Origin of the sequence: Methanoplanus limicola DSM 2279, assembly GCF_000243255.1 — an archaeon.
GTDB lineage: Archaea > Halobacteriota > Methanomicrobia > Methanomicrobiales > Methanomicrobiaceae > Methanoplanus > Methanoplanus limicola.
In genome coordinates this window covers 2,584,306-2,699,648 of record NZ_CM001436.1, presented here as the reverse complement: position 1 = coordinate 2,699,648, position 115,343 = coordinate 2,584,306, and the positions used below count along the sequence as shown (strand labels likewise).

The 115,343-nt window shown below is 42.5% G+C and carries 111 protein-coding genes and 4 tRNA genes (1 of these 115 running past the window's edge); 46 read left to right on the top strand and 69 right to left on the bottom strand.

The annotated features are described in order from the left end of the window. The 3 genes in view from METLIM_RS12750 to METLIM_RS12740 are tightly spaced (each overlapping or abutting the next) and all read right to left on the bottom strand, a layout consistent with a single transcriptional unit that may run on beyond the window. Positions 1–708, bottom strand: partial view of a radical SAM protein gene (locus METLIM_RS12750; RefSeq protein ID WP_004079046.1) — the beginning only. The gene continues 963 nt to the left of window position 1, outside the view; 708 of the gene's 1,671 nt are visible here — the first part of the coding sequence; it begins with the start codon at positions 706–708; its stop codon lies beyond the left edge, outside the window. Then, positions 698–1,318 (bottom strand): 6-hydroxymethylpterin diphosphokinase MptE-like protein, encoded by a 621-nt coding sequence (locus METLIM_RS12745; RefSeq protein ID WP_004079043.1) that lies wholly within the window; start codon positions 1,316–1,318, stop codon positions 698–700. Before METLIM_RS12745 ends, METLIM_RS12750 begins: the two co-directional genes overlap by 11 nt. Continuing rightward, a complete protein-coding gene (locus METLIM_RS12740) occupies positions 1,308–2,777 on the bottom strand; it encodes a DHH family phosphoesterase (RefSeq protein WP_004079041.1) in 1,470 nt (489 codons plus the stop codon). The genes METLIM_RS12745 and METLIM_RS12740 overlap by 11 nt, the downstream gene beginning before the upstream one ends. Before the next feature lie 96 nt (positions 2,778–2,873). Between METLIM_RS12740 and METLIM_RS12735 the strand changes: the two genes are divergently transcribed. Together METLIM_RS12735 and METLIM_RS12730 are read left to right on the top strand one after the other, a co-directional pair. Beyond that, positions 2,874–2,947 (top strand) — tRNA-Lys (locus METLIM_RS12735). 321 nt (positions 2,948–3,268) lie between these two features. Beyond that, positions 3,269–3,342: transfer RNA gene (locus METLIM_RS12730), tRNA-Lys, on the top strand. A 90-nt stretch (positions 3,343–3,432) separates the two neighbouring features. Here the strand turns inward: METLIM_RS12730 and METLIM_RS12725 are convergent. Beyond that, on the bottom strand, positions 3,433–4,326 hold the full coding sequence (locus tag METLIM_RS12725) for an ABC transporter ATP-binding protein (RefSeq protein ID WP_004079039.1): 894 nt from the start codon (positions 4,324–4,326) through the stop codon (positions 3,433–3,435). A gap of 259 nt (positions 4,327–4,585) precedes the next feature. On the opposite strand from METLIM_RS12725, the gene METLIM_RS12720 reads away from it, so the two are divergent. The 5 genes from METLIM_RS12720 to METLIM_RS12700 all read left to right on the top strand — a co-directional run bounded on the left by METLIM_RS12720 (position 4,586) and on the right by METLIM_RS12700 (position 11,029). Then, the gene (locus METLIM_RS12720) at positions 4,586–6,403 is read left to right on the top strand and encodes an ABC transporter permease family protein (RefSeq protein ID WP_004079038.1); all 1,818 of its coding nucleotides are present in this window, start codon (positions 4,586–4,588) and stop codon (positions 6,401–6,403) included. A 2-nt stretch (positions 6,404–6,405) separates the two neighbouring features. Further along, positions 6,406–7,482, top strand: a complete 1,077-nt coding sequence (locus METLIM_RS12715) for an ABC transporter permease (protein WP_004079037.1) — start codon at positions 6,406–6,408, stop codon at positions 7,480–7,482. 103 nt (positions 7,483–7,585) lie between these two features. Next, the gene (locus METLIM_RS12710; protein WP_157202322.1) at positions 7,586–8,158 is read left to right on the top strand and encodes a hypothetical protein; all 573 of its coding nucleotides are present in this window, start codon (positions 7,586–7,588) and stop codon (positions 8,156–8,158) included. 141 nt (positions 8,159–8,299) lie between these two features. Then, complete coding sequence (locus METLIM_RS12705; protein WP_004079035.1) at positions 8,300–9,649, top strand: PEGA domain-containing protein; 1,350 nt, start codon at positions 8,300–8,302, stop codon at positions 9,647–9,649. Between the two features lie 69 nt (positions 9,650–9,718). After that, on the top strand, positions 9,719–11,029 hold the full coding sequence (locus tag METLIM_RS12700) for a methyl-coenzyme M reductase glutamine C-methyltransferase (RefSeq protein ID WP_004079034.1): 1,311 nt from the start codon (positions 9,719–9,721) through the stop codon (positions 11,027–11,029). A gap of 26 nt (positions 11,030–11,055) precedes the next feature. Here METLIM_RS12700 and METLIM_RS12695 read toward each other — a convergent pair whose 3' ends face one another. The 3 genes from METLIM_RS12695 to METLIM_RS12685 form a co-directional block, all read right to left on the bottom strand. Then, positions 11,056–12,663, bottom strand: coding sequence for a PEP/pyruvate-binding domain-containing protein (locus METLIM_RS12695; RefSeq protein ID WP_004079032.1), 1,608 nt, complete (start codon positions 12,661–12,663; stop codon positions 11,056–11,058). A 9-nt stretch (positions 12,664–12,672) separates the two neighbouring features. Beyond that, positions 12,673–14,610, bottom strand: a complete 1,938-nt coding sequence (locus METLIM_RS12690) for a hypothetical protein (protein ID WP_004079031.1) — start codon at positions 14,608–14,610, stop codon at positions 12,673–12,675. A 158-nt stretch (positions 14,611–14,768) separates the two neighbouring features. Continuing rightward, positions 14,769–15,785 carry a DUF3089 domain-containing protein gene (locus METLIM_RS12685; protein ID WP_004079030.1) on the bottom strand — a complete coding sequence of 339 codons (1,017 nt, stop codon included), beginning with the start codon at positions 15,783–15,785 and terminating at the stop codon, positions 14,769–14,771. Positions 15,786–15,962: 177 nt separating this feature from the next. On the opposite strand from METLIM_RS12685, the gene METLIM_RS12680 reads away from it, so the two are divergent. Both METLIM_RS12680 and METLIM_RS12675 read left to right on the top strand, forming a co-directional pair. Then, complete coding sequence (locus METLIM_RS12680) at positions 15,963–18,023, top strand: Nramp family divalent metal transporter (protein WP_004079027.1); 2,061 nt, start codon at positions 15,963–15,965, stop codon at positions 18,021–18,023. Next, positions 18,020–19,213, top strand: a complete 1,194-nt coding sequence (locus METLIM_RS12675; protein ID WP_004079025.1) for a branched-chain amino acid ABC transporter substrate-binding protein — start codon at positions 18,020–18,022, stop codon at positions 19,211–19,213. The genes METLIM_RS12680 and METLIM_RS12675 overlap by 4 nt, the downstream gene beginning before the upstream one ends. A 69-nt stretch (positions 19,214–19,282) precedes the next feature. Here the strand turns inward: METLIM_RS12675 and METLIM_RS12670 are convergent, their stop codons facing one another. From METLIM_RS12670 to METLIM_RS12660, 3 genes are read right to left on the bottom strand one after another with little or no spacing between them, the layout of a single operon-like run. Beyond that, a complete protein-coding gene (locus METLIM_RS12670) occupies positions 19,283–20,104 on the bottom strand; it encodes a metal ABC transporter permease (protein WP_004079023.1) in 822 nt (273 codons plus the stop codon). Between the two features lie 5 nt (positions 20,105–20,109). Further along, positions 20,110–20,940 carry a metal ABC transporter ATP-binding protein gene (locus METLIM_RS12665; RefSeq protein ID WP_004079020.1) on the bottom strand — a complete coding sequence of 277 codons (831 nt, stop codon included), beginning with the start codon at positions 20,938–20,940 and terminating at the stop codon, positions 20,110–20,112. A 5-nt stretch (positions 20,941–20,945) separates the two neighbouring features. Continuing rightward, on the bottom strand, positions 20,946–21,872 hold the full coding sequence (locus tag METLIM_RS12660; RefSeq protein WP_169312398.1) for a metal ABC transporter solute-binding protein, Zn/Mn family: 927 nt from the start codon (positions 21,870–21,872) through the stop codon (positions 20,946–20,948). 228 nt (positions 21,873–22,100) lie between these two features. On the opposite strand from METLIM_RS12660, the gene METLIM_RS12655 reads away from it, so the two are divergent. From METLIM_RS12655 to METLIM_RS12640, 3 genes are all read left to right on the top strand, one after another. Continuing rightward, positions 22,101–22,928: a DUF2202 domain-containing protein gene (locus tag METLIM_RS12655; RefSeq protein ID WP_004079017.1), complete on the top strand. Its 828-nt coding sequence runs from the start codon at positions 22,101–22,103 to the stop codon at positions 22,926–22,928. Between the two features lie 574 nt (positions 22,929–23,502). Then, positions 23,503–24,909, top strand: a complete 1,407-nt coding sequence (locus METLIM_RS12645; RefSeq protein ID WP_245543545.1) for a C45 family autoproteolytic acyltransferase/hydolase — start codon at positions 23,503–23,505, stop codon at positions 24,907–24,909. A gap of 288 nt (positions 24,910–25,197) precedes the next feature. Beyond that, the gene (locus METLIM_RS12640) at positions 25,198–26,547 is read left to right on the top strand and encodes an ATP-binding protein (RefSeq protein WP_004079013.1); all 1,350 of its coding nucleotides are present in this window, start codon (positions 25,198–25,200) and stop codon (positions 26,545–26,547) included. 12 nt (positions 26,548–26,559) lie between these two features. On the opposite strand, the gene METLIM_RS12635 is transcribed toward METLIM_RS12640, so the two are convergent. From METLIM_RS12635 to METLIM_RS17080, 12 genes are all read right to left on the bottom strand, one after another. Further along, positions 26,560–27,861, bottom strand: coding sequence for an ATP-binding protein (locus METLIM_RS12635; RefSeq protein WP_004079011.1), 1,302 nt, complete (start codon positions 27,859–27,861; stop codon positions 26,560–26,562). A gap of 313 nt (positions 27,862–28,174) precedes the next feature. Continuing rightward, positions 28,175–29,422: a GTPase HflX gene (gene hflX, locus METLIM_RS12630; RefSeq protein WP_004079009.1), complete on the bottom strand. Its 1,248-nt coding sequence runs from the start codon at positions 29,420–29,422 to the stop codon at positions 28,175–28,177. A gap of 256 nt (positions 29,423–29,678) precedes the next feature. Further along, the gene (locus tag METLIM_RS17740; protein ID WP_083824995.1) at positions 29,679–29,840 is read right to left on the bottom strand and encodes a type II toxin-antitoxin system HicA family toxin; all 162 of its coding nucleotides are present in this window, start codon (positions 29,838–29,840) and stop codon (positions 29,679–29,681) included. 115 nt (positions 29,841–29,955) lie between these two features. Continuing rightward, positions 29,956–30,186, bottom strand: coding sequence for a type II toxin-antitoxin system HicB family antitoxin (locus METLIM_RS12625; RefSeq protein ID WP_004079007.1), 231 nt, complete (start codon positions 30,184–30,186; stop codon positions 29,956–29,958). A gap of 323 nt (positions 30,187–30,509) precedes the next feature. Continuing rightward, a complete protein-coding gene (locus METLIM_RS12620) occupies positions 30,510–31,400 on the bottom strand; it encodes a Fic family protein (RefSeq protein WP_004079005.1) in 891 nt (296 codons plus the stop codon). A 69-nt stretch (positions 31,401–31,469) separates the two neighbouring features. After that, positions 31,470–32,078, bottom strand: coding sequence for a hypothetical protein (locus METLIM_RS12615; protein ID WP_004079003.1), 609 nt, complete (start codon positions 32,076–32,078; stop codon positions 31,470–31,472). Positions 32,079–32,089: 11 nt separating this feature from the next. Next, positions 32,090–32,311, bottom strand: coding sequence for a hypothetical protein (locus tag METLIM_RS12610; protein ID WP_004079002.1), 222 nt, complete (start codon positions 32,309–32,311; stop codon positions 32,090–32,092). Between the two features lie 152 nt (positions 32,312–32,463). After that, positions 32,464–34,206 carry a restriction endonuclease subunit S gene (locus METLIM_RS12605; protein ID WP_169312397.1) on the bottom strand — a complete coding sequence of 581 codons (1,743 nt, stop codon included), beginning with the start codon at positions 34,204–34,206 and terminating at the stop codon, positions 32,464–32,466. Positions 34,207–34,369: 163 nt separating this feature from the next. Then, on the bottom strand, positions 34,370–34,699 hold the full coding sequence (locus tag METLIM_RS12600) for a hypothetical protein (protein WP_052300925.1): 330 nt from the start codon (positions 34,697–34,699) through the stop codon (positions 34,370–34,372). A 346-nt stretch (positions 34,700–35,045) separates the two neighbouring features. Beyond that, positions 35,046–35,525 carry a hypothetical protein gene (locus METLIM_RS12595; protein WP_245543544.1) on the bottom strand — a complete coding sequence of 160 codons (480 nt, stop codon included), beginning with the start codon at positions 35,523–35,525 and terminating at the stop codon, positions 35,046–35,048. Between the two features lie 166 nt (positions 35,526–35,691). Further along, entirely contained in the window at positions 35,692–35,775 is an 84-nt protein-coding gene (locus tag METLIM_RS17735; RefSeq protein ID WP_394295897.1) for a transposase, read from the bottom strand. Between the two features lie 26 nt (positions 35,776–35,801). After that, on the bottom strand, positions 35,802–36,344 hold the full coding sequence (locus tag METLIM_RS17080) for a restriction endonuclease subunit S domain-containing protein (protein WP_174266684.1): 543 nt from the start codon (positions 36,342–36,344) through the stop codon (positions 35,802–35,804). Between the two features lie 284 nt (positions 36,345–36,628). On the opposite strand from METLIM_RS17080, the gene METLIM_RS12585 reads away from it, so the two are divergent. Together METLIM_RS12585 and METLIM_RS12580 are read left to right on the top strand one after the other, a co-directional pair. After that, positions 36,629–36,862: a hypothetical protein gene (locus tag METLIM_RS12585; RefSeq protein WP_004078992.1), complete on the top strand. Its 234-nt coding sequence runs from the start codon at positions 36,629–36,631 to the stop codon at positions 36,860–36,862. Then, positions 36,855–37,145, top strand: a complete 291-nt coding sequence (locus METLIM_RS12580; protein WP_004078991.1) for a hypothetical protein — start codon at positions 36,855–36,857, stop codon at positions 37,143–37,145. The genes METLIM_RS12585 and METLIM_RS12580 overlap by 8 nt, the downstream gene beginning before the upstream one ends. 705 nt (positions 37,146–37,850) lie before the next feature. Here the strand turns inward: METLIM_RS12580 and METLIM_RS12575 are convergent. Beyond that, on the bottom strand, positions 37,851–38,540 hold the full coding sequence (locus METLIM_RS12575; RefSeq protein WP_052300924.1) for an ATP-binding protein: 690 nt from the start codon (positions 38,538–38,540) through the stop codon (positions 37,851–37,853). Positions 38,541–38,663: 123 nt separating this feature from the next. On the opposite strand from METLIM_RS12575, the gene METLIM_RS12570 reads away from it, so the two are divergent. Both METLIM_RS12570 and METLIM_RS12565 read left to right on the top strand, forming a co-directional pair. Continuing rightward, the gene (locus METLIM_RS12570) at positions 38,664–38,870 is read left to right on the top strand and encodes an antitoxin VapB family protein (RefSeq protein ID WP_004078988.1); all 207 of its coding nucleotides are present in this window, start codon (positions 38,664–38,666) and stop codon (positions 38,868–38,870) included. Continuing rightward, complete coding sequence (locus METLIM_RS12565; RefSeq protein ID WP_004078987.1) at positions 38,871–39,299, top strand: type II toxin-antitoxin system VapC family toxin; 429 nt, start codon at positions 38,871–38,873, stop codon at positions 39,297–39,299. A gap of 719 nt (positions 39,300–40,018) precedes the next feature. Here METLIM_RS12565 and METLIM_RS12560 read toward each other — a convergent pair. Further along, positions 40,019–40,091 (bottom strand) — tRNA-His (locus METLIM_RS12560). A gap of 523 nt (positions 40,092–40,614) precedes the next feature. Between METLIM_RS12560 and infB the strand changes: the two genes are divergently transcribed. Together infB and METLIM_RS12550 are read left to right on the top strand one after the other, a co-directional pair. Then, a complete protein-coding gene (infB, locus tag METLIM_RS12555; RefSeq protein WP_004078986.1) occupies positions 40,615–42,417 on the top strand; it encodes a translation initiation factor IF-2 in 1,803 nt (600 codons plus the stop codon). A 57-nt stretch (positions 42,418–42,474) separates the two neighbouring features. After that, positions 42,475–42,879: a 30S ribosomal protein S6e gene (locus METLIM_RS12550; RefSeq protein ID WP_004078985.1), complete on the top strand. Its 405-nt coding sequence runs from the start codon at positions 42,475–42,477 to the stop codon at positions 42,877–42,879. A gap of 33 nt (positions 42,880–42,912) precedes the next feature. Here the strand turns inward: METLIM_RS12550 and METLIM_RS12545 are convergent, their stop codons facing one another. The 4 genes from METLIM_RS12545 to hypB form a co-directional block, all read right to left on the bottom strand. After that, the gene (locus METLIM_RS12545; RefSeq protein WP_004078982.1) at positions 42,913–43,371 is read right to left on the bottom strand and encodes a DUF2240 family protein; all 459 of its coding nucleotides are present in this window, start codon (positions 43,369–43,371) and stop codon (positions 42,913–42,915) included. Between the two features lie 10 nt (positions 43,372–43,381). After that, positions 43,382–43,771, bottom strand: coding sequence for a hypothetical protein (locus METLIM_RS12540; RefSeq protein WP_245543543.1), 390 nt, complete (start codon positions 43,769–43,771; stop codon positions 43,382–43,384). 601 nt (positions 43,772–44,372) lie between these two features. Continuing rightward, positions 44,373–44,750 carry a 30S ribosomal protein S8e gene (locus METLIM_RS12535; protein ID WP_004078980.1) on the bottom strand — a complete coding sequence of 126 codons (378 nt, stop codon included), beginning with the start codon at positions 44,748–44,750 and terminating at the stop codon, positions 44,373–44,375. A 119-nt stretch (positions 44,751–44,869) separates the two neighbouring features. Then, entirely contained in the window at positions 44,870–45,517 is a 648-nt protein-coding gene (gene hypB, locus METLIM_RS12530; protein ID WP_004078979.1) for a hydrogenase nickel incorporation protein HypB, read from the bottom strand. 53 nt (positions 45,518–45,570) lie between these two features. Here hypB and METLIM_RS12525 point away from each other — a divergent pair, with 53 nt between their 5' ends. The 5 genes from METLIM_RS12525 to METLIM_RS12505 all read left to right on the top strand — a co-directional run bounded on the left by METLIM_RS12525 (position 45,571) and on the right by METLIM_RS12505 (position 48,245). Continuing rightward, positions 45,571–45,840: a signal recognition particle subunit SRP19/SEC65 family protein gene (locus METLIM_RS12525; RefSeq protein WP_004078977.1), complete on the top strand. Its 270-nt coding sequence runs from the start codon at positions 45,571–45,573 to the stop codon at positions 45,838–45,840. Between the two features lie 2 nt (positions 45,841–45,842). Beyond that, positions 45,843–46,484, top strand: coding sequence for a histidinol phosphate phosphatase domain-containing protein (locus tag METLIM_RS12520; RefSeq protein ID WP_004078974.1), 642 nt, complete (start codon positions 45,843–45,845; stop codon positions 46,482–46,484). A gap of 97 nt (positions 46,485–46,581) precedes the next feature. Beyond that, positions 46,582–46,815, top strand: coding sequence for an H/ACA ribonucleoprotein complex subunit GAR1 (locus tag METLIM_RS12515; RefSeq protein WP_004078972.1), 234 nt, complete (start codon positions 46,582–46,584; stop codon positions 46,813–46,815). Between the two features lie 18 nt (positions 46,816–46,833). Further along, positions 46,834–47,841 carry a transcription initiation factor IIB gene (locus tag METLIM_RS12510; RefSeq protein WP_004078963.1) on the top strand — a complete coding sequence of 336 codons (1,008 nt, stop codon included), beginning with the start codon at positions 46,834–46,836 and terminating at the stop codon, positions 47,839–47,841. Between the two features lie 332 nt (positions 47,842–48,173). After that, positions 48,174–48,245: transfer RNA gene (locus METLIM_RS12505), tRNA-Ala, on the top strand. 15 nt (positions 48,246–48,260) lie between these two features. Here the strand turns inward: METLIM_RS12505 and METLIM_RS12500 are convergent. The 3 genes from METLIM_RS12500 to METLIM_RS17210 all read right to left on the bottom strand — a co-directional run bounded on the left by METLIM_RS12500 (position 48,261) and on the right by METLIM_RS17210 (position 49,150). After that, entirely contained in the window at positions 48,261–48,605 is a 345-nt protein-coding gene (locus tag METLIM_RS12500) for a hypothetical protein (protein ID WP_004078962.1), read from the bottom strand. Next, positions 48,602–48,940: a hypothetical protein gene (locus METLIM_RS12495; protein ID WP_245543542.1), complete on the bottom strand. Its 339-nt coding sequence runs from the start codon at positions 48,938–48,940 to the stop codon at positions 48,602–48,604. Before METLIM_RS12495 ends, METLIM_RS12500 begins: the two co-directional genes overlap by 4 nt. 72 nt (positions 48,941–49,012) lie before the next feature. Beyond that, a complete protein-coding gene (locus METLIM_RS17210) occupies positions 49,013–49,150 on the bottom strand; it encodes a hypothetical protein (RefSeq protein ID WP_157202320.1) in 138 nt (45 codons plus the stop codon). Between the two features lie 356 nt (positions 49,151–49,506). On the opposite strand from METLIM_RS17210, the gene METLIM_RS16755 reads away from it, so the two are divergent. Next, on the top strand, positions 49,507–49,677 hold the full coding sequence (locus METLIM_RS16755) for a hypothetical protein (protein ID WP_004078959.1): 171 nt from the start codon (positions 49,507–49,509) through the stop codon (positions 49,675–49,677). Positions 49,678–49,771: 94 nt separating this feature from the next. On the opposite strand, the gene METLIM_RS12490 is transcribed toward METLIM_RS16755, so the two are convergent. Continuing rightward, positions 49,772–49,918, bottom strand: a complete 147-nt coding sequence (locus METLIM_RS12490; RefSeq protein ID WP_217177979.1) for a hypothetical protein — start codon at positions 49,916–49,918, stop codon at positions 49,772–49,774. A gap of 155 nt (positions 49,919–50,073) precedes the next feature. Then, positions 50,074–51,459: an ATP-binding protein gene (locus METLIM_RS12485; RefSeq protein WP_004078957.1), complete on the bottom strand. Its 1,386-nt coding sequence runs from the start codon at positions 51,457–51,459 to the stop codon at positions 50,074–50,076. A gap of 160 nt (positions 51,460–51,619) precedes the next feature. Here METLIM_RS12485 and METLIM_RS12480 point away from each other — a divergent pair, with 160 nt between their 5' ends. The 4 genes from METLIM_RS12480 (at position 51,620) to METLIM_RS12465 (ending at position 55,595) form a co-directional block, all read left to right on the top strand. Further along, positions 51,620–53,410, top strand: a complete 1,791-nt coding sequence (locus METLIM_RS12480) for a CotH kinase family protein (protein ID WP_052300923.1) — start codon at positions 51,620–51,622, stop codon at positions 53,408–53,410. A 28-nt stretch (positions 53,411–53,438) separates the two neighbouring features. After that, entirely contained in the window at positions 53,439–54,269 is an 831-nt protein-coding gene (locus METLIM_RS12475; protein ID WP_004078953.1) for a polyphosphate polymerase domain-containing protein, read from the top strand. Further along, a complete protein-coding gene (locus METLIM_RS12470) occupies positions 54,260–55,000 on the top strand; it encodes a DUF4956 domain-containing protein (protein WP_004078952.1) in 741 nt (246 codons plus the stop codon). Before METLIM_RS12475 ends, METLIM_RS12470 begins: the two co-directional genes overlap by 10 nt. Before the next feature lie 103 nt (positions 55,001–55,103). Beyond that, the gene (locus METLIM_RS12465) at positions 55,104–55,595 is read left to right on the top strand and encodes a hypothetical protein (protein ID WP_004078950.1); all 492 of its coding nucleotides are present in this window, start codon (positions 55,104–55,106) and stop codon (positions 55,593–55,595) included. A gap of 67 nt (positions 55,596–55,662) precedes the next feature. On the opposite strand, the gene METLIM_RS12460 is transcribed toward METLIM_RS12465, so the two are convergent. From METLIM_RS12460 to METLIM_RS15800, 26 genes are all read right to left on the bottom strand, one after another. Further along, entirely contained in the window at positions 55,663–56,409 is a 747-nt protein-coding gene (locus tag METLIM_RS12460; RefSeq protein WP_004078946.1) for a hypothetical protein, read from the bottom strand. Positions 56,410–56,589: 180 nt separating this feature from the next. Continuing rightward, entirely contained in the window at positions 56,590–57,399 is an 810-nt protein-coding gene (locus METLIM_RS12455; protein WP_004078945.1) for an ABC transporter ATP-binding protein, read from the bottom strand. Continuing rightward, positions 57,396–58,517 carry a FecCD family ABC transporter permease gene (locus METLIM_RS12450; RefSeq protein WP_004078944.1) on the bottom strand — a complete coding sequence of 374 codons (1,122 nt, stop codon included), beginning with the start codon at positions 58,515–58,517 and terminating at the stop codon, positions 57,396–57,398. Before METLIM_RS12450 ends, METLIM_RS12455 begins: the two co-directional genes overlap by 4 nt. Then, a complete protein-coding gene (locus tag METLIM_RS12445) occupies positions 58,501–59,328 on the bottom strand; it encodes a class I SAM-dependent methyltransferase (RefSeq protein WP_004078943.1) in 828 nt (275 codons plus the stop codon). The genes METLIM_RS12450 and METLIM_RS12445 overlap by 17 nt, the downstream gene beginning before the upstream one ends. After that, positions 59,328–60,584 carry an ABC transporter substrate-binding protein gene (locus METLIM_RS12440; RefSeq protein WP_004078936.1) on the bottom strand — a complete coding sequence of 419 codons (1,257 nt, stop codon included), beginning with the start codon at positions 60,582–60,584 and terminating at the stop codon, positions 59,328–59,330. Before METLIM_RS12440 ends, METLIM_RS12445 begins: the two co-directional genes overlap by 1 nt. A gap of 3 nt (positions 60,585–60,587) precedes the next feature. Continuing rightward, on the bottom strand, positions 60,588–61,139 hold the full coding sequence (locus METLIM_RS12435; RefSeq protein WP_004078935.1) for a hypothetical protein: 552 nt from the start codon (positions 61,137–61,139) through the stop codon (positions 60,588–60,590). A gap of 921 nt (positions 61,140–62,060) precedes the next feature. Further along, on the bottom strand, positions 62,061–62,783 hold the full coding sequence (locus METLIM_RS12430; protein ID WP_157202318.1) for a hypothetical protein: 723 nt from the start codon (positions 62,781–62,783) through the stop codon (positions 62,061–62,063). Positions 62,784–62,909: 126 nt separating this feature from the next. Then, positions 62,910–63,464, bottom strand: a complete 555-nt coding sequence (locus METLIM_RS12425) for a DUF7504 family protein (RefSeq protein WP_004078933.1) — start codon at positions 63,462–63,464, stop codon at positions 62,910–62,912. A gap of 88 nt (positions 63,465–63,552) precedes the next feature. After that, the gene (locus tag METLIM_RS12420) at positions 63,553–63,996 is read right to left on the bottom strand and encodes a hypothetical protein (RefSeq protein ID WP_048145997.1); all 444 of its coding nucleotides are present in this window, start codon (positions 63,994–63,996) and stop codon (positions 63,553–63,555) included. After that, positions 63,997–65,001 carry an ATP-binding protein gene (locus METLIM_RS12415; RefSeq protein ID WP_004078932.1) on the bottom strand — a complete coding sequence of 335 codons (1,005 nt, stop codon included), beginning with the start codon at positions 64,999–65,001 and terminating at the stop codon, positions 63,997–63,999. It abuts the gene before it with no gap. Further along, positions 64,998–65,393 (bottom strand): ATP-binding protein, encoded by a 396-nt coding sequence (locus METLIM_RS12410; RefSeq protein WP_004078931.1) that lies wholly within the window; start codon positions 65,391–65,393, stop codon positions 64,998–65,000. The genes METLIM_RS12415 and METLIM_RS12410 overlap by 4 nt, the downstream gene beginning before the upstream one ends. A 25-nt stretch (positions 65,394–65,418) precedes the next feature. Then, positions 65,419–65,781 carry an STAS domain-containing protein gene (locus tag METLIM_RS12405; protein ID WP_004078930.1) on the bottom strand — a complete coding sequence of 121 codons (363 nt, stop codon included), beginning with the start codon at positions 65,779–65,781 and terminating at the stop codon, positions 65,419–65,421. Positions 65,782–65,784: 3 nt separating this feature from the next. Then, positions 65,785–66,621, bottom strand: a complete 837-nt coding sequence (locus METLIM_RS15810) for an STAS domain-containing protein (RefSeq protein ID WP_004078929.1) — start codon at positions 66,619–66,621, stop codon at positions 65,785–65,787. 122 nt (positions 66,622–66,743) lie between these two features. Then, positions 66,744–67,205: a chemotaxis protein CheW gene (locus METLIM_RS12395; RefSeq protein ID WP_004078923.1), complete on the bottom strand. Its 462-nt coding sequence runs from the start codon at positions 67,203–67,205 to the stop codon at positions 66,744–66,746. 12 nt (positions 67,206–67,217) lie between these two features. After that, positions 67,218–69,446, bottom strand: a complete 2,229-nt coding sequence (locus METLIM_RS12390) for a methyl-accepting chemotaxis protein (protein WP_004078922.1) — start codon at positions 69,444–69,446, stop codon at positions 67,218–67,220. 262 nt (positions 69,447–69,708) lie between these two features. Then, on the bottom strand, positions 69,709–71,790 hold the full coding sequence (locus tag METLIM_RS15805) for a GAF domain-containing protein (protein WP_004078919.1): 2,082 nt from the start codon (positions 71,788–71,790) through the stop codon (positions 69,709–69,711). Between the two features lie 336 nt (positions 71,791–72,126). Further along, a complete protein-coding gene (locus tag METLIM_RS12380) occupies positions 72,127–72,588 on the bottom strand; it encodes a chemotaxis protein CheW (protein WP_004078917.1) in 462 nt (153 codons plus the stop codon). 13 nt (positions 72,589–72,601) lie between these two features. Next, positions 72,602–75,622, bottom strand: coding sequence for a methyl-accepting chemotaxis protein (locus METLIM_RS12375; RefSeq protein WP_004078915.1), 3,021 nt, complete (start codon positions 75,620–75,622; stop codon positions 72,602–72,604). A gap of 747 nt (positions 75,623–76,369) precedes the next feature. Then, positions 76,370–76,837: a chemotaxis protein CheW gene (locus METLIM_RS12370; RefSeq protein ID WP_004078913.1), complete on the bottom strand. Its 468-nt coding sequence runs from the start codon at positions 76,835–76,837 to the stop codon at positions 76,370–76,372. 13 nt (positions 76,838–76,850) lie between these two features. Next, on the bottom strand, positions 76,851–79,457 hold the full coding sequence (locus METLIM_RS12365; RefSeq protein WP_004078911.1) for a methyl-accepting chemotaxis protein: 2,607 nt from the start codon (positions 79,455–79,457) through the stop codon (positions 76,851–76,853). Positions 79,458–79,780: 323 nt separating this feature from the next. Continuing rightward, positions 79,781–80,395: a CheR family methyltransferase gene (locus tag METLIM_RS12360; RefSeq protein ID WP_004078909.1), complete on the bottom strand. Its 615-nt coding sequence runs from the start codon at positions 80,393–80,395 to the stop codon at positions 79,781–79,783. Between the two features lie 12 nt (positions 80,396–80,407). Beyond that, entirely contained in the window at positions 80,408–81,028 is a 621-nt protein-coding gene (locus METLIM_RS12355) for a CheR family methyltransferase (protein ID WP_004078908.1), read from the bottom strand. Positions 81,029–81,052: 24 nt separating this feature from the next. Then, entirely contained in the window at positions 81,053–81,511 is a 459-nt protein-coding gene (locus METLIM_RS12350) for a chemotaxis protein CheW (RefSeq protein ID WP_004078907.1), read from the bottom strand. Positions 81,512–81,520: 9 nt separating this feature from the next. After that, entirely contained in the window at positions 81,521–83,989 is a 2,469-nt protein-coding gene (locus METLIM_RS12345) for a methyl-accepting chemotaxis protein (protein ID WP_157202402.1), read from the bottom strand. A gap of 695 nt (positions 83,990–84,684) precedes the next feature. Next, positions 84,685–85,143: a chemotaxis protein CheW gene (locus METLIM_RS12340; RefSeq protein ID WP_004078905.1), complete on the bottom strand. Its 459-nt coding sequence runs from the start codon at positions 85,141–85,143 to the stop codon at positions 84,685–84,687. 9 nt (positions 85,144–85,152) lie between these two features. Then, positions 85,153–88,158: a methyl-accepting chemotaxis protein gene (locus METLIM_RS15800; protein WP_004078904.1), complete on the bottom strand. Its 3,006-nt coding sequence runs from the start codon at positions 88,156–88,158 to the stop codon at positions 85,153–85,155. Positions 88,159–88,669: 511 nt separating this feature from the next. Between METLIM_RS15800 and METLIM_RS12330 the strand changes: the two genes are divergently transcribed. Both METLIM_RS12330 and METLIM_RS12325 read left to right on the top strand, forming a co-directional pair. After that, the gene (locus METLIM_RS12330; RefSeq protein ID WP_157202316.1) at positions 88,670–89,080 is read left to right on the top strand and encodes a hypothetical protein; all 411 of its coding nucleotides are present in this window, start codon (positions 88,670–88,672) and stop codon (positions 89,078–89,080) included. Positions 89,081–89,387: 307 nt separating this feature from the next. Next, complete coding sequence (locus METLIM_RS12325; RefSeq protein ID WP_004078902.1) at positions 89,388–90,818, top strand: MATE family efflux transporter; 1,431 nt, start codon at positions 89,388–89,390, stop codon at positions 90,816–90,818. Positions 90,819–90,939: 121 nt separating this feature from the next. Here METLIM_RS12325 and METLIM_RS12320 read toward each other — a convergent pair whose 3' ends face one another. Next, positions 90,940–92,466, bottom strand: a complete 1,527-nt coding sequence (locus METLIM_RS12320; protein WP_004078901.1) for a phosphoadenosine phosphosulfate reductase domain-containing protein — start codon at positions 92,464–92,466, stop codon at positions 90,940–90,942. Positions 92,467–92,712: 246 nt separating this feature from the next. On the opposite strand from METLIM_RS12320, the gene METLIM_RS12315 reads away from it, so the two are divergent. Further along, positions 92,713–93,402 carry a hypothetical protein gene (locus METLIM_RS12315; RefSeq protein ID WP_004078900.1) on the top strand — a complete coding sequence of 230 codons (690 nt, stop codon included), beginning with the start codon at positions 92,713–92,715 and terminating at the stop codon, positions 93,400–93,402. A gap of 168 nt (positions 93,403–93,570) precedes the next feature. Here METLIM_RS12315 and METLIM_RS12310 read toward each other — a convergent pair whose 3' ends face one another. Continuing rightward, positions 93,571–94,470, bottom strand: a complete 900-nt coding sequence (locus METLIM_RS12310; RefSeq protein WP_004078898.1) for a hypothetical protein — start codon at positions 94,468–94,470, stop codon at positions 93,571–93,573. 283 nt (positions 94,471–94,753) lie between these two features. Then, entirely contained in the window at positions 94,754–96,475 is a 1,722-nt protein-coding gene (locus tag METLIM_RS12305) for a histidine kinase N-terminal 7TM domain-containing protein (RefSeq protein ID WP_004078897.1), read from the bottom strand. Between the two features lie 247 nt (positions 96,476–96,722). Here METLIM_RS12305 and METLIM_RS12295 point away from each other — a divergent pair, with 247 nt between their 5' ends. The 6 genes from METLIM_RS12295 to METLIM_RS12270 all read left to right on the top strand — a co-directional run bounded on the left by METLIM_RS12295 (position 96,723) and on the right by METLIM_RS12270 (position 100,513). Next, a complete protein-coding gene (locus METLIM_RS12295) occupies positions 96,723–97,544 on the top strand; it encodes a hypothetical protein (protein WP_004078896.1) in 822 nt (273 codons plus the stop codon). 91 nt (positions 97,545–97,635) lie between these two features. After that, positions 97,636–98,433, top strand: a complete 798-nt coding sequence (locus METLIM_RS12290; protein WP_004078894.1) for a hypothetical protein — start codon at positions 97,636–97,638, stop codon at positions 98,431–98,433. A 92-nt stretch (positions 98,434–98,525) separates the two neighbouring features. Beyond that, the gene (locus tag METLIM_RS12285) at positions 98,526–99,101 is read left to right on the top strand and encodes a flavin reductase family protein (RefSeq protein WP_004078887.1); all 576 of its coding nucleotides are present in this window, start codon (positions 98,526–98,528) and stop codon (positions 99,099–99,101) included. 50 nt (positions 99,102–99,151) lie between these two features. Beyond that, positions 99,152–99,505 (top strand): hypothetical protein, encoded by a 354-nt coding sequence (locus tag METLIM_RS12280; protein ID WP_004078886.1) that lies wholly within the window; start codon positions 99,152–99,154, stop codon positions 99,503–99,505. Further along, positions 99,483–99,968, top strand: a complete 486-nt coding sequence (locus tag METLIM_RS12275) for a hypothetical protein (protein WP_004078884.1) — start codon at positions 99,483–99,485, stop codon at positions 99,966–99,968. Before METLIM_RS12280 ends, METLIM_RS12275 begins: the two co-directional genes overlap by 23 nt. 140 nt (positions 99,969–100,108) lie before the next feature. Further along, entirely contained in the window at positions 100,109–100,513 is a 405-nt protein-coding gene (locus METLIM_RS12270) for a pyridoxamine 5'-phosphate oxidase family protein (RefSeq protein WP_004078877.1), read from the top strand. Between the two features lie 109 nt (positions 100,514–100,622). Here the strand turns inward: METLIM_RS12270 and METLIM_RS12265 are convergent, their stop codons facing one another. From METLIM_RS12265 to METLIM_RS15795, 4 genes are all read right to left on the bottom strand, one after another. Next, positions 100,623–101,885, bottom strand: a complete 1,263-nt coding sequence (locus METLIM_RS12265) for a C1 family peptidase (RefSeq protein ID WP_004078873.1) — start codon at positions 101,883–101,885, stop codon at positions 100,623–100,625. 173 nt (positions 101,886–102,058) lie between these two features. Further along, a complete protein-coding gene (locus METLIM_RS12260; protein ID WP_004078871.1) occupies positions 102,059–102,811 on the bottom strand; it encodes a class I SAM-dependent methyltransferase in 753 nt (250 codons plus the stop codon). 194 nt (positions 102,812–103,005) lie between these two features. Further along, positions 103,006–103,200 (bottom strand): helix-turn-helix transcriptional regulator, encoded by a 195-nt coding sequence (locus METLIM_RS12255; protein ID WP_004078869.1) that lies wholly within the window; start codon positions 103,198–103,200, stop codon positions 103,006–103,008. 93 nt (positions 103,201–103,293) lie between these two features. Beyond that, on the bottom strand, positions 103,294–103,866 hold the full coding sequence (locus METLIM_RS15795; protein WP_004078865.1) for a hypothetical protein: 573 nt from the start codon (positions 103,864–103,866) through the stop codon (positions 103,294–103,296). A 200-nt stretch (positions 103,867–104,066) separates the two neighbouring features. Here METLIM_RS15795 and METLIM_RS12245 point away from each other — a divergent pair, with 200 nt between their 5' ends. Further along, entirely contained in the window at positions 104,067–104,957 is an 891-nt protein-coding gene (locus METLIM_RS12245) for a DUF6159 family protein (RefSeq protein ID WP_004078863.1), read from the top strand. A 117-nt stretch (positions 104,958–105,074) separates the two neighbouring features. After that, positions 105,075–105,635: a flavodoxin family protein gene (locus METLIM_RS12240; RefSeq protein ID WP_004078862.1), complete on the top strand. Its 561-nt coding sequence runs from the start codon at positions 105,075–105,077 to the stop codon at positions 105,633–105,635. A 95-nt stretch (positions 105,636–105,730) separates the two neighbouring features. Here the strand turns inward: METLIM_RS12240 and METLIM_RS16750 are convergent, their stop codons facing one another. After that, positions 105,731–105,904, bottom strand: a complete 174-nt coding sequence (locus tag METLIM_RS16750) for a hypothetical protein (protein ID WP_004078861.1) — start codon at positions 105,902–105,904, stop codon at positions 105,731–105,733. Positions 105,905–105,914: 10 nt separating this feature from the next. Between METLIM_RS16750 and METLIM_RS12235 the strand changes: the two genes are divergently transcribed. Then, a complete protein-coding gene (locus tag METLIM_RS12235; RefSeq protein WP_157202314.1) occupies positions 105,915–106,184 on the top strand; it encodes a hypothetical protein in 270 nt (89 codons plus the stop codon). A gap of 102 nt (positions 106,185–106,286) precedes the next feature. On the opposite strand, the gene tnpB is transcribed toward METLIM_RS12235, so the two are convergent. Continuing rightward, positions 106,287–107,348, bottom strand: a complete 1,062-nt coding sequence (gene tnpB / locus METLIM_RS12230; protein WP_245543541.1) for an IS200/IS605 family element RNA-guided endonuclease TnpB — start codon at positions 107,346–107,348, stop codon at positions 106,287–106,289. Between the two features lie 193 nt (positions 107,349–107,541). Beyond that, positions 107,542–108,534, bottom strand: coding sequence for a hypothetical protein (locus METLIM_RS12225; protein WP_004078859.1), 993 nt, complete (start codon positions 108,532–108,534; stop codon positions 107,542–107,544). A gap of 277 nt (positions 108,535–108,811) precedes the next feature. On the opposite strand from METLIM_RS12225, the gene METLIM_RS12220 reads away from it, so the two are divergent. The 6 genes from METLIM_RS12220 (at position 108,812) to yaaA (ending at position 115,303) form a co-directional block, all read left to right on the top strand. Continuing rightward, positions 108,812–109,465: a hypothetical protein gene (locus METLIM_RS12220; protein ID WP_157202313.1), complete on the top strand. Its 654-nt coding sequence runs from the start codon at positions 108,812–108,814 to the stop codon at positions 109,463–109,465. A gap of 154 nt (positions 109,466–109,619) precedes the next feature. Beyond that, positions 109,620–110,366, top strand: a complete 747-nt coding sequence (locus METLIM_RS12215; protein WP_048145990.1) for a hypothetical protein — start codon at positions 109,620–109,622, stop codon at positions 110,364–110,366. 2 nt (positions 110,367–110,368) lie between these two features. Then, on the top strand, positions 110,369–112,039 hold the full coding sequence (locus METLIM_RS12210; protein WP_004078857.1) for a hypothetical protein: 1,671 nt from the start codon (positions 110,369–110,371) through the stop codon (positions 112,037–112,039). A 1-nt stretch (position 112,040) separates the two neighbouring features. Then, complete coding sequence (locus METLIM_RS12205; RefSeq protein WP_004078856.1) at positions 112,041–112,778, top strand: hypothetical protein; 738 nt, start codon at positions 112,041–112,043, stop codon at positions 112,776–112,778. A gap of 164 nt (positions 112,779–112,942) precedes the next feature. Next, entirely contained in the window at positions 112,943–113,098 is a 156-nt protein-coding gene (locus METLIM_RS16745; RefSeq protein WP_004078855.1) for a zinc ribbon-containing protein, read from the top strand. A gap of 66 nt (positions 113,099–113,164) precedes the next feature. Further along, entirely contained in the window at positions 113,165–115,303 is a 2,139-nt protein-coding gene (gene yaaA / locus METLIM_RS12200; protein ID WP_004078854.1) for a peroxide stress protein YaaA, read from the top strand. Positions 115,304–115,343: the final 40 nt, after the last annotated feature.

Sequence of the window (115,343 nt, the reverse complement as noted above, 5' to 3'; positions counted from 1 at the left end):
ATGCTGCGCACCATTCTCATGAAGTGCCCCGGCTTCCGCAAATATGCCCTCCATGCTTCTGAAAACAGGTTCACCATAGACTGACTCTGTGCAGAACGAGCATCCGCCCGTTACAGATCTTGAGCACCCGCGTGCTGTCTCCATCTCACAGATTACATAGGGAAAACGGGGGTGTTTTTTTATGATGAAACTTCCGGCGGTGCTGAACCTGTCTATTTTTTCGTAGTTCAGCTTTCCTTCCGGTTTTCTTCCGGAGAGTGCATTGTCAAGGGCTGATCCTATCTCACCTTCGAGTATATGGTCATAGGACGAGAAGCACTGCTTCTCTGCATAATGGCCTCCGCCTCCCGAATATCCAAGATTTAAAGGGCCGCCGAAGAATGTCTCAGGCTCTGTCAGAGACTCTCCTATCTGCATTATCTCAGTTGCCGTTGCCGGAGTTCCGGCAAAATACTTCCCCGGCACTGTAACTCCGGATATAACTATTACACAGTCGCTTCTCTTTAGTTCTGAAAATATGGCGGGGTTCTTTCTGAGCTGGTCAATGGTGTAATATCCGGTATTAAACCCCCTCTCTGCACACACGCCTGCTGCGTAGCGGACATATGGTGAGATGTAGGGTGATACTCCGAGGCAGGCAGGTTCATCGACATATCCATCGATGATTACGGCCTGGGCTTCTTTACTTTCGGAATTATCAGATCTCATATCCAATTTCACTTAAGAGGTCCCTGGCAATCATCAGTTTTCCTCGTTTCATAGGGTTTACTGATCTGTCATCGAGGTCAAACCCGGCAAAGATTATCTCTTCCGCACCAAATTCGTCTGCCGTAAATGCCGCCCTGTCTCCGTCCGTGAATCCGCCATAATTGTGGACGTTTGAGAATGGCTCCGACTGGGTTGTGATTACGAGCGGGCCTTTAAAGCGCGGTATCCAGTTTTTAAGGAGAAATATATTGTCTCCGTGAGCATGGACAACAATTATAGTCCCCTTGTCATTCATCTCAATGAAACTTTCGTCACAGCCGTCAAGATCAGTGAATATCGCATCCGGAAGTATGCCTGCCTTATATAGTCTCTCGGATGCGGCATCTGCGGCGAGAACTTTTCCTTTTATTTTCTTTATGTCCGGGTCGAGGCAGGGTGCGTTTCCGCATACTGTCACTGTACTGCCCTCACAGAGTTTTTTTAAGAGATTTATATCATCTCTGTCAGTAAGTTCAGATGACAGGACGGCGGCTTTCTCATCCCCTTCCCTCTCAAATCCAAAATAGTCGAGTATTTTTGTGTAATGGGGTTCCCAGTCTTTAAATTTCATTTGGCTCTTTTTTGTTTATTTCTACGAGGTCAGCAAAACGTTCGAGAATCGGTTCAATTACAAGTGCGAGAAGTTCTTCCTTGTTCTTCACAAGGGAAAAAGAGTTGAGCGGTATCCGCGCTGCCGCCATTGTGGAGTGGCCTCCGGCCTCACCGATGTCGGAGAATGCCTCTTTTAAGACATTGCCTACATGTAGCCTTATGTCCTTGTTTCTCGCCGATATGGTAATAAATTCTTCCCCTATGCCGTATGCGATCGCTGTGTTTATGCCTTCAAGCTGGATCATCAGGTCTGCGGCCTGCGGAATTATGTCGCGGTTTCTGACATATCCGACATTTGTGAAGAGATAACCGCTCTGGACTTTCCTGTTCCTGATAGCATTGCCAAAACCTTCCAGGGTCTCCGGCGACATTGAGGGTGATGTAATCTTGCTGAGGAGATCTCCGTCTGTCAGGGGCAGGAGGTATGCGGCATAATTGAGATCCTGTGGTGTTGTGTTTCTGGAAAAATCCCTTGTGTCTGCCCTGATCCCGTAAATAAGTGCGGTTGCAACCTTCTGGTCAATTGATATGCCGAGTTCCTGTATGTACTGTGTTATTATCGATGCTGTTGCACCTGCATTTGGTCTGATGTCAACAAATTCGGCCGGAACCGCCTGTTCGTTATCCGGAGGCATGTGGTGGTCAACTATTATATTGACATGGATGTTGTCGGGTACTGAATTGTTTATACCTGGTCCTGGTGAGTCAACAAGTGCAAAATAATCACATTCATTTATGACTTCTTCGGAGTATTTCACCATCTCTATGTCAAGAAGGGTGACAAATGCCCTGTTCTCCTGATGACCTATTTTGCCATCATATACGATTCTGCATTCAAGTTTCCCGCCGCTCGCGCTTTTTGCAATTGCACAGAGGCCCATTGCGCTTGATATCGCATCCGGGTCCGGGTTGGCATGTAGAAATATACCCATTATTCCTTCACTTTCTGAGAGGAAACGGTAGAGTTTTCTTGCGAGTCTTGAAGAGTGAAGTTTTCTGATATGGTGTACTGCGGATTTTGCAAAGACTTCCTGCGGATAAAGTGTTATGTCTGCACCGGCCTGTTCGAGGAAGGAGAGACTTAACCTGTCAACAGCTCTTGCGATTACGTAAGCCGATGGATAGATATCCTTTACCGTCTTTACTGCTTCGAGGTTGGCATTTTTATCGCTTGAAAGGACAAATACGACTTCCGGAGCCGGTAGTGACTCCAGAAAATCGTTTTTCTGTATGTCGCGGACTATTGCTTCGTAGTTTTGATCTCTTAAATCCTCGACTCTCTTTTCATCGGAGTCGATGATTATGATCTCATCAGAATCATGCGCGAGTTCTTCAACGACATTATAACCGATGCTTCCACAGCCAAGGATGAGGTACTTCACCTTATCCGAGGAGCCATTAGGCAGGCTATCTGGCATGTAACATCATATATCTACTTCTGGATTTATTAAGGGATTTCCGAAATCTATATATCGTCACGGATGCAAGATATGTGAGCGCAAAGGCGCAGTTGTGGGCCTGTAGCTTAGTCAGGCAGAGCGACGGACTCTTAATCCGTAGGCCAGGGGTTCAACTCCCTTCAGGCCCGTTACAACTTCTTTTCAGGGTTTTTTCCGGTAATTACAATTATGCTGCTTTTTTTTATTTCCAAAAAAATCTGTTGTCTGTACTGTAGCGGCAGCTGCACTTTCACATCCTGGTGATGCCTGCATCTCTTCTGATCCTGCCGGAAGCACGTTTTAAAACGCTCTCCGTTTCCTTCCGGAAATTTCTGCGCTTAGATTCTGCACTATAATTAGCAGACCATAACCGGCGTTATTCTCCCTTCACCGGTTAAGCGGTGGAGATCAAAACCGAAAGTTCTAAAATGCCGTATGTGTTAGTTATATAGGCGCAGATGCGCAGTTGTGGGCCTGTAGCTTAGTCAGGCAGAGCGACGGACTCTTAATCCGTAGGCCAGGGGTTCAACTCCCTTCAGGCCCGTTACAACTTCTTTTGTGAAATTTCTGAAATAATTTAAGTGGTTTTTATTCTGTAAAAATAGATTTCGGTCTTATTCTGCTGCCCAAAGGCTTATTCTCCAATCATAACCAGCATATCCTCAAGGCTTGGATAGTGTGACTCTATCTTTTTAACTCTGCCGCCGCCCTTTGCGACAACATTCGTCAGATTGCTTAAGTCGTCCACATCCTCAACCGTTGCCGAGATAATTCCGGCAGACTCCGAATAGTCGCCAATAACGCCTTCGAGGAGATCCCGGTCATCAAGAACAAATTCTATCTCATATGATACAGAACCGAATTTACTTCTAAGTTCATCCATATCTCCAAGGGCGAGGGTTTTGCCTCTTCTGAGTATGAGCACCCGGTCACAGATCTCCTCCACCTGGTAGAGATTGTGCGCCGAGAGAATGATCGTCTTCTCCCCTTCATCTTTAATCTCACGCAGGAATTCGCTTATGTAACGCGATGTCATCGGGTCAAGGCCGGATGTCGGTTCATCATATACAAGAAATGAAGGGTCATGCATAAGTGACCTCGCAATGGCCGCCTTTCTCTTCATACCCTTTGAAAATTCGCCCATCTTTTTGTCGCCCGGATCAAGCTTCAGCTTGGAGAGGAGCTCCCGGCTCTTCTTTCTGATCTCTTCATCTGAAAGGCCGTATATCTCGCCGAAAAACGCAAGGTAACTCCAGACATTCATATTTTCATAAAGCCTGGATTCTTCCGGAAGGTAGCCCAGAGTTCTCTTGTGCAGGTCCGGATGCCTGACTACGTCCACCCCGTTGATCTCAAGTTCACCGGAAGTCGGCTTAATAAGCCCGGACATGATCTTTAGCAGTGTTGTCTTCCCTGCACCATTATGGCCTATTATTCCAAATATTCCGGGTTTATCGAATTCAAAGTCAACTCCGTCAAGAGCTGTGAATCCGTCAAAGTCCTTTACGAGAGATTGGGCGCGAATCATCACTATCAGGGATTACTTTACACCATTTTTTAATAAAGATTCCTGTTGCGGCGGGCACAGTCTGATTTATCATCTCTGCACTTTTTTGGTTGCCGCACTCTAAATCTTCTTATATAATCAGCCTAATAGAAGAAACAGAGATAAGGGTGGACTTACGCAATTACCATCCCTGCAATAATAATTCGCCGCATAACTGGTATGTGTTATACCATTCCGCAAACTTTGAAAATATTATATCAGCTGAGGGGAGAAGGGAAGAATGGGAACTGCTCTGAGAAATATAGGTACACTTTCTAAATGGGAGATAAAGCGTTTTGCCGGCACGATGAGCCGGGATGTCCTTCCCATATCCATTGTCCTCTTCATTCTGCTGATTGCGGCAACCGGACTTACACAGCAGAGCGGCATGCACCTCCAGGACGACATATATACCGCCGGGATTGACAGCGCGGATGCTGCATCCGTCCTTGCAGGTGATGAGAGATTTCAGATATATCTGATTGATCCTGCATCCGCCTCAGCCGGAGCATATGGTTATTTTGATATTACAATTATTGACGGTATTGTGTCACGCCTGGATACGGAGAAGGCGTCTGCTGCCTTAAACGCCCTTGACAAGGACTATACACGGTACAAAACTGCCGTGTACAATCGTGAAAATGATATATTTGCCGTATATCCGCTGCTCATTGACGAGCAGTATGTAATAAGTGAACTTGACTTTCTTGCAACCCAGAGCGGGCAGCTTGCAGTATCTCCGCCAAACCCTTTCAGGGCGCCCGTACCCTCACTGCCGGCAGAGTATGTGACTCCGCCTGCCGATGCCAGAAATATCAACCCTGAGGAGTTCCGGTTCGGACTTATTGAGGGTGAGGGGGAAGACAGCCGGATATCAAGATATACCGATATGCTCACCTCTTCGGGAGAAAATGCACTTGAGTACAAGACACCTTCGCAGCTTGCACCGCCGCTCCCGTTCGACTCGATAATACTGGTATTCGTATTTGTATTCCCGCTCTACTTCACGTCACAGTTCTTCATGATGAGTATTATGAATGAGAGGATAGGCAGAAGCGGTGAGGCGCTGCTTGCCTCACCGGTTCCCGGATGGCAGATAATCCTTGGGAAAGGAATTCCTTATTTCCTGATGATGCTTGCGATATCAACCATTTTAACTGCCCTTACAAGCGGGGAGTTCATAATTCTCCTGCCGCTCATTCCGGTGATATTCTTCTTCCTTGCCAATGCCCTATTTATCGGGATGACGGCGAGGAGCTTTAAGGAGTTATCCTTCATATCTATCTTCTTCTCCACCGTTGCAACATCGTATATCTTCTTCCCGAGCATCTTTGCAAATATCCATGTGGTAAGTCTCGTATCACCCCTTACCCTGATAATCCTTCAGCTGCAGGGCGATGGCTTCACATTTTATGATTTTCTCTACTCAACATCATTGTTTTTCATCACCGGAGCAGTGATCTTTTACCTCTCAGCAAAGAACTTCACCGAGGAGAGACTCTTTAACTACCACAGGCTTATTCCAAGGTTAAGGGAGTTTATCCGGACAGTTATATCCGATAAATGGACAAACTCTTCCCTCTTTGCAATAAGTGCAATTTCTGTTCCATTTGTATTTATGGCGCAGATGATGGTTCTCGTGCTCTTCTTCAATCTGCCGATGCCGTATTCACTGATTGCCATACTTATATCTGCGGCGTTCATTGAGGAACTTGCAAAGTCGGTAGGGGTCTATACTCTCTATTATACATCTCCGGAATATTTCAGTCTGAGAAATATCATTGCCGCCTCTTTTGTGATAGCGCTTGGCTTTCTTGCGGCAGAAAAGCTCCTCTTATTTGCGACCCTCGCTGAGATTACGGAGTCGGTATTCGGCGAGATTATGTTTGCAAGCCTTCAGGTGCTCTGGCTTCCGCTCTCACTGCATATGGTTGGCGTTCTGACGACCATATCATGCCTTAAAATCGGTGGGAGGCGTGCATATGCCTTTGGGCTGATTGCGGCGACTATAGTTCATGTCCTGTATAATCTCTATTTCATTTTAGGATGGGGTGTGTAGAAATGAAGAGAAGAAACTGCGTTATCATCGCCAAAAAAGAGGTTCAGGGTCTTTTTTCTGAGAAGACAATAGTCCTTGCCATACTGCTTCAGCTCTTTATCGCCATGTTCTCATCATTTCTCCTTGTGGGACTGGCGTCAATGTATAACCCTGACTCGATAAGCCGGTATTCGACCATTAAATATCCTGTCGCGGTTACTGGAAATATCACATCGCCCCTCACAGGCGAACTTGCCTCCAATGACAATTTTGTCATCTATGATATGGAGCTTGGCACCGCACTCGCTGCTTTAAAGGAGAGAAAACTCTCAGCGGTCATCTGGATTCCCGGAATTGAGGAGTATTCGGCAGATCCGATCACAATCACTTTGTATGTAATACAGAATGACATCCAGTCAAGCATTGTGAATGTGAAACTGAAGGATGCCCTTTTAGATTATGAGGACAGGCTCAGAGAGATCCGGCAGGCAAGGCTTGAGTTTAAGCCTGTTGAACTTGTACTCCCTGAGACAAACCCGTCAAGCGACTTTTATGAGTTTGTGTACGGCCTTCTGATTCCACTGCTCGTCTTTATGCCGGCGATAATCTCCGGTGCGCTCATAATTGACCTCATCACTGAGGAGTACCAGCAGGATACCCTTGAAACCCTGATGTCAACCCCGGTAACCTTCCCTGAGATGATCTGGGGCAAGACTGCCGCATGCCTGCTGCTCGTGCCCGTGCAGTCTGCGGGGTGGCTTCTGCTCCTGATGGCCAACGGGATTGCAATAAGCGGTTTTATACCGATAATTCTTCATGTCACCGCCGGTTCTATGGTTATAATTCTTATCGGGGCGCTTATAGCCCTTAAATATCGTGAGAGGACGAATGCCCAGTTTATATTCTCAACAGCCCTCGTGGTCGTCATTCTCGCATCACTGGCAGTGCCTCTCAATCCGGCAAATCTGATTGTCAGGCTTTCGGTTGACTCTATAGGGCCGGTTCACTGGCTTGTTCTTGCAATGGTCGTAGGTGTATGTATAATTCTCTCGTATTTTATGACCGGATATGCAAAACGGGTTGAAGGTAAGGTTATCTAAACCCGCTCTCCTGCTTTTCCGCAACTTTAAGGGCATTATCTGTCTATTTTCTTCTCCGGTTTTTTTCAGAAGTGATATATTTTATCTGCTGTTAATGTTCTGCATGGATAAATTCAGGTTATCTTCAGCTTTTGCAGGTTCTACTTTTCCGAAAGCCTGTGTCCTTATACTTCTGGCCCTGCTTCTGGCAGTCTCTCCTGTCTCTGCACAGGCGGCAGATTCCATGACTATTGAGTCGTCACAGGAGAGTGCACAGATTGGTGATATTGTCAAGTTAAAGGGTAAGTCCGGTGGTGATATGAATTCAGCATCTGTCTATCTCTTCATTACAGGGCCGGACCTTCCTGAGGGCGGAACCACACTTGAAGGGGATCTCCGTCACGCACGGATCCCCCATCATCAGATATATTCAGGCGGTGCTGAATGGGATTATTCATGGGATACAGGTCTTGTCGTGGGCGGACTTGATGAGGGCATTTACAAAATTCATGTGACAACACTTTCCGACAATGAAAAAGCGCTCTCATCCGGAAATTACGCCGTCACTGAGATTGAGATTATAGATCCAAACGGGAAGAAGAACCAGTCCCCCGCAGGAATTTTTATAATTCTCATCGCACCTCTCATTGCAGGTCTGTTTTTCTTAACCCGGAAGGATTCCGGTTCAGAAAAATAATATTTCTTTATTTCCTGTAGTGGTCCCTCTTATCCGGATGACTGCGGGCAGATTTGTAATTTTTATCTTTATTGTTGTTTTTTATCATATTTTTGCTCTTTATTTGTCTGCGTTCAGAATTCCGGCAAGTATTTATATATTATGGCTGAATTACTTCTGATTATTATGGTTTCAGGAAAAATGAAGTGTTTTGCTGTTGCCCTGCTATGTCTTGCGGCATTATCAGGTTCTGCTTCAGCAGAAATTGTAGGAAATCAGGTAGGCTGGTACACCTTCCATACAAATGTGGACGGGGCAACCATCTACGTTGACGGCCTTGCAGTCGGAACGACAGTGAACCAGCAGTACACCTATACGGTATATCTGGACGGCAGTCCGTCAAGCATGCCTAAGACAGCATACGCAGCCAAGTCCGGCTACCAGAACAGCCAGGTTACAAACCTGAATACTCCGTCTGCCGGAGAGACTGTTGATTATTATTTCACATTAAATCCGCAGGGACCGACAACAGGTTCTGTTTATGTATCATCGTCCCCAACCGGTTCTGCACTCTATGTTGACGGATCGTACTACGGGCTTACTCCACATTCTGTTGACGGACTCTCCGCAGGTACGCACTCTGTAAAGGTTACAAGGTCCGGCTACCAGGACTGGGGTTCAACAGTTTCAGTCTCGGCAGGGCAGCAGTCTTCAGTTACGGCAACCCTTGTTCCGGTTAACGACCACGGAACTATTGCAGTCACCTCAACACCAACCCGTGCTTCCGTTTATCTTGACGGCAGCTATCAGGGGCTATCTCCGGTTACGATCTCCGGTGTTGTGAAGGGCGCACATGTAGTTGAGCTTAACAAAGCCGGTTACTATGAATGGTCAGGGCAGGTCAATGTCTATGCCGGACAGGTGACCACAGTATCAAGGACATTATCCCAAATTCCAAACCCTTCAACAGGCACACTGTATATCTCTTCAACACCGAGCGGGGCATATATCTACCTTGACGGGTCATATATCGGCGTCACGCCGTACTCAGGCAGCTATGTTGTTGACAATGTCGCGAGCGGAACACATACCGTAACTCTTAAACTTTCAGGCTATTCAGACAAATCCGTCTCAACATCAGTTATGGGCGGCGGAACGGCAACTGTTTCTGTGAATATGGATTCAACCACACCCACTCCGGCGGCAACAGGGACACTTGATATCACATCCAACCCAACAGGTGCAAATGTCTTTATCAATAATGAATACAAGGGCATTGCACCTTTCCAGCAGTCAATGGCAGCAGGTCAGTACAGTGTTACCTTCAGGCTCACAGGCTACTCTGATTCAACAGTTACCGCAACTGTCAATGCAGGCGGTACATCCTCTGTTCAGGGCAATCTTGTGCCTGCCGCACAGCCTACAAAGAGCGGGCTTCCTCCGTTTGCAGTAATCGGAGCAGTTCTTGCAGCAGGGTTTGTATTCTGCATTGGAAAAGTAAAGAGAGAGTAAAATTACCGGGATAATATTCCGGTTCATAACAGACATTTTTTTTCCGGTTCGGACAAAGACTAATTAGAAATGAAAGTCTCTGTCATCTCACCTGAAATATACACATACGGAGCCATGCTCATAGGCGGCATTCTCCGTGACAGTGGTCATGAGGTAAAGATAGCCAATAACTTTGCCGGCGATACTGAGGATATAGTTCTAATCAGCCTTTATTCCACCCAGCATCTTCTTTCACCGGAGATTAGGGAGTTTATCCGTAATAAGAGGTCACAGGGCGGAACGGTTGTAATCGGCGGGCCTGTCTCGGCATATCCTGAGATGGTTATAGGTGAACTTGAGCCTGACTTTGTCGTCATTGGTGAAGGTGAGGAGACAGTCCCTGAGTTATTTAGCACCGGATTTTCAAAGGATATAGCCGGAATTGCCTTTATGGATGATTCGGGGATTGTAGTCCGTCCTAAGAGGGGGCAGGCATCTGTGGACCGTGGCCTGCCTCTTATTCCGGATGACATCAGTGCCCAGAGCATCCGCGGTGCATCTGCATATATTGAGACGCACAGGGGGTGCACAGGCGCCTGCACATTCTGCCAGGTTCCAAGATTTTTTGGCCGGAATATCAGGAGCAGAAATCTTGACGATATCCTGGCTGAGGTTAGGGAATTTAAGAGGATGGGTGCTACGAGGCTCTCGGTCTCCGGTGGGACGGGATCACTGTACATGGCTGATGACGGGAAGTTCAATGAGGATGCCTTTGTCGGGCTTTTAAAAGAGATGGCCGCTATTATGGGGCCAAATAATATATCATCGCCGGATATCAGAGTGGACTGCATAAGCGAGAGGGTGCTTGATGCCATCCGGGATTATTCGATCGGCTGGGTATTTTTTGGTATTGAGTCCGGGTCTGACAGAATATTAAGGGATATGGGCAAGGGTGCGACTGTTCAGGCTGCATCTGATGCAGTTTTTGCGTGCCGGGATCACGGGCTGAAGGTCGCCGGGAGTTTCATTGTCGGCCATCCAAAGGAGACTGAGGAGGACTTTGAGCTTACCAGAGATTTCATAACCGGGCATTCCCTTGATGATGCCTTTGTCTCGGTTGCAGAACCTATCCCTATGACACCGCTTGCCGATCTTGTGCTGAAGACGCCCCGCTCTGAAAATCCTGTTTATACTCCTCATAACGGCGAATATAAATCACTGAAGCTTACTGAAGCCGAAGCGAGGTCGTTTGATCTTCAGATGCATGCAGATATGTTCAAGCCGGGACTTCATGTGGTGACAGATGAGGTATTCAATGCCTATCTTGCAGGCGTAAGAAAAGACGGGGAGGAGGTCAGGGCTGCAACTGAGCTTTTATTCCGGTATTATGGTCATGAATAGCGGCTGAATCTCCTCTTTTCCTCTATTTATGGTCCTTTTTTTCTTCCGGAATTTTTCTTCCGGCTATTAATTATCTCTGTCAGTTCTTCCGGTTTTTCTCTGACTATTTCCTGAATTCCTGCATATATGCCGCCTGTAGCACCGTCAAGTGTCAGATGATCTCCTTCCTTAAATTCCGATCTGCCTATAGTGCATATTTTTCTCTGCGGGATTATCTCAAGTTGCCTGCAGTTTACTATGCACACCTTTCCCATTTCCCTTGCAACAACGGCGGCATGGGATGTTACTGCGCCTCTCTTTGCAAGCAGTCCGCTGCATAGCGATATTGCGTTTATGTCATCCGGAGAGAGGAACTCCTTAACGAGTATAACAGTATCATTTTTTCCAAGAATTTCTGCCTTTTTTTCACTAAATGCTATCCTTCCGGATACTGCGCCAAGTGATGCTGAACTGCCGTATCCTGCCGGAATTTCATCTGAGTTTATCTTTTCGGTGTATATTCTGTCAGTCCGGATATTCTCTGTCAGTTTTATGCCCTCATCCTCACTTATAGTGCCTTCTGAGACAAGACTGGAGGCGATCTTCAGCCCGGCGATATCTGCCCTTTTGCCGTCTCTTGTCTGAAGTATGTAGAGTTTTTCGTTTTCAACGGTAAATTCAAAATCCTGCATATCCCTGTATCTCTTCTCAAGGACTCTGCCGGCACTGATTATTCTCTCTGAAAGACCGGGTATTTTACGGTCAATCTCCTCTTTTTTTATTCCGTTGAAATACCCTGATACGATCTCCCCGCCCTGGCACCCATACTGAAAATCGATAACAGAGATGTCCTCGCCTGTCCAGGGATTTTTTGTAAAGGCAACTCCTGAACCTGATCTTCTGTTAATATTGCCAAATACCATTGTCTGAATTGTAACGGCAGTTCCGCTGTATTTTATCTGCGGGTTTAATCTCTTGAAGTCTTCTGCCTTTTTGTCAGTCCATGAGTCAAGGACTGCTTTTACTGAGTATTCTATAGTCTTTTTTGGATCTGAGATGACCTCATTCAGAATATTTTCCGGATATAATTTCTCAAACTCCTCTGAAATACTTCTTAATGTGTCATAACAGAGATATTTCTCCTCTGTAATTTTCTCTTCAGAGAGATATTCGCTGATGATTTTCTTATATACGCTTCCGGAATGGCCAAGCACAGTGCATCCAAACGATTCCAGAAACCTTCTGTATAAATCCCATGCAAACCGTGGATTTCCGGACGAAAAAATAACCCCTTCAATTGTCTCCCTGTTGATACCTGCATTGAGTACGGTCTCCATTATTCCCGGCATGGATGCCGCCGCACCTGATCTGACCGATAATATTAGCGGATTTTTCCTGCTGCCCGTTTCTTTTCCGGTCATATCCTCAAGATATGATATGCCCTGGCTTACATGGCTGTAATACCAGTCTGGGAGGTGCCTGTCATTTTCGTAATATTCCCTGCAAAGTGAAATTCCGAATGTGAAACCCGGAGGTACTGCAAGTCCCGTGCCTGAAAGTCCGGTTAGTTTTGCTGTCTTATTGCCGAAAAATTCTGCCGGAACTTCAGTGTCGTCTTCTTTTCCGAAATATACCACTCTGTCATTTTGTTTCATAACCTGCACCTATCTGTTCAGGTTTTCAAGGACATTTTCCCGAATCAGAAATGCCGATTTCATCAGTGAGTTCACTGCTTCTTCCATACCCTTTGTGATTTCGGATGAGACCATTGCCTCCCTGAAATTTTTGGAATTAAGCATAATACTCTTCTGCACATCTCTGAAAGCCCTGTCACATATCTCCTCAGTCTCAACCACCATATCAACGGAGAGGAGAAAGGCATTCATCTCATCGTCCGGGTTTTTGCCACTTATAATGCTGAAAATATGTATGGTCTTTTGATATTGCATACAGCTTTCGTTTACAGTATCGGCCATTCTGATCATATCTGACAGAATGTCACTGTCTGATATAAGCGGCGGGTCAAATCCACAGACGGATATGGAGTCTTCAATATAGTCAAGGGCATCATCAGAGAGACTTATCAGTTCTGAGTAAAATGCGCCGTCCTTCATTCTCTTTGTAACCGCCCGAACGCGGTTTACAATATCGTCTGCTCTTCTCTCCCGGAATTTTGCCCGGTTTATATTCTTCAGACAGAGTTTTTCCCCTCCTGACTGTATTGATTCAAGTGATTGCAGGAGCAGTTCTGATTCTGCTGTGATTAGTGATGCATGTTCGGCGATAATGTCAAGTAGGCTTTGCCGTGCCGATTTTATCTGCCGGAGCAGCAATGCTTTGATCTCGTCTTTTATGAATAATTCAGGTTTTTTTTCGATAAGGCCTGTTGAGGCGGTCATAAGCAGGCATCTGAAGAATTCAGACGCCCTCTCCCGTCCGAGATAGATGTGCAGGGGTTCACCATATCTTATCGGCACATCTGCGGCAATTTCAAGTGCTTCGTAAATGAGGGTGGACCCGCCAAGTACGAGAAAACCCCGGTGCCCGTAATTGTTGTCTGCGGCCCATATGAGGACTTTTATGCAGTCGCTGCTCCTTAAAAATTTTCTGAGGTTTTTCCTTGCTTTGTTCCAGTCTATCAGGAATACAATTCTTGATCCGAGGAATTTCAGGAATTCATCAGTCCCGGTTTTATTATCTGCATAGAAGGTTCCTTTCGCCAGGAAAAATATATCCTTTTCAAAATCTGTTACATTTTTTGATCTGGTATCGTTCCATAATATGGCATGGTTTCTGAAGAGCGATCTGAAAAAATCAAGTCTTTGGCGGTGGATGTCGGTATAATTGAATGTAATTCTGCCATCTTTTACTTTTATGACAATTACATGTGCATCTGTTACGCCTATGTCGTTTTGAATTATCAGTCCTTCACTGGTGGAGGTTGCGGTGGTGTCAAGTCCCGGATGTCCGAACTTTAATATTCTGGTGGAATTTAAGCCTTCCATAAATGCTTTCAGATGCACAATATCTGATTCATTTATCTTACAGACCTTTGCTCTGTCAATCTCCTCATGGCTTAAACCTGCCTGCAGATCATTCAGGGCTTTGTGAATGTCCATTACGAGGATGTGCATGGAGTCACCTTTTTTACGTATCCCTGATATCAGTTGTGAGATGGTATTTCCCGTTATTATACTGTCGGATATTTCCGGAATTCTGCCTGAGATTGTCTCATATCTTTCTTTAAACTCCTCTGCGGGCGGATATCCGGAGATTGAGAGCGGTTTAATCATTTCATCGATGCACTTACCAATATCCGAGACTATTTCTGATGAACCGGGGATGAAATATATATCCTCCTCTTTCAGTGATGATTCAAAAATGACATTTTCCGGTTTATCATTTTTATCAGATCTTTTCTGAAAATCTTCTTCCGGAATCTGCGGCAGGGTGGCTGGATTGTCAGCATAGGATTTTGCAGCCTGAAGGAGTGAAAAATAATATTTTATCCTCTCGTTTGCCTCAATTGCAGAGTTGATATACAGCGGCAGAAGAATACTCTCTTCTCCAATCTCTCTGATGATCTTTTCCTTTCCCGGCAACAGAAATCCTCCCTTTCTGAGTTATAGTAATCTTAAACTCTGATAAATTTTCCTGACCGGAAAGGTGCATTGTCAGGCAGAGTCTCCGGTGTGAGTAGAGGGCAATTCAATGAAAAAAAGAGTTTTGAATGAGTTTATTGTGATTTTATTCCCGGACTCTACTGTTTGTTCTTTTCCATATATGCCGTGATGCGAACCCTGACATTTTCTCTCAGGTTTTCATAAAATACTGCATAGTCATACATATGGTACACGCCTTTCGGGAACGTGACGCTCTTTGCCGGAAGTTCCTCAGGGTTTGATATATCTGTTATTACAAGAGCATTGCCTACTACCTGTGCTGCTGCAAAATTACTGTACCTGTCTGGTTTTTCCGGGTGCTCATGTTTAAAGAATGCAGCTCCAAGATTGGCAGAAGCAGGAGCAAAAGTGGTGTCGGTCTTCCAGTTAAGGGGGTTTACGACATAAGTTCCGGGTATTATTGTCGGCGCTTCCTTCTCCTTATCCTTTTCATCTGAGATGGTGTTGTACACGATGAAACATCCGGTATCATCTGCATTCTCACTGATCCTCATGAGGGGGTTTATCTCAAGATCGTCCGGAGTTATGGAATAGCCTATGGTATAGGCTGCCACAAGCCTATTTAGTGATTCAGCATCCCCGGTCAGGAGTTCTCCTGCCTTTGAGAGTTCAACCGTCCTGACAGATCCCTGGCTGTGTGCTGCAAGAATTATCGGCCTCTCGCCTTTATTGAAATTTTTCAGGAAGTAGTCAAATGCCCGGATGAGATCCTGCTGGCCCAAATCGAAGATTGGCTTTGCAGTGGTAAGCATTACCGGATTAATTTTGACATTGTTCTGCCTGTAATAGGGTGCGTAAATGTTGGCCTGGCCGTCAAATATGCTCGCCTGCTCAACGATTGTCCACTCTGCCTTATCCCTTAGTTTTGGGTCTTTTATGTCCATTAAGTAGGTGTTGTCATCAGAGAGGATAGTCGGATAGATCCAGAATACGTCAACAGCCTGTTTATCGCTGCTGAAGTATTCCGGGAGGGATACCCAGCTGTCAGGGCTTTCATAGTCCGGAGCATCCGGAACGTCATTTTCCGGATCAAATGGGGGAAGTGTTACTGGAATGCCTAATTTCTGTCCTTTTAAGTCTTTTATTGTCATCATATCTCATCCTCCCGGATGTTAACTGTTACAGGTAACCTGTATTTTTAAAGAATTTTATATTTTGGGTTTTTATCTGCCCCAAGTCCCGGATTATTTTATATTCTGAAATACTGCTATTGCCTGTCAGAATACACAATTAATTTATCAGCGGAGTGAATACATTTAAACAAGTCTGAGATGTTTGCACGTTTAATTGAGAAACTTCCTGAGAAGTACCGTGACTATTTTATATTCTTAGGTCCCGGCCTGCTTTTAGCCATCGCCGCCGCAGGTGAGAGCGGGATCGCAGAAGCGGTTGAGATTGGTGCACATTTCGGTTTTGAACTGATATGGGTCGTCGTCCTGACAATTATCTTTAAGTTTGCGTTCGCAAACGGAATTGCACGTTATACCTTTGCAACCGGAGAGACGATATTTGACGGGTTCAGGCGGCTCCCAGGCCCTTCAAACTGGGGTTCGTACCTGGTAATGATAATTTATTTCCTTGAGATGTTCGCATTTGGAGGAATGCTCATCTATGCCGGAATATTTCTGGATTATTTCATCCCCGGAATATGGCCCTCGTGGTTTATCGGTGTCTCTTCCATTGTTGTTATTCTCTTCCTGCTCTGGAAGGACTCATATGAGCGGGTTGAAAAGCTCGTAATCTTTCTTGTTCTTGGTCTTTTTATTGCGATAATATACTGCCTCTTTGAATTTTCACTTCCCTATGGTGCGATAATTGAAGGGTTTAAGCCCGATATTCCGGAAGGCTCAGTCATCGCTATTATGGCTATGATGGGTGCTGTCGGGTCAGGACTGAATCTTCTATTATATTCAACATGGCTTCATGAGAAGATGGAAAGCACTTCTGAGGAGATAAATTATAGGAGGTTTTTAAAGAGCGTCAATCTCGATCTCTGCATTGCATTCTCAATTGTGGGAATTATTACATTTCTGTATATGACTCTTGGCGTCAGTGGCTTTGCAGTCTCATATCTCGGCCACGGCGAGGCGATAACAATTGACAGTATGGTCTCCCAGGTGCTCTATGTCCTTGCATACATCCCTTATGGTGTTATGATCTTTCTGCTCTCCGGATACCTGATCATGTTTGGTGCGACCCTTTCAGGTATGGACGGGCGTGCGAGGGCTATATCTCATATTATTAAAAGTTCAACCGCAGTAAAGAGCAGTGAGAAGGTTATCTACAGGGTCTGCCTTCTTCTCTTTACCATAGTTATTCTGACTGCAATGTTTCTCTTTGATCCGGTGGCACTTGTGCATCATACTGCTGCATTTGCCTCGGTGATGTTTGGCATACTTGGCTTTATGATAATATATCTCGATCTTAAACTGCCTGAATATGCCCGCGGGAGCAGGTTATGGATTCTTATCACAGGTGCAGGCAGTATTGTATTTTTGTATGTCGCAATGATTCTTGAGTCGAGTATTCTGACATTCGGTCTGCCGCTAATTGAGAGGCTCCTTGTTATCGGCTTTGTTATCTATGCCTTTTCAAAGACCGGGATGTTTCAGAAGTTCCTTGACGGGAGGGCGGATTATCTTGACCGCATCTGGGCCGTAGCAATTTTTGGCGCAATATCCATCTACGGTACATATCGAGGTATTCCGTTTGATGGCCTTATAATCAATTTCAGGGATACGGGTCCTGCAGTCGCCGGACTTTTGGGCGGTCCGCTTGTGGGCGGGCTTGCAGGAGTGATCGGCGGACTTTACAGGTACTCGTCCGGAGGATGGACTGCCACTGCCTGCTTTGCCGGGACTGTCGCCGCCGGAATTATAGCCGGATTATATATGAGATGGACAAGGGGCAGGCTCACATATTATCATGCAATAATTCTTGGAATTATTATTGAGAGTGTACATATTCTTGTGCTTTTGCCGCTTTTAACTGAAGGGATAACATTTGAGCAGTACGTTGGTGTGGTTGTCAGTGCATTCCCGTCAATGGTTGTTGCAAATACTGTCGGGCTTCTTATCTTTGTATATATCCTCAGTGATCAGGGCCGTGAACTCCTGTATGAGAGGTTTTACGAGAAATATTCCGGCAGAATACGTGATGACCCGGCAGGGGGCGGAATTTCTTCCGAAGAGAAGAGATCATATCTTATGTGTAAGCTGAATTTCTTTAAAACCGGTGCAGACAAGGGTAATGAGTCTGATTCGTGGAATTCCGGTGATAAGGAAGGAGTGACTCCGGCGGGAGATGACAGTTTTACGGAGGCGGATAAATGAGGCCCGGAAATATACGTGATATTCTGACGCCTGTAAATATTGCCGGTATAATAATTGTGGGGCTTGTATTATTCTTCTCTGCTTATGATATACTGGTAATTGAGTCTTCTGATTATCCTGATGAGATTGTTGTCGGGGCAATTCTACCGCTTTCAGGTTCTCTCTCTAATTATGGTGAGGATTTTAAGCGGGGCATTGATATTGCTGTTCTGGAGATCAATGAGGGCGGCGGCATCTTTGGAAAAGAGCTGGTGGTTGACTATTTTGACAATATCGGCAATCCCTATATGAGCAAGTGGGCGATTAATTACTATGCAGATAATGGAATTCCTGCGGTTATCGGTGCCGTTTCAAGTACTGCAACGATGGCAATCGCACCGATTGCTGAAGAGAGGGGTATTGTTCTGATCTCACCTTCGGCCACAAATCCGTCCCTTTCAGATTATAAAAATTATGTCTTCCGGACAATTTCATCAGACAAATACCAGGGGCGTGGTATTGGAAGACTGCTCTCAGTGCTCCATCCGGAATTAAAACGGGTTGCTCTCATTTATTCTGATGATGACTATGGGAGGGGGCTTAAAGAGTCTGTCTTTGAGACTTATCCTAAGTACGGCGGCCATTTTATAATGGTTGAGAGCTTTGATCCAAAGGCTGCCATTTACAGCGATCTTGCTGAGAAGATTAAGGCCGCAGATCCGGACGGTATAATTCTTATCGGCTATTATGAGCAGGCGGTTTCGATTCTTGAGGCTGCGGAGGATGCCGGGATTGATGCAGTCTGGTTTGGCTCTGAAGGGCTTATCGATGACGGGCTTATTGAGGAGATTGGGCCTTATTCTGAGGGTCTTACTGCAACGATGCAGTCCAGTCAGATCCATTCAGACAGATTTGAAAAGAAATATTATGAGATGTACGGGTCTGATGTCATAAACTGGCCGGTTCCTTACGGTTATGACACTACAAAGATTCTCTCCGAGGCGATTGCGGATGGCGGTTATGATGCTGATGAGATTAAGGATTCAATGAAGGAGATCAGGTATCTCGGACTCTGCGGCCCGCGTCATTTTGATGAGAACGGGGACATATATCCTGCATACGATGTTCTCACTGTAAGAAATGGTGAATGGGAGAGGATTAAATGGGGTGACATCGTCTCCCGTGAGTTAAAGGAGACTTATGAGCATTGAATCCGGAATTATGACCGCTTATGCGGTTTAAATCCGGGAATTTTTGTGTATTTTTTAGGGCCTGCGGTTTCAGGCAGGACTTTTTATTCTTTTTTTAAGGCTGTTTTTTCCGATTACGGCCAGGTATGCCGCTGCACTCAGGAGAATTATTGCAGCCCCTGACGGGACATCCAGGTAATATGAGATCATTATTCCGGTTGTTGTGAATACTGCTCCAAGTACAGCGGATATTATCATCATATTTTTTATCCCGGATGAGTATCTGTGGGCTATCGCCGCCGGAAGTGTGAGGAGTGCGATTACGAGTATTATGCCGACAATCTGTATGAGAACCACTACGGTGAGTGCAATCATACAGAGGAGAAGGAGCATAAACCGGTCGGTGCTGAGGTTCATTACGGTCGCGTACTCTTCGTCAAAGGTTACTGCCACCATCTGGCTGAAGAAGACGGCTACGATAATTATAACCGCAAGTGCCAGTATTCCAATCAGGATTATATCGGACGCGGGGACAAGAAGTATGTTTCCAAAGAGGTATGTCATAAGTCCGGGTGCATATCCGGGGGACATATAGACGAGCATTATTCCAAGTGCCATTCCTCCCGACCATACTGCACCAACGAGTGTGTCCAGGTTTTCGCCGGCCTTTTTCCTTATGTAGTTTATTCCGCCGGCGGTTGCGAGACTGAACAGTGCTGCACCTGCGATAGGTTCAAAACCGAAGAAGTAGCCTATGCCTATCCCGCCGAATGCAGCGTGTGATATGCCGCCTGAGAGTGAGACCATCTTTTTTACAATCACAAATGTCCCTGTGATCCCGCATATGATGCTTGCCAGGACTCCGGCTATGAGGGCATTTCTCAGAAATTCGTATGCAAATATTTCAAGCATGCATATCACCTCTTCTGTTGCTCTCTCCTTTCTGAGAGTCTCTCTTTTTCAGGTCTGAGACCGCCGCAGTTGTCCCTTTCATCATGCTCCTGAAATACCCGGTGCGGTATTCCGTGTGCTATGATGTCAACCGGACATTTATATGCAGAGTCCAGCATGTCCTGGGTGATCTGGTTTGTGTGATGTGTGTAAATTTTTCTGTTGAGGCATGCCACATAATCTATATCAGACGATATTACCCCGATGTCGTGGGTTACGAGGAGAATGGTCATCCTGTCATGGAGTTCTTCAAGCATTTTAAAGAACATTCTGTTTGTCGGGGTATCGACATAGACTGTGGGTTCATCCAGAAGAAGCATTTCAGGTTTTCCGGCAAGCGCCCTTGCGATTATTGCCCTCTGCTGTTCACCGCCGGAGAGGTCTGTGAGATTTCTTCCGGCAAGTCCCTCTATGCCGAGTATTTCTATGGATTCTTCTGCAATCCGGATGTCATCTTCGGAATATGTCTTTCTTATCCCTTTTATATGGCCCATTCTTCCGGAGAGCACCATGTCCATGACTGATATGGGATATCCGAATTCAAATGTCCTAAACTGCGGGACATAGCCTATGAGACTCCGGTTCTCCTCCGGCTTTTTGCCGAATATCTTCACTGAACCGGAGTCCGGCTTTATAAGTCCGAGTATGACTTTTAACAGAGTTGTTTTGCCGCCGCCGTTTGGCCCGATTATTGCGTGGAATTCGCCCCTGTTTATTGTAAGGTCAATATTGTCAAGGAGGGGATGACCTCCGCCCATGACGGTGAGGTTATTTATCTCAATTGCCGGTTCTTTCATAATTTTTATGCCTCTGAAAATACTTCGGCTGTGGTTCTCATGTTTTCGATATATTCTTCTTTTAAGGGGTCTGCTGTCATAACTCTGCTGCCTGTCTCTTCTGCGATGACTTCGGCACTTTTTATGCTGAACTGTGGGGAGATCAGAACTGTTTTTATGCTGTATTTCTCTGCCTGGTCTATAACTGATTTTATTCCGGCCGGTGTCGGTTCTTTTCCGTCTTTTTCTATTGATATGGTTTTAAGGCCGTATTCTTCTGCGAAATACCTCCATGCCGGGTGATAGACGAGGATGTATTCGCCTCTTCTCTCTTTCAGTTTATCTGATATTTCTGAGTTCAGGGTGTCAAGAAGACTGATATAGTTCTCTGCTCCGGATTCAAATTCTGCTCTGAGTTCCGGTTTTATCTCAGTGAAGCCTCTTTTCATGTTTTCCGTCATAATTTTTCCGTTTGAGACTGACAGCCAGATATGCGGGTCTGCATGGCCGTTTGTATTGGTCTCTCCTGAATCATCTTCTTCTGCTTCTGATGCTATGAATTTCACGCCTGATGAGCAGTTGATTATTTTCAGGTCCGGGTTAAGTCCGGTTATCCTGTCAAGCCAGTTCTCTTCGGTTTCAAGGCCTGACCCGACTATTGCGTAGGCGTCTGCTTTTGAGATGTCTTCAAGCGTTCCCGGTGAGGGTTCGTATGAGTGCGGATCTGCGCCGGGCGGTACAAGTGTTTTTACTGTTATATAATCTCCGCCGACTGCCTCTGCCATCTCTTTCTGTGGTGGTATGGTTACAAAGATAATTATGGTCCCGTCATCTTCTGTGCCGGAATTGTCATATCCGGGCGTTGTTTTATACTGGTCATCTGTGCATCCTGCGGCGATGAGAATTCCGGTGAGAATTAGCGTGATGATAAATATCTGATATTTTGGTTTCAATCTGTGGATACTCCCTGATATTGTGGTTAATGTTTCAGGATAAATTATTATTTTTTTGGTGTTCATATAGGTGCCCCTGAAATTTATTTGGATTCTGATAATTTTCGTTCTTTATTTTGGGTTTTGATTTCATCGCCGGATTTTTTTTGGTTTTATCTCGTATTTCACAATAAAGAATATAATCTTTCGGGTCATATTTTCGGAGTGAACAGGTTAGAGGATTTGATTATGATGCGTAATTTGCGATTTATGGCTGCTCTTCTGATTGTGGCTGCCTGTATGGTTGTGGTTTCGGGCTGTCTTGATAACAGTCCGGGAACCGGTCAGGGTCTGAATAAACAGGATGGTACCGGTGACGGGCAGAGGCTTAACAGCCAGAATGGTTCCGGTGGTGGATTTGACGGCGGACAGCATATTCAGAATGGTTCGGGGTATGCCGGTGGTCAGGGTGGATTTAAGGATTCAGAATATGTAACGGCTTTTAATCCGTCAGGTTTTAAGCAGAGTACTGATGTTTATCCCGTTGGAAATCTGACTGAGGCTGAAGCTGCTGATATTCTCTTTATGGCTGAGGAGGAGAAGCTTGCACGTGACGCCTATCTGTATTATTATGATAAATGGGGGCAGCCGGTCTTTTCAAATATTGCCTCGGCAGAAGAGACTCATATGGACAGTATGGTTGTTCTTATTGAGAGGTATGGTCTTGTAAATCCTGTTGGAGGTGAAGAGAGGGGTGTGTTTGAAAATCCTGAGCTTCAGGCGCTGTATGATGATCTGGTGAAATCCGGTTCGGTCTCTGAGACTGACGCTTTAAAGAACGGTGCCCTTATTGAGGAGATTGATATCATTGATCTCAATGATGCAATTGCCGGGACAGATAAGCAGGATATTATTCTAATCTATGATAACCTGAAACGTGGTTCAGAAAATCATCTCCGGTCTTTTGTCAGCAATCTTGAGAGGAGAGGGGTTTCTTATTCGCCGCAGGAACTGTCAGAGGATGAATATGATCTGATTATGCAGGGGGATATTGACAGAGGGCAGAGGACTCTGTAGAGGGTTTATATTCTCCTGCAATTTTTTAATTATCTCCGGTGTTATAGTCTGTTTTGTTATCGGGGATTTTTCCCGGATAATTATTCCATCTTCATTATTTATGTTTGTGCATGTGTCTCTGATGTCTCCGGATATTTATCTGGGACTTCCTTTTTTTAAATGGCGTATTGGTCTTATTTTCCTGTTTTGGCTGTGATTTGATCTGTATTTTTGATGTGTGGAATCTAAGGGGTAATTGTGGTTAAAATAGCTTTTAATGCCCGGATTTCTGGTATATGAGGGGTCTGTACCGGTGGTCTGTACCCGGAGGATGTCTGCTATGGGTGATGTAGGGAAAGTGGAAATACGGGCCGTTATGTGGGTGTTGTGAATAGGCCATAAAATGGGGTTTAATTCTCATTCTGGTCTGTATATTTTAAGTTATATGTCCGGTTTATACCGTTATATTCCTTCATCTGTCGGATATTTTGTTATGTGAATATTTCCGGAAACTGTTTTATATGCTTTGTTTATAATTTATATGTCTGGTAAAAATATGAGTAAATATTCGGGTTTACGGGTCAGGTTATGTATTGTGTCTTTTATTCTGGCAGTTCTGTTTCTCTTTGCCATTCAGGCAGGTGCCGCTTTTGCAGCTGATGATTCGGCGGCTGAAAAATCTCCTGACGGCATGGGATACAGGTTTGAGAAGGACGGGTGGACGTATCTGCATATTGAGGGTTCACCTTATGAGAGGGGGTATCAGCACGGGTATCTGATGGCGCCCGAAATTTTGGAGATTATGGAGAGCATCAGGTATCTGACGTATTATAATACGGGGGTGGATTTTGATTTCTTTGCGGAGAATGCCGTCCGGATGTATGTGCCAAATATTGATGAGGAGTATATTCTTGAGATGGATGGTATTGCCGATGGTGCAGAAGCTGCCGGTGCTGATGTTACATTTCAGGACATATTAGGCTGGAACTCCTACAAGGAGACTGTAGGGTACTGGTGGCCGATTGTCAAATCCGGATATTACAGTGAGATGGATTATGATATGGAGGCGTGCAGTGCCTTTGCTGCCACAGGAAATTATACGGAAGACGGCGGTGCGGTTGTGGCGCATACCACATGGACACCGTATGAGCGTGCAAGGTTTTTCCACATCATCGCTGATGTGAAGCCTGATTCAGGCCACCGCATTCTGATGCAGAGTGCTCCGGGCCTGATTGACAGTTCGACTGATTTTCTGATTACTGATGCCGGGCTTATGATTACAGAGACTACGATCTCCGGTTTTAACAAATATCAGGAGAACAGGACACCTTCGTTTATGAGGCTAAGGAAGGCTTCGCAGTATGCTGATGACCCTGATTCTTTTGTCACTATTATGAATACCAACCGGAGCGGCGGGTTTGCCAATACCTGGCTTGTCGGTGACGCGAATACCGGGGAGATTATGAGGTTTGAGCAGGGGCTTAAGTTCTTTAATGTTTCTAAGACTAAGGACGGGTACTTTGTAGGGGCAAATTCCGTTGAGGATGCAAGGATAAGGAATTTTGAGTGTTCTGGTCTTGATCCTACAGATGTAAGGGGCAGTGTGGCTTCAAGGATGGTGCGGCTGCCTCAGCTTATGGAGGAGTTAAAGGGCAGGATAAGTCCGGAGAATGCCAAAGCAGTTTTATCTGATCATTATGATATCTGGCTTGAGGAGGAAATTGCGTCATCACGAACGGTTGAGGGCCACTATGAACTTGATCCAAATCCGGTTTACAACCGGCAGCCATATAAGCCGGCCGGTTCGTATGACGGAAAAACTGTGAATTCTGCTATGGCTTTGAATATGACCTTCAATGCACGGTGGGGTGCTCCGTCCGGAATTGCATTTGATGCGGATAAATATCTTGAGGAGCATCCGCAGTTTGGATATCTTGACGGTTATCTTGATTCATTCCCGACACATTCGTGGAATGTTTTTGAGGCCGGAGAGATGGTCTGAGGTTTTGTGCCCTGAGGTTTTCCAGATATTTCTGAAACTTTTTTCCGGGCTTTAAATCTTTTTTTGATGGTCTAAGGTCGTAAAATCTGTTTTTGGATTGCTAATTTTCAGGATTTTTCTGTTTTTTGTTTCGGTTATAATGTTAGTAAATTTCTGTTTTGATAAGGTTATATTACTTGTAAAAGAGGTATTATGTATGATTATAATAATAGTAAATTTCTATTTTTGATGATGTTATAATCCTTGTAAAAGAGGTATTATGTATGATTATAATCATAGTAAATTCTGATGTCTAAATGTCTTGATCTTCTGGTTTCACTTAATCCCTGGTGGAGAGGGGAGATGCTCAAAACCGGAATTATACGTGAAAAATATTTCCTAAAGATCAGAAAATACCTTGATACTGGCGAAATTCTCGTTTTAAACGGAGTGCGTCGTTCGGGGAAGACGACTATTCTCTTTCAGACTGTTGACGAACTGGTCTTAAAACGCGGAGTTTCACCTGAGAAAATTCTCTTTGTAAACTGTGATGATCCTCTTCTTTTGGAATTTGAAAATCCACTTGAAACTGTGATTGATACTTATAGGAAGGATGTATATGCCGGGGATGATGCCTGGCTGATTCTTGATGAGGTACAGAGTATTGATGGGTGGGAGAGGTGGATTAAGTCTTATTATGACCGGAAGATGTTTAAGATAATCATCTCAGGTTCTTCTTCATATCTTATGGATTCAGGACTGTCTGCTCTGCTGAGCGGGAGGTATCTGCCGGTTTCTGTGTATCCTCTTGATTTTTCAGAATATCTTATGTTTAAAGGGTTTGATTATTCAGACACTCCTGTGGCTCTTGCGAGTGATAAATATAAGATTATGAATTATCTGTCGGATTATCTTAAATCCGGAGGTTTTCCTCAGGTTGTTTTGCAGGATGATGATGAGATGAGGAATGATTATCTGAGGGTGTATTATGACAGTATTGTTTACCGGGATATTGTCCGGATTCAGAATGTCAGAAACCAGAAGGCCCTGAGTTCTCTTCTTATGTATTTTTTCTCAAATTTCACGTCCGTTTATTCGTATAAGAATCTCTCGGATGTTTTGCAGATTGACAATAATACCATACATGATTACATACACTTTGCTGAGATGGCAAAGATTCTCTTCGAGGTCCGGTATTTCAGCTATTCATTAAAAGCACAGGAGAGAAACCAGAAGAAGATCTATTGCATAGACAATGGTCTTAGAAATTCCGTATCTTTTGCCTTTTCAAAGGATGTTGGCAGGCTTGCTGAGAACCTTGTCTTTGTTGAGCTTATGAGGCGTGGTTTTTCCCCGTACTACTGGAAGAAACCGGGAACAGGAAAAGAGGCTGATTTTGTCATAAAAAAGAGGGACGGCAGCCTTCAGGCGATTAATGTTACCTATACTGATGATATTAAAGAACGGGAGACTGCCGGACTTATTGAATTTTCAGGGGAGTTCTCAGAGAAATGTCAGATTGGTCAGAGTTCCGTTTTTACTGGTGCTGTAGATATGCTGCTTCTCACAAAGGATACTGAAGGTGAGTTGGATGATGGTATCCGGATGGTTCCGCTATGGAAGTGGCTGCTTAGTCCGGACTCCTCCGGGTCTGTCTGATGTCTCTGTGTTTTATGGATATAATTCGGGGTAGAGCATGTATTTCCAGACCGGAATTATGATTATCTCTTTTCCTTCTGTATTTTCTATTCCGGAACTGTCCATAGTCAGGATGTAGCCTTTGCTTAGGTTATATTCTTTTAAAGCGTCTGTTAGGCCGCTAATCTCCCTTTCCTTTGTTTTTTCATCTGTTATGGTGGATGATACCTGAATGGCACAGCTAAGATATGTCTCTTTTATAATCAGGAAATCACATTCTTTCTTTGATTTTTCACCGGAATGATAGAATAATCTGTATCCTTTCTTTGACTGGAGCAGGTATAAGAAAACCAGGTTTTCAAGTTTCTGACCTGTGTTGTCCGAGAAATTAAAAGATACTGTCTTTAAAAAGCTGTTGTCTCCGGAATATACCTTCGATGATGCACCTGCCTGCTTTTTGAGGGAATAGTGAAATGCCGGGAGGGTGTAGAACAGGTATGAGTCCCTGAAATAATCTATATACTGGCTGATTGTATTATTGCTCTTAATTCCTGTGATATGCCTTAATGTTGAATAAGTAAATATTGAGGCTGAATTTGTGGCAAGATAGGTTGCAAGCCTTGAAATTCCTGTACTGTCCCTTATTTTATTCCGGCTTTCGATATCCCTTTTTAAAATATCATTGAAATAACAGCCTGAGAGTTCAATATTGTCTTCTTTTATTACTTCAGGAAATCCTCCGCATTCAAGGTATATTTTGAAATAGTGCAGTATTTCTGCGGATTTCTTAGATGTGAGTCTCTTTTCATCCGGAATTTCGATCTCTTTTAATTTCAGATATTCCCTGAAACTAAATGGATGAAGTGGAAGGACAATATTTCTTCCGGTAAGTGATGTTGCAATTTCCCGGCCCAGTATTTTTGCATTTGAGCCGGTTACGAATACTTTGTGCCCTTTGAAGTGGAGGTTGTTAAGCCATCTCTCCCATGAAGGAGCGTACTGGATTTCGTCAAAGAAGAATATTGTCTTTTTTTCTGCGGAGAAGAGTTCTACTGCTATATTTTCTATGTCATTATAATTTTTGGTGCTGATGTCTGCCAGCCTTATGTCTTCAAAATTTATAAATAGGATGTTCTCACCGGAATTCCGGTACTTTTCGGATATGAGTTTTAAGACTGTACTTTTGCCGGATCTTCTGATTCCGGTTATGATTACGATCTCTTTTCCCCGCATGTATTTTTCGGGATCAATCTCACGCTCAACAAGATCTCCGGGAATTTCCTTAAAGATCTCCTGCTGCTGTAAGATTACATCCAATAGCTGATCTTTATCCATATCTAAACCTACTGTTGAACTTTAGTTTATATAATTGTTCTTTAGTAAAGAACATTATTTTATAAAGGCTATTTCAATAGTAAAGAACAGTTGTTGCGGGGCTGGAAGTATGTCATATCTTTCAGCAATTCTGTGCTGTTCGGCTATAATCTTTCTGAAGAATGCTTTGCATAATTGATCAAAAAAAGAAAATATGGGGATAATAGTATGAAGCGAAGGGAAATGTGTGGATAAATTCCGTTTGCAATTATACAAACGATCTATATATTGACTTTTCGTAACTGTGCACACAGATATTTTCCGGATGTTAATATCATTCAGAAGACAAGGCGAAAGGCTTTATTTTCTGAATGATCTCATCTCTTGCTTCTATTTCCATGATAATGGAGTCGCCATATTCGATTGTGTGCACAACGCTTTCATCATAAAGCCATGACACCATGGATATACTCTCTTCGGAAACCGGGATGGATATCCTGCAGTGTTCCCATTCCGGAAGTTTCTCATATAATCGCTGTTTAAGTTCGTTAAGACCTTCTCCTGATTTTGCAGATATCATGACCGGGGCAGGAGTAAGGGAACTGATCACTTCCAGTTTTTCCTGCAGTTCTTCATCAGGGAGAAGATCGGCCTTGTTAAGAGCAGTAACTATCACAGCACCTTCTGTTCTCTCCCGGAAGATGTCATGGCTGACAGCAAGTTTTTGTCTTATAATATCCATTGGATCACTCATATCCACTACAAGAAGAATGACATCAGCCAGGAATATTTCGTCAAGCGTTGACCTGAAAGCATCCACCATCCAGTGCGGGAGGTCTTCGATAAATCCCACAGTATCTGTCAGCAGCATTTTTCTGCTGTTTACTGTGAGAGAACGTGTTGTGGGAGATAGTGTTGTAAAGAGCATGTTCTTAATTATTGTCTCTTCCTTTACAAGTGACTGGAAAAGAGTGCTTTTCCCCGCATTCGTATAACCTGCCAGAGCTACAAGGGAAAATCCCCTCTCATGCCTGAAAATGCGTTGTGACTCGCTCCCGCTTCCCTGCTGAAGTTCAGCTCTGATCCTTGTAATCCTTTTCCTGATGTCCTGCTCATGGGAATTTTCGTAACTTCCAAGACCCATAAATCCCTGCTTTTCATCCTTTTTCTGCATGGAAACGATAGACTTTACTTTAGGAAGCTCATATCGCAGTTTTGCAAGCTCTACCTGTAGTTTTGCACGCTTTGTAGTGGCTCTTGCAGCAAATATCTCAAGGATGAGCTGTAATCTGTCCATTACTTCGCATCTGCATGTCTCAGATATGTTATAGATCTGCGTTACTGAAAGCTGGTTGTTAAAAATTACTTTTTCAGCACCTAAAGATTCCACAAACTCCGCAAGTTCATCCACCTTACCGCGGCCTATCTGATAATTCCTGTCAGGCTTTTTTGACTGCACAAATGTGCCCACGACCATATAGCCGGCAGCATGTGATAATTCCTTAAGCTCTGCCAGTTTCCGGGAATTTGCAGCGGTGTCAGAATTTGGATAATTTCGCTGGGCAACAATAATTCTTTTCATATTACATCCATGAACCTGATCATTTGTACGAATTCTGTATCGAATTTCATTTAATTTCTCACTTTTAGTAATATTATATATTCTCTATTTTGTGGTTTAGCGAACCCTCCATACAACAACATTTTTGATTTATTATATGATTTTGATATATGTCTGTTGTATGATGGTATTGTGGGTTCTTCACATTACAATATTATAAATCCTTCTTGTAATTATATTGTCATGATACTCAGAAAACCGGTGAAGAGCCTAATCATCATAACAACTCATAGAATTCTTCTTTTGAAACTTCACAGTCTTTGATTATTTTTGCAATGAGACCAACAGAGATATCTTCTCCTTTATGGTAAGGTACAACAGTTGTTGTTCCATCCGGATGCCTGAAAAAATAATGACTTCTTTTTATTCTTATATTTATAAATCCAAGTCTCTAAATTGCCCTGCAAACTTTTTCCGGAGATTTTGGAGATAGCTTCATCTCTAAAAATTCCCAAAAAAATATTTGGGGGGATATTCTGAGATGATGGTTTATTTCATACTGTTATTTCGATTTGCTGAAGCCCGATAAATTCCAGTGGACTGATTGCATCATCCTCATCAATACAAAGTTTTACAGCTTCTCTGATTCGTTCAATGAGAGTGTTTAGATCTTTAGCCTGAGTATGGCATCCCCTTAGCTGCGGTACTTCCGCTATATATATGCCATCTTCATCCCTTTCTATAATTACAGTAAATTTGTAAGTTTTTTTCTGTTCGCCGGACATTCTAATCAGATGATGATTGAATTCAATGCGATATAAGAATTTGTGATGAAAAAAATCAAAATCAAATAAAGAGGGGAGTTATTCCATACGATTTTGGTTATAAGAAGGGGAGGACCGGGCATTCATTATGTGTCAAATAATTGCATCCGCCCTTTTGATTATTCTTTATTATTCGGCGGGTTGTGGGAGTCAGGTGAACAGGTTCTCCGGATATGAAATACTCAAATGGCAGTACTTCATCATCAGGATAAGATACTGGCAGGGGAAATGATCATATATAAGTGGTGAAATTTTTATTTTCATTTCTGTTTTCATTTTTATTTTTATTTCTGTTTTTCAGCCGGAATTCCGATCTTCCACTTTCCTTTTTCGAGGAATGCCGGAATTGTCTGCCTGTGGGCTTTGTTGATTAGGTTTGAGTGGGATATGTTAAATCTCCGGCTGTATTCCCGAAGGTTTACAATCTCCATTCCTTCGAGATATGCAAGCCGTTTATGGTAGCTGTTTGTAAGTGCCTTTCCGATTATTGCTTCCATTAATGAAGTTTTTCCTGAACTTTCAAATTCTTCAAATGCGTCATAGTAGAGGCTTCTGTCGGTGAATGTGATGGTTATTGGAACATATCCTTCGCGAATCAGGAGGTAATTGATTATTACTCTTCCAATACGCCCGTTTCCGTCAATGAAAGGATGGATGTATTCAAAGGTTAAGTGAAGTTTAGCTATTCTTCTGATGATATTTTCTTCAGATGTTGCGTAATAGTGTGCAAACATCTCTTCTATGGCCGCCATTATCTGATCCGGGTCCAGTCCGATATGACCTCCGACACGTACCCATTCTCCGGTTTTACGGAATCTTCCCTTAATGTTATCACGGATGTCTGACAGAAGCATTTCATGAAGTTTCAGGATTATTTCCGGGGTGAGTTCTTCTTTTTTTGCGTTTTCATTGATATATCTGATAACTTCTGCAAGATTTACTGCCTCGAAATGCTCCTGTATTGATATGTATCTGCCGGGATCTACCTCAAGCAGTATTTTGTCGGTTTCTTCAAATGTGAGAGTGCTGTTCTCAATAGCATTGGAGTTGTAAACCTGTTCTGCAACTTCGGCTTCAGCTATGAGGGCGAGCAGGGATTCTTTATGTTTTACTGATTTATAGAACCGCCTTCTTAGTTCTGAAATATTTTTGATTACAGCCGGTGTTTTTGCCATATCTGCTTTAAAAATGAATTGTTACTATCTTAAATGTTCTCAGATGTGTATTGCCCGGAGAATATAATTTTAATTAAGAATATTCAATATGAACTGGGTAATTAATCCTGCAATAATTCCACCTATGACTCCACCTACAAATATGGGAATTATATTTGCTTTGATCCATTCACTGATGGTAATTTTATCAACAAGTTCATTGACATAGTGCAGTTTAGAAGGATCCTGGCTTTCAATAATTTTAAATCCAATTTTTATGGTTTTCTCATATTCTTCAATACACTTTAGCGGATCGATCCCTATTGAACTGATTTCCATCTGCCTTGCATTCTGAGCAGTTTTGATGTATTCGCTGTACATTACAAACAATTCAGATTCATTGATATTAAGACTGAGTTTTCTCTTTTCTGGGCTTTCAATTATTGTTTTGACAATGTCATCCAGCTCTATCCATAATAGTTTTCTGCAGTCAAGTGTTATTCTGATTAGGTGGTCATGGGCCTTCTTTAGATTTTCATTTCTGACAGATTCATCTGAATTTGTATGATATACCATTAAATGAGTAAAAACCCGCTCAAATTGCTCAATAATTGCTTCAGGTTTGTTGGCTATGTAGCCGACAAGATCGCTGTATGCAGGTAAAAATTTATCATTATATAATTCTTTAAAATTATTCATAAAAAAAGAGATTATTCGGAATATCGGTTAATTGCTTTTTCAATCCTGTTTTCGAGGTCATAATCTTTTATTTTAAATATACATCCTCCCCTGCTGAGAACAGGACTGCTTTTTTTAATTAATTTTAACTTTTTTCCTGTATTTTTTTCAATAACAGAGTCTATTTCTGTAGTTAAATTAAAATTATCTATGTTTTGTTTATATTTTCTTTCAAAATAGAGAGTTTTACTCATTTTTAATTACCTGTTTATGTTTCAGTTTTTGTATGTTTTAATTATATTTTCAGTTAAATATTGGTCTTTGAGTTCTCATCTATTACTGTATATGATATTATATGATCTAACTGTTATATTAAATTTTAGAGTAACTTTTGTATGGCTGATTTTCATCCGCAAATCCCGGCACATACTGACGACAAAAGCCTCTCCGCCGACTCTTCCTGTGCCACAACCCTCTCCTCAAGTTCATCGCAGAGTTTCATGAGGCAATCGACTCTTTCGACAATCCTGTGCTGTTCGGCGAGTGGTGGGAGTGGTATAATTCCGTTATTAAATTTTGATTCACTAATTGCTGGATATGCCATTCCTGTCATTTGAGATTCTACATATTTTATGAATGTTGAACTTCTTAGGTAATAGTACAGGAAGCGATTTGATATTCCTTTATGTGGATGTAGAACAGCAAATGCGGTACTAACTATAAATTCTTGTTCAAATATCTGGTCTATAATTGCAATATTGAGCAAGTAAGGTCTTACAGTTGAATAAATTACAGAATTTATTTTTGCAATTTTTCTGGCTCTTGATGGAGCATCTTTAGGTTGAATTATATTTTCATCAAGTGAAATTTTTCCTTTTTCTTTGTTAATGGAGGAAACATCAATATAATTAAAGGGTTTGTCCGGTACTTTTTGACCGAAATTATGGGTTATTTTTGGAATTTTAACCCAGATCCATCCTTCCGGTAAAGCGTAAGGGATTTCGTCTTCATCTACCGGTGGAAGGGCCTTTTGCTTCTTTATCCAGCCGGTCTTTATGAGGTTCTGCTTTTCGTCTTTGATTTTTTCGAGGAGGACGGATGCCGGTTCGTCTTCCGGGTTCTGCGGCACAAGGCGGCCCTGCACTGCAAGCTGCAGGACTGTTTTTCTGAGTTCCTTTACATCCTCAGCGGAGTTTATCAAATCGTCAAACCTGCCGGAGAGTATTTCCCATGCCTCCTGCTTTTCGTCTTCGCTTCCGGCATCTTCGAGATTTTTAAGGACAGAGAGCAGAAGAAGTCTTCTGTTCTCTGATTCGCTCTCCTGCCGGGATTCAAGATCATCGCAGAGTTTCATGAGGCAATCAACTCTTTCAACTATTCTGTGCTGTTCGGCGAGTGGTGGGAGTGGAAAGAAAGTATTTATTGCATCACTTGTTCCTAATCTTGGCATTTTTACCCCATAGGTTTTGGAATTTACATATTTTATAAATTCAGGGGATTTTAAAAATAATCTGATATAATTTGGAATTATTCCATAATATTGAATTATTGGCACAATCTCTGTTGTGCAATAACCATCTGTGTCAGCAACTATGACTTTATCAAGATAAGGACGTAGTTTACCATATAATACGTCTCCTGTTTTGAAAGAAGATTTAGTGCTTTTAGGAGATCTTTCCCCACAACATAATCTTTTAATTACCTTTGATGATCCCTTTTCAATATCTTCCAGTTCAAGCAGCCAGTAATCTTCTTTAAGATCTGATGGAGGTATTTTTTTTCTCCCATTGTAGTTTGTAACTGTGCCTAACCTCGTCCAGATCCATCCTTCCGGCAAATCGTATGGCACTTCATCTTCGTCTATGGGGGGTAGGGGTTTTTGCTTCTTAATCTGGCCGGTTTTTATGAGGTTCTGCTTTTCGTCTTTGATTTTTTCGAGGAGGACGGATGCCGGTTCGTCATCGGGGTTTTGGGGGACAAGTTTACCCTGCACTGCAAGCTGGAGGATTAGTTCACGGAGTTTTTTGATTCCGCCGTTTGCCTTTGTTATTGTTGCGAAGTTTTCTGTCAGGATGTCTGATGATATTGTTCTGTTATCCCCATTATCCCCGTTGTCTGTTTTATCCATTTGATCTGTCTTTGATTTCATATTCTGCATGGTTTTTCCGGCTGAGATGTTCTGTTTTGAGTTATTTGATCTGTTTTTTTGTCTTCTCTGAGTTGTTTTATGGGTTGATGTTCTTTGATGTGGCTTTTATCTTTTATGAGTTATTTGTGGCCTGAATGTTCTTTGATCTGGTTTGGTTGGTTTTTTATGGTTGTTGTCTGAGTCTAAGATCAGGTCTTGTGGCATATTTTGTGTATAGTTCCCTGCTGAAGATCCAGCCAATGTAACCTTTGGAATCAAGTGCAATCATATTGGTTTTGAGTAGTTTCTGAATTATCCGGTTATAATTCTGGGATGTAATTCTTTCCGGAAGTTTTTCCTGAAGTTTCTCCCGGAGTTCTTTTCTTCTGAAATGTCCGCTCCATTCCCTGATGAATGATATAATGATTTCTTCTTCACCGGAGTCTATCTCTTTGTATAATCCGGAAAAATCTGTATCCGGCTGAAAATCGTTTTCACCTAAACTATTTCCCAAACTATTACCTAATCCCTCATCATTCATATCAGGTAATAATATGTTATTTGTGGGGATATAATTAGTTTTTCAACCGGAAATATAGTCTTAATCTTTGTTTGTTCGTTTATTTTTTACGTGCTTAAAATTATTATGGCTTTCTTCAAAAAAAGAAGTAAATATTGGTGATATATGGTTATTTTCCGGAAATTTATTTCTAACGGCGTTAAAAATTATTATTCCTTTATCCGTTTAAGATTGTTGATCTTATATTCAGCACTTTGAGCGATCGCAATAATATTTTTCACATTCAGAACCAGGCAATTTGGAGGTTCTGTAATTTTTTGTTCATCTGTTCTCTTCTTCTTTACTTCATCATTGGAATGATCTCTTTTTTGGGGACGAGACTGTCGTAAATAACATATGAACCGACTGAACCTTCATAGTTTACAGTGACCTTAATCCTGTCCTGTGTCTTCTGACCTCCGTCAAATGTGACTGTGTCACGGACTTTGTCTGCACTTAGCTCTTTTGTCTCATGTCCGCCATCTGCATAGTAACAGTCGACCTGGATGTTGTTTACATAGTTCTGACCCATTCCTCCGCGGAACCCTACCGTAATTGTACCGTAGACTGTGTCCTTGTCAACCCCGACTACCACCTGATACTTGCTCTCAGGCTGCTGTGTCGGTCCGGGAACAAGGTCAGAGTTCTTTGTCGGCTCTGCCGGTGCAGATGTCGGAGTAACTGTTGGCTGAACCGTCGGTGCCTGGGTTGCAGGACTGCTGTCTGTTCCTGTGCACCCTGCACAGATTACAAGTCCGGCTGCAATGAAAACCAGAATCAAAGATACATATCTCATGATATAGGGTTAGTTGCCGTAAAAATATTTAAAATATAGCTTCAGCATTAAAACCGATATGCGACACAATCATGCGGACAGGCAGTTTATCTGATTTTAAAAAGTTTAGCGTAAATCCCCTTGGTCTTTAGCCAGGGGGATGTAAGCGACATCATCCTTGTTCTCGTATATATTTCGTAATTGCAGTTTTACTAACATTTCCAATGGTGCAACAGAAATATCTGTCGCTCCACAACGTATGTTCTTTCCAATAATATAATTTCAAATAATCACCGTGTTTTTTGGGATTATTTTGGATTTACTTTCATCTATTGCCTTTTGAGTTATTTTATGTTGGGTTGAATATAAATATTTGTCGCTTCCTAAATCTTTTACACTGGCCCAGAAAATTTCACCGTCCCAATATCTGGAATTTATTTTACTGGGAGTTCCTCCACTTTGGATTTTTTGAATAATATGTCCTAATCTTGTCCAGATCCATCCTTCCGGCAAATCGTATGGCACTTCATCTTCGTCTATGGGGGGTAGGGGTTTTTGCTTCTTAATCTGGCCGGTTTTTATGAGGTTCTGCTTTTCGTCTTTGATTTTTTCGAGGAGGACGGATGCCGGTTCGTCACCGGGGTTTTGGGGGACAAGTTTGCCCTGCACTGCAAGCTGAAGGATTAGTTCACGGAGTTTTTTTATGCCGCCGTTTGCCTTTGTTATTGTATCGAAGTTTTCTGTCAGGATGTCTGATGATATTGTTTTGTTATCCCCACTATCCCCGTTGTCTGTTTTATCCATTTGATCTGTCTTTGATTTCATATTCTGCATGGTTTTTCCGGCTGAAAATCGTTTTTGACTATATTTTCACCTAAACTATTTCCCGAACTATTACCTAAATCCTCATCATTCATATCTGGTAATAATATGTTATTTGTGGGGATATAATTAGTTTTTCAACCGGAAATATGGTTTTGATCTCCGTTTCTCTGTTTGTCTGTTTCTCTGTCTGTCTGTTTGTTTATTAGCTCAGGTTATTCTCTGAAACAGATTTTCAGTTTGTAATGAGCATAAATTCTAATATATCCTGATGTTAATTATAGTCTATGGGATCTGACAGTGAAATAATAACAATAAGCCATGAAACCTGGTTGAGGCTTAGCCGGCTTCGGGAAGGTAATGAGACTGATGATTCACTCATCTCTAAGGTGCTGGATATTGCTTTGGAATTCTCTGAAGATGAAGAGAACTGGGATGTGGAGAAGGTTGTAAATCACTGCAATAGCATTGATAAGAAAACCAAATACCTCACTATTGATGAGGTTTTTGGGGATGTATAAAGTCCTAATCAGTGATGATGCAGACGAATATTTCCAGGAAGTTTCAAAGAAAGATAAGGCACATATCAGAGATATAATCCTTTTATGCCTCGTAGAGTATCTTAAAAGACCAAACAGGCGCTGTAATAAAAAGCTGATTAAAGGCTCCAGTCCCAAAACTTACCGGCTTCATATTTCTATGACGCATACCATCTTTTACAGGATTGAGGAAGAAAAAAAGATTGTAAAAGTTATTGATGCTATGAATATCGATCAGGCACACAGCAGATATAAGTTATTCTGATTTGCTGAGTTTATTTTATTCTGCAAAGCTTTATGATTAAACATAAACTGTGAATTCCATGAATTGGGCTTTTTTTCCGCAAATTTATTTCTACCGGGCTTAAAATAATTAGTCCTTTATCCGATTAAGATCCTGAATTTCTGTGGGAATCGGTTATTTTCTCAAAATAAATGTCTGATGAGCTTAAAATATTTAATCCTTTATCCGTTTAGGATGGGGATTTCGGTAATGTTGACTTTATTTCCTTTTCTGATTGTCTACCGTTCTTAAAATTATTTCTGGTTTGTCCAATGAGGATCCGTAATTTTGATATTATGGGCTTTTTTTGTTGATTTGATTGTCTACCGTTCTTAAAATTATTTCTGGTTTATCCAATGAGAATCAGATATTTTGATATTCTGGGCTTCTTTTATTGATCTGATTGTCTACCGTTCTTAAAATTATTTCTGGTTTATCCAATGAGGATCAGTGATTTTGGTAATACTGACTTATTTTCTGGATTTGATTGTCTAACGTTCTTAAAATTATTTCTGGTTTATCCAATGAGGATCAGTGATTTTGGTAATACTGACTTATTTTCTGGATTTGATTGTCTACCGTTCTTAAAATCAATCCAGCTTCATTCAAATGCATATTGAATATATGTCGCCTGTATATGTTGTGGGGGTGTTCTATAGATTTTGACCAGTGTTATTGATTTTATCTTTAATTGTTATTTAGCTTCCAGAAACCAGTTCTTGTGGCTCCTTTTCTTCTGATTATTCCTTCTTTCCGCATTTCCTGAAGGAGATTTTTAATGAAAGACTTTTTTTGTTCATCGTCCATCGTATCTGATACTTTGTCCCATAACAGTCTGTCAATTTCACTTCTGGATGCATGGTCAAAGTTTTCCAGATAGGAGATAATCAGAAATTTAAAATGAGCCTTGTCAAAAGAGAGGTTCCTGATATATTCTGCCTTTAAATCCATTTTTTCTGCAACATCAAAGGATATATAGAGGTTATTTGGCCGCCTCCCTTCGATTAGTTTTTTTGACTTCAGTGATTTAAATTCATCCCCGGAAATCACCTGCCCTTTCTGAACTTTATCAAGAGCAATAACATCAAACAGGGTTAAATCCTTCCTCTTAACAAGAAGTTTTGTATATTTTTCGTCAAGGATTTTTCCGGTAATTGTGACCTTAACGCTCCCTGAAACGCTCAGATCATAATCCGGCATAGGAAAAGACCTCTCACGCTGATGCATAAATATCTTCTTAATCCCCGTCCCTATTGTATCAATCATATTGAGATTGACCATAGCAGTGGCAAGGAAACGGTTTCTGTATAATTCCGGAGGTGAAGTACTCCTGATGACCTCTTCTATACTTCCGGGCAGATACAGGAAGATATCCAAAGACACTGAAGAGAAGATCAAAGCCTTCTCTTAAATCATATATTTCAGCAGAACTATTTTTTTATTCTTGGGAATTTTACTCAATCAAAACTATTATTTGATTATGTATGGCTATATGTGATCATGTCCAAAACAGTGACCCTTTCAGATGAGGCATATGACAGGCTGAAGAAATGGAAAAGCAACGATGATGAAAGTCTTTCAAGTGTAATTCTAAGGACTATACCAAGAGTTGCCACTCCTGAAGAACTGCATGAAGCTATTAGTAAGATTGGCCGTCTCTCAGATGAAGATGCTGATATAATGGTTAAGAGTGTTGAAGAGGATTGAATGTTCATTCTTGACAGTACTTTTTTAATTGACCTGATAAGAAGCCGGAACAGCACCAGACATAAAAAAGCCCTTGCGTTCCTTGATGAAATTGTTAAGAGCGGCGAAACCTTCAGTACGACATTTGTGAATGTTTACGAACTCTATAAAGGTGCATACGGAACAAAAGACATTGGGGATTCAATAGAAAAAGTAAATGATATTTTGAATGTAATTCCTGTAATTAGCCATTCAAACAGTTTTTACGCATCATATGGGGAATTAGCTGCAAAACTTAAGGAGAATGGAACCCCTATTGGTAAATTTGATGAGCTTGTTGCAGCCATTGTGATTTATCAGAGTGCAAATAATCCGGATGTAAAACTTGTCACCAACAACACGAAGGATTTCATAAGGGTCCTTACACCTTCAAAAATCATAAACCACTGACCAGGGAATTTATATCCTTACGTTCTTTTTCTTCCGGTTGTGGTATCTATACCGGCATTCATCCGAACAGAATTTAGACTTTGACCTTTTACCCGTTAATTCCTTCCCACAGAACAGGCAACATCCAGTTTTATTTATTTGGGCAATGTCTCCTGATTCAAGGATTTTAAATTTTGGCGTGTGTATTCCCCAATCAGATCTAACACCAATTTCTCCGTTGTATGTGGTCTTCATATGCTTTTTTGAGTTCTTCAAGTCAAAACAAAGATATTCAGTAACTCCATTTGGATAGGATTCCACAAATAGAATAATTGATCTGGTTTGCAGCTGAAAAAGGAGGTCCGCTATACTAAAACAGAACATTCGAGGCTGTTGTGTAATTATTTTCCAATAGACTGTAAGGAAAATTAGTTCAATAAATGAGCGATTAATACTTGATTTCAGCTAACATACTTCAAATAATTGGTATAATTGTCTACAAAATTTCATTCGTGCAACAGCCCCATTCGATATACAAAAATCATCATCCTCTTTTATCCCGGTATATACAGGGACTTACAGGAACCACACAGGGCCGTTTAAAATTTGAATCTTTACCAAATACCCTTAGGTATGTGATTGTCTGGATATTATAATCTCTTCAGTATGCAGGAAAAATTTTATCGGATAACTATAATAATATTGTCCTGGGCATTATAAAACTTAAACTTAAAAAGAAAGGCCGGGGCCGAGATTTGAACCCGAGTCCAGGGAGCCACAATCCCTGAGGATATCCAACTACCCCACCCCGGCAAGGTGCTTACAAACATTGTACTCACTTGTTAATTAATATTTTCATTTTGTCCGGCGTTTGACCCTTAAAATAAGATATTTCGGACTGTATCCATCCTCCGGAGGAGAGCGCCGGAGTAATACAGCGTACAGCGGAACCGGTATCACATTCAGGTCATAAAGATCCACAGTCCCGCATTACCCATGTAATAAATCTTTGACAATGGAAAAATTCAGTAGGCTGGGAGATGTTCCTTATCCTGAATTATGATGTAATCTCATCTGTATTGCATAGTCTAATATCTTTTTGTGTATGAATATATAGATACAAAAGTTTGCATTCACAGAACATTTTAAAAAGTTTAAGCTTAAAAAAAGGAAGCAGTCTGCATATCACCGGAAAGCTGATGCAGAATAATAACTGCACGCCTAAACCGGCATATACGTTACAGAGAAATAGTCCGGCTCTGTCTCTCATGAAAATGCCCGTTATGTAAGAAGCAGAAGAATTCAGAAAACCCAGGTTTTTTTGGAGGGGAACAATATGGCGAAAAAGAAGAAGAAATCAGGGAACTCAGAAGCAGAAGGGTCGATAAGAACACCTATTGTCTGTGTACTTGGTCACGTCGATCACGGCAAGACATCCCTGCTTGACAGGATAAGGGGATCTTCAGTAGTAAATAAGGAAGCTGGCGCAATAACCCAGCACATAGGTGCAACAATTGTTCCTCTCGATGCAATCGAGGAGATGAGCGGAACAAAAGGCAAAGTGAAATTCGACGTACCCGGCCTGTTATTCATAGACACGCCGGGACACCATGCCTTCACAACCCTCCGTTCCAGGGGCGGTGCACTTGCCGACATGGCGATTCTCGTTGCCGATATTAATGAAGGTTTTCAGCCCCAGACGATCGAAGCCCTTGAAATACTGAAATCCTATAAAACACCCTTCGTAGTTGCGGCGACAAAGGTTGACAGAATCCACGGATGGCGTGTAAACGAGAACGCACCTTTTGCGGCCTGCTACAAGGCCCAGAACGAGAGAGTCCAGATGATGCTTGAGACAAAGATCTATGAGCTTGTCGGGGCACTGTCTGAGCGTGGAATTAACTGCGAAAGGTATGACCGGATTTCAGACTTCCAGAAAAATGTAGCTATAGTGCCGGTGAGCGGCATAACCGGTGAAGGAATACCTGATCTTTTAATGGTCATGATCGGCCTTGCCCAGCGCTACATGACAGAAAACCTTGCACTCACAGTTGAAGGGCCAGGATGCGGCACTGTCCTTGAAGTGAAGGAAGAGAAAGGCCTTGGTATAACACTTGACGTAATTCTCTACGACGGCAGCCTCAAAGTGGGGGACGAGATAGCAGTCGGAGGAGATAACGAAGTTATCACAACGAAAGTGAGGTCCCTGCTTCAGCCAAGGCCTATGCAGGAGATTCTCACCGAGGATAAATTCGAGCGTGTAAAATCTGTCAACGCCGCAAGGGGAATTAAGGTCGCAGCCCCGGGACTTGAAGGTGCTGTTGCCGGATCACCTTTCCGGGTTATTAAGGGCAACAGGGACGAAATTATTGAAAATGTCCGCCATGAGATGGAAGACATAGAGGTCAAACTCTCAGATGACGGAATATTCATCAAGGCAGACACCATCGGTGCACTTGAAGCTCTTTCCAAAGAGCTTGAAAAGCATGAAATCCCGGTCTTCAGGGCGGAGGTCGGTCCGGTAAGCAGGCATGACATAATCGAGGTCGCAACGATACGCGACCCATTACGATCTGTACTCCTGGCATTCAACACACCACTACTTCCGGATGCGATAGACTCACTGGCAGAAAAAGAGAATGTCCAGCTCTTTGAAAGTAAGGTCATATATCATCTTATTGATGACTACGTGGAATGGGAGGAGAAGACAAGGCGTGAGCTGGAAAAGCAGAGCTTTGAGAAGATCATCATGCCTGCAAAGATCTCACTTCTTCCGGATTGTGTCTTCCGGCAGAGCAACCCGGCCGTTGTTGGTGTAAGGGTGCTTGGCGGCAAACTTACAACCGGTGTAAACCTCGTATTGCCGGACGGCAGAAGAATCGGAAAGATCAAACAGATGAAGTCCGGTCAGGACAATATCCAGGAGGCGCATGAGGGCAAAGAGGTTGCAATCTCAATTGAAGGCGCAACTGTGGGGCGGCAGATCGATGTCGGCGATGTTCTGTATGTCGAAATTCCGGAGCGCCATGTAAAAGTCCTTGAAACTGAGATGCTTTCGCACTTAAACGCCAGTATGATTGATGTTTTGGAGGAGTTTACAAATATTAAGAGAAAGGAAGATCCCTTCTGGGGTAAGTAGCATTTTTAATGTTACAATCCAAAATAATAGAGAACTAAATATTGGAGTATATTATCAATGGCAGATTTCAAAGTAGTCCTGTCCGACCCAAAGACCGGCATCTCCTATAAAGTTGAGGCCGCAGGTGCAATGGCAGGCGCATTAATGGGCAAAAAGCTCGGAGAGACAGTAAGTGCAGATGCACTTGGATTTGAAGGATATAAGATCGAACTTACGGGTGCAACCGACAGAACCGGAATTCCGGCAAGAAAGGATCTCCCCGGTGCAGGCAAGAGGAAACTTCTTCTCTCTGAGAGCACAGGTTTCCGCCCTACCTATGACGGACAGCGCCAGAGAAAGACGATCCGTGCATCTGAGATAACATCAGATTTCGTTCAGATCAACGCAAAAGTTGTAGAATACGGAAAGAAAGATCTTGCAGCATATTTTGCCCCTGAAGAGGCAGAAGCCGCAGCAGAATAAATACGATATTTTTTTGTTTTTTTGGAGTTTATTTCAGGTAACTTTAGCCTGTTTTTTAAGCTCTGAAAGGTATTCCTCAAACGGAACACCATATTTCCTTGCAAGAATCACAGATGCGGCAGCTGCACTTAAATGCCCGTCAAAATTAACTCTGATAAGTTCATTCATCTCAGCCGTAACTTTTGAGATTTCAGCCTTATTCTTCTCTGCAATCCTTCCGAGTATCTCCTCCACAGGATCTCTTCTTTTCAGGATCTCAGAACCCGGCTTAAAACCTATTGGTATCTCAACGGATGATGCATCAAAGGCCGGGGATAACATATCTTTCTCCTTCGTCAGAAGGCCCTCTTCAAGGCCGATTTTAATAACTTTTTCAGCCTGATCCTTATTCATCCATCTTCTGTCAAGAGTCAGGTAATATATTATCTCATTTTTTTTCAGCCCGTCCTTTCTCATACTCTTAAAAGGTGAGGCAATGGTCTGTTTCAGCATGAACCTGATTTTATTTTCCTGTTATTATTTTCTTTATGTCAAAGGCATCTGTGCTTCCGGAACTGCTCTCTTTTACAACGAAGCACTGGGTTGCCATTCCGTTTTCCTTAACCTTCAGAAGATATGATGTCCCGGCACGTGGTATTCTTCTGTCTCCTGTAAGGATAGTTTCAATGAGGTTTATCCTGAAATCTACCGTCTCGGTTGAGACCTCCGCAAGATTGGGCACTTCATCGACATTGATCATATTTGTCTTTTTATCTGCAACATCCACCCGCACTGCAAGCTTTACCAGGTCATCGCCTGCCTTTGAAGTGGCGTGTGTATTGTTCAGGCTGATAATCTTTGTAATTACGTCATAAAAGGGCATTTCAACGTCAAAGTCAAGGTCGCATCTCAAAGGAAATCTGTGATATATTCTGCGCATTATAAGGAATATTAAGATCTTTTTTTATATATAGTTCATGAAGCGAAATTTTTTTGAAAAATCTTTCATAAGGTCTGTTAAATATATCATATGATAAGCTTCTGTTTTTCATCCATCATCTGTGAACCGGCTGGTTCATGATTGACTTTTTCTTTTTAACCGGAACTTTGGTGAATTTCTGTTTCCTTCATTTCTGCGGGTTTATCATCTTATCTCTTCCGGGATGATTCCGTCACTTTAAAATTCCGGAAGTCCGGTTCCGGTATTCTGTAGTCCGGCGGCAAAGAATTATTCCGGTTTTGCTGTGCAGAGATGGGACAGGTGTTCTTCATCTTCGTTTCAGCAGCAATTATACGGGCCTACGGTCTCTTCTTCTCCGGAAATATGGTGTCTCATGTATACTCGGCTCAACTGACTGCGGGCCGCACTTATGACTCTCAGGTGGGTTCATCGTGGCCGGCCTGAGATGCAAAAACTGTATTTCCGGAGTGTATCAAAGCAAAGCCAGAGCTGTAATTTTCAGGCATGACGGAAACAACCGGATTTTTCCGGTCTGAAAGAAAGTTAAAAAAGATTATTCGATAAGAACTGCGTTTACAACGCCGTCCTGACCTGGTCTTGAGACTACTTTTGCTCTGCCGAGTTCAGTCCTTATTACAGCGCCCTTTGTTAAAAGGTTACGGCGGACGTAGTTCGGGTTTGCAGCGTTTTCTTCCACTGTCTGGATCTCAGCTTTCTTTGTTACGCCTGTCTTTGGATCTGCAACATTTGCAATGTTTGCCCTGAGTGAACGGATCTTCTGGTTTCCGCCAAATGTCCTGATTTTTTTGTTGCGTACTTCACCGATTACGGTCTCTGCCGGTGCTCTTCCGATTTCTACTCTTCTCTTCTTGCGTGAGAGGTGGACACGTCCTCCTGTCTCTGTCCTTACTGATTTACCTTGCCAGAGCATTTTATTACACCTTTAAGTTATAATTTGGTTGTCGGAAATTCCGGTCATTGTCCGGCTTTTCCATTCACCTGAATTGCTATATATATTCATCCTGAAAATATTTAACCTAACCGCAAACGTTACCGGAGTATCTCATCTGTAAGTTCGGCTATTCCGTCTCCGGTTTTCATATTGGTTCTGAATACGGGCATTACCGGGTTATATTTGTGGATGTCGTCCTCCATTCTTGAGATGTTACAATCCACGTAATCTGCGAGATCTGTCTTGTTTATAACCGCAATATTGCCGTTTCTAAACATCATCGGGTGCTTATTTACGACATCATCGCCTTCGGTTGTGCTCACCACAACGACTCTCTTCTCTGCGCCCAGCTGAAAGTCAGTCGGGCAGACCATGTTGCCTACATTTTCTATAAATAGTATGTCAATATCCTCAAGCGGAAGTTTCTCAATTGAATGCTCCACCAGATGTGCGTCCAGGTGGCATTCTTTTCCTGTGTTTGCGTTTACAGCCGGAATTCCGGTATCGACAATCCTTTTGAAGTCGTCGTCTCCCCAGACATCCCCTGCTATTGCTCCGGCTCTTATGCCTCTCTTCTTCAGTTCAGGGACAATTTTTTCTATGAGGGCTGTTTTTCCTGATCCTATTGCACCAAGAAGGTCTATGGCTCTTATATTGTTCTCCTTTAACCTGTGGAAGTTCTTATGTGCAAGTTTGTTGTTAGCATCGAATACGTCTTTTTCGATGCTTACGTCAATATGATGCATAAGATCTATTTTGACTGGGATCTGTTAATAAGTGCACCTGTCATATATTATTTATGAAAAAAGAGCTGGTCATTTATCCCTGTTATTTTGATCAGAAACTGAAGCGCAGTGAGGGTAGGCGCGTGCCGAAAGATCTTGCAGTCCAGTCTCCTGATCTGAATTTGATAGTTTCTGCGGTGAAAAAAGCCGGTTTAAATCCGGTTGTCGAGGAGAAGAGCCATCCTGCGTTCTGGCTGGAGAAGAAGGGCCGGGTTCGTGTAAAATATTTGGGGCCTAAAGAGGAACTTTTAAAGAAGATAGCTGCCGGGATCGGGGCAAAATAAAGATGTACGACCTTCATACCCACACTGTTTTTTCAGACGGGGAGCTTTTACCTTCCGAACTTGTGAGGAGAGCTTCTGTTCTGGGCTACAGGACAATAGGTATTACGGACCATGTGGATGCCTCTAATATCTCTTCTGTACTCTCGTCTCTCCTTGAGGTTATCGGTTCATCGTCTCTTTATGGCGTGAATGTGATTGCCGGAGTTGAGATTACCCATGTTCCTCCCGGTGAGATTGCACGGCTTGCAGGGCGGGCAAGGGATGAGGGTGCAGGGGTTGTTATTGTGCATGGCGAAACTGTCACTGAGCCGGTCTGCCCAGGGACTAATCTGGCTGCATGCAGCTGTCCTGATGTTGATGTCTTAGCTCATCCTGGCTTTATAACTGAAAATGAGGGCCTTCTGGCGGCTGAGAACGGTGTTGCCGTTGAGATTACGTCAAGGGGCGGACATAACCGGACAAACGGTCATGTTTTAAAGGTTGCAGAGTTATGCGGCTGCCGGATTGTTGTGGACTCCGATGCACACGGGCCGGGGGATCTGATGGATTCATACGCGCGAAGGGCGGTTGCCATGGGTGCCGGGATGGATGAAAAAACTTCAAATAGTATATTATCTATGGAAAATATCAGCTGGCTGTTCTGAAGTTAATTATTATATAAATATTCACGAAATCTTTTTATAGTTTAAGAATAAATATATATAGGTTGCGAATTATCGCCAGTTACCCGGATTTTAAGGAATGATTTTTTTGAAGTTGGCAGGCAATGTACAATTTATTCAAAGTGAGCATCTTTTGGTAATAAACTGTGATGCGGCTCAGCTTCCACGTCTCTATTCAGATGTTGTTGACAGGAGACAAAAACCTGTCGGTAAACTGGTTGAGATATACGGGAATATAAAAAAGCCTTATGCGACTGTCAGCTGCAGGAGCACAAAGAATCGCATAGCCGGTGAAAAACTCTACACAAAATAATATTTCGGTGATACAAATATGCAGGAACTTGAAAAACTTAAACAACTCCAGAGCCAGAGAGAGGCACTTAAGAACAGAACAACTACGGTTGAGAAGGTAAAGAATAAGCACGAGAGTTCCACAAAGACTGTCTGTCCTGAGTGTGGAAGCCGCCAGCTTGTGCAGGATTATGAACGTGCTGAGCTGACCTGTCAGAACTGTGGTCTTGTTCTTGAAGAGGAGTTTATTGACCGCGGTCCTGAGTGGCGTGCCTTCGATCATGACCAGAGGATGAAGCGTTCACGTGTCGGTGCACCGATGACCTTCACAATTCACGACAAGGGTCTTTCAACAATGATCGACTGGAGAAACCGTGACTCCTATGGCCGTGCAATCTCTTCAAAGAACCGTGCACAGCTTTACCGTCTGCGTAAATGGCAGAGGAGGATTCGTGTATCAAATGCTACGGAGAGAAACCTTGCATTTGCACTATCTGAACTTGACCGTATGGCATCTGCTCTTGGTCTTCCAAGGAATGTCCGTGAGACTGCGGCTGTAGTCTATCGTGACGCTGTTGAGAAGAATCTCATTCGCGGAAGGAGTATTGAGGGTGTTGCAGCAGCTGCACTTTATGCAGCCTGCCGCCAGTGCAATGTCCCACGAACGCTTGATGAGATTGCCGAGGTATCCCGTGTCTCAAGAAAGGAGATCGGAAGGACATACAGGTTTATCTCAAGGGAACTCGGATTAAAACTTCTGCCGACATCTCCTATTGATTATGTGCCGCGTTTCTGTTCAGGTCTTACCCTTAAGGGTGAGGTCCAGTCAAGGGCGGTTGAGATCCTCAGGCAGGCCGGTGAGAAGGAGCTTACAAGCGGAAGAGGGCCGACCGGTGTCGCTGCCGCAGCTATCTATATCTCGTCAATTCTTGGCGGAGAACGCAGAACACAGCGTGAGGTTGCCGAGGTTGCCGGTGTGACTGAGGTTACAATCAGGAACAGATACAAAGAACTTGCAGAGAAACTTGATATTGAGATTATTCTGTGATTTTTCACAGGAATTTCTTGATATCTTATATTTCCGGTTGATCTCTGATTGTTATCCGGAAAATCTATGATCGATCTCCGGTTGATATCTGTTCGTTATCTGAGAATTTAATCTGATGTTGCCGTATTTCTGTATTGAAATATGGCCGGGAAATATTTTTTTGACGCCTTTTACCGGGCATTCTGATGGTGGGGTTTGTTGTTCGGGGACTATCGCCCAAAATTATTACCTGAATAATTACCTGAAATAATTAACCTGTATAATTCCGGCATGTTTTAATTAATGCAGATCATACAATAATTGCCTGACAATTATCGGGGGATTGCTGGTCAGGGCCTGTAGATCAGGGGTAGATCGTTACGTTCGCATCGTAAAGGCCGCGGGTTCAAATCCCGCCAGGTCCATATCAGAAATTGGTTTCATGATGAGTGATAACCAAAGGTTCTGTCATATTCTTTATGATCCATCCATTTGACAATCACTGATATTGCTCCGTTATCATCAGATGTAATATAGTAGCATAACCGCCAGGAAGATGAAAGGTTGTACTTCAGAAGGTTGTCCAATGGGCCGTATTTTTTCTGAAAACTTTTTGGAATTAGTTTTTTTTGTATTCTCTTCCCACAAAATGGATTATGTTCAATTTTATCGAATGCACTGTTTAATTCTTTTAAGAGTTGAATGTCTGAATGTTTTTTAGAAGTATTAAGTGAATCCCACTGCTTTTTAAGTTCATCATCACAGAAAGTAATTCTGCACTTCATCTTATCCTTAGATCCTCACGTGCAGCATATTTTTTATAAAGTTCCGGGTTGTATATCCAGATAATATATCCTTCTGCATCTGCTCCGATTTTGTTGGATGATATTAGATAATCAATAATTTTCATAAATGTCTGATACATCATTTTTTTAGGGAGATTGTTCCATAGCTCAGTTTTTTTGTATTCTCCGCTGTTTTCTTTAATGAATTCTTCGACCATTAGGATTGTATCAAGTCTTGGGGAGTGATCAGCCCTGTTTGCAGTAGTAGTCATAATTGGTATTTGATTATATATGTATATATAATTTTTTGGTGAGGTTGCAACTGGTATTATCATGCTCCAATTAACAGGACTACTTAAAAAGGGTGATTGTTGGTCAATTTTGTTATTTGTGGGAATTGATATTACTTACAGTTCGTCAACATTGCCTATGAAATAGTAAGCAATCTTTGAGGCATCTCCAATATCAACAACTCCGTTTCCATTGAAATCTGCTTCCAGGTTCTCAGGTATTTTTCCGGCAACCATATAGGCAACCCTTGACACATCACCGATGTCTATGATGCCATTGTTATTGAGATCACCATTCTGATGAATTGATATGTAGTTCTCTTTTTCGGCTTTTCATCAAATTGTGTGGGTATTTAAATACTTCATCTGGCAAAATATCTTTTGTTGTGGTCATGCTTAATGATAGTCTATATATTATTTTTAGTTCTCTATTTGCCAGATATCAGCCTTAAACTTCAGATATTTTGTATTTTTTAAATTATTTCACCACCACATTTTTCTGGCGCTCTTAAATAATGTGTTTTTTGATCTGCGAATAGGGGTGAATGTCTTTCCTGAAGGAATATTTTATAATAACTACATGACTGAAAGAATAGAAGAGGAACAATGAAATGATTAGAAAGCATCTTTTCCGGAGGGAAATGCAGTTCTCCTTGCAGGTTAAAAGGAAGAGACTTGCAGAATCAAAAAGAGAGAAGATAAAAAGGCGAGCTGAAGAAGCTGTTGCAAACTATGAATCAGGGAATGTTACATCGGGTTCAGTAGATGATTTATTTGAATAAAAAACTCTTTTTGCTCTTATAATATGGCTGAATTAATCTGGGATGATCAGTTTTAAAAAGTCATCCATGAACCCCCTGGTTACATTTTCAGGTCTTATTCCTCTTTAAGATGCTTCTGATGCTCCATTGCCCTTCTGCTTATCTCTTCTCCGCTTAAATCTTCAAAGAGGGATTCCCGCCATTTTGTATAATCAAATTTATCCCTTTGAATAAGAGCGATAAATCGTTCAGCTTCGACCATTGCCTTGATGCTGGTTTAGTATTTCAAGACCGGAAATTTTAATTTCAGAATCTGTTTTCATTTTAATCCTCACATTCCATTACAAAATTTACAGGATTCATAATTGTCATACCAGATATTTCATCATTTCTCAGAGTAGCATATGAAATTATTTATCACATCAGATATTTCAGCATATCGTCAAGATCATAAACCAGATAATTATCCCCTTTGGTTTTATCTCTGTCCATAATTTTATCTTTATCAGTGATTTCTCCGGCAAACAACGCATATTTCTGTATGTAATCCTCATTGTTTTTTGTGCTGTTATTGACGTATTCTGATTTCTTCTCAAGTTTTTTAAGTATTTTTAAGGCATCGGATGCCGATTTTGTTCCGTATTTTACTTCTGCAAATACTATCATCTTTGCATTATCATCTACTGCAATCAGATCAATTTCCTCTCCTTTATGCCACCATCTGCCGGTTCTGGCTTTGGGAAATATAGCCGGTGCAATCTCATTTCTGACAAAAGACTCAAATTTCTTTCCGAAATATTTGTTAAAGTCAGTATTCGTGTAACATCCTCTCTCAATCTCACTTCTGTTCGTGCTTACAAAACTGTACCAGAAATCAATAACAGAATCTTTGATTATGTATATCCCGGATTTTTGGCTGCTTAAGAATGGTGTCTCTTTTTCGATAAATCCAAGCCTTATCAGTCCTTCGAGGTATGGATATATCTTTCTGGTATCAATTCCGCAGTTTACTGCAATCTCAGAAGGTTTTGTCCTGCCTTCTGCAATGGCTGACAGTATTCCCTGGTAGGTCTTTAATTCCCGGAATTCCTGTGACAGGAGGAAATAAGGCTCACGATAGAAGTAACCGAAGTTTGAGAAAAATTCATTTCTCACAAATTCTTCAAATGTCCCATATTCTGATGCCTTTTGCAGATATTCAGGCACTCCTCCGGTTGTGAAATAGGTTTTTAAGCTGTCTTTTTCATTCTGGCTGAGAAATAGTTTTGCGTCTTTAAATTCAAGAGGTTTTAAGAGCATATCTCTTGTTCTTCTGCCATATAACGGTGAGGTATAGGAGAGAGCATATTCACTCATCAGGTTTAGCAGGGATCCGGAGAGAATGATGCACCAGTTTGAATCTGAAAGTCCCCTGTCCCACGCCTTCTGGATTGCTGAAAGAATACTTTTATCGCTTTTTATCAGGTATGTGAATTCATCTATTATCAGGTATGATCTCTTCTCAGGCGGATTTTTCAGAATATATGTGAATAACTCAGTCCATGATTTTATTGTCAGGCCCTGCAGGAGTTCATCGTTTAAATATCCGGCAATTTCGGCTTTGAGGCCGTTAATCTGAATCTGAACTGTGACATCTTCGGCAAAGAACATTATACCCTCTTTGCCTTTTATGAATTCGTTTACAAGCCTTGTTTTTCCAACACGCCTCCTGCCATAGATTATTATGAGACGGGCGCCATCTGAATTCCATTCCTTCTTCAGAACCTCCCTCTCTTCTTCACGATCAATAAAATCCCTAATCATGATTAGTACTAATCGTGATTAGTATTATAATTTTCCGGTACCTGTTTACCGTCTGATCTGATTTTCATGATGCAGGGCTGATAATCATATCAGCACCACATTTAACCGCCACTATGTGTATCATATTTATAACATAATGTAAAACTTACTGTACATTGTGGTGAAGACAGCTGATAATACTAAGAATATTAAAGGAAAAGAGAAGCTGAGACTGAATATTTTTTCCGGCAAAAAAATATCGGTCATTTTTGCATTTACGGTGTTAATCTTTAGTTGTGGCTGTATTGGTGCAGGAAATGAGGGCGATATAGCATCACCGGATTCAGGCCTGACAGACTCTTCATTAACATCCACAGAACCGTCATGGGAGAAAGATGACCCCTCACATGGCAATAAGGCAGATCCTGATTACTCAGTTGTATTTCCGGACGATGAGGTCCAGGTCATAAATATCACAATATCTCCTGAAAACTGGCAGGAGATGCTTGACAATATGACTGAAATATACGGTGAATTCGGGAATTCAGATTCAAAGAGCATGCCCGGCGGAAATAACGGAGATGGAAACTTCGGTGCCGGAAATATCCCTGAGGATTTCAGTGCGAAAAACCACGGTTCCGAAATGGTAAATCCCGGAGATCCTGCGGACCGGCAAAACGGCGGTATGCCGGAGGGCGGCCCGGATGGAATGATAGATGAGGCAACCCCCGTATATGTCCGGTCAGATGTCACATTTGAAGGGCTTGAATGGGAGGATGTTGGTATCCGCTTTAAGGGGCAGATGACGCTTAGAAGTTCATGGAGCGAAGGAAATAACAAGATCTCATTTAAGCTTAACTTCGATAAGTTCGAGGATGAAAATCCGGCGATAAAAAACCAGAGATTCTACGGCTTTGATGAATTAAATCTTCAGAGCGGCTATGGTGATGATTCGCTGATGCGTGATATGATAGTGCCTTCAATATTCCGTGATTCGGGTGTCCCTGCACCGTACACAGCATTTTACAGGGTATATGTCGATTACGGTGAAGGTCCGGTATATTTCGGCCTCTACACAATGGTCGAAAGTATCGAAGACACTGTAACAGAGACACAGTTTGAAGACGACTCCGGAAATGTTTACAAACCGCAGGGCGACGGGGCAACATTCGCAGAAGGCACATTTGATACAGAAGCCTTTGAGAAGAAGACAAATGAGGATGAGGCAGACTGGACTGATGTAGAATCACTGTATGAAATCCTCAACTCTGATCTCAGAACCAAAGATCCGCAACAGTGGAGGGAAGATCTTGAATCTGTCCTTAATGTTGATGAATTCCTCAGATGGCTGGCAACAAATACAGTCATCCAGAACTGGGATACATACGGCGGAAACTGCCGGAATTTCTACCTCTATACAGACCCTTCAGACGGCAGAATAACCTGGGTACCCTGGGACAATAATTTCGCCCTGAGAGACGGCATGGCCGGAAATGAAGGAGAACTCCCGGCAGAAAATCCCGTTCTCATGGAGAATATGGCCGGATTTCAGGCTGACAGTGTTGCTGAAAATCCCCGGCAGGGTGGTTTCTTCCCCGGAAATGAGGGTGGAAATGGTCAGGCAGCGGGAGATGGCAGAGGCGGAACGGGAAAAAGTCTATCACTGTCCCTTGACGATGCCGGGGATAACTGGCCTCTGATAAGGTACATTGCCGATGATCCGGTTTACTACGGAAAATATCTGGATTATCTTGAGATGGTTGCAAATGACTCCTTTGAGCCTGAAAAGATGGAAGAGTTATACACCCGTTACCATTCGATGATTGAACCGTACGTCACAGGTGAGAATGGTGAAACAGAGGGCTATACCCATCTTGAAAGTCCGGAAGACTTCGCTGAATCACTGAATGAATTGATAGAGCATACATACAGCCGCTATAATGCGGTCATGGAGTTTATCTCCGGCCAATAAAAATAACAAAAAATATGGAGATACAGATATGAACCCAACAGCACAGAAAATTCCGGATGAAAATAACAACACCGCAGATGATATTATCCGGAAAATTTCATCCGGAACAGATAATTATGAAATAATAACCCTTGATGAACTGAAGAGATCTGATGCCAGTCTCATGAGCAGGCGTGAGTCAAAATACCTAATGACCTTTGAGAAATGCCTTGAGATAATCTCTGCACTGTCCGGAGATTACAGACTCCTTGATGTTGAAGGCTGCACAGTAAGCGGTTATGAAACTGTCTATTATGATGACAACTCCTTTATAACCTATCACCAGCACCACAGCGGGAAGCTGAACCGCTATAAGCTCAGAACCCGCCGTTATCTCTCTTCAGGAGAGAGTTATGTGGAGATTAAGGAGAAGAAGAATACCGGGGTTACGATAAAGAAGCGTATAGAAACCAGTGAATCCGGCATACTCCCAAAAGAAGAGCAGGATCTCTTCCTGAAGTCTAACTTTCCATATGACTATCATGATTTCCACCCGGTTCTGACAACAGAATATTCAAGGGTAACTTTTGTATCAAAGAACTACGATGAGAGAATCACCTTTGACTTTGGTCTTACTTTCAGTAATTCTGATGATGAAATTTCACTGCCTGAAGTTGTAATCGCTGAAGTGAAGAGCAGCAGGAACGCTTCCTACTCTAAAGCACTCTCTGTAATGCAGGCTTTTGGTATCCGCAAGAGGAGCTTTTCAAAGTACTGCATCGGGGTATCACTCATCTATAAACACCTGAAGCACAACCGGTTCAAGCCAAACCTGATGTACCTCTCCCGGATTTCCGGAGGTGAAGCACTGTGCTGCTAAACTCAGCTATGCTGCTCATTGCAGGTTTTGTAATAAATTTCATCAGTGCTTTCATTATCGTCAGATTCATCTATTACCCCAGGAAGAGTGAACATAATTTCATATTCACTTTTCTTGCATTCAATGTGATAGTGTATTTTATAATGGGCCTCTTCACAAGCATTGAACTCTCTATTGGTGCGGGCTTTGGGCTTTTTGCTCTCTTCTCCATTCTGAGATACAGGACGGAGACTGTTCCCATCAGGGAGATGACATATCTCTTTGTGATGGTTGCCCTTCCGATTCTGAATTCAGTGCTCTTTGAATCGGGTGAATACACCAGAATCGCTGTCATAAACCTGGCAGTGATAGCCGTCATCTGGATTCTTGAAAACGGCTGGGGATTTAAAAATGAGATTATGCAGAAAGAGGTGCTCTATGAGAAGATAGATCTCGTAAAAGCCGATAAAAAAGCGGAGATGATTGAGGATCTTAAAGAAAGAACCGGTCTGAATATTCTGGATGTGGATGTCTTAAAGATTGATTTCCTGCGTGATGCGGCTGAAATCAGGATATTCTATTCCGGAAATTCAGCTGAAAAATCAGAAGCAGATTCAGGTGATAAATCCGGTTTGAAACCGGATAACAAACCTGGAACGGATAATGAAATCACAGATGGATCGGAGTTAAAAGCATGTGATAAATCTGAAATGGATACGACCTTAGTAAATGAATCAGGCTCAGGTAATTGATCTGAATCTGACAGATAATCAGAATCGGGCAGACAATCTCTGTTATAATCCTTTCTGAGTGCATAGCGGCAGAATAAGAATAATAATTATATGTGGTAATAACATGGAAATCAAAAGAAAAAATAAAATATTTTTACTGTTTGCAGTATCATTGATGGCATTATGCTTCCTCTCGTGCGGCTGCACATCACAGTCAGAGTCAGCAGATACGACCTCACAGAGTCAGGCAGAGATAACTGCTGCTCCCATTTCCATTCCGGCTCCTGAAGTGACAAGATCTGAAATGACAGGTGAAGAGATAAATCCGGAAGAGATGCCCTCTGAGAATGTGGACCGGGCAGGAACAGAAGCAGGAATTCCGGGAGGGATGGAAATGCCGGGAGATGTCCGTGTTGAGCCGGACTTAGCTTTAGCGGCTGAAACCCTCGGAGTGACAGAGGATCAGCTTATTGCTGTACTTGGCGGCATGGGTGGAGGGGCTGACATTGATCTGAATGCAGCCGCATCAGAGCTTGGAGTTACTGTTGAAGAGCTTGAAGAGGCACTTGGGCCACAGGGAGGCATGCCTCCCGGAGGAAGGGTGGCTACGTCATAACTCCTGATACATAATTATAATTCTTTTATTTTCTGTTTTTAGCTGTATAATCCAGGCAGTGATTTTTTTAATCCGGAAAAAATATATGATCTGATATCAGGGATATCTCCCTTGTTCCTCTCTCAATCAGCTTATATGTCACCTCCGGGGTCTTTTCGTCTTTAATTGCCGCTATTACCACTACATTAACTGCCTCTACATCAACCAGAATCTGCCTTGTTGCCTCTACCTCATTGAGATATTTCTTCCAGCCAAGCCTGGCAATCCATGGGATAATAAAAAACCGGTCAAATGTAACCTTCAGAAATGCCACAATTCCGGTGAAGATAAGAACAAGAATGACTGAACCAAAAATAGTGTTCCCCAGATGGGAAATCTCCGAGATGATGACTATCAGAGCAACTGATATTATTATGTCCACACGTGTGAGAAGATTGGATATAGTATTGAAGTACTCTGTTCTGCGTGAGATTGCAAATTCCTTTTCTCTTGCAACCCAGTCCATCTTTGATGTAAGTTCTTTAAGCCTCTCCCTCTCTTCCTGAGTGTAATGCTTCTGAAGGGACTGGCTTATATCTGTCCCTGCTTCATCCATCAGGCTCTTAAAAGTCTCTCCGGCCTCATGCAGTGCCCAGTGAAGATTGTATCTCTCCCGGTTATCATAGATCTCATCAAGCCGGAGTAGCATCTCTTCAAACCGGTTTATACAGCAGAGATGAGGATCAACCAGCTCAGGACCATATTCCGGATATACTCTCTGTATGAATTTCTTCATACTTTCGGCAAATTCCCCTTTTTTATCTGATTTATTCATATTTACCAGTGATTACAATCTTTTAGGCAGGAACCTGAATTATTTTCTTAACTGTCCGGCTGTTTAAGATACTCTTCTCTTCACGGTGAATATAGTTGCGCCCGAATGGTGGACCTGTCATGCAGTTCATATGACAGGTTTAATTCTCTTAAAAAAATCAGGAAATGTTATATGAAAGTATCACGGCGGAACCGGCATACAGCAGTCACTTCTCATCTGCCTTATCGGAACAACAAGAGGTGTTTTTCCGTCACCGAGGTCCCTCACCTCGGCCTCAACCCCGTAAACACCTGAGATATTCTCCGGTGTCAAAACCTCCCACGGTTCTCCTGCGGCGATTATCTGCCCGTTTTTCATCATAATTATATCATCTGAGTATTTCGCAGCCATATTCAGGTCATGAACCGCCATCATGGCCGTGATTTTGCCCTCTGCGACAAGCTCTTCAACAATTCTCATCACATCCATCTGGTGCCAGAGGTCAAGGTTTGAAGTCGGCTCATCAAGCAGCATAAAACCGGTCTCCTGCACCAGTGCCCTTCCGATGAGTGCCTTCTGCTGCTGCCCGCCGGATAGTGCATTAAAAGAGGAGAGTGCAATATCCTCAAGTCCTAAAAGGTCTATCACATCCCAGACCCTCTCCTCGTCCTCCCCTGAACCTGTCCAGCCAAGATGCGGCCTTCTTCCCATTAAAATTACATCAAAGACAGTATGCGGAAAGACTCGTACAGACGACTGGGGCACATACGACATCCTCTTTGCAAGCTCCCGCCTTGAAATTCCGGATACCTTCTCACCGTCAACCTCCACAAGGCCCGTTTTCGGACTGAGCACCTGGTTGACACATTTCAGAAATGTGGACTTCCCGCACCCGTTGGGTCCGAGAATTGAGACCATCCTCCCTTCCCTTATGTCAAGAGTAAGACCCTTTAGAACCGGAACAGAATCATATGCAAATTCCAGGCCCTTAACCGACAGTTTTACCTTCATTGCCAGAACTCCTTTCTCTTACCCTTAAGTATAAGATACAGGAAGAACGGCACTCCAAGCAGTGAGGTCATAATTCCGGTAGGGATTACCACAGGTCCGATAACATTCATCGCAACCGCATCAGCGGCTATAAGAAGCATTGCCCCAAGAATTCCGGATGCCGGAATTAATATCCTGTGATCAGCCCCGATTATCATTCTTGCCATATGCGGCGCAACAAGCCCGATAAAGCCTATTGTCCCCGTAAAGCAGACGATGGTCGCAACAAGAAAAGAAGAGACAATCATTGTAAACATCCGTACCCTGTCAGCGTCAACTCCGAGGCTCTTTGCAGAATCATCCCCGATTGTCATCAGGTTTAAATCCTGTGCCTTTGACATCAGAAGAGGTGTGCATACTGCAAAGATAACAAAGAATAGCAGAAACTTATTCCAGGAAAACGCAGATAAGTCCCCCATACCCCATGTGGTCATAAGGCGAAGCTGCTCGTCATTTGCAAAATATGCCATAAGCTGGGAGAGACCTGAGAATAGGTAGTTAACCGCAATTCCGGCAAGGATGAGCGTCTCGGATGTCGCACCCTTCAGAGCCGCAAGAGCGACAATAAAAAAGGAGCATGCCATTGCAAAGATGAAAGCATTGGCGATTAAGATATATGCCCCGCCGATCAGGGCAACCCCGAATACGGCAGCAAGGGCTACCCCGAAATGTGCCCCGGCTGAAATTCCGAGTGTGAAAGGGCTTGCGAGCGGATTTTTCAGCACCGCCTGCATGACGCATCCGCATATGCCAAACCCGAATCCGGCAAAGATGCCGCCGATGATTCTTGGGAACCGGATATTCCACACAACCTGTTCAAAGACATCGTCCATGTTAAAGACTGAAGGAATAAACCTTGCAAAAAGTGTCTCATATACCTGTAAAATAGAGATGTCCAGGGGTCCGAGCGTGATTATAAATCCGGTTGCGATAAATATCGCACCTAAAATTCCGGCAAGGAAGAGATACTTTCTTCCCTGAAGCCTTTTATGTTCGTTTTGAACCTCTTCAAGCTTTTTCTTACGCTCAATTCTGTGTTTTTTTGCATGTTCAGATACCGGCTCATATTCCGGAGTCATTGCAGAAATCCTCCTTATTCCACCAGATTCTTACCGGATAATAGACTCTCTTTGTCCTGTATATGCCGGAATAATCAGGTATCAGAGTCTCTTTCATATACTCCCTGATTATCTCCCGTTCTTCTTCTGTATAATTTCCCCTCTCTGTCCAGAAGTCAGACGCTTCATCAGGAGAGTCATAACTCAGCCTCCGTATGCTCTTCTCAACCGAAACATTGGGGTAAATGCCCATACTGTGCAGAACATGCACAATGGTGAGATAATCCGGAGTTGTCATATCAGCCGCTTCAGCCCCAAGCCTCTTCATAAGCTCAGGGTCAGGCATATGCCGCATCGGCCCGGCAAACCAGAGAATATTTACCGTTCTCTTTGCAAGTGAATTCAGTTTATCAAGTCCGGCCTTAAGGTCATCAAAACCGAGTGAGTTGGATGCAAAGACAACGTCATGCACCGGAATATCAATGCCGGCTTTTACATCCTCAAATTTTTGTCTGACGACCGAATAGTTCTCAAGTCCGGCGCTTTTCATATTCTCATTAAGAAAGGCAAGCATGCCTTCTGAAGGTTCAAGAACAGTTACATGGGCGGCATTCTGTGCAAGAGGGACTGTATATCTCCCCGTTCCTGCACCCATGTCGAGAACAGTATCGGTGGGCATAAGGCCCAGTGCTCTGACATTTTTCAGTGCTTCATCTGTTCCGCCCAAAACCGCTTTATTAAATGAAGCTGCTCTGCTGTCCCAGTCAAAAGAGGGGTTGTTGTTTTTCCTCCTCAATATCCTCCATATCAGGTTATAATCGATTATATCCATTATATCTCCTGCTCCACGGGGAATTTCAGGTACTCAGAATATGCTGTATATACACCGTCTGTTCCAAGGAATGCTTTTTCTATCTCATTACCTTCGGCCTCAATGTCAATATCTGCAAATCTGTCAGGATAGAGTATCTTTGCGATATAGATCAGGTTGATGAGGTTGATGTCAGTCGGACGGCCACGGCAGTTGGGGTAGAAAACATTGTAGACCTTACCCTCTTTGATGGCTTTAATCGACTGAAGTTCAGGAGAATCGATGATAAACTGGAGACCTGCATCCTCGGGATCAGAGCATGCAACAAGAATTACATCAGGGTCCCAGGCGATTATCTGTTCAATTGCCACATTTACATCACCGTCTGCACATTCCTCTGCTACATTGATTCCGCCTGCCATAGTGAGGGCATCATAGGTGTTTACTGTTCTTGTAAAGTCCCTGCCCTCTTTTGCGTCATAAAATCCCTTCTTTGCGCCTCTTGGAGCGAAGTAAACGGTCGGCTTTTCATCTTCGGGGATATTGTCTGTTATGGATGTTATCATATTGATCTTTTTATCCATAAAGGAGACGAGTTCTCCTGCTTCCTTCTCCTTTGAAAGAGCATCTCCTACTGATACAAAGTGGTTTTTCATTGTGCTGTACTCAAAGTCGCATCCGGAAACAAAGACCGGAGCACCTGTCTTCTCTGCCATGTCTTCCGCACGGTCTTTCCAGAACTCAGCTTCAAAGATGATGTCGGGCTGAAGTGAGGTCATAAGTTCATAATTGACTTCATATCTTGTGCTCGTCTGCGGGACATTGTTAAGTCCGCCGTCTGTGCAGCTCTCCCAGCATTCCTCATAGTAGATCTCATCTCCGGTGGTCATCGGACATACACAGCGTGAACCAACTGTGCACTCGTCTGATCCGACAAGGAGATCGCCGTTGCCGTAAGCGATCACAAGACGTGAATTATCAGGATTTGTGGTGATTATCCGTTCTATCGGGCGGTAAAATGTCATGGTACGTCCGTCCATGTCAGTTACGGTATGCGGTTTACCATTCCAGACTTTATAGACATACGCTGCGTCCGAGACTTCGTCAAGTGTCAGGTCGTTATTGCCAAGCATATAGCCGCATACCGCATCTGATACCATCTCTTCTGTAATCTCCCCGTCTGCTCCCAGCGGAAGTGAGCCGCCTGCAACTGCCGGAAAAACTACAAAAAAGGTCATTGTCAGGGCAGTAATCAGAAATTTAACTGATGTCTTCATATCTCATTCCTCCTTTCTGCCGGATATTGCCAGAACTGCTCCGGTTGCGATAAATGCTGCAATTACCGCAATAATTCCAAATCCGGGACTCTTCTCCATACCTGAATCCGGACTGCCTTTCTCTTCCACAGCACCAATACCAAGTGCTGTCCATCTCTCCTTTCCTTCTTTCATATCCGGAGTAAGTGTCAGGAGGTCTACCCATTCAGTCTTAAACCCCGTCTTCCCGTCTCCGTTTCCGGTCAGCTCATATGATACTGACTTTTCATCCGAGAGAAAAAACGCTATTTTGCTGTTTTTTTGGTCAGTCTCAAAGTTTCCTGATGAAGAGGTCATACTGTCGTCCTCTGCAAAAACCCATCCGTCAGGTACAGTCTCTAAAATTCCGACTGCGAACGGTTCATCTGATTCAACTGTAAAAGTGACTTCTGCCTTATCTCCTGAAACCGAAACATCCCGGTTAACAACTGGTGAACCCATAACAGGCAGGGTGAGCAGTACAATCATAAGTAATACTGCCGGAATAATCCATTTGCCGAATTTATTATCTTTCATACAACCAATCCAATTTGTTGTAACAATTATTAATTTTTGTTAAATTTGGTATTACTTTTGTTATTTTTAATCATAAAAAAAGATTGTCAAATGGTTTTGAGTCATAATTATTATGGGGAATTCTTAAAATAATCTGATTGTGTCGGAACACAAACTAAAATTCCTGAGAATATACAAATTATTATAGTGCATCGCATAATGTTTTGGGATGATCGGAGTGTAATGGAGATTATTCCAAACCATGCACTTATGCCGCACTTCATAGTAATAAGCAAACTTTCCGGATTATTCCGGAAAGTTCTGCATTATACTATAATCCTGCAATATTTTGTTAAAAAGAGGTTTGGTGTCTGAATATTTCAGTTTTCAGAATTAATGTGATTTCCGTGTAAAGGCTTTGGGAATTACTCCGATAACAATGCTCCACTTCGCAGTGAACTGGATCATTTCGTTCTTATATCCGGTGATGAATAACCTGCTGATTATATAATTTGCCGGCAGAATACCAATTATGCCCGGAGTTATGTGTTTTATCAGAATATTTTAATGTCTGATTGATTTCCGGTTAATCTCGCTATCTCAGAGATTTTAGAACGTTATTGTCATATTGCTGTATAGGAAATTCCTGTTTTAACTCACGTCAACAAATTCCTAATACTGATTGGTACTAATCGTAATTGGTATGTTTGACTCTTCTCCAATTTTCTGATTTCCGGGATTATTCCCCTTTAATATGCTTCTGGTGTTCCATCGCTCTTCTGCTAATCTTCTCTCCGCTTAAACCATCAAAGAGAGATTCCCGACATTTTGTATGATCAAATTTATCCCTCTGAATAAGAGCAGTAAACCGTTCAGCTTAAACAATTTTAGGGTGCCGGTTCAGTATTTCAGGACCGGAAATCTTAATTTCAGAATCTGTTTTCATATCAGGGAGATCTCCCTGGTACCTCTCTCAATCAGTTTATATGTCACCTCAGGAGCCCTTTCTTCCTTAATCGCCGCTATTACCACTACATTAACTGCCTCTACATCAACCAGAATCTGCCTTGTCGCCTCTACCTCACTCAGGTATTTCTTCCATCCAAGTCCGGTAACCCATGGAATAATAATAAACCGGTCAAGTGTAACCTTCAGAAATGCTACAATTCCGGTGAAGATAAGAACAAGAATGACCGGATCAAAAATAGCGTTTCCCACATGGGAAATCTCTGAGATGATGACAATCAGAACAACTGAAATAATTATGTCCACAAGTGTGACAAGATTGGATATAGTATTGAAGTACTCTGTTCTGCGTGCGATTGCAGATTCTTTTTCCCTTGCAACCCGGTCCATATTTGATGTAAGTTCGTTAAGCCTTTTCCTCTCTTCCTGAGTATAGTGCTTCTGGATGGAATTGATTATATTCGTCCCGGATTCATCCATAAGGCTCTTAAAAATGTCTCCGGCTTCATGCAGTGCCCAGTGGAGATTATATCTCTCCCGGTTATCATAGATCTCATCAAGCCAGAAGAACCTCTCTTCAAATCGTTTTATACAGACGAGATGAGGTTCAACCAGCTCAGGACTATATTCCGGATATACCCTCTGTATGAATTTCTTCATACTGTCCGAAAATTCCCCTTTTTTATCTGATTCTGTCATATTTGTCTGTAATTGCAGTTTTTTTAAGAAAAAACATGATTTATTCTCCCCACTATCCGGCTGTTTAAGATACCCTTTTTTCCGGAAAAAAAGAGCTATGACCGGAATTATGACTGTCATTTAGGTTTATTCATCTGCATCAAGGTCCACAGTTTCGTCAGCAAAGGTTGCAAGCTGTGCTGAGATGACAGGGTCAACCGCATTTTTTACAGAAAACATAATACCTTTTAAAGAATTCAGCCTTGCCTTATTTGCAAACATATGCAGGAAGCGGATGATCTGAGTGGAATCGTTATAGACAAACATCGTGTTCACCGAATCTATCATTAAGAAGAGATTCTCTTTATCCTTTATCCCGCCCATAGCCCTGGTCAGTGCAATTCCGATATTTGTCAGCTGTCCCGGGCTGTTGATGTATATACAGTTATTCTCATCTTTTTTTTGTCCGACAGCCGTAATGGTTATACAGTCTATGAAAAAGAGTTTTGATGTATCTGTCCCGTTTTTACTGAGAGCCTTATTCATTATCAGCCATGGTTCGTTGATAGATATCACAATCCCCGCAAATCCAAGGCTGCATAGTTCTGATATATTGGTTATAACGTTTTTTCTTAGCGTCCCTGCCTCCGCCATTGCTATAATGACATCAGATTCAGACAGAGCCTCTGCTATTACAGGCATTGAATTATTTCCCGGCGTTTATCCAAAATATTGCGTGGCATTTCTCTTCATATGCTATAAAATTCATAGTATTTCCTGCCCGGAAATATTATTCCCTCTGGTCTGTCAGGAATTCCCTGTAATGGTCAAGCACCCTGTCTGAGCCGGCAAGGGCGACCTTATTCAGCTCAGAAATATTCTCATTGATCATCTTTGCATTGGATTTAATCACCTCAATTATAGCTTTTACATCATCCCGGTCAAAATCATCCTGAACTGTCATCTCTTCAAGAAGCTCCAGATTTCTGGTGATGCTCACAACCGGATTTCTGGTCTTGTTTACGGTTTCAAAGAGATAAGAAAGAAGCCTCTTCTCTTCCTCCTTCAGTTTTTTATTGCTCTCCGTGAGCATCCGGTTTGTATCATCAAGCTCGGTATAAAGAGCTATAAGGCCTTCATTTGTCTTCTCAAGTTCAATGCTTAACTCCTGAACTTCCTTTGTTTTCCTGTCAAGTTTCTCCTGAAGGTAAATTATATCCGGTTTGTCATTCAATTATTTCACCACCACAACTGTTCCGTCATCATTCTTCCGCCAGTACTCATTCATTATATAATGTGCTATTCTTTCAGGGCGTTCTTCCGGCAGGCAGCCGTTAATGTCCAGTTTTGCACTGATACCGTCAGAATGAATGACCGCCATACTCTTACCGCTCACCCAGGGATGTCTCTGAATGGTAACTTCTCTTCTCCTCATACCCAGTATTCCGGGTACCGAGTGAAAACTTATGTGTTCCTCCTTTGGATAGAGGTGAACTGATATATCGCCCACACCTCCAAATTCCATAATTCCTTTATCCTCATTGATGAACATGATGCCCGCCACTGCACCCCTTGTCTTTTTAAGTTTTTCACCAAGTCCCTCAAGCAGGGATTTGATCGGTTCTGCGGAAGCGTTATGCCTTAAATACTCCTCTGCACATGCTGAAGCTTCACGTGCATGAATCCCGTGTCCAAGCCCGTCTATCACAGCTATACATGCTCCGTTTTTAAACCTCTCAATATAATAGCCGTCACCGCAGACGTTCTCAAGCGGATGATGGCGTGTAAGTACACTTATTCTAAGACTTTTCTCCGGAACAGAAGGTAATTTTTCCTCGTATTTTTTTATGCGTATTATCGTTCCCGAGATGCTGGATTTTATGCTGAATTCGTCAGAGAGTCTTCTTACTGAACCAAGTCCGACACCCATACTCCTGGATGAGGTCGTGTAGCCGTCCTCAAGTGCAAGTTCGTAATCCGGGATGCCCGGCCCTTCATCTTCTGAAATTATCTCAAGATATATCCCGGATTTTTCGTCACTAAATACTCCGTATTTCATCCTCCCGTTTATTGTATCATGTTTTATATGATTTGAGGCAAGTTCTGCGGCAATGATATCGATCTCGTCTATTATTTTATCCGGGAAATTATTCCGGGATGCAAGGCCGTGTATATCGTTTTTTACCGCTGATTTATGTGCATCCAGAAATACCTGCCTGCACCTGTATTCTGAGTTCATGGCAGGTATTTGATTATCTCAATTCTTGTCCCTTTTCCCGGTTCAGAATCTATGGTCATCTCGTCAACAAGGCGTTTTGATCCCGAAAGGCCAAGCCCCAGGCTTCCCGGAGTTGTAGTATATCCCTCTTTCATGGCAAGTTCAGTATCTTCCATCCCCGGCCCTTCATCCTCAAATATTATCTTAATTCCGTCGGGATTTTTTATGCTCTCAATACTGACTGTCCCAAAACCTGCATAACGGTATATATTCCGGGACAGTTCAGATGCTGCCGTTGCAAGTTTCGTCTGGTCCACTATCCCAAATCCCATACCCAGAGAAGCGTCCCTGACCATCCGTCTCGATGTCAGAATATCGCTCTCATCTTTTATCTCTACCGATTTTAAGAACATACTGAAGCTCCGTAATAATATAATGTCATTTTATCGCGGAGATCTCCTGCAATATCTCAAAACCGCTGTCAATGTCACATGCGGTTGTTATTCCGGAGAGGTCAAGACCAAGGTCAACAAGAGTTATGGCAACTGCCGGCTGAATTCCGGTTATTACAACTTTTGCACCCAAAAGTCCGGCCATAATCCCGCAGTCCCTCAGAGTCCTTGCCATAAATGAATCCACAAGGTCAAGAGCAGAGATGTCAATCAGTACCCCTCTTGCGCCTGTTTCTGATATTTCCTTAAGAATATCCTCCTGAAGGGCAGTGATTATTACATCATGGAGATCTGTCTGAATAGAAACCAGAAGATAGCTCTGCAGTTTCAGAATGGGTATTCTCTCCATGGTTTACTGCCTCTGAATGATCATGCTCTTCTTTACGATTGCAAGGCCCTTCTCATCCAGGGCATATTCTACACCCTCCTGGAGGGTTGCCCTTGTTATTATATCTCCAAGATCTATTCCGAGATGCACCATAGTCATTGCAACTTCGGGTTTAATTCCGGTAAAGATCATATGTGAACCGAGCATCTTTACAGCCTGCGAGGTTTTCAGAATATTTGCAGCAACAGCGGAGTCTATCGTCCCAACTCCGGTTGCGTCCATAATGATGAATCTTGCACCTGTTTCCCTGATCTTTATCAGAAGTTCCTCCATCATCTGCAGAGTTCTCTCAGAATCCAGTGTGCCGATTAGCGGCAGAATCAGGATATCATTCCATATCTGCGTAACAGGGGTTGATAACTTGATTATCTCTTTTGTTTTCTCAACAAGCGCCTCTTCAGACCATATTCTCTCAATAATTTTGCTGATTCTCTCAGAAAGTGTTTTAAGCAGTTTTTCTTCTTCTTTTAAGAACGGGCTTTCATCAAAGCCGGGTTTTTCTTCCATGTAATATACTGATATCTCACCAACTCTCCTTCCTTCAAACTTAAGCTGGTCTGACATCTGCCATTCAGTCTCCCTGAAAGGTTCGGTTCTGATCTTCTCACCTTTAATATTAATTTCAGCACAGGCAATATCGGGGTACTGAAGTGCACCTGGGAGGCGTTTTATTATTCCTCCGGCGATCTCATTGATATTTTTGCCATGGCTATCCACAATATCTGAGATACTGTAAAGGAAGTTTAACTCTTTATCTCTCTCTGCAAGTTCTTTAATCAGCTGTTCTTCTGTTTTTCTCATTTTTACCGCCTTTATGTATATTATCTTTATTTCCGGATATGACAGATATTTCCGGATGTCAAAAATGTTATTTTACTTTAATTATCAGAATTTTTTTAATAAAAAATTTATCTTTATATATTTCAGGTTTCTGTAAGGGTATCTGATAGTATTTTTGCTATATCAATCCAGATTACGAGGTTCTTCTTTTCATCTCCTTCTTTGCCCATCTTGATAATTCCTTTGACATATGCCACCTTTGACATCGTCTCATCCATCTGGTCTATATCGTCGGTGGAGATCTGGAGCACGCTCTGGACATCATCGACAATAAGGCCGACATTTGAGCCGTTTGCAGCTTCAGGGACAAGTACGATAATCTTTTGGTTTTCTGCCTCATTTCCGGGCGGAAGCCCCATCAGATAGTTGAGATTTAAGATATTGGTTATCTCACCCCTTAGGTTTATTATGCCGGCAATATGTGCAGGTGCACGGGGCACAGGCGTTATAGGCATCATCTCAACAATCTCTCTTGATATATGAATGTCGAGTGCATACTGTACTCCGCCTATTTCAAACTGCACGACATCCTTCATTTCAGACATATTAATCTCCTGTCAGTATTTGAATCTGGCATTTGCAGTGTCAAGTTCCTTTACAAGTGCACTGACTTCATGGATTGCACTTCCAATCTCCTCAACTGATGCACTTGCCTCTTCAGCAAGGGCTGCAAGTTCCTCTGCTTCTTTCTGAACCTCTTTTGTCTTTAAGGTTCCTTTATCTACCGACTGAACCACATTGTTTGAGATATTTGCCTGGTCCTCAATCGCCTTTGTGATCTCGCCTATATCGGTTGTGACCTGTCCGGCATTTTCAATAATGGTATTGAGTGCCTCAAGTGCTTTTGTTACACTTCCTACACCCTCTACTATCTCGTTGTTGGCATTGTTTATTGCACCGGCAGTCTTTTCACTGCTTGTCTGGACCATTGAGACGACATTTCCAATTGAATCTGCTGCCGCTCTTGCTTCTGCTGCAAGGTTTTTGACTTCTCCGGCGACAACAGCGAATCCACGTCCGTGCTCGCCTGCACGTGCAGCTTCAATTGCTGCATTGAGTGCAAGGAGGTTAATCTGGCCCGTGATGTCATTTATCAGTTTAACGACATTGCTGACCTCCTTTACCTTCTCGGTCAGGTCGTTTATCTCGTGTACGCTCTCTTTTGCAATTTTTTCGACATTGCCCATCTTCACGTTGGCGTCATTCCCAAGGCTCTGTGCCTCTTTGCCTATCTCAACGACATGGTTTGCGGCATTGAATACTTCCTGTGATGTACTGGCAATCTCCTCATTTGAAGCTGAGAGGTCTGCAATCTGCCGGTTTATGTCTTCAATGCTGATCAGCAGGTCTTTTGTCAGTTCCGCCGCTTTCTGGCTTGTGTTTGCAACCCCTTCTGCTGCCTTTGCAACTTCGTCAGTTCCTTTTCCTACCTCATCTGAATTGACTGATATCTGCTTTGTGACATTGTTTGTCGCTTTGATAACTTCTGAAACATTTATTCCAATGTTGTTTATTGCATCCTTAAATTTCAGGAAATCTCCTTTTACAGGGATAATGTCCGAAAATCTTGCTGTGAAATCTGCATCTGCATAACTGTTGCATATTGTCATTGCTTCGTTTATCGGCGTTGCGATGGCATCCATTAAATTATTGAGGTTTTCAACGAGGTCAACATATTCGCCGTGATATTTTTTACTTTCTGACCTTGTTTCAAGTTTTCCTTCTGTTCCGGCATTGACAAGACCTTCAATCTCAACTACAAGCCCTTTGAAGGTATCATTTACAGATCTTATCGATTCTGTAATCTCCACAAACTGTTCCCTGACTTCCTTCGTATAACTGTCCGCTTCACCGACAGTCAGCTTTACATCCTCAAATTTCCCTTTGGCAATTGATTCAAGGTCAGCTGCAACATTTGCGACTTCCTGCTTCAGGTATTCTCCAACTTTAGTTGTCGCTGTAATATCCTGAATAATCTCAACATGGCCGACATTTTTTCCCGCAGCATCTTTGACCCATGCTACATCAACCATGAAGTTTCCACCGTCCTGTTCAAAAAATGTCTTCTCTTTTCCTTTTCTCAGGCATTCAATACCGCAGTCCTTTGTCCTGCATATATTTGCATCCCATCTGCTGCACTGTGTGCCTATGGCCTCTTTTTTATCGACATTTGCCATTCCTGCTGTTGCAGGGTTTAGGTATGTCCAGTTCATATCCATATCTGTGACAGAGACTGGGAACGGAATTACGTCAAGAATTGATTCAAACCAGGCCCTTTCGTTCTCAATGTCGGTTATATCGACCCATGTTGTATTTATATTTCTGACATTACCCTTCTCATCCATGACAGGTATTGCAGCTACTTTAATTATTCTTTTTTCACCTCTGAAGGTCATGTTGAACTTGCCGTCTGTTCTTCTTTTCCTCTCAAAGGCGTCCTTTGTCCCCTCTCCTTCAATTTTTGTGATGGCAAACTCAGAGTAGAGGTCATTCATCCTGCGTGAGATGATTCTCTCTTTATTAAGTCCGGATAATTCGACAAAATCATCATTCACATCTTCAATGATGAGGTTTTGGTCTATCATTAAAAGAGGGATAGGGGCCGTCATTACAGTTTTGTACAGATAATCCCCTTTTCTGTCACATTCATTCTTTTCGTCAATCAGCCTGTTAATTAACTTCCCTAACGGTGCCAGTTCATCATCAGTTCTCTCTAAATCAACTGATGCCGTTATATCTCCATCTAAATATCTCCCAAGTTTTTCTGTCAGTTCTGCCACATTCATTATAATCACAACCGGAATTTTGTATTTTTACACCTCTATCATGTGTAATATAAACTCCTCTAAGAAGACCATCTGATAAATACTTTGCGCATGGCGGAAAGGATCTCTCCGGTTTATCTGCCGGAATAATATAATTTCTTTTGTAATCCGCGAATACGGGCATTTTTGGACTTTGAGTCCTTTATGGATTATTATTCCGTCTGTAAATATTACAGCTAAAAAAAAGACTTAACTTTTCATCCCGAAAAAGGGAATGGGTATATTATTGTTCTTTGATAAATCCTGGTGCAATCTGAGCAGCCAATGCTTCCAGCATAAGTTTTTTGTCATATTCTATCCGGTCTGCCGTGTGGGATGCTACTACAATACATCCTTTTATTCCGGAATAGTGTATTATGGGAATTATCCCGTATGTTTTAATATTTTCCCGTGTTATACTCTCTTCGCCGGATTTTCCCGTATTCCGGCAGCTTTTATATATACTGTCACCTTTGAGAATTATATCATAATATCTGTTTATTAAGCCGGATTTATCTCTCTCTGTTATGAATTTCTCTGTAACTCCTGTATAATGTCTGAGATGCATCTGGTCTGATTTTTCATCGTAGCTGTATAATGCACCGCAGTCCATACCGGAGATGTCAATTGCAGTAATAAGAGTTATTCTGAAAATATCGTCTGTGGAATCAGACCTCAGTATTTTCAGCCCTGCCTCTTTCAGTTTACCGGAGGTTTCATAATAGCTCTCTCTTGTTTCGGCTTCTTTTAACATTCTGAGGTTTAGATCTTCTATATGGGAGAGGTAGATATTCAGATACCATATAAGACTGACGATCTTTTTAAATTCACTCTCAGAATAAATTTTTTGTGCTGAATATTCATCTCTTATCTGCCGGGATGTTTCTTCGTCAGCCTGCACGGATCTCAGGAAACGGTCAATTTTTTCATATCCTGTATTTATCCTGCAATTTCTGATACACCACATTCCGGCAGACACTTCCGGGATATTTACAGGGAAAGCGCCGCACATAAGTCCTGTAGCTTCACATTCCCAGGTTTTTGGAGTATTATTTCTATTTATATTTTCTATAGCCCGGACCAAATGTTCTTTGCAGATCTCTGCGGCTTTTTCATAATTATGGCCGAGAATATCGCATATGCTGCCGGATTTGCTGATCTCTGTTAGTGGTCGACCGTCCGGTGATAAAACTACCATAGATACTCCAAGCACCTCTGAGAGTGAATTCTGAAGGTCCTGAAGTTTTTTCAGGTTTAGGTGGCTTTTGTCCCGGAAATTTTCATCTGTTACTGCTTTGGGGATTTCAGATGATATGGATGGGAGACCGTTTTCCTCTTTTTCATTATTGATGCTGTGATCAGAGCTTATTGCTGCCTTTATATCCCTGAGTTCATTCTTTGCTGTCTCAATCTTTTTCTCATATTCATGGTGCCTGATAATATTCCACAGCCCTTTCATGAGGAGGGTTATCTGCCGGATGTCTGATTCATCATATTCATTTTCTTTATTTGCAACTCCGGCGAGCATAACTATCTTTTCGCCGTCAAAGATAGGGACACCAAGGTGCCTTTTTATTGCGACATGCCCCTTTGGCAGGCCTTTTTTTCCCGGGTTATCTTTGGAATAGTCATTTGTTATTATGGCTCTTCTCTCTCTTATCGGTTCTCCCCACAGTCCGGTTTTTGGGATACTAAACTCTCTGGCTATATCTTTTATTCTGCACTCATCCATTGCATTTTTTGACCATGAATACATCCTTAAAAGGTTATTTTCCTCCTCAACAAAGGCGAAGTAGCCATGAGTGCTCTCTGTATTGGTTATATTTTCCTCAAGTGCATAATCCATCAGGCTTCTTAAGTCGGAGGTTGATCTGTTTGTGAACTCCAGTAGTGTTTCAAACCGTTTTTCATCACGGATCAGTTTTTCTTCGGCCTTTTTCTTCTCAATTGCCGTCCTTATTTTATGAGATAGTTCTGCAAACTGTGATTTTGGTTCTCCGCCTTTCTGGATATAATATTCAGCACCATTATTAAGGGCTTCAATAACGACCTCTTCCCTGCCTTTGCCTGTATAAATGATAAATGGTATCTTAGGATATTTCTCCTTTGATATTTTCAAAAATTCTATCCCGTTCATATCCGGCATCTCGTAATCTGAGATGATCAGATCGACAGTTTCAGTGGTCAGATATTTCAGGGCTTCTTCCGGTGAATTTTTTGTCTCAACCGGAATGTTGTATTTCTGCTCAAGGAAGAGTTTTGTAACTTCAAGAAGAGCCGGTTCATCATCAACGTAAAGTATTTTATTTATCTCTTCGGCCTCCATGACAGGTCAGTAATGTTTAATTATTTCTGATAATTATTATATCCTTCGTTAAAGTCTTTGATAATCTTAATCCACATCTCATAATCTTAATCCACATCTCATAATCTTAATCCACATCCCATAATCTTAATCCACATCCCATAATCTTAATCCACATCCCGTTATATTTTCAGTTAGGAATTTCTGCAGCCCCTGATGCAGCTTTTGATATGCGGAATTATTGGTGAGATGGCTGATTTTTCTGCAAAAAAAGTATATCTGTCAGGATTCCGGGCAAAAAGACCCTCCCCTTAGATCTACGGTTCTTCCCTGCCGGTTATCCGGAATCTCCTTTTATCAGTTCTCAACGAGGGTGTCTTCAAGTATTTTGGCGATGTCAATCCAGATTACAAGTTCTTTGTTATCATCCCCGTTCTTTCCCAGTTTTATAATGCCTTTGACATATGCTTCCCTTGACATCGTCTCGTCCATCTGGTCTATGTCATCTGAGGATATCTGAAGGACGCTCTGGACATCATCGACAATAAGGCCGACATTGGACCCGTTTGCAGCTTCCGGTACAAGAACGATAATCTTTCTGTTTTCTGCCTCATTTCCGGGAGGGAGGCCCATTAAACAGTTGAGGTTTAAGATATTGGTAATCTCTCCCCTCAGGTTTATGATGCCTGCAATATGTGCCGGTGCTCTTGGTACCGGAGTAATCGGCATCATCTCAACAATTTCACGTGAGATGTGGATGTCAAGTGCATACTGCACCCCTCCAATCTCGAACTGAACAACATCTTTCATTTCAGACATATTGCACCTTAATTCAGTACTTAAATCTGGAATTGGCAGTGTCGAGGTCCTTTACAAGTTCACTGACTTCATGGATTGCACTTCCGATCTCCTCAACGGATGCACTTGCCTCTTCTGCGAGTGCTGCGAGTTCCTCTGCCTCTCTCTGAACTTCCTTTGTCTTCTGGGTTCCGCTGTCAACTGATCTGACGACATTGTTTGAGATGTTTGCCTGATCCTCAATGGCCCTTGTGATCTCGCCTATGTCGGTTGTGACCTGTCCGGCATTCTTAATGATGGTATTGAGTGCCTCAAGCGCTTTTGTGACACTTCCTACACCCTCTACTATCTCATTGTTGGCATTGTTGATTGCACCGGCAGTCTTCTCACTGCTCGTCTGCACCATGGAAACCACGCTCTCTATTGAATCGGTTGCGGCTCTTGCCTCTGCCGCAAGGTTCTTGACCTCTCCGGCGACTACTGCAAATCCACGCCCGTGTTCTCCGGCACGTGCTGCTTCAATGGCGGCATTGAGTGCAAGGAGGTTAATCTGGCCTGTTATGTCATTTATGAGCTTAACGACATTGCTGACCTCCTTTACCTTCTCGGTCAGGTCGTTTATCTCATTGACACTCTCTTTTGCAATTTTTTCGACATTGCCCATCTTTTTGTTTGCATCATTGCCAAGTCCCTGTGCCTCTTTGCCTATCTCAACAACACCATTTGCAGCATTGAAAACTTCCTGTGAGGTGCTTGCAATCTCCTCGTTTGATGCTGAGAGGTCGGCAATCTGCCGGTTTATATCCTCAATATTAATCAGCAGGTCTTTTGTCAGGTCTGCTGCCTTCTGGCTTGTGTTTGCAACAGCCTCTGCTGCCTTTGAGACTTCGTTCGTCCCTTTCCCTACCTCTTCTGAGTTTATTGCCACCTGTCTTGTAACTTCAGCTGATTTCTTTAAATTCTCAGCAACATTTATTCCGATGTTGTTAAGGGCCTCTTTGAGCCTGAGGAAATCTCCTTTAACCTTTATATCGTCAGAGAACCTTGCCGTAAAGTCTGCATCTGCAAAGCTGTCACATATTTTCAGGGATTCGTTGATTGGTATGGCAGCTGTGACAAGGAGGTTGTTTACTCCTTCGATCATGTCGATATATGCTCCCTGGTATTTGTTCGTATCTGCCCTGAAGTCGAGTTTTCCATCTTCTCCTGCTTTAACAAGAGCTTCAATGTCGGTCAGAAGTTTGGCAAGACTTTCGTTTACATCTCCGACTGATGATGTAATCTCAAGGAACTGGTTTCTGATCTCTTTTGTATACTGATCAGCCTCGCCAACCTCAAGTTTCATCTCCTCCGGCCTTCCCTGTGCAATGGCTTCAAGGTCAGCTGCAACTTTCTTTACCTCACTGTCCATGTAAAGACTCTGTGACACCTCGGGGGTTCTGTCCTGGTAGATGTAGTAGTTCACATCAATATTGCCGTCATCATCGAGAATCGGAGTCTGGAAGAGCCTGAGATATGATTTTGTATGGTCCGGCCATCTGATCTCAAGGTCAGATACTGCCTTTCTCTTTGTCTCATATGAGGCATAGAAGTCATCGCCCGTAACTGTAATATCAAAGTCATAGAGTTTCTTTGCCATCAGTTCGTTATAACTTCCACGCCATGCTCTTTCATATTCCTTATTTAAGTCAAGCCTGTGTTTGTCAGGCGCAAGAACGGTTATTGCCTGTGGATTGTCTTTTAAGAAGGTATCAGCACGTTTCTGTAATTTCTGAACTTCCTTTAATTCATTTGTCTGTTCGGTCAGGTCCTGGTAGATGTAATAATTTACATCAATTTCACCGTTCTCGTCAAGAATAGGAGTCTGGAACAGCCTGAGATATGTCTTCTCTCCGTTCTGCCAGTTTATTTCAAGATCTGATACGGCTTTTCTCTTTGTCTCATATGATGCATAGAAGTCGTCTCCGCCTGTAACTGTAATGTCAAAGTCATAGAGCTTCTTTGCCATCAGTTCATCGTATGTTCCACGCCATATCCGTTCATACTCTTTATTCAGGTCAAGCCTGTGCTTGTCACCCGCAAGAACGGTTATTCCCTGTGGGTTGTCCTTTAAGAATGCCTCTGTACGTTTCTGAAGTTTTTCCGAGTTGTTGATCTCTTCCCTTAGCAGTGTTATATCGTTGTAAACCGTTAAAACAGAGTCAACCATGCCGTTTTCATCCAGAAGCGGAATATTGTATCTCTCAACAGTCTTAATTCCGGCAGGGAACTCTATTGTGGCTTCGCCGTGGCTTGCCTTCTTTGTCTCAATCGTCTCTGCAACTGATTTTCCTGCCTGGCTTATGTACCTGAAATCCCGGTTGGTAAGATTCTTTGCTTCCTGCTCTGAAAAACCGCTGACCTTGACGAATGCCTTATTTGCCTCTCTGACTGTCGTATCCTTATTCCAGAGGATGATTGGCATAGGGTTTTCCCGGACTATTGCCTTTGACTGCTCCTCCAGTTTTTTGATGGCATTCATCTTCTCAACCTGTTCGGTTAAGTCCTGGTAGATGTAATAATTGACATCGATCTCACCTTTATTGTTGAGAATAGGTGTCTGGAAGAGTCTTAAGTACGTTACCTCTCCGTTTGGCCATTTAATCTCCATATCTGAGACTTCATTCTTTTTTGTCTCATATGATGCATAGAAATCTGCTCCGGCTGTGATGGTTATATCAAAGTCGTAGAGCTTCTTTGCCATCAGTTCGTCATATGTTCCCCGCCAGATACGTTCGTACTCTTTGTTTAGGTGGATTCTGTGCTTGTCGGCAGCAAGGACGGTTATTCCCTGCGGGTTGAAATCCAGAAGGGCCCCCGTACGCCTCTGAAGTCTTTCAGCTTCCCTCAGTTCTTTTCCGTATTCCTTTTCATTATTTCCGACAGCTTCTATCAGTCTGTTGAAGAGCTGAGCGTATTTCTTCTCTTCACCTTCGCATCCGTCCACGTCAATCAGGGCAATTTCTTTATTGCTGATATACCCTTCAACGCTTTTTTCAAATTCTTTAAACACCATAATACACCTCTAAACCGGCATTTTGACTGCCGGTTATGATAATCAATTACATCTCACAATTATCTGTTATTAACCGGAATTCTGCCCAATAGTCACGGTTAATGCTGTGATGATAAAAAATGTGGTTAATTTTGTTATAAATAATTAGTGTATCTTACATAATTTTTTGGAAATTATATTTTATTTTATAGGTGTATTTGAAAATTTATTTCGATATCGTCTCTTTGTTTCAAATATTATTTAAAAATGTGAGGCATTAATGCATATATATTCCGGACTCCCTGCCGGAATGCCTGTCTCTGTTTTGTAAATTAAATTACTATTATTTTTGGTATTTTTTCATCCAATTATCTTTACTTTTAGTCTGTTCTGCCTGAATTATTTGGGACGGACTTATTTTTTTTGGGTAAAATGGCCTCTGAAATTTAAATGTATTTATGTGTTCTGCGCGTAAAAAGGAGGTGTTTTGTGGGTCATATCTGATATTTTGGGCTTTAATATTTTTATTTTGTATGATTTATTGTGGTGTGGTGTTCTGACCTGACTTATATGCGATAATTATTTTCCGGGTATTTTCCGGGTATTTTTCTGTTATATTTTCAGGAGGTCTTTATTCCGTGTTTAAGAATGTTTTTCTGCTGCGTTTTTTTACTGCATTTTTTTTACTGCATTTTCCGGCTGGAAAAATTATTTGTGGGTATTTTTCCGGTCTACACTGTTCTGTCTGTAATTTTTGAATCTGCCGGTTCAGACCTCAGACTCGGTCAGTGTATCTGATAATATCTTTGCAATGTCTATCCAGATTACAAGGTCCTTGTTTTCATTCTCATCCTTTCCCATCTTGATAATGCCCTTTACATAGGCCTCTCTTGACATCGTCTCATCCATCTGGTCTATGTCGTCCTCGGATACCTGAAGGACGCTCTGGACATCATCAACAATCAGGCCGACATTTGAGCCGTTTGCTGCATCAGGGACGAGTACGATGATCTTTTGGTTTTCTGCCTCTTCTCCGTGCGGAAGGCCCATCAGATAATTGAGGTTTAAGATATTGGTTATCTCACCCCTCAGATTTATTATGCCTGCAATATGTGCAGGTGCTCTTGGAACCGGAGTTATCGGCATCATCTCAACAATTTCGCGTGAGATGTGGATGTCAAGTGCATACTGCACTCCTCCGATCTCAAACTGGACTACATCTCTCATTTCAGCCATATTACACCTTTATTCAGTACTTAAATCTGGCATTGGCTGTATCGAGGTCTTTAACAAGTGAATTAACCTCATGAATTGCACTGCCAATCTCCTCAACAGATGCACTTGCCTCTTCCGCAAGGGCTGCAAGTTCTTCGGCCTCTTTCTGGACTTCCTTTGTTTTCACTGTTCCGCTCTCAACCGATTTTACAACATTATTTGAGATATTTGCCTGATCCTCTATGGCTTTTGTTATCTCACCTATGTCATCTGTAACCTGTCCGGCATTCTTAATGATGGTATTGAGTGCCTCAAGTGCTTTTGTTACACTCTCTACACCTTCAACGATCTCAGAGTTTGCATTGTTTATCGCTCCGGCAGTCTTTTCACTGCTTGTCTGAACCATTGAGACGACATTTCCGATTGAATCTGCTGCCGCTCTTGCTTCTGCTGCAAGGTTCTTGACCTCTCCGGCAACTACTGCAAATCCGCGACCGTGCTCTCCGGCACGTGCAGCTTCAATTGCTGCATTGAGTGCAAGGAGGTTAATCTGGCCTGTGATGTCATTTATGAGCTTAACGACATTGCTGACCTCCTTTACCTTCTCGGTCAGGTCGTTTATCTCATCAACACTCTCTTTTGCAATTTTTTCGACATGGCCCATTTTGTTGTTTGCATCATTGCCAAGTCCCTGTGCCTCTTTTCCTATCTCCACAACGTGGTTTGCCGCATTGAATACCTCCTGTGAGGTACTTGCAATCTCCTCGTTTGATGCCGAAAGATCGGCAATCTGCCGGTTTATATCCTCAATATTAATCAGCAGGTCTTTTGTCAGGTCGGCTGCCTTCTGGCTTGTGTTCGCAACCGCTTCTGCGGCCTTTGCCACTTCATCCGTTCCTTTTCCGACCTCATCGGAGTTAATTGCTATCTGTTTTGTGACATCAACTGAATTTCTGACATTCTCTGATACGTTTATTCCGATGTCATTGAGTGCCTCTTTAAGCCTTAAGAAGTCCCCTTTAACCTTCAGTTCATCAGAGAATCTTGCTGTAAAGTCCGCATCTGCAAAGCTTGCACAGACTTTTAATGCTTCATCTGTCGGAACCGCTGCTGCCTTCAGGAGGTTGTTCATACCTTCAACAAGTCCTGTGTATGCACCTTTGTATTTTGATGAATCTGCCCTGTATTTGAGTTCACCATCTTCTCCGGCATTTACAAGCCCCTGGATGTCTGTAACAAGTGCAAGGAGGTTATCGTTTACGGCTCTTACAGAGGAATTGATCTCAAGGAACTGTTCCCTGACTTCCTTTGTGTATTGATCGGCCTCTCCGACCTGAAGTTTAATGTCCTGCGGCCTTCCTTCTGCGATACATTCAAGGTCTGCTGCAACCTTTGCAACTTCCACTTTTAAGTATTCCCCTACTTTTGTGGTTGCTGAAATGTCCTGTATGACCTCAACATGGCCGACTTTTTCTCCCGCTGCGTCCCTGACCCATGCGGCATCAACCATGAAGTTTCCGCCGTCCTGCTCGAAGAATGTCTTCTCTTTTCCGGCTCTGAGGCATTCCACACCACAGTCCTTTGTTTTACAGATGTTTGCATTCCACCGGTTGCACTGTGTTCCGACAGCATCCTTTTTATCCACATTTGCCATTCCGGCGGTTGCAGGGTTTAAGTATGTCCAGTTCATATTCAGGTCTGTGACTGAGACCGGGAACGGTATTGCGTCAAGTATGGATTCAAACCAGGCCTTCTCATTTTCCATGTCAGTGATATCGACCCAGGTTGTATTGACATTCTTAAACTCACCGTTTTTGTCAAAGACAGGAATTGCCGATACGTTTATTATCCTCTCCTCGCCTTTGAAGGTCATATGGAACTTACCGTCAGTCCTTCTCCTCTGATTTATTGCATCCTTTGTACCTTCACCTTCAATTTTTGTTATTTTGAAGTTATCATAAAGTTCGTTTACTTTCACTGAGGTGAGGTTCTCTTTTCTCATTCCTGTGAGTTTTACAAAATCATCATTTACATCCTCTACAATGAGATTTTGGTCTATCATCAGAATGGGAATCGGAGCGGTCATTATGGTTTTATATAGATAATCGCCTCTTTCCTCGAAGTTCTTTCTCTCGTTTTCAAGAGTAGTTATGTCAATTAAAACAGTGTTGATATTGGTAACCCTTCCATCGTCATCCATCAGAGGTATGCTCTGAATTTCAATGATCTTCTCTTTGCCTTTAAAGATCATACTGAATTTGCCTGAAACACTGCTTTTCATTTCAAGGGCATCTTTTGAACTTTTACCTTCGATTAGTTCCAGTTTAAATTCCCTGTGGAAATCAGAGACATTGAGCCTCTGCATTCTCTCTTTTGAATATCCTGTTAAATCTGTGAATTTATCGTTTACATCCACAATATTGAGCCCGGAATCTGTAAGGGCCATTGGCACAGGAGTTTTCATCAGGGCCTGGTACAGGAAGTCTCCTCTGCCGGCATCCTCTTTTCTGCCTTCAATGAGTTTATTTATACCCTCTCCAAGAGTTTTCAGTTCGGGATCCACCCTGCTGATCTCGATCTTTTCATCCATATTGCCATTAAGTGCCCCCTCAATGGCTTTTTTTAGCATGTCTGTTTCCATAATTCAGCCTCAAAGTATTGCGTATATGGTAGGTCTTTCCGACTTGCCAAATTGCATAGCAATCTACAGATCCTAATTGTTCTCTTTTGGATATATAGGTTTTTGTTTTTACACAATTTTTCAGAAAAGAGAGATATTTTTAATTATTTTTAAATATTGCACCGTTTTGTAATTATTATTTCCATATTTAATTAAAAATTAATTTTTTTTGTATGTTCCTTTTTATTGCCGCTTTAAATAATTATTTATATTATTTTTTATCTGGCCGTTTTCTCAGCCGGAATTTTTTGTGCAGGTATGATTAACTGTTTTGTAATTTAATTTCAGGAAATTTTTTGGTATATTCTCGCATCCGGAAATATTCTGGCAAAAGAGTTCTGATCTTTATCTGACAGTCTGTGTGTCTGTTCAGTTACGAGATAACCACCATTATTCAGGGTGTCATAAAATAGTCCTGTTATCGCTGACTGCTCAGCATCATTAAAATGCAGGAGGACATTTTTGCAGATGATTATATCAAAAACCCCTCCGGGAGATATTCCGGAGAGGAGGTCATGCCTCATAAATTTTACTTTTTTTCTCAGTGAATCGTTCAGAATGAGATTTTCAGAGGATTTATCATCCTCATGGAAGTATCTTTTCCGGATTTTATCCGGGATTCTTGTCAGGCGTTCTCTTTTATAAATTCCTGTCTCAAAAAATTTCTCAAAGGCATCATCAGGGTCAACATCGGTGGCTAAAATCTCAACTGAATCAGGGATAATACCCTCAAATTCCTCAGATATTAAAATTGCGATTGTGAAGGGTTCTGAACCGTCTGAACATCCGGCACTCCAGATTCTGACTTTACCTTCAGATTCGAGTATCTCACGGACGGGCATGAGAAGCTTTTTCATTGTATGCAGGTCCCTGTGAAAGTATGTCGCCCCGATAACCACTCCTCCTGATAATTACTCTTCTGCTTTCCTGTAGATATTATTTTCAGTGTCGGTCTTTATGAATATGTCTGAGAGTTCTTCCGGAATTTTCTGTGAATGCTCCATCAGGAGATACCCCTCGTCTTTAAGTGATTTATGAAACATCCGGACGACTTCACTTTTTTTGTCATCCGGAAAATGTTCAAGGACGTGTTTGCATATTATGAAGTTGTATGTCTCTCCCTGCTCCGGAGGATTTAGCATGGTCAGGTCGTTTCTGAAGTAAGACACCTTCTCCCGCAGTTCTTCTGATATCCTGTAGCATTCGTCCGTATGTTCGTCAAGTTTTGTAAAGAATTTTGCAAGTCTCGCTTCGGAGACACTGTTCAGCCTGTTTCTCTGATATATTCCGCTGGTGATTATATCTCTGAATTTGTTGCTTAAGTCTATATCAGATGCTGTTATCCGGATTTTATCAAATGTGTCATCATCAAGGTTCTCCCTTAAGATCATCGCAAGGCTGTACACTTCCGCTCCTGATGCACAGCCTGCATCCCATATTGAAATAATCTCTTCTCCGGAGATAAATTCTCTGATAAGTCCCGGTATTTCACTCAGTACTTCAGCATCCCTGAAAAAAAATGTGAAAGCCATTAAAATCCAAGTATCAGGTTGAACTTAATACTCCGTTAATGTATCTTCAAGAATTTTGGCGATGTCAATCCAGATGACAAGATTTTCATCATTATCTGACGCATTTCCGGTTTTGATTACCCCTCTCACATATGCCTCGCTGGATATTGAATTGTCAATCTTCTCTATTCTGTCTTCCGAGACCTGAAGGACACTGTGGACATTATCCACAATTATGCCGACATTTGAGCCTCCTGCTGCATCCGGGACGAGGACAATGATCTTCTTCTCACCCCGGCTCAGTTCATTTTCAAGGCCTAAAAGGGTGTTGAGATTTAAGATATTTGTAATCTCACCTCTCAGGTTTATTATACCGGCGATGTAATCCGGTGCCCTTGGCACAGGTGTTATTGGCATCATCTCGACAATCTCCCTTGCGAGGTGAATGTCAAGTGCGTATAATGTATCTCCAATCTGAAACTGGACGACATCGGTTATTGTCATTTGATGCCCCTATACTCTGAATATCTCCATGTCGGTCTTAAGCCGGTCTGTGAGATCAGTCACTTCATGGATTGCACTGCCGATCTCCTCTATTGATGCACTCGATTCCTCCGCCAGTGCAGCAAGTTCCTCTGCCTGCACCTGGACGTTCTTTGTCATCTGTGTGCCCTTGTCTGCCGCAGATACGACATTGTTGGCGATATTTGCCTGGTCCTCAATTGCCTTTGTGACCTCGCCGATGTCTGAGCTTACCTGCTTTGCACTGTTAATAATAGTATAGAGACCTTCAAGGGTTTCGTTCACACTCGTTACACTGTCAAGTATCTCCACATTTGCCGTATTAATTGCCTTTGACGTATTCCCTGCTCCGGTCTGCACAGTTGATACAACCTTTTCTATGTTGTCCGTTGCAGCCCTTGCCTCTGCTGCGAGGTTCTTGACCTCTCCGGCAACTACTGCAAATCCGCGACCGTGCTCACCTGCACGTGCGGCTTCAATGGCGGCATTGAGTGCGAGGAGGTTTATCTGTCCTGTAATGTCGTTTATCAGCTTAACGACATTGCTGACCTCCTTGATCTGCTCGGTGAGTGCGTTTATCTCATCAACACTCTTCTTTCCAATCTCCTCAACCCTTGCCATCTTGACTTTGGATTCATCGCCTGACTTCTGGGCATCCATGCCAATCTTTACCATATTGTCTGCACTGCCGAGGATCTCCTGTGATGTGCTTGCAATCTCCTCGTTGGATGCCGAAAGGTCGGCAATCTGACGGTTTATCTCAACAATATTTTCAAGAAGCTCTTTTGTCTGCCGGGCAGTCTCCTGGCTGGTTGTTGCAACCCCTTCCGAAGCCCTCATAATCTCATTTGTGCCCTTTGAGACTTCGTTTGAGTTTGCATTGACTTCAAGGACGACTTTGTTTGTATCCTTTACAACGGTTGAGAACTGAATTCCAACATTATCTATTGAATTCCTGAAATTCTCAAAACGTCCGGCAACTCTGATTCTTTCATTGAAGCGTGCTGTATAATTATTGTTGGAGTACTCGTCAAGGACTCTTATACCCTCATTTGCCGGCACTGCAAAGGCTTCAATGGTGTCATTGATTCCGCCGATTATTCCGGCCCATGCACCGTCAAACTCTGAGGTATTCCCTCTGATCTCCAGCTGTCCTGCTATTGCGCCATCTGTCAGCCTGTTTATTTCAGAGATAACATTTCCTGTGACATCAACACTGTGGTTGATGTTGTCCCTTATTACAAGATAATATCCACTTGTGTCAGCGGTTATCTTTTCAAGTTGTCTGCCATAGGAAACACTTTCGATAAAATCTCCGCAGATTTTCAGAACCCTTGCCATCTCGCCGAATGTATCGTTTAAGCCTCCGCCAATCTTTGCAAAGTCACCTTTATGCCTTGAGACGTCTATTCTTCTGTCAAGGTCACCTTTGACTGCTGCCTCGTTCATCATCCCGACATCCTTTATGCAGCCATCAAGGGCATCAATACAGAGGTTGAGGTTGTTGTTGATCTCATTGTAGTCGCCTTTGTACTGTGCAGTGATCTTCTCCGGAATATCTCCCCTGCTTATCCTCTCGATGTACTCCGCCGCCAGGACGAACGGTTCAACGACTGCATCAAGTGTGTTATTAACACCTTCAACGAGTTTTTTATATTCACCTTTCAGCTTTGAGGAATCAGCACGGACATCAAGTTTACCCATAATGGCAGCATCTGTTAAATCCTGTGTTTCGTCAGTGAGGAGCTGAATATTGCTCATCATTGCAATGTAGGCGGGCAGGAGCTTGTCATTTTCACAGCGTTTGCCTATGGCTTTGTATGCGGGCAGCCTTTCAAGGTTTCCTTCAGCAATCTGCGAGACTGTCTCCTGGACGTATATGTTGTGATCAATAACATCATTTAACGCATCACAGACTTCCTTAAATATGCCGGCATAACTGCCTTTTGTCTTCTCAGTAAAGTCATTTAATTTAATATTCTGCAATATTTTGTTAGCTTCAACAAGACCTCCGAGCCCTTCAATACAGAGGTTGAGGTTGTTCTTTATCTCGTTGAAGTCCCCGTTGTAATTGTAAGTAATCTTCTCCGGAATATCTCCCCTGCTTATTCTCTCCACGTATTCTGCTGCTACATTAAGTGGCTGAATAACTGCATCGAGTGTGTTGTTCATTCCTGTTATTATGCTTCCCCATCCTCCTGGGAATCTGTCTGCGTCTCCTCTTACGTCAAGTTCTCCGGCGGTTGAAGATTCTGTAAGTCTTTCTGTTTCATGAAGTATACCATAGACTATATCTGTGCAGCTGTTAATTTCATCAATAATTTCTTTTGTCTTCCCCGAATAATCCCCTTTAATCTTCTCAATATTTTCTCCCTTTGAGAGTTGTGAAACAAAATTCAATAGCAGTTCATTCTGTAATTCCAGCTCTGCTGCTATGTTTGATTCAGATTTACTTTCCATAACTGGTATGTTTTCCATGTTTTAGCCCTCTCTGATTTGAAATATTACTATGGTTTTATGCACCCCGCAATTGCACAACTTTAATGCAATTCACAATGGTATGGTATTTTGTATGGTTTTTCTGTATATTAAATTTGCCTTACGTTTGTTTCCCGGTATTCTGTATGGTGAATATAAGGAGTTTTTCTGATGAAAAAAGTAACATTTTGGCTTTTATTTTGGGAATTATCTCTTTATGTTAAGTATTTTTCCAGTGTCTTATCTCTTCTGTGCTCAGGGATGGTACAGATATTCAGCCTTATTTTCCGGGTGTTCATCTACCCTCTTATTTTCTCCCCGAATAAATATGTTTAAATGTGTGTGTTTCTGAATCTATCTTTTCAGTCAATAATTATTCATGTTTCTCACAAAAAATGCCTGATTTCCTCGTCAGAATGATATTTCAAAATCTGTTCTGGAGTCTTACAGAAAAAAAATCCTTTGATTATGATCAGGAATTATTGGTATTGTCCAGGCCCTGTATGTTAAAAAAAAGCAGGGTTCTGATCATTATTATTGTATATTTTGTGCGCCGGACCTTCAGGTGAAAATAATTACTCGCGGTTAATGGCTCAGAAAAAAGTTATTTTATTTACCGGAACTTTCCGATGCTGAATTTCCGGAAAGGGATGTGATAAAACACTTCGTCTGAAGTGTTACTGCTCAACTAATGTATCTTCAAGAATTTTGGCGATGTCAATCCAGATGACAAGATTTTCATCATTATCTGACGCATTTCCGGTTTTGATTACCCCTCTCACATATGCCTCGCTGGATATTGAATTGTCAATCTTCTCTATTCTGTCTTCCGAGACCTGAAGCACACTGTGTACATTATCAACAATTATTCCGACATTTGAGCCTCCTGCTGCATCCGGGACGAGGACAATGATCTTCTTCTCACCCCGGCTCAGTTCATTTTCAAGTCCGAGAAGAGTGTTGAGATTTAAGATATTTGTAATCTCACCTCTCAGGTTTATTATACCGGCGATGTAATCCGGTGCCCTTGGCACAGGTGTTATCGGCATCATCTCTACAATCTCCCTTGCGAGGTGAATGTCAAGTGCGTATAATGTATCTCCAATCTGAAACTGGACGACATCGGTTATTGTCATTTGATGCCCCTATACTCTGAATATCTCCATGTCGGTCTTAAGCCGGTCTGTGAGATCAGTCACTTCATGGATTGCACTGCCGATCTCCTCTATTGATGCGCTCGATTCCTCCGCCAGTGCAGCAAGTTCCTCTGCCTGCACCTGGACGTTCTTTGTCATCTGTGTGCCCTTGTCTGCCGCAGATACGACATTGTTGGCGATATTTGCCTGGTCCTCAATTGCCTTTGTGACCTCGCCGATGTCTGAGCTTACCTGCTTTGCACTGTTAATTATGGTATAGAGACCTTCAAGGGTTTCGTTCACGCTCGTTACACTGTCAAGTATCTCCACATTTGCCGTATTTATTGCCTTTGACGTATTCCCTGCTCCGGTCTGCACAGTTGATACAACCTTTTCTATGTTGTCCGTTGCAGCCCTTGCCTCTGCTGCGAGGTTCTTGACCTCTCCGGCGACAACAGCAAATCCGCGACCGTGCTCACCTGCACGTGCGGCTTCAATGGCGGCATTGAGTGCGAGGAGGTTTATCTGTCCTGTAATGTCGTTTATCAGCTTAACGACATTGCTGACCTCCTTGATCTGCTCGGTGAGTGCGTTTATCTCGTCAACATTCTTCTTTCCAATCTCCTCAACCCTTGCCATCTTGACTTTGGATTCATCGCCTGACTTCTGGGCATCCATGCCAATCTTTACCATATTGTCTGCACTGCCGAGGATCTCCTGTGATGTGCTGGCAATCTCCTCGTTTGATGCTGAAAGGTCGGCAATCTGCCGGTTTATCTCGACAATATTTTCAAGAAGCTCTTTTGTCTGCCGGGCAGTCTCCTGGCTGGTTGTTGCAACCCCTTCCGAAGCCCTCATAATCTCATTTGTGCCCTTTGAGACTTCGTTTGAGTTTGCATTGACTTCAAGGACGACTTTGTTTGTATCCTTTACAACGGTTGAGAACTGAATTCCAACATTATCTATTGAATTCCTGAAATTCTCAAAACGTCCGGCAACTCTGATTCTTTCATTGAAGCGTGCTGTATAATTATTGTTGGAGTACTCGTCAAGGACTCTTATACCCTCATTTGCCGGCACTGCAAAGGCTTCAATGGTGTCATTGATTCCGCCGACAATTACCGCCCATGCACCGTCAAACTCTGAAATGTTGCTTCTTACATTAAGATCTCCGGACGTTGCGGCCTCTGTCAGCTTATTTACCTCGGCGACAAGATTTACCAGAACATCAATACTGTGATTGATATTGTTCTTCATTGCAAGATAATATCCGGATGTTTCAGCCGTTATTTTGTCAAGCTGCTTCCCATATGATACCCCTTCGATGAAATTTCCGGTTATCTTCATAATCCTTGCCATCTCGCCGAATGTATCGTTTAAGCCGCCGCCAATCTTTGCAAAGTCACCTTTATGCCTTGATACGTCTATTCTTCTGTCAAGGTCACCTTTTATGGCGGCCTCGTTCATCATCCCGACATCTTTTATGCAGGCATTTAAGGCATCAATACAGAGATTTAAATTGTTGTTGATCTCGTTGTAGTCACCTTTGTACTGTGCCCTTATCTTCTCCGGAATATCTCCCCTGCTTATTCTCTCAATATATTCTGCTGCCAGTACAAACGGCTCAGTGACTGCGTCCATAGTCCTGTTCATTCCGTTTAAGGTTGTGTACCATGCACCTTCAAGTCCTGAAGTATTGGCACGTACGTCAAGCCTTCCGTTTACAGCTGCATCTATGAGTGTTTCAGTCTCAGAACCCAGTTTTTCAAGGACATCAACGCTCCGGTTTACATTGTTTTTGACATCAAGGTAATATCCCCATGTCTCCTTTGTGATCTTCTGCGGTACAGCTCCGTGGCTGATATTGTCCATGAAATTAATGCAGACTTTGATTATCCTTGCCATCTCCTCAAAGGTCTGGTTGAATCCGTCGATCATCTCTCCGTATTTGCCCATATGCTCAGAAGTGTCAATCCTCCTGTCAAGGTCACCTTTGAATGCAGCTTTGTTCATAATGCCTATGTCGGAGATGCAGTGGTTTAAGGCATCAATGCAGAGGTTTAAGTTGTTGTTTAACTCGTTGTAGTCACCTTTGTACTGTGCCCTTATCTTCTCCGGAATATCTCCCCTGCTTATCCTCTCGATATATTCAGACGCCAGAACGAACGGTTCAACGATTGCATCCATAGTCCGGTTCATGCCATTCAGGATATTGTGCCAGTTCCCTTCAAGTCCGGATGTATCTCCCCTTACGTCAAGCCTTCCGTTTACTGAGGCGTCAATCAGTGCCTCCGTCTCAGAAGTAAGCCTCTCAAGGGTATCAATACAGTGATTAATATTATCCCTCATTATGAGGTAATAACCGCTTGTATCCTTCTCAATCTTTGGGAATTCCTTTCCGTGGCTTATGCTCTCAATGAACGCCCCGGAGATGTGCATGATCCTTGACATCTCTGCAAAGCTCTCGTTAAAGCCCTCTATCATCTCGGCATAGACTCCGTTATGCCTGGAAGAGTCCACTTTTGTATCGATCTCTCCCCTGTAGGCTGCATCTATCATTATATGGATGTCGGATGTGCAGTTGTTGAGTGAATCTATGCAGAGATTCAGGTTGTTTTTAATCTCATTGAAATCCCCGTTGTATTCCTTTGTAATCCTCTTAGGAATATCTCCCCTGCTGATTCTCTCAATATGCTCAGCAGCGAGGAGAAGCGGTCCTGTTGAAGCGTCAAGGGAGTTGTTTATCCCTTCAATTATACTTCCCCATTCCCCCGGAAATCTGTCTGAATCTCCTCTTACGTCGAGTTCTCCGGCCATTGCAGATTCTGTCAGCCTGTCCGTCTCATGAAGAATTCCATGAACAATATCTATTGTCCTGTTTATTTCATCGGCAACTGTTTTCGTTTCGCCTGAATATTCATCTGTTATCTTCTCTGTTAATTTTCCGTCTGCAAGGCCTGCAACGAAATTTAGCAGCATATCCTTCTGTATCTCAATATCTGATTTGGTCTGCATGAAATTACCTGGTTTTTTTAATTCTCTGTTTTTATTTGATCATATGCACATCATATATGACATACATTCATGGATTACTTTTTTGTCTTACAAATTGTTATAATTTTACTGTATATTAAATTTCGTATTTCTCTTTTGAGTCTTAGTAGATATATTTAATTTATGGCGCTGGTTAATGCTTTTTGTTAAAAAAGATCTGTAATGATAAATAATGTTAAATATTTATCTATACGGACTATTTTTCCGAAAATAATAATTATTTTGGGCTTTATGGATTTTGATTGTCCAATAATGTCTGGAGTTATAATTTAACTTTTAATCAATAAATAATTCTCTGGTGAAATTTTTTTCACCGGAAATGTATATATATTATTATTTCAGGATTCAGTATCTGGCAGTCTGTTAATCTGTTTTCTGATTTTATCATGATAAATAATTATAAATACTAATAATCATTTCATCTCTGCACATCTTCATCTCTTAACCGTCCTGCAAAATAATAAGTGCCCATATGACCCAATTATTTATGATGATGCACAGGTGGACTATACTTCTGTTTGTAGTGGGGACTGCACTTACAGGTTCTGCATATGCAGGAAGTCTGGATTTCATTCCCGGAATTTCAGGTGAATTTATACCCGGGGGGCTTTCAGACCCAACAGAACCGGACACTATCTTAACAGACTCTGAGATCAATACTTCAAAGCTATATTCCCCGGAGGTAAAACCTCTTGACCTGAGTGAAAATCCGGTTGGGACACTCGGCGCACTCCAGGAACTGATTGATCAGCTAACCTCAGCCGCAGATGAGATTATACACTTCATCGACAGCATATTTGAGATGCTCGGCATGGAGGAGAGAGAAGAGGTTAAAAACTTAAAAGATGCCCTTGAGGATGGCAGAAATCTGGTTAAAGACTGAAATGTGATGTATGGTTCTTCTTCTCCGGAGAATTTCTGTGTGCTGTCATTTTTTGACTGCTGTAATTTCAGGGGCAGAAACAGACAGCATGATCAATTTCCGGTTGTACAATATATATATCTCTTTTAAAACATATTATGTACAGGAATTTTTAATCCGGGTGATTAATCACTCTTATTATTAATTTCACAGTCTCCGGCAGAACTTTTTTGTTATGCCGCAGATATTCAGTTGAAATTAGAATAATTATTAATTTAAATGGATTTTATCCAGAATTTCAGTACATTTCATGAGGAGCTATATCAATATGACATCACAACCATCACCTTCACTCTCAGAAAAATCTGACAGTTATAATAATGCTACAAAAGGGGTATCTGTCCTTACCGGAGATCCGAAATCGGCGATAAGAAAACTTGCCGGCCCTATGTTCATCGCAATGCTCCTGATGACAATCTATAATATTGTAGATGCCTTCTGGGTTGCAGGGCTTGGAAGCGATGCCCTTGCTGCTGTTGGTTTTATGACGCCCCTCTTTATGGTCCTGATCGGGTTTGGCAACGGGATAGGGGCAGGTGCGACATCTGCAATATCAAGGAGAATCGGTGCAAAGGATAAGGCGGGTGCAGACCTTGTGGCATCACACTCGATCCTGATAATGCTTATAATTTCAGTAGTTCTGACCGCCGCAATTGTCCCGAATATTACTGCCATATCACTGCTCCTCGGTGCAGGGGACGTTGCAGGACTTGCTGCCGATTATGGACTTGTAATCTTCTCCGGAACTGTATTTGTCCTCTTTACAAACATCGTCTATGGGATGCTCCGTGCAGAAGGGGATACAAAGAGGACAATGTATGCAATGGCAGTGTCATCCGTCATTAATATGGTCCTTGACCCGGTTCTGATCTACTATCTGGATCTCGGTGTCGCCGGTGCTGCTCTCGCAACCGTAATTTCTATTATGTTTGTAACGGTAATCCTCTTTTACTGGATCTGGATTAAGAAGGATACATATGTTACCGTCTCATTTAAAAATTTCCGCCTTAAATCAGCGGTAATTAAAGACATCCTCGGAGTCGGAATTCCGGCAAGCACAGAGTTTTTCCTGATGTCCCTGCTTGTCATAACATTAAACGGCATACTTGTCTCCGTCTCGGGCACAGATGCGGTTGCGATATACACCACCGGATGGAGAGTTGTTATGTTTGCGATAATCCCGCAGATTGCAATTGGAACATCTCTCGTTGCGGTTGCAGGGGCGGCTTACGGTGCAAGACTGCCTGGAAAACTCCGTATTGCTTATATTTACAGTTTAAAGCTTGGATTTATTATTGCCCTGGCAACAAGCCTGCTCACATGGATTTTTGCACCGCAGATTACCCTCCTCTTCACATATTCTCCGGAGAGCGCCCATATAGCACCCGGCATGATCGCCTTTTTGCAGGTGATGTGCTTCTTCTACATATTTGTCCCGCCCGGAATGATGACCTGCTCTATGTTTCAGGGTGTCGGGAAGGGTATGACTTCGCTGTTCCTGAATTTCCTCAGAAATCTGGCCTTTATCGCAGTGATTGCCTGGATATTTACATATTATCTTGGCATGGGACAGGAAGGGGTCTGGTGGGGAGTTGTTGCGGGTGATATGCTTGGCGGAGTTGTGGCTCTCGTCTGGGCAATGGTCTATCTCAGATTGCTTACCCGTGTCGAGGAGAGGATCAATTCAGAATCTGCCTGATTTTTCAGACGGATAATTAAGATTTTCAAAAAAAAGTAAAATTAAGACGTTATTTATGACATCTCCGGAGAATGGATAAATTCCTGCTTATCTCTCCGTGGTCATATCAAAAATCCATATTTTATCTGATGTTTTTTCTTTTGGTATTCTCTTTTTTGCCTGCGGAGGATTTGTCAGTATTTTTCTTCTTTCCGGCAGGCATTAAATTGCGTGACGGTTCGTGTGTCCTTCTGAGTTTTGTCTCTCTGGTTTTTACACGGTTATCCGCAGGTTCTGTATCCGGCGAGTTGTCATAGTTTATGGGAATACCGTTATCCCTGCATATCTCCCTCATCTTTGGCGGCAGTGACTTCCATCTCCAGAGACCCCATTTTAAGTATTCTTCCGGAAATTCGTTCTTCTCCGCCCACTGGCTGAGAAATTTATCCCAGTTTTCTGTTAGTTCCGGGTGCAGATTGCGCACCACTTCATACTCGCTCTCAAGCATGGCCGGACAGAGATAGCAGCCAATCCTCTCAAGGCCTTTTTCATATAATGGATTAATTTCGAGGTTCTGCCACCATATATAAAGAAATACCTCAAAAGCTCTCCAGCTGCGAATCGGTGAAATATTGAGCTGAAGTGGATTTCCCGGATTTTCAATTGATTCTTCAAGGTCTGCCCTGTTCCACGATTCATACCAGCGGTTGCCCTGAACTGTAACACAAGGCCCAGTCTCAGAGAGATATCCGTTAAGGGGAATTAACTTCAGCAGCTTACAGCACCATCTGCTGTCCTTTGACGGAGGGCCTTCCATCTCTGTCTTCTGCCGAAAATCACCGTCTTTCCTGATTATGTCCAGGTCCTTTGATTCCACGAACTCTATTGTCTCCGGAAATTCAAGTCCTGTATCTATAAAAAAAGCTTTTTTTATGCCGGCTTTCTGACCGAGATGGAGGACTACTGTGCTGTCCTTGCCTCCGGAGAAGGAGACGTTTGCAGTCGGACGGTCATTGATATGCTGTTTTATGCTTCTGACAGCCGATCGTTCAAGGTTTTTGAGGTGATATTTATTCTTCTGTATTACTTCATCCCAGTCAGGATCAGGGACTTCCTGTGGCAACACCTGTATAAGCTCTTTAACCTTTATGCTGCCGTCTTTTACAATTCCTGTCCCGGCCTTTGCCTTATATTTTACTATGTATGTGCCGTTTTCAACCGGAGAATTTAGTTTTAGCTTCTTTCCACCAATTCTGCCATGCTCTTTGGAGTAATCGGTATCCGTATATATGTCAATTATTCCTTTGGTGGCATGGCTGAAGATGAAAGGCAGCGCTTCTACAGCTATATCAAATCTGTGTTCACGTTTTACCGGGTCAAAGATAAGCCAGCCAAGTCTCTCCCCGTTCATGATAATTAGATCGTTACGGTCAGCTCCTCCGGTTTTATTGAGGAGAATTACCTGTGATAAAGGCACCTCTCCGAATTTCTCCTCTATTAGGGTTTTAATCAGTTTATAATCTGCTGAAAGGGCTGGTCTGACTTCATATGGGCGTAGCAGAGGTATATTTTTTGGTTCACTGCCGCATGAACATGTCTTCCCAATCAGGGGAATATTGCAGTTATTGCACCAGTTTAGGTTATTTTTGGCAGATGGCTCACGTTTCACATTAATAACTGGGTTTTTTTGGTGGATAAGGGTAGTGTTTGCGGCTGTGAACCGGATTTCTTTTCTCTCCTGAAATTGCGGAAGAGTAATTTTAACTGATTCTATCCTGAATTTGTCTGTTTAGTCTCTTTTATCTGTTTGTTATTATAGCTGTCCGGCTGATGTCTGAACTGTCTGCCGGATCTGTTAGTGTCTGTAATCTTCCAATAATATTTTCTGGTACCGGATATATAAATCTCAGATTGTATGACTACTGATGGAGAGATTGTTGATACAGCATGCAGGAAGGCTACTGAATATGGTGCAGATTCTGTGGGATTTCTTCCTGCGTACATGCTTATAGGCTGCCCTTCAGAACTTGCAGACGATGAAAAGGGATTTTCTTCCAGAGAAGGGTCTTTTATCGTGACAGGACTTTTCCATGATCCGGATAACCCTGAGATGGATTTTTGGGAAAAAGGAAAGGGTACACCCGGAGATCGACAACTGGTAAGTATATGCCGGAAAATTTCAGCCTGGCTTTCTGATGAACATGGAAGAACTTCAAAAGTAATCCCCTATCAGATATATGATGGTGGTATCTATCTCAAGGATGCTGCTGTCCTTGCAGGGCTTGGTGTGTTTGGGAAGAACAATCTTGTACTGGTTCCGGGATATGGGCCTCACATTCGTTTCCGGGCGTTATGGACAGATCTTGAACCAGAAGCCCCAAAAGTCCGGGAAATTTCCACGCCCTGCGACACATGCGGAGGTCTCTGCATTAATGAATGTCCTGTGGGTGCATTTCCGGACGGAATCTACAGCCGGAAAAGATGTCTGAAGAGAACAGACTCAGATAAAGCAGAGTCATCTCTGAACGGAACTCCTGTCATCCATTGCCGGATATGTGAACTATCCTGTCCTGCGGGAAGTCTAATGGAGAACGTGAGTAGATAATATCTCATAAAACATCTGTATCTGGTATCATGATGTTTTCATCTGCTATCTCTGTGCAGGCAGATTTGCCGGCATATGGGTGAATTAATAAAAATTCTGCCTCTTTTTTTCAGGATTTTTCCGGATACACTCTTATTCTTCCTGAAATATCGAAAAATTCCCGTTATTTCATCCTTTGCTGCTCATAAAGAGGCTGAGTGACAGTCCGGTTATGAGGGCTACAAGGGCGTCAGATGAAAAGTAGTTTACGGATAAGAGATCTTTAAGAGGTATTGCACCCCAGAAATGACCGAGAACTACCGAGAGTAGAAAGCCTATTACGAAGGCTGCTGCGAGGTGTTTAAGCCCGGTCATATAACATTTATATGTGTACTTTATGAAGACAAAGGCGAGCGCCATGAATATTATGAAAAATACAAGGCCGGTTTCAGGTGTTGCAGCTGAGATTGTTTTGGATGAGAAGATTCCGAATTCCGCTACTATGAGGTAGAGAATAACCGTCCCTATCGGGTTGTCCCTGGAAAATTCTGTAAATATATTGGTGGCATGTTCAGGCATTGCATCTGCTGCCTGTGCAACCTCTTCGGGTTGAGGATGTCTGTTTTCCGGGATATTTTCAGGTTCTGTCTCTATTTTATTATATTCCATTCTTTTTCTCTGAATACGGGAGATCTCTTCTTTATATATCTTCTCAGCTTTATGCTCCCTGTATTTTCTGACTGAAACCCTTGCTGTATGCCATGCTAAAAGGATGGATATAAATCCGGCAATAAGACCTGTCATACCGAATACTATATTGTCAGCCGAAAGCCCTTCGCTGATCAGTCTGAAGATGAAATCATTAATAAAGAGGTACAGGGATATCGCAATTATGATCAGAATGACAATCGTTTTGATTGATCTTATCATTACTGCCGAAACCCTGATTATCAGGAGGGCAATGGCATACAGCAGTATCAGCAGAATTACCACAGAAAAGAGATCGCCTGACAATGCATTCTCCGGCAGACTGATTATATAATATACAATACTCTCCGAAACTGCAGCAAGGTTCTCTGTATTTTTCATATCAGTCTCTCCTGTAAGTTGAGTTTATAGTTATAATGCAGATACTTTGCGGAATGGGCCGGAAAGTTTGCTTATTACTATGAAGTGCGGTATAAGTGCATGATTTGGAATAATATCCGTCACACTCAGATTAATCCAAAACATTATGCAGTGCACTATAAGAACTGTTCATCTTTTTTTTGCCGGAATCACGAATCACTTTATTAAATGAAATAATATAAGATTCTGTTGCCTTTAAAATTCATAAAGCTTGCTGCTGTCTGCGATGGTGAGGCTGTAATTATCAGATTTTCCGCCAGACATCTGCGGGTATCTCTATCTCAAAAGATGCACCCTCTCCAAATGAGCCTCTCTCTGTTATCCTGATTCCGGTAACTGATAAGATTTCACGTGCAAATGCAAGTCCAAAACCGGTGTTTCTGCCATAGCCGTATGAAAAAATCTTCTCTTTTTCTTCTTCAGGTATGCCTGCTCCGTCATCTTCAAATTTCAGGATCATGCTGCCGTCTTTCTGCTCTTCAGTTGTGATAGTTATCTCTGTTATCTTATCGCCATGCCTCACAGCGTTCTCAAACAGGTTGTACACCACTTTTACCAGCAGTTGATCTGCGTAAATCTCAATATCGGATATATTTATATTGATCTGAATATTGTCCTCTTTCAGACTTTCTTTTGCAGAATCAATTGCATATCTGAGTTTTTCCCATTGCGGTTTTTTTGAGCCTATCGCCTGATAGCTGCGTGAGAATTCGAGATGCTCTATAATTCTGTCAACGATGACGGTCGCCTGTGAGAGGTAATGTTTCTCTTCCGGATTTTTAATTCTGCCATCAAGAATTGAGAGGTAGCCGGAGAGGGCAGTTACAAGGTTGCCTATGTCATGCCGGGTAAGTCTTGACAGCATGGAGAGTTTATCATTTGAAACCCTAAGAGCAGTTTCTGAGGCTTTTCTTTGTGTAATATCCCTGATGATAAATACAGTTCCGGAAGGTGTGCTGTTTCTGTCCCTGACAGATGAACCTGCTATGCTTACATACTGCTGGGTTTTTTCTGTGATTCGGACTTCAAAGTCGGATATTTCGCCCAGTTCTGCCAGTATATCCCTGACTGTCAGGTATTCCTCATCCCCGATGAGTGATCTGACAGATCTGCCGGCATCCGGCTCTTTTAAGGCCGGAAATATCTTTGCGGCAGATTCATTTGCGGCAACGATAATACCGTTCTGATCTGCAAGGATAAGTCCGTCAGGCATCGTTTTCATTATCTCAGGTACGGCTGTTTCCGGGCTTAAAGTGAAAAGTCCGTAACGCTGTATTGCACAGGCAATTATGACGGAGAAGATGACAAGACCAAAGAAGACAAGGTTAGGGGTATGAATGCTGAACAGGGGGAGTACTGCTCCGGAGAGTGCTCCGAAGAATACGACAGTTATGATGCCTGCAAAGAGAAGTCTGTTCTGTCTGTGTTTCTTCTCCGTCTCCGGGCGCCTCCAGGAGATAAAACCGACATAGAGTGCCCAGAGCATTATAGCCATAGTATAAAAAATTTCTATTGGGCAGATGATATTGTTCCGGGTTGGCAGGTATATGTAACCGGCAACAGGATCAAATGCGGCAGTGAAGAGAGATTCTGTAAAGATCCCTGCTATTGAGAGTATTATAGCAGGGGCATATATGCCTGCTATGAGGATTATTCTGCTTTTTTTCTTCTCCTCCGGCAGTCTGCCTGTGAACTCCAGGATGAAATGTGAGCTTAGAGCGATTGTTATGGGCCAGAATGAGCTGAATTTCAGCCAGAATGTCACTCCCTGAAGGCTTTCTGCCTGCCATATGAAAAATTCGCCCGTTGCCCAGTACGCCGCTGAAAGCATTACTGCAAGAAAGAGCCTGTGCACAGTGGATGAGGGTTTTTGGGCATAGACAAAAAAACCAAGACCGCAGGTGATAAATGCTGATATCAGGCAGAAAGATGCTGTAACTGTTATGACAGTACTTATCACTGACACAGACGGCCTCCGCATTTTCGCTTAAATATTCTCATATTCCGGATGGCCACACTATCCATGTTTCAAAATATCCCATATGATTTATCCCTGCATATTCCCGATGATATCTTTTTTTCCTTCCGCGGGGATATTAAATTATCTATTTCTCTCAGATGGTTATGGGAAATAATCTTAAAAAAAAGAGATAATTATGAATTATGTAATCATTTAAAAAGGGAGATATATTTCCAGGTTCACACTATATCTGATGTCTCAGAGTTACATTAAAATTAAAATTTTTGCAGTTTTGGTCATATTAACTGCGGTTTTTGCGTTGTCAGCCGGATGCACAGGTGTTACGGATCAGGATTTTGTTTCTGAAAATATTGCGGCAGATACTGCTGTGCCGGCAGAAGTTCCTTCAGCAGATAGGACAGGCCAGATAACATCAGACCTGGCAGAGACTCCGAAAGTAATTTCTGATGATGAAAAGAAAGTAGCGTTTGGAAAGGGAAAAGGGAATGTTAAGATGGCTTTGGAGGATGGCATTAAACTTCTTACATTTGAACAGAATGAACCTGCTGTTTCTTATATTATGGTTGATGGCAAAAACAGTCGTTTTGAAGCCCAGAATACATTTCCGGCGGATAAATCCATATATATTAACAAAGACGGAAAATATGTTTCATCATATGCATGTAACATAATAAGTGATGGAAGTTCAGATATCTCAGTTGAGACAGATTCGGAGTGGAAGGTTTCATTTTCATCTCCGCAGATTATTGATGTCCTCCCTCCACAGACATTTGAGGGTGCCGGCAATCAGGCAACACCATTCTTCAGGATTGATAAAGGCGGGTATGACTTTACAATAAAATCAGAGAATAGCAGTTTCATCTTTGTTCAGCTTATGGACGATGATGGACATCATCTCTGTAAGGACCTAAGTGAAGATTTTGATGCCATACCACTTCCATATCAGGAGGGTGATTATAACGGCACTGTTGGTACAACTATTGAAAAAAGCACAAATTACCTGTTAAATATCAACTGTGACGGCAAATGGACGATTTCGGTTGAAAAGTCCTGAAATATCCTGACAAAAAATCCCTTTTTTTACGCCGGCTTAAAACATCAGAAATGCAAAACTAAGATATACTTTTGAGTTTAATCTTTGTTATATGTCAAAAATAAGCAGTAAAATTTATTTATTTACTCTTCTTGCTCTTTTAATTGCAGGTTTTGCACTGTCGGCCGGATGCACCGGTAATTCCGGTGCTGACAAAACACCGGCAGCGACTGCGACTCCTACAGCAGAAGAGACTACAGCTGCAACTCCGGAAGAGACGGCAGTTAAGACTCCTGAAGCAACCCCTGTTTCCGGTGAGGAAAAAGCCACAATCTCCGGAACCGGTGATGTTAATGCCTCGGTTGAGTTTAAAGGCGGCGTTCACCTCCTGACATTTACGCAGGATAAACCCCTGAAGAGTGAGATTGCAATTCAGACTGAGAAGGATTACATCGGGCTTACCAGTCTCTTTAATGAATCAGTGGCTGAAAAATCCATGAAGGACGGCAGATATTACTGGACTCAGGCGTTTATGCTTGAAGAGAATGCAGTTGCTGATGTTGAGGTGTACACAGAATCAGAATGGACACTTGACTTCTCATTCCCGCAGATGATAAACGGAATTGTGCCCCAGACATTTACAGGTGTCGGCAACAAGGCAACACCTTTCTTCCAGATAAACGAAGGTGAATATAAATTCTCAATTAAGGCAGACAATAGTCAGCTTGTTGAGGTTCACCTGATGGACTACTACGGAAATCCGGTTCTGGCTGACAACGCTGAAATGCCTCTTGCCTACCACGAAGGTTCATATGATGATGTTGTTACAGTAAAGATTACTGAAGACAATAACTATCTCATAAATGTAGTCTGTGACGGGGAATGGACAGTCTCCGTTGAGGAAGCTTAAAGATTTCTCACCTTTTTTTTGCAGTTTAGAATTTTTCGGTCACAATTTTTAAATTTCCGGTTATTAAATTATAATTATCAGTGGTGATTTCAGTGTCAAAAATAAAATGCGGAAATAATGTCTATATCCCGATGCCGGTTGTGCTTGTCGGAACTGAGATTGAAGGACGGGCGAATTTTATGACGGTCGGATGGGCATCCAGGGCGAATGCAAACCCGCCTATGATTTCGGTAGGAATTAACAAAAAACACAAAACGCCTGAGGGGATCTTAAATAACAAAACCTTCAGCATAAATATCCCGAATGCCGGTATGGCTGTACCGACAGACTACTGCGGACTTGTTTCAGGAAGTAAGGCCGATAAATCCGGAGTTTTTGATACTTTTTACGGTGAGCTTAAGGGTGCTCCCATGATCAGTGAATGTCCGGTTACGATGGAGTGCGAACTTGTGGAAACTGTTGAACTGCCAACAAACTACCTATTCATAGGCGAGATAAAAGGTGTGTATGCAGATGAGGACTGCACCGAAAAGAACCGTCCGGATATGAAGAAAGCAGATGCAATGGTTCTTACCATGACAGACAACCGCTATTGGAGACTTGGTGAGTTTGTTGATAAGGCATGGGGATGCGGTAAGGATTACAGTAACAAAGACATCTATGAATAATAATTCACAGGTGATTGACTGAAAAGTAAGATTTTTCACAGAGGAATAAAATGGCAGAATATGGTGAATGGACACGGAAAGGGGCAACTCTTAGTGATAAGACTGCACAGAAAGAATATGGTATAAGTCAGGAATTCATTCTAAAAGGTATAAGGGAGGAGAAACTGGAATTTAAGGAAGGAAATATTTATGGAAATCCCTACTTTAAACTCCTTAGAAGGGAACTTGAAAACTATATCTCTTCAGAACTGGGACAGACCTATCTTATGGAGCATAAGAATAAAAAAGAGCTTCAGGAATTGAGGAAAATTATCAAAACTCTGGAGAAGAGAGTTGCTGAGCTTAAACTCAAAGAGGCAGCCCTTAAAGGAGAGATGTCTGGTGAAATTTCCCTCTCTGAATAATCCTGAGGTAAATATTGTGGCATCAGAAGATTACGAAGACGAATGCGAAGACATAGAATTATATAACGAAAATCTGCTCTCTGAATATAAGGACTATCTCACAGAAAAAGGACTTACCCCACGGACTGCAGATAAGCATCTGTCAAATGTTGAATTTTTCATAAACGATTATCTGATGGACAATGAGGGACTTGGTGCCAGTGAGGGGGTTTCTGAGATTGGCATGTATCTGGGGTACTGGTATATCAGGAAGGGCTGCTGGTCAGGTCCGGCGGCTATAAAAGAGAATGCTGCAAGCCTGAAGAAGTTCTATCAGTTCATGCTTGGGAAGGGTGAAATATCAAAAGATGATTTTGATGATCTAAAAGAGGCAATAAAAGAGGGTCTACCAGAGTGGACTGCAACGATGAAGAGATATCTTGATGAGGATATTGAGGATATGGATGAAGTCTGGGGATTTTAGCTGAAGATCATTTTGAGGATTTGGATGAAGTCTGGGGATTTTAGCTGAAGATCATTTTGGGAATCTAAATGCCCGGAGGCAATGCAAATTCTTAACCTTGGAGCTGTCCAAATATTCAGTAAACATAAAGGAGTTAAATTATGGTAAAATTAAGCGAAGAAATGATTGAAGCATTCAAAAATACAAAAGTTCTGCCGCTCTCAACCGCATCAAAGGATGGTGTCCCGAATGTTGCACCTATGGCAACCCTGCACTTAAAAGACTCTGAAACCATCTGGATTCTTGACAATTTCATGCAAAAGACCGCCGCAAATGTTGCAGAGAACCCAAAGGCATCCATCTATCTCTATGGTGATGGTGTTAAGGGATGTTACCAGATCAAAGGCGATGCAGAGATGCTGACATCAGGGGAGGCATACGAAGAGGCAAAGAAGCTCTTTCATGAGAAAAACCCTAACCTCCCGGCAAAAGGTCTCTTTGTCATTAAAGTCACTGAAGTGTTTGAGTGCATGCCCGGAGCAGATGCCGGCAAAAAATTAATTTAATTTACTTTTTTATTTCTGCCTGATAACCTGTGACAGGAGAGAGTTCACCCTTTTCATATACGGTTTGGATCCTGAAAACAGGCTGAAGAGTGTTTGAAGTGTTGTCTCTTCAGGTGCCTGAAATACTGCCCCAGGTTACGTTCTGGACATAAAATTCAAAGGTGTTCACACCGTCCGGGTTCTGCATTGAATAGTCCATATCCATATCCAGCCTGAATGTCCCGTCCGGCCTGTTGGCAGGTGCTCCCCAGCTGTTGAGCACAGTCCAGTATCCCCCGTCAGGGACAGTGTCACTGTATCCGAGAATAAGCATAACGTGGCCGCCGTCGTTTCCTGTAGCTCCGGGGGTGGACTTCGGACTGAAAACAGCGGATTCATTCCCGTTCTCCCAGAATGACATAAAAGGGTCCCAGTTGTCCGGTGTATAGATGATGACCACAGCCCTGCCGTCGGCGATTGCAGATTTAATCAGACCGGCTGCATCATCTTTGGATATATCCTCTTCTTCATAGGCAGAATTAGTTGATATCATTTCGGCATGCATCTCTTCGATTGGGTAATTCGGCGATGTCTGTATAGTCTTTGCCGGAACCAGAGTTGATTCACCGTTTTCGCACATTGTTGCAGAGTCTGCAAATGATGCATTATTATTGCTCAGGGGAACAGCTTTTCCCGTAATATTGTAGAAATCCGCAAACCATACCGGACTCCCGCCGCAGCAGGCCCAGATCCCTGTTCCATTGTGGTATGTAGATGTGAAATACTGGACGGACAGACGGTCACTTATATTTTCCTGGCGGAAAAGCTCCATCTGAAGAGCACCGGTATCGGCCCATACCCAGCAGTTTCCGCAGTGTTCCGGAGAACCGCCGGTCTGGTCCCATTCGGCAGGGAGATATGCAAATTTATCGAGAAGTGAAATACTGTCTGGCATGTCGCCTTTTATCTCATCGCCGGGAGAATAACGGGGTGTATTCCTGTTCGCCTCCTGCATTGCAAGGACGAGATCGGTCTGAATATTCATTGCAAGGTCCGCAAATGCCTCCGGAGACTGATCCGTCGTTACTGCACAGTCCATAAATCCGGCCTGCCTGTTTAAGTCATCACTATCATACATGCTGATATCCATTGCCCTGCCGAACTCCCGTGGATCGACATCACGAAAAGCCTCGATATCGCCTGAGAGTATGGTGTCAAGGCTTATTCCGTCTATCATTATCCCATTAGGGACTGTGCAAGAATCACATGAGTCGTTTGAGTCGCTCAGTTTGTCCTGCGGAGATATTGGCGGGAGCAATGAGAATATTATGGCTATGATAACTACAATAAGTAATATCAGAATGATATATGCCGGATTTTTCACACTTTTCATTTTATACTAATCATTATAAATTATTTTGGTTTGCCACCGGAGGTCATAAAAGAAGGGCCGATTCAAAAGAAATGATCCCCGAATGTTCTCTGTAACAGACGGATTAAGCAGAAAGCAGATAAATGGCCGATAAATTTCCGGTAAAAATGAGAAGTGATATAGTATAATATTCTTCACAATGGTTTTCTCATTACAGAATGCGTATTCCCAAATTCATCTGAGTATTTATCAAAGATTTCGGTCTGCCGTTTCAACCCCTCAATTACCATCATAGCGCCCTCATCATCTGCATATTCCTCTTCGAGTTCTGCAAACTTTTCCTTCAGTTTACCGTAGAAGCTCTCTTCCCATACCCGTGAAGGCAGCCTGAAGGATCCAATCAGCTCAAATCCGGCATTCCGGATGATCTCAAATCCTTTATCTTCGATCATCATTGCGGGATGTATTTCGGCGTAGAACTCCGCTGCCTCAGCCGATGGGTTTTCCGTGAACCAGAACACATCAGATATCATCATATATCCGCCCGGTTTCAGGAATTTTTTCCAGTACCTCACAGCATTTTCAAAGCCCATAATGAATGAACATCCTGCAGCCCATATAATGCCGAAAGACTCCTCTTCAAAGGGAAGATCGTCCATAGATACACAGACCGTTTTGATTCTCCCGGAAAAACCTTCGGCTGCAATTTTTTCATCCACCACATCAAGGAAAGGCTGGTGTATATCTGTCGCTATTATCCTGCAGGACGGACAAAGGCGGGCAAGGGCCATCGTCTGTACACCCTTCCCGCAACCAATATCAAGGATCTCACCACCTCCTTTTAGTGGTTCTGCGATGATTGAAAATGCCTTTTCCGTGTGCTCATCATCTCCCGGCCCCATACTGGGTGACGATTCAAAAATCTTAAAAACAGGATTGTTATCCATACATTCTTTTAATTTTAGGATTTCATTTAGTTTTCGGTCGTTTTGGCACCGCTGACATTAGTACCCTATGCTGCATCAAAATAAGTCCTCATCTCTATTTGTGCGATAAGGTAATTTCCCTGAAATCAGGTTGATTTAAGTAATTTATCTGCTTTTTCTGATCTTCCTGCCAGATAAGAGTATTTATGAGAGGTTTAATCCTTAAAGACAAACAGCTCATCAATGGCTGAATCAAGAGCCACTGCTACATCATGTGCAAGTTTAAGGGAAGGATTGTACTTCCCCTTCTCAAGAAAGACAATGGTCTCCCTTCTAACTCCGACAGCCTCTGCAAGCTGAGCCTGTGTCATGCCCTTCTTTGCCCGGAATTCACGTATTTTCGTATCCATATCGCTTACCGGAAAAAGTATTCTCTCACTTCAGTCATTCTTCCGCTGCACCGGTTTACCCTGATTTCCGGTTCTGAAGAATTGTGCCTGCATTTAATATACATCACCCCTCTTTGAGAAGTACCACTGAAATACTGCTGCACTGACGGGCATAAGGAGCATCAGCACTCCAAGAACCGCTTCTGCGGATAATGCTGCAATTCCGAAGAACGAGAGCCAGAACATAAGAATTACCATCAGATATGCGAGATACCATGAATAGGATATTGCCCATGTCCCGACTTTAAGAGTTCTCTCGTCCCTGATGTCGTAATCGACTGGTTTTCTTAGACTGACAGCTGCAATGAGCGCCATAATCAGTCCCATTATTGCCATCGCAGAGAAAGAAGCTGAATTATCTCCTGATGCCGGAATCACAGCCAGGGCTGAGCCGGCCACAAGCATAAGAAGGCCTATGATAAGACATATGTAAAGAATATTCTTTTTTTCAACCGTTTTTATGACTGCAACCAGGGTTATTCCCACGATGATTACAAGGGATATCCCGATAACATCCGCACCGGGATCTCCGCCACTCATCAGTACTGTAAGGAGTGCAGTTATCACCGCTGCGATACCAAGTCCTGCCGTAACTGCAATACGTCTGTTAATTGTGCTCAGTTCCATTTCAGTTCACCGTTTTTTTCAGAAAGTGTTAGAAATAATTAACGCTTTGTTAGAATAATATAACTTGTTAGATCTATATAACATTTGTGAAACTCCCATATCAGCCTGTAATATAGAGCCCTCCCCCTGAATCTGGTGTAACCGGGTTAATCAGCTATTTTTCCGGAATTAAATTATATACAGAGAGCGAATAGAAAAATATGTTTCAAAGGATTGCAAGAGGATGGCACCTGTTTAAACAGACATTTGCCATTCTCTCAAGGGAGAAGAGCCTTGTATTATATCCGGTCATCTCCGGAATTATAATACTGCTGATTCTTGGAGTGCTCTTTATTCCGACACTCTTCATATTTGCAGGGACTGGCATAAACCCTGATAATATGGGAATAACCGGATATGCACTCTGGATTGTGATGCTCTTTGTTATATTTTTAGTTACGGCATTTGTGTCGTCATTCTTCAAAGCCGGAATTGTGCACAATGCAACCGAGGTAATTAAGGGCAATGATCCGGCATTCAAAGACGGGATCAGTGCTGCGATGCCTAAAATAGGATCAATATTTGCCTGGGCATTCATTGCGGCAACAGTAGGCCTTATATTAAGCCTGCTGCGTGAATCCGACAACCCTCTTGGCAGGTTCCTCACCGAAATTATAATCGGAATTGCCGGAGCTGTCTGGAATCTGGTAACCTTCTTTGTAATTCCGGTTATGATATTTGAAGATAAAGGTGCTATCCCTTCAATTAAGGAATCCTGGCATCTCTTTAAGCAGACCTGGGGTGAGACTGTCATCGCAGGATTCTCATTCGGAATTGTGATGATTCCGGCATTCCTGCTCATGGTCGGCACATTCTTCTCAGCAATGTTTCTGCCCTTTGAGGTATTCGGGGGCATGCTTGTACTGACAATTCTCGTCTTTGCAGTATCTGCAATTCTTATATCGGCACTCCAGGGTATTCTCGTTGCTCTTCTGTATCATTATGCAAAGACCGGCGAGATGTCACCGCTTGTTGACCGGGAATTTATTGAGGGTGCATTTGTCGAAAAGAAGGGAAGTATGGCTTCTAAATTCTCCGGCGGAAATATCTGATTATAATCTTTAAAATATTTTTTTTATAAATCTCTCATTGTTCCGGAGATTTCGGCATTTCTGAGTGAACTCTGATTTCCGGCAAACATTTATCTGCTTTTATGCCTATTCTGCTTCATGGGGCTAAAAGCAGTATTTCTCAACTGCACCTTAAAATATCCGCCCGATCTTTCAGAGACGCGGGCGCTGATTGACAGGGCAGTTGAGTTATTCAGTGAAACGGGAATTGAGAGTGAAGTTATCAGGATTACCGATTACAACATAAAATTCGGAAGAACATTTGATATGGGCGGGGATGACGAATGGCCGGGAATATATGAGATTATACGGCAGTCTGACATTGTAGTTATTGGTTCTCCTGTCTCGTCCGGGGTGCGGTCAAGTGTTGCACAGCTTGTAATTGAGAGGCTATACGGGTCATATTCGTATGATTCTCCTGAATCCGGACATAATCCGCTCTACGGCAAGGTCGCCGGAGTAATAATTTCCGGAGAGGAGGACGGGGCATATAATGTTGCGGCGGATACACTTTTTGACCTCAACTGCCTTGGATGCATTATTCCACCAAATGCCGGGGGGGATAAGCAGTTTTACACAAACCTGACAGTCGGGTATATGGTGAGAAATCTCGCCTGGATGGCAAATCTTCTGAAAGAGAGCAGGACTATGCAGGTATGAAAAAAGTTATTCGTGAACCAGCCGGTTCACAGATAATGAATGAAACAGTGCACTGTTTCATAGGAGGGTTGTAAAGATGCAGGAGAGGTCTGCTTTTAATCCGGCCTCTTCTCTTCAAAATTCAGCGGCGGATATTCTTCCGTATAATATCTGACACTGCTCATCTGGCCTGTGTCATTATCTTCTGTTGCCGCTGTGCATCCTGCAAAGGCCAGTAATATTATCAGTATTATGAATATCAGGAATGAGTGAATCTTCTTTTTCTTCATGATACAGCCTTTGCAGTCATCGAAATATACGCTTTTTGATTTCCTCTGTTATGGGCACAGAAGCTTTTTTCCGGTTATTATTTTAACCTTTGAGTTTCAATACAGATTAGAGGAGGGATTAAACCTGGTTAAATGCAGAATCTGTGGTGAGGAGAAGGAGAAGTACCTGCGGGTAAATCACCGGGAATTTTATGGAGCGATAGTCATCTGCGGGGAATGCTATAAAAAAGAGGAGAAGAAGATTACCGGATTTTCTTCATGCGGGTGCTGCGGGTTGTGAACTACCTCTGGGCTAAAGACCAGAGAGGCTTCCTGCTTCATACCCCAAACCATTGTTCGTAAGTCCACAGGCCCTTCCCCCCGTTCCAGGGGTGTAAAGATATTATATTCCAATTAGATTCTGTTTATCAAAAGCAAATTTCCTGATATTTATTGCGGCATTTATATCCCGGTCATGATGTACCCCACAATCCGGACAAATCCAGTCTCTATCAGATAAAGTCAAATCACGGTTGTAATACCCACATTCACTACAGATTTTTGTAGATGGTTCAAACTGTCCTATATGTAAGATAGTTTTACCGTGTTTCTGTGCCTTATATTCTAATTGAGTAACAAATGAACTCCATGATGCATCAGCAATATGTTGTGACAATTTATGATTTTTTAGCATCCCTTTAACATTCAAAGTTTCCAGTGCAATTGCTTGGTTCTCGCATACTAATCTAAAAGAGAGTTTGTGCTGGAAATCGCTTCTTTGATTGTGAATTTTTTCATGAATTTTTGCTACTGCATTTTTTGCTTTATTTCTGTTGTTAGAACCTTTTTGTTTTCTACTCAATCGTTTTTGTAACACTTTCATTCGGAGAAGTGACTGTTTCAAATATCGGGGATTGTCAATCTTTTCCCCATTGGAAAGTATTGCAAAATCTTTGATACCTACATCAACACCCACGGTTGTATCTGCATCAAAATGTTGTACAGGAGGTTGTTCCTGTCCATCATCTACCAAAATACTAATGAAAAATTTGCCCGTTGATGTGACTGACACAGTTGCTGTTTTTTCAGCTCCTTCATATTTCCTGTGTAATTTTGTTTTAACCCATCCAATTTTAGGTAATTTAATTTTATGGGTATCAAAATTCACAATATAATGTTGTGGAACTGAAAATGACTGCACTGGATTTTTTCGGGATTTGAATTTTGGAAATCCTTTCTTTTCCCGGAAGAAACGAGTAAATGCATTCTCAAGATTTAACAATGCACTCTGTATTGATTGCGAATTAACATCTTTCATCCAATCATGCTCTGATTTCAAATCAGGTAGCATTTTTTGTAATGCAAATCTCGATATTGATTTTCCATCTGTTTCATAAGTTCGGATTTTATTTTCCAAACCCCAATTGTAGATAAACCTACAGGTACCGAAATGCTGAAAGAACATTTTCTCCTGTTCTTTGTTAGGATAGATTCGGTATTTGTAGGCTCTCAACATATAGATTTGGTTTGATTTCAACTCTCAATATATTTTTTGGTAAAACTACAATTACAAAATATATCTCTGAGAACAAAGATGATGTCGATTACATCCCCTTGGCTAAAGACCAAGGGGATTTACGCTAAATTTTTAAATCTGTTTATATTTCATATCCTGCAATCGCTTTTTTCTGTTGCTTTAGAGCTGAATCAGTCTCATCAGATGTCTCTTTGATAAACTCGTGGGTAAGGTAATCGGGCTTTATGTAATCTATTATCTCACGGCATCTTTCGGATGTAAACGGCCTGTGATGGTCAATTTTTCCGAAATGCTCCATAATACACATGAATTTTTCATTGTTCTCCATCTCCCGGAAGTTGTCAGGTTCTGTCATACTGTTATGATATTCTGCTGATGCACTGAAGTGGAAATGAAGCCCTTTGATATTATCAATGACCTTTTTATCCTGCCTGTCAAGGACTGAGAGTACGCAGTCTATGCCCTCCTCTTCAGTGTAGCAGGATTTTGAGGCATTCATCAGATGTCCGGTATCAAGCATCAGCCCCCACTTTTTAAATTCGAGACTGTCACAGAATTCTGCCACTGCCTCAGGTTCAAGAAATGTCAGTCCCGGACACCAGAGGTTTTCTATGAATATTGCAAATGGCGGTTCTCCACCGGGAAATCCGGATGCAACAGTATTTAGAAATTCTGCTGTGGCAGTCAGCACATCCCTGTCGGAAGAGAACTTATCTTTGCGGAATGACTGTTCGGTCTCTATGTAGCCACCGTGATATACTCCGTATGCAGGATTAAGGATGGAGGCATTTTTAAGGCAGGTACTGAAGTTCTCTATTACCTCTGAGTATTTTTTTCCGCCGTAATAATATTTCTCAGTGTCTTTAGGGTAGTAGTCCGGAATCCTGAAATTATCATCAGTTTTCAGTCTGTACCACCCGGTAAAGGACGGGAGGTGCACAGCTCCGGTAATGTCTGCCGGAATGCCTGCCGGAACTTCATCGAAATTTACAAGCATTTCAACGCCGTCAATTTGGTTATCTTTTATGAATTTCCGGATATTTTCCCAGTCTCCCCCAAACTTATTCAGGTCATATTCGTATATTGAGAAGTTTATGAATTCCTTATACTGCAAAGTCTCTCTCCTGATATCTGTTTTTGAATTAAGATTATTTAATTAGGATTATTTTGAGTAAATTAAAATTAATCTGTGATGGTATGTCTGTGTTTTTTTCCTGGAGATCTTCAGGGGAAAAGTAAAGGGTGGATGAGATATTAATATATTTATGGAAATGCCGGCATTGGTATTTTATGGTGAATCCTGTTAAATATGTGAGCCATATGTCGGCATTTTGGGAATGATGATTATGGGGATATCAGAATATTTGATTTATCTGCTGCCTGTGGTAATTGTGGCTGTTTTTTTCTGCGGCTGCCTTGATAGTGCCACAGGCGGGGGTGCTGCTGAAAATATTACTTATGCTGAGGCCGTTGAGCTTTCTCTTCAGAACTCTGAGGTTCTGGCTGATATTGGCGGTGTGAATTATACTGTGTCTGATTATGCAGTGGCAGAATCTCCGGAAGGGTATGTCTATATGATTATCATACAGAAGTATGCCGATGACGGTTTTCCGGCCGGACAGGTGATTCCGATGGTAAGCATGGACGGAAGGGTTGTATATGTCGGAGGTTCATATCCGCCGCCAAGACCTCCGGGGATGATGAACGGGGATAATAATGATATTCATCATGTGAGTCATGATGAGGCACTGGAACTGGCACTATCAGATATCAGAGATCAGGGCATTTCACCGTACATGATGGATGGGCAGCCGTATTACACATTTGATGTGACAGGTCAGAATGATGGAAATATAATCTATAATTTCAGGATACAGACTGAAGATTACAATATAAGCAAAGTTTCCATATCCAGTGTGAATGGCAGGGTTGTGTACCGGAAATCCGGCATACATGAACCGCTGCATATTATTCCACCGGAATACTTTTCCGGTAAGAGTACCCGTGCTGATCTCCTGCTGAATAGTTCCGGCAAAAATGAGTGAATTTCCGGACATAAATAAAGAATTCGGGATGTATAAAAAAAACATATGATTGAAGTGGGCTATGAATAAAATTCCGTTGAGTAATAAAATGAAATTAGATGATTTGGATTTAGATATAAATTTGGGACATATGTCCGGCAGGTTGCCGGCTATAATGATAACAATAATGGTGGCAGTCACAATAATATCCGTCTGTGCAGTATGTGGGTGTATTCAGGAGGACGGTGGAATTACCGAAGATGAGGCACTGTTAATCGCCCTTAATGATTCTGCCCTCACCAATGTGACCGGGGGCAGCGATCCTGGAGAGTATGAAAGCAAAGTTACAGTCGGAGAAGACGGAAAAACCATCTATACATTTCATTTCTCGCCATATCCTTCCAAAGGATACGGACTTTTGCAGTATATAACCATCACAGTCGGAAGTTCGGGCGATGTAATTGACCGGAAAGTGAGCCAGGGGCCGATGATCACGCCTTCCAATCCGGAGATGTATGCTCAGAAACTTCCCGATGATGTTGAATCCAGGGGTGCACTGAACATGAAATTGTATCCGGGGATATCTTTCTGCAAGGACGGTCTTGATGTAAAACTTGAGTCCGCAGAGTTTACCAATAAGAGTTCAGAGTTTTACTTTGTGGCCCATGCAATGTTTATCAAAGAGGTTGCAACCCCGCAGAATAAGAGCAATATGCCACCCGGACCTGTGCTGAACGGCAGTATTTCTGTAACCGGCAGGGATGCAGAGGAGTTTACACGCTTTAACTCTGTCAGGTGGGACGGTGATGCGATTGGATTTTTTATACGTACAGACCCTGTTCCGGCGGATACCGAAAACGTCTCTGTTTCTGTCGGGCGGATTTACGGAAGGGATTTTAACCGGAATTATGAGGTAATTTAAGAATGGCTGATTCCGACAGTTCCAATGGGAGCGGGCTGTTTATCAAATCGGTTAAAATATCGGTGAAATGCGGATTTATAGGGACTGTTGTCATTTTGATCTCATATTTTGCTATAATGTACTTTTATGGGAGTCATCAGATGTATGCTCTGATGACGGGTGCATTCTGGCAGATAGTCTCTCTGGTCGTCTTTGTCCAGTTCCTTGCCGGGTTCTTCTCCGGAATTTTGATCAGTGAAAGGTTTAAGAGGAGCGGCACAAATGATGCTCTGAAGGTAAGGTATTACGGCGCCTTTGGCGGCTTTTTCACCGGTTTTTTCATTCTTGCACTACCGCTTGCCATTTCATCATTAAGGTTTTTTAACAGTTTAATTCAGTTTGGAACACTCATTTCTGCGTTTTTAAACTTCTTTCCGTTTGTTATATCCGGAGCCACAGCCGGGCTTATCGGTTCTTTTTATGCCGGCAGGTCTGTCTCTTTGGGAAGGGTAAATTCCGGTTATATCAGGAGAAGTTCTGTATATTCAGTTCTGCTAATCCTCCTGATAATATTTGTCCCGGTATTTTTCGGTCTTGTTTCAGCTCATTTGTATGAGCCGGAGGTTATCAGATACGGAGAATATGATGATTATGACCTCTCTTTAATTCTAATATCATCTGACGGGGACAGCATAAGTAAAATTGGGCTGTTAAACACTACGTATGATCGTGCTGTGCCTGTTGTTGAGATGAAAAACGGGACATTTGCCATATTCGGACATGACTATAGAGAGAGGGGGGATATTAATTATCTGGCCTTTTCCGGTCGTGACGGTATAACTTCGGATAAGATACCCATCCTTAGAAGTCCGCACCCCATAAGCTGTGGCACTGAAATTTTTGGGACCGGCTTTGCCGTCTCTGATGAGGCTAAGAATATATTCATCATTGGCTATGACGGAAGTCTTATCCTGCATACTTCTGTTCCGGAGGACTTAAAGAGAAGCGGAAACCGGGTTGAGATGGTATATCCGGGAGATGATAAACTGTTTCTCAGATGGGGTAAATACTGTGCATTTATGGACTTTAACGGAAATTTCTCTGATATTAAGTCATACGGCGAGTCTGGTTATTCTGAGCGGCTCTATCGTATGAATACCGGAGGAATTCTGACATCCTCAGGCGGAGGTTACTATATGTCGGTAACAGATGATGATTCGGGCAGGCTTAAGGTTTTATGGCTTGATGATTCCTTAAATTTTGTAAAGGAGGAGTTTGTCGGGAGCAGTCATGCTTCAGCTGTCCAGGAGTATACAGGTAAGAACGGGGATGATATGGTCCTTATTGATGATATTATCCGGTATGATGACCGGCCGGTCTCTGAATTTGACAGGTATTTCAGGTTTTACAATACCAATTCCGGAGAGTATAATGACGTATTTGTGGATTTTTCCTCCTCTCAGGAGGTTTTTGAAGACAAATTTTTAGGTTATGACATATTTACAGCAGGAGATATTACCTCTGTCGGTTTAAGTGGTCTTTATATGAAGAGCTGTTCGTTTGACGGGGAGTATTATGACGGAAAGTGTCACGAAGGGGAGACGCTTATTCCGGGGAATTTTGGCGGGTTAAAAATCATGCAGACCGCTGACGGGGATTATCTGTGCGTATTCACAACAGAGGGGATGGTGTGAGATGAAAGAGAATACATTGTTGTATATACTTTTTGCGGCTGTGATCTTCTTTGCCGGAGGTTCGTTCATTCTTCTGGCTACGGCACCTGACAGCTGCAATCCGCGATGCGGGCCTGTATTTGAGGTGCACTACTCAGATACGTTTTATCTCCTGTCTCCGGATGGTATTCCCGGCTATCGTGCTGAAACTGAAGTGAGCTATAATGACGGGGAGTGGGAACTGCATATAAAGCCCGGTGAGTATGATTCTTCTTCGGCTGTAAGCACTCACTTTCCGCCCGGATTTGACCCTCCGGCTTATACTCCTGATATAGAAGTGAAGGACGGTAAGCTGTACTTTGATATTCTTCTCTTCAATAATGTCGGATATGATCTTGTCAATGTCACGTTTGAGACTCTCTCTGATATTAAGATTAAGAAAAATACTGATGGCGCATATGGCGAATACAGCAGGTATGACCCGAAATCCGGAGAAGGAAAAATAATTGTCGGTTATTTTGAGAAAGAATCTTTTCAGGAAGTCAGACTGAGCGGGCCTTTAATTCCGGCAGAATCACCTGAGTCATTCCTTGTTATGGTAAATCTTGCCTTTCCGGAGAGTCTGAAAACAGAGGAAGGGCTGACGCTGGAGTATGATATTAACGGGTATGTTCTTCCGGAGAGGATTCCGGATGTATATTCTGTAGAGAGTTATAATCTTTCACCTGTCAGTAAAGTTTTCAGGTATTATATTGAATAATATTTCTATTTATCTTACTTTTTGCAATTATATTTGATATTTTTGCTCTATATTTCTATATGATTTATTTTTCTGCGACGTATGGTTAAATTTATATAATGTTATATACCGTTGACACCAATATGTTCTGGGCAGCCAGCTGCCCCAGCTAAAGGGTGAATTAAATGAGATTTTCAACAGGTCAGGCGGCCGGAAAGGGGAATTACAGGTGCATATTATGCTCTGAGATAATTACTCTTAAGGATGATTCGGAGGTCCTTCCGGTCTGCCCAAGGTGTGAGAACACCAAATGGATTAAAACTGATTCTAATCCGGAATGATCTTTATTTTTTCGTATTCTGTTAAGTTTAAGAGGGCTTTTTTATCATTACGTTTTATTTAACTATATGGCGGGTAATGTTCAGGCGGCTGACGGGTGGGCAAAAGCTGCGTCTGAATTCATCTGGAATGTGAATCTCTCTGATTTCAGCGGTTCACAGGAATATGAAGGCTATTTTACTGATGTTATAACTCCCAAAAATCTTCCTGATTTTGAAGAGAAGTTCCGGTCGGCAGTTAACAGGCCCGGAGCTGCGAATTTTGCAGTTTCCGGTGAGGTCTGCTTCTGGAAGAATTATTACAGCAATGACAGAAGGGAGAGTCTTACATCCCGGATACTTGGGAGGTTTTCTGATCCTGTTACCTGGAATAAATTTGCACATTCCCTTAAGAGACTGGCCGGGGATTTTACAGTCGGAAATTTCTTTGAGATGAGGCGCCTGTCGGGTTTTGACAGTGGTTTTGCGATTCCGGTCACTTTTCTTTCGTTTTATGATCCGGATAATTATCCGATGACTGACCGGCATACAGGCAGGTGGTGGAACAGCAATAAGAAGAGGTTTGGTTATTCCGGCAGGCCTGATTTCGTTTTCCGTTCTGGAGTTGTGAGCGGTTCGGGTGAGGATGACGCGATAAGCAATTACAATGCCTATAAGGGCCTGACTGAGTTCTGCCGTGATTATTCGTCCTTTCTGAATGAGAAGACCGGTTCTGGCTGGAGAGCGGCGGATGTTGAGAAGGCGATATTCTATGCCCAGATTAACGGGATTGTCCTCAGTCCGCTTACTGATGTTGTTTTTCCGGATGAGGAGTACGACCTGAATTACTCTGATTATAAGCCGGAAGGTCCTGTCCTGATTCTCACTGTTGATTCCTTCCATAAATCTTCTGATGGAGAGAAGTCAGGTTATTCTCCGGAATTTTCGTTTGCTGACAGCGGTGTCGGGCCTGAGTCTGTAAGGCTTATTATGGAGAACAGGGCTGAGATCTACGGGAAGATAAGGAGTAATAAGATTGTGTGGGATAATTTTGAGAATGAGATCATCAATAACCGTGATTTAAGATACGGTCCTGATTTTTCCGGCGGAGATGAGAGCGGGGAGTATCTTCCGGCAATCTTCAGGTATAACGGTGATTTCTATGACGGGCTTGATGATGAGGGAAGAGGGAGGCTTTTACATTCGGATAAACATCTTCTGATAATATCTGCATGTTACGGTCTTTTAAGTCCTTTTGAGTATGTCCAGAATTACAGCTGCCAGTTTGGGAATGACAATGCGGCTTACTGGCAGTGGACGAAGAATAAGACGCTTTCAAAGATTCTGGCAGATTATATCACTGTAAGGGGTGTTAAGCTTATCTTTGATTTTACAGACTGTGATATCGGGAGTTATCACCGGAGCATTGACTGGGAATATGTTGAGAAGGAGACGGGGGCTGAGATTTTACACTGCTATCATGAATGGGCTGAAGGGGATAAGGCACTGAAGTTTTTTGGTGAGTTTGTTAATGATGTGATCTTTGCCAGGAGTGATGAGGAGATTTTGAATCTGGACTATTCCCGCAGTATAAGTAATATTCATTTCAGCCGTTCTTTAAGACCGGAGATGGAGGTTAAGCCGAAGAAACTTCAGAATCTGCTGGATATTATTGATTCCGGTGAGAGGGGAGTTGCTGAATTTAAGACGAGTGCGTTCTGGAGTGAGAACCCGGAGAATTATGTTGATGATAACAGATTCGGGTGGCTTGGGCGTGGTTATTCTAAGTTTAAGATTGCAAGGAATATTGTCTCTTTTCTGAATAGTAATGGCGGGAATCTTATTATCGGAGTTAAGGAGAATCCGGAGGATGATTCACTTAATATTGTCGGCATTGAGAGTGAGTTTTCAAAACTCCGGAGCCGCAATACGGACGGCTACCGGAGAAAAATCGTTGATGATGTCATCAATAAGATGATCTATCCAAAGGATGTGAAGAACCATTTCAGCCGTTATTTTGCTATAGATTTTCATGAGGTGAAAGGAGAGATATTATGCTGGATTCAGGTCTTTAAGTCTGATGATGTTCCTTTTTATGTCGTTTTAAGGGACAGTCCGGATGGTGGCAGTGAGGAGATTTTTTATATCCGGGAGGATTCAGCCTCGGTTGAGCTGTCGCCAAAGCATACGGGTGAGTATATTATGAAGCATTTCTGCCGGAGATATTAAGGATTTTTTGAAAATTTTCACATTTGACACGATGGCAATT

Coding starts and splice junctions, on each gene's coding strand:
- METLIM_RS12745 (WP_004079043.1), bottom strand. CDS start 1,318: ATGAAATTTAAAGACTGGGAACCCCATTACACAAAAATACTCGACTAT.
- METLIM_RS12740 (WP_004079041.1), bottom strand. CDS start 2,777: ATGCCAGATAGCCTGCCTAATGGCTCCTCGGATAAGGTGAAGTACCTC.
- METLIM_RS12725 (WP_004079039.1), bottom strand. CDS start 4,326: ATGATTCGCGCCCAATCTCTCGTAAAGGACTTTGACGGATTCACAGCT.
- METLIM_RS12720 (WP_004079038.1), top strand. CDS start 4,586: ATGGGAACTGCTCTGAGAAATATAGGTACACTTTCTAAATGGGAGATA.
- METLIM_RS12715 (WP_004079037.1), top strand. CDS start 6,406: ATGAAGAGAAGAAACTGCGTTATCATCGCCAAAAAAGAGGTTCAGGGT.
- METLIM_RS12710 (WP_157202322.1), top strand. CDS start 7,586: ATGGATAAATTCAGGTTATCTTCAGCTTTTGCAGGTTCTACTTTTCCG.
- METLIM_RS12705 (WP_004079035.1), top strand. CDS start 8,300: ATGGCTGAATTACTTCTGATTATTATGGTTTCAGGAAAAATGAAGTGT.
- METLIM_RS12700 (WP_004079034.1), top strand. CDS start 9,719: ATGAAAGTCTCTGTCATCTCACCTGAAATATACACATACGGAGCCATG.
- METLIM_RS12695 (WP_004079032.1), bottom strand. CDS start 12,663: ATGAAACAAAATGACAGAGTGGTATATTTCGGAAAAGAAGACGACACT.
- METLIM_RS12685 (WP_004079030.1), bottom strand. CDS start 15,785: ATGATGACAATAAAAGACTTAAAAGGACAGAAATTAGGCATTCCAGTA.
- METLIM_RS12680 (WP_004079027.1), top strand. CDS start 15,963: ATGTTTGCACGTTTAATTGAGAAACTTCCTGAGAAGTACCGTGACTAT.
- METLIM_RS12675 (WP_004079025.1), top strand. CDS start 18,020: ATGAGGCCCGGAAATATACGTGATATTCTGACGCCTGTAAATATTGCC.
- METLIM_RS12670 (WP_004079023.1), bottom strand. CDS start 20,104: ATGCTTGAAATATTTGCATACGAATTTCTGAGAAATGCCCTCATAGCC.
- METLIM_RS12665 (WP_004079020.1), bottom strand. CDS start 20,940: ATGAAAGAACCGGCAATTGAGATAAATAACCTCACCGTCATGGGCGGA.
- METLIM_RS12655 (WP_004079017.1), top strand. CDS start 22,101: ATGATGCGTAATTTGCGATTTATGGCTGCTCTTCTGATTGTGGCTGCC.
- METLIM_RS12640 (WP_004079013.1), top strand. CDS start 25,198: ATGTCTAAATGTCTTGATCTTCTGGTTTCACTTAATCCCTGGTGGAGA.
- METLIM_RS12635 (WP_004079011.1), bottom strand. CDS start 27,861: ATGGATAAAGATCAGCTATTGGATGTAATCTTACAGCAGCAGGAGATC.
- hflX (WP_004079009.1), bottom strand. CDS start 29,422: ATGAAAAGAATTATTGTTGCCCAGCGAAATTATCCAAATTCTGACACC.
- METLIM_RS12625 (WP_004079007.1), bottom strand. CDS start 30,186: ATGTCCGGCGAACAGAAAAAAACTTACAAATTTACTGTAATTATAGAA.
- METLIM_RS12620 (WP_004079005.1), bottom strand. CDS start 31,400: ATGGCAAAAACACCGGCTGTAATCAAAAATATTTCAGAACTAAGAAGG.
- METLIM_RS12615 (WP_004079003.1), bottom strand. CDS start 32,078: ATGAATAATTTTAAAGAATTATATAATGATAAATTTTTACCTGCATAC.
- METLIM_RS12610 (WP_004079002.1), bottom strand. CDS start 32,311: ATGAGTAAAACTCTCTATTTTGAAAGAAAATATAAACAAAACATAGAT.
- METLIM_RS12605 (WP_169312397.1), bottom strand. CDS start 34,206: ATGAAATCAAAGACAGATCAAATGGATAAAACAGACAACGGGGATAAT.
- METLIM_RS17080 (WP_174266684.1), bottom strand. CDS start 36,344: ATGAAATCAAAGACAGATCAAATGGATAAAACAGACAACGGGGATAGT.
- METLIM_RS12585 (WP_004078992.1), top strand. CDS start 36,629: ATGGGATCTGACAGTGAAATAATAACAATAAGCCATGAAACCTGGTTG.
- METLIM_RS12580 (WP_004078991.1), top strand. CDS start 36,855: ATGTATAAAGTCCTAATCAGTGATGATGCAGACGAATATTTCCAGGAA.
- METLIM_RS12570 (WP_004078988.1), top strand. CDS start 38,664: ATGTCCAAAACAGTGACCCTTTCAGATGAGGCATATGACAGGCTGAAG.
- METLIM_RS12565 (WP_004078987.1), top strand. CDS start 38,871: ATGTTCATTCTTGACAGTACTTTTTTAATTGACCTGATAAGAAGCCGG.
- infB (WP_004078986.1), top strand. CDS start 40,615: ATGGCGAAAAAGAAGAAGAAATCAGGGAACTCAGAAGCAGAAGGGTCG.
- METLIM_RS12550 (WP_004078985.1), top strand. CDS start 42,475: ATGGCAGATTTCAAAGTAGTCCTGTCCGACCCAAAGACCGGCATCTCC.
- METLIM_RS12545 (WP_004078982.1), bottom strand. CDS start 43,371: ATGCTGAAACAGACCATTGCCTCACCTTTTAAGAGTATGAGAAAGGAC.
- METLIM_RS12535 (WP_004078980.1), bottom strand. CDS start 44,750: ATGCTCTGGCAAGGTAAATCAGTAAGGACAGAGACAGGAGGACGTGTC.
- hypB (WP_004078979.1), bottom strand. CDS start 45,517: ATGCATCATATTGACGTAAGCATCGAAAAAGACGTATTCGATGCTAAC.
- METLIM_RS12525 (WP_004078977.1), top strand. CDS start 45,571: ATGAAAAAAGAGCTGGTCATTTATCCCTGTTATTTTGATCAGAAACTG.
- METLIM_RS12520 (WP_004078974.1), top strand. CDS start 45,843: ATGTACGACCTTCATACCCACACTGTTTTTTCAGACGGGGAGCTTTTA.
- METLIM_RS12515 (WP_004078972.1), top strand. CDS start 46,582: ATGATTTTTTTGAAGTTGGCAGGCAATGTACAATTTATTCAAAGTGAG.
- METLIM_RS12510 (WP_004078963.1), top strand. CDS start 46,834: ATGCAGGAACTTGAAAAACTTAAACAACTCCAGAGCCAGAGAGAGGCA.
- METLIM_RS12500 (WP_004078962.1), bottom strand. CDS start 48,605: ATGAAGTGCAGAATTACTTTCTGTGATGATGAACTTAAAAAGCAGTGG.
- METLIM_RS12495 (WP_245543542.1), bottom strand. CDS start 48,940: ATGATAATACCAGTTGCAACCTCACCAAAAAATTATATATACATATAT.
- METLIM_RS16755 (WP_004078959.1), top strand. CDS start 49,507: ATGATTAGAAAGCATCTTTTCCGGAGGGAAATGCAGTTCTCCTTGCAG.
- METLIM_RS12490 (WP_217177979.1), bottom strand. CDS start 49,918: ATGGTCGAAGCTGAACGATTTATCGCTCTTATTCAAAGGGATAAATTT.
- METLIM_RS12485 (WP_004078957.1), bottom strand. CDS start 51,459: ATGATTAGGGATTTTATTGATCGTGAAGAAGAGAGGGAGGTTCTGAAG.
- METLIM_RS12475 (WP_004078953.1), top strand. CDS start 53,439: ATGAACCCAACAGCACAGAAAATTCCGGATGAAAATAACAACACCGCA.
- METLIM_RS12465 (WP_004078950.1), top strand. CDS start 55,104: ATGGAAATCAAAAGAAAAAATAAAATATTTTTACTGTTTGCAGTATCA.
- METLIM_RS12460 (WP_004078946.1), bottom strand. CDS start 56,409: ATGAATAAATCAGATAAAAAAGGGGAATTTGCCGAAAGTATGAAGAAA.
- METLIM_RS12455 (WP_004078945.1), bottom strand. CDS start 57,399: ATGAAGGTAAAACTGTCGGTTAAGGGCCTGGAATTTGCATATGATTCT.
- METLIM_RS12450 (WP_004078944.1), bottom strand. CDS start 58,517: ATGACTCCGGAATATGAGCCGGTATCTGAACATGCAAAAAAACACAGA.
- METLIM_RS12445 (WP_004078943.1), bottom strand. CDS start 59,328: ATGGATATAATCGATTATAACCTGATATGGAGGATATTGAGGAGGAAA.
- METLIM_RS12440 (WP_004078936.1), bottom strand. CDS start 60,584: ATGAAGACATCAGTTAAATTTCTGATTACTGCCCTGACAATGACCTTT.
- METLIM_RS12435 (WP_004078935.1), bottom strand. CDS start 61,139: ATGAAAGATAATAAATTCGGCAAATGGATTATTCCGGCAGTATTACTT.
- METLIM_RS12430 (WP_157202318.1), bottom strand. CDS start 62,783: ATGACAGAATCAGATAAAAAAGGGGAATTTTCGGACAGTATGAAGAAA.
- METLIM_RS12425 (WP_004078933.1), bottom strand. CDS start 63,464: ATGCCTGTAATAGCAGAGGCTCTGTCTGAATCTGATGTCATTATAGCA.
- METLIM_RS12415 (WP_004078932.1), bottom strand. CDS start 65,001: ATGAACTCAGAATACAGGTGCAGGCAGGTATTTCTGGATGCACATAAA.
- METLIM_RS12410 (WP_004078931.1), bottom strand. CDS start 65,393: ATGTTCTTAAAATCGGTAGAGATAAAAGATGAGAGCGATATTCTGACA.
- METLIM_RS12405 (WP_004078930.1), bottom strand. CDS start 65,781: ATGGAGAGAATACCCATTCTGAAACTGCAGAGCTATCTTCTGGTTTCT.
- METLIM_RS15810 (WP_004078929.1), bottom strand. CDS start 66,621: ATGAGAAAAACAGAAGAACAGCTGATTAAAGAACTTGCAGAGAGAGAT.
- METLIM_RS12395 (WP_004078923.1), bottom strand. CDS start 67,205: ATGTCTGAAATGAAGGATGTCGTGCAGTTTGAAATAGGCGGAGTACAG.
- METLIM_RS12390 (WP_004078922.1), bottom strand. CDS start 69,446: ATGAATGTGGCAGAACTGACAGAAAAACTTGGGAGATATTTAGATGGA.
- METLIM_RS15805 (WP_004078919.1), bottom strand. CDS start 71,790: ATGGAGGCCGAAGAGATAAATAAAATACTTTACGTTGATGATGAACCG.
- METLIM_RS12380 (WP_004078917.1), bottom strand. CDS start 72,588: ATGTCTGAAATGAAAGATGTTGTTCAGTTCGAGATTGGAGGGGTGCAG.
- METLIM_RS12375 (WP_004078915.1), bottom strand. CDS start 75,622: ATGGTGTTTAAAGAATTTGAAAAAAGCGTTGAAGGGTATATCAGCAAT.
- METLIM_RS12370 (WP_004078913.1), bottom strand. CDS start 76,837: ATGGCTGAAATGAGAGATGTAGTCCAGTTTGAGATCGGAGGAGTGCAG.
- METLIM_RS12365 (WP_004078911.1), bottom strand. CDS start 79,457: ATGGAAACAGACATGCTAAAAAAAGCCATTGAGGGGGCACTTAATGGC.
- METLIM_RS12355 (WP_004078908.1), bottom strand. CDS start 81,028: ATGGCTTTCACATTTTTTTTCAGGGATGCTGAAGTACTGAGTGAAATA.
- METLIM_RS12350 (WP_004078907.1), bottom strand. CDS start 81,511: ATGACAATAACCGATGTCGTCCAGTTTCAGATTGGAGATACATTATAC.
- METLIM_RS12345 (WP_157202402.1), bottom strand. CDS start 83,989: ATGGAAAGTAAATCTGAATCAAACATAGCAGCAGAGCTGGAATTACAG.
- METLIM_RS12340 (WP_004078905.1), bottom strand. CDS start 85,143: ATGACAATAACCGATGTCGTCCAGTTTCAGATTGGAGATACATTATAC.
- METLIM_RS15800 (WP_004078904.1), bottom strand. CDS start 88,158: ATGCAGACCAAATCAGATATTGAGATACAGAAGGATATGCTGCTAAAT.
- METLIM_RS12330 (WP_157202316.1), top strand. CDS start 88,670: ATGACCCAATTATTTATGATGATGCACAGGTGGACTATACTTCTGTTT.
- METLIM_RS12325 (WP_004078902.1), top strand. CDS start 89,388: ATGACATCACAACCATCACCTTCACTCTCAGAAAAATCTGACAGTTAT.
- METLIM_RS12315 (WP_004078900.1), top strand. CDS start 92,713: ATGACTACTGATGGAGAGATTGTTGATACAGCATGCAGGAAGGCTACT.
- METLIM_RS12310 (WP_004078898.1), bottom strand. CDS start 94,470: ATGAAAAATACAGAGAACCTTGCTGCAGTTTCGGAGAGTATTGTATAT.
- METLIM_RS12295 (WP_004078896.1), top strand. CDS start 96,723: ATGTCTCAGAGTTACATTAAAATTAAAATTTTTGCAGTTTTGGTCATA.
- METLIM_RS12290 (WP_004078894.1), top strand. CDS start 97,636: ATGTCAAAAATAAGCAGTAAAATTTATTTATTTACTCTTCTTGCTCTT.
- METLIM_RS12280 (WP_004078886.1), top strand. CDS start 99,152: ATGGCAGAATATGGTGAATGGACACGGAAAGGGGCAACTCTTAGTGAT.
- METLIM_RS12270 (WP_004078877.1), top strand. CDS start 100,109: ATGGTAAAATTAAGCGAAGAAATGATTGAAGCATTCAAAAATACAAAA.
- METLIM_RS12265 (WP_004078873.1), bottom strand. CDS start 101,885: ATGAAAAGTGTGAAAAATCCGGCATATATCATTCTGATATTACTTATT.
- METLIM_RS12260 (WP_004078871.1), bottom strand. CDS start 102,811: ATGGATAACAATCCTGTTTTTAAGATTTTTGAATCGTCACCCAGTATG.
- METLIM_RS12255 (WP_004078869.1), bottom strand. CDS start 103,200: ATGGATACGAAAATACGTGAATTCCGGGCAAAGAAGGGCATGACACAG.
- METLIM_RS15795 (WP_004078865.1), bottom strand. CDS start 103,866: ATGGAACTGAGCACAATTAACAGACGTATTGCAGTTACGGCAGGACTT.
- METLIM_RS12245 (WP_004078863.1), top strand. CDS start 104,067: ATGTTTCAAAGGATTGCAAGAGGATGGCACCTGTTTAAACAGACATTT.
- METLIM_RS12240 (WP_004078862.1), top strand. CDS start 105,075: ATGGGGCTAAAAGCAGTATTTCTCAACTGCACCTTAAAATATCCGCCC.
- METLIM_RS16750 (WP_004078861.1), bottom strand. CDS start 105,904: ATGAAGAAAAAGAAGATTCACTCATTCCTGATATTCATAATACTGATA.
- tnpB (WP_245543541.1), bottom strand. CDS start 107,348: ATGTTCTTTCAGCATTTCGGTACCTGTAGGTTTATCTACAATTGGGGT.
- METLIM_RS12215 (WP_048145990.1), top strand. CDS start 109,620: ATGATAACAATAATGGTGGCAGTCACAATAATATCCGTCTGTGCAGTA.
- METLIM_RS12210 (WP_004078857.1), top strand. CDS start 110,369: ATGGCTGATTCCGACAGTTCCAATGGGAGCGGGCTGTTTATCAAATCG.
- METLIM_RS12205 (WP_004078856.1), top strand. CDS start 112,041: ATGAAAGAGAATACATTGTTGTATATACTTTTTGCGGCTGTGATCTTC.
- METLIM_RS16745 (WP_004078855.1), top strand. CDS start 112,943: ATGAGATTTTCAACAGGTCAGGCGGCCGGAAAGGGGAATTACAGGTGC.
- yaaA (WP_004078854.1), top strand. CDS start 113,165: ATGGCGGGTAATGTTCAGGCGGCTGACGGGTGGGCAAAAGCTGCGTCT.